This window comes from Amycolatopsis sp. NPDC101161, assembly GCF_044768185.1.
Taxonomy (GTDB): domain Bacteria; phylum Actinomycetota; class Actinomycetes; order Mycobacteriales; family Pseudonocardiaceae; genus Amycolatopsis.
In genome coordinates this window covers 309,770-397,825 of record NZ_JBIWPI010000004.1, presented here as the reverse complement: position 1 = coordinate 397,825, position 88,056 = coordinate 309,770, and the positions used below count along the sequence as shown (strand labels likewise).

Below are 88,056 nucleotides of genomic sequence, written 5' to 3'. Positions count from 1 at the left end.
GGCGTCCGGCGCCCCCCCCCCCCCCCCGGCTGGGGGGTGTTTTGCGGCGGGGTGGTTGTGTTTTCCGGGGCGCCACCGCCCCACCCACCACCCCCCCCCCCCGACTGAACTGACGGCTGGGATGAGGGGCGGGGGAGGTCTGGTGACGTCGTGGTCTTCTTGCCTTGCCGGCCGCCTGTTGCGTACTCGCGCAGCACGAAAGGGCCCTCCGGCAACTTCTGCCGGAGGGCCCCTTTCGGATGTTGCTGAAAACTCAGACGCGCTTGAAGAGCAGCGCTCGCTTCACTTCCTGGATCGCCTTCGTCACCTGGATCCCGCGGGGGCAGGCGTCCGTGCAGTTGAACGTTGTGCGGCAGCGCCACACGCCTTCACCGTCGTTCAGGATGTCCAACCGCTCCTCGGCCCCTTCGTCCCGGGAGTCGAAGATGAAGCGGTGGGCGTTCACGATCGCCGCCGGGCCGAAGTACGACCCGTCGTTCCAGTACACCGGGCACGACGACGTGCAGCATGCGCACAGGATGCACTTCGTCGTGTCGTCGAAGCGGTCGCGGTCCGCCTGGGACTGGATGCGCTCGCGCGTCGGCTCGTTGCCGTACGTGATCAGGTATGGCTTGATCGCGCGGTATGCCTCGAAGAACGGGTCCATGTCGACGTAGAGGTCCTTCAACGTCGTCAGGCCCTTGATCGGGGCGATCGTGATCGTGGTCTTCTTGCCGTCCTTCTCCAGCAGGTCCTTCATCAGGACCTTGCACGCCAGGCGGTTGATGCCGTTGATCTGCATGGCGTCGGACCCGCACACGCCGTGGGCGCACGAGCGGCGGAACGAGAACGTCCCGTCGATGTAGTCCTTCACGTAGAACAGCAGGTTCAGCAGCCGGTCGGTGCGCTGCGCCGGGACGTCGTAGGACTCCCAGTGCGGCTCCGAGTCCACCTCCGGGTTGAACCGGAGGATCTTCAGCGTGACCGTGATGGGCGTGTGCTCGTCCGAAGCGGAAGAGGCAGGAGCTTCAGCAACGCTAGTCATCAGTACTTCCGCTCCATCGGCTCGTAGCGGGTGAAGGTGACCGGCTTGTAGTCCAGCCGGATGTCGGACGACAGACCCGAGCCCTGCTTGTAGGCCATGGTGTGCCGCATGAAGTTCGTGTCGTCGCGGGTCGGGTAGTCCTCGCGGGCGTGGCCGCCGCGGGACTCCTTGCGCGCCAGCGCGCCCACCACGAGCACCTCGGCCAGCTCGAGCAGGAAGCCCAGCTCGACGGCCTCGAGCAGGTCGGTGTTGTACCGCTTGCCCTTGTCCGCCACGGTGATCCGCTGGTAACGCGCCTTCAGCGCCTGGACGTCGGTCAGCGCCTGCTTCAGCGTGTCCTCGGTCCGATACACCGATGCGTGCGAGTCCATCGTCTGCTGCATTTCCTTGCGGATGTCGGCGACGCGCTCGTCGCCGTGCTCCGACAGCAGGCCCGCCAGCTGCTCCTCGACCAGCTTGGTCGGGTTCTCCGGCAGCTCGACGTGCTCGTGCGCCAGCGCGTACTCGGCGGCCGCGATGCCGGCGCGGCGGCCGAACACGTTGATGTCGAGCAGCGAGTTCGTGCCCAGGCGGTTCGAGCCGTGCACGGACACGCACGCGACCTCGCCCGCCGCGTACAGGCCGGGGATGACGTTCTCGTTGTCCCGCAACGCTTCGCCGTGCACGTTGGTCGGGATCCCGCCCATCACGTAGTGGCAGGTCGGGAACACCGGCACCGGCTCCTTCACCGGGTCGACGCCCAGGTAGGTGCGGGAGAACTCGGTGATGTCCGGCAGCTTGGTCTCGAGGACCTCGACCGGCAGGTGCGTGACGTCGAGGACGACGTAGTCCTTGTTCGGGCCGCACCCGCGGCCCTGCAGCACTTCCTGCACCATCGAGCGCGCCACGATGTCGCGCGGCGCGAGGTCCTTGATGGTGGGGGCGTAGCGCTCCATGAACCGCTCGCCGTCGGCGTTGCGCAGGATCCCGCCCTCGCCGCGGACGGCTTCGGAGATCAGGATGCCCAGGCCCGCGAGGCCGGTCGGGTGGAACTGGAAGAACTCCATGTCCTCCAGCGGCAGGCCCTTGCGGAAGATGATGCCGAGGCCGTCACCGGTGAGGGTGTGCGCGTTCGACGTCGTCTTGAAGATCTTGCCCGCGCCGCCGGTGGCGAACACGATCGACTTCGCCTGGAAGACGTGCAGCTCGCCGGTGGCCAGCTCGTAGGCGACGACGCCGGAGGCGACCGGGTTGCCGTCCTCGTCCTCGGACAGGACCAGGTCGAGCACGTAGAACTCGTTGAAGAACTCCGTGCCGTACTTGACGCAGTTCTGGTACAGCGTCTGCAGGATCATGTGGCCGGTGCGGTCCGCGGCGTAGCAGGCGCGGCGCACCGCGGCCTTGCCGTGGTCACGCGTGTGCCCGCCGAAGCGGCGCTGGTCGATCTTGCCTTCGGGCGTCCGGTTGAACGGCAGGCCCATCTTCTCGAGGTCGAGCACCGCGTCGATGGCCTCCTTGGCCATGATCTCCGCGGCGTCCTGGTCGACGAGGTAGTCGCCGCCCTTGACCGTGTCGAAGGTGTGCCACTCCCAGTTGTCCTCTTCGACGTTCGCCAGCGCGGCGCACATGCCGCCCTGGGCCGCGCCGGTGTGGGAGCGGGTCGGGTAGAGCTTGGTGAGGACCGCGGTGCGGGCGCGCTGGCCGGACTCGATGGCCGCGCGCATGCCGGCGCCACCGGCGCCGACGATCACCACGTCGTACTTGTGGAACTGCATGAAAAAGTCTCCGAGTTCGACGCAGTTGTCAGTTCGCGGGCATGTTCGGGTCGAACGTGAAGATCACCATCGTGCCGACGGCCAGGATCAGCGCCATCGAGACGTAGAGCAGGATCTTCAGCCAGAACCGCGTGCTGTCCTTGCGCGCGTAGTCGTCGATGATGGTGCGCAGGCCGTTGCCGCCGTGGATCTCGGCGAGCCAGAGCATGGCCAGGTCCCAGAACTGCCAGAACGGCGAGGCCCAGCGGCCGGCGACGAAGCCCCAGTTGATCCGGTGCACGCCGCCGTCGAGGATGTTCATGATCAGCAGGTGCCCGAGCACCAGGATGATCAGCGCGAGGCCGGAGATCCGCATGAACAGCCAGCTGTAGAGCTCGAAGTTGCTCCGGCGGGCGGCGGGGCGCTTCGGCGCGCGGGGGTTCGCGAGGGCGAGGTCGGCCATGTCAGTTACCCCCGAAGAGCGTTTCGACGGTGCGCTTCAGCATGAAGAACGCACCGGGGACCATCACGACGACCCAGACCACGCCGATGACCCACAGCATCGCCTTCTGCAGCTTCGGGCCCTTCGACCAGAAGTCGACCAGCATGACGCGGATGCCGTTGAGGGCGTGGAACAGCACCGCGCCGACGAGGCCGACCTCCAGGAGGTTCACGATCGGCGTCTTGTAGGTCTCGATGACCTGGTCGTAGGTGTTCGGCGACACGCGCACCAGCGCGGTGTCGAGCACGTGGACGAACAGGAAGAAGAATGTGAGCACGCCGGTGATGCGGTGCAGCACCCAGGACCACATGCCGGGGTCACCCCGGTAGAAGGTCCCCTGCCGGCGTGAGGCACCCGCCCGATCGCTCGCGCCTGCCTCGGGGGCAGTGCTCGCCGTGGTGGACATCGGTGAACGGCCTCCAACGTCTGACTATGTGCCCGGTGGCCGTGAGGTCCGCAGTCGCCGTGAAGCGGCGGCAGTGCCGAGATCAACGTCATCGAGCCTGGATGAATCGGATGCTAGACCCGCACCCGGCACCCGGCTCACCTCCGGGTTCCTGTCTGTGATGGACCAGACACCGGTACCGGCGCACCGCCACCCGGTGGTGTGGCGCAGCGCACTCGGCCGCGCGGAGGTCCCGATCACCGGAAACGCCGTAGGTCAGACCTCTGCGAAATCTCATATCTGATGCACTACGCCAAAAGGCTGGCGAAGTCCGTCAGTCATTGACCAACTTGTGTGCTGTTCTTACTGTCGCTCGCACAGACATCGGACCTTTCACGATGGGGTGACGTTCTGGTGAGACGACTCGGCCTGGTGATCGCCGTCGCGGCACTGCTGCCCGTGGTGGCGGTCACTCCCGCGCAAGCGCTGCCGGACGGACTGGCGATGACGCCGCCGATGGGCTTCAACAACTGGAACACCACCGGGTGCGCCGTCGACGAGCAGCTCATCCGCGACACCGCCGACCTCTTCGTCGACAAAGGACTCAAGGCCGCCGGTTACCAGTATGTAAATGTCGACGACTGCTGGGCCGAGCCGGCGCGGGACGCCGAAGGACGCATGCAGGCGAACAAGGCGCGCTTCCCCAGCGGCATCAAGGCGCTCGCCGACTACGTCCACTCGAAGGGCCTCAAGTTCGGCATCTACACCAGCGCGGGCACGCTGACCTGCGCGAAGACCCAGCCCGGCGCGTTGGACCACGAAGACGTCGACGCGCAGACGTTCGCGGACTGGGGTGTCGACTACCTCAAGTACGACAACTGCAACAACCAGGGCCGTCCCGCGCTCGAGCGCTACACGAAGATGCGTGACGCGCTGAAGAAGACCGGTCGCCCGATCGTGTACTCGCTCTGCGAGTGGGGCGAGAACAAGCCGTGGACGTGGGGCGCGGACGTCGGGCACCTGTGGCGGACCACCGGCGACATCAAGGACAACTGGGCCAAGATGCTCCAGATCCTCAAGGCGAACGCGCCGCTCGCGCCGTACGCCGGGCCCGGCCACTGGAACGATCCCGACATGCTCGAGGTCGGCAACGGCGGCATGACGACCGACGAGTACAAGTCGCACTTCTCGCTGTGGGCGATGATGGCCGCGCCGCTGCTCATCGGCGCCGACCTGCGCAAGGTGTCGCCGGCGAACTTCGACGTCCTGCGCAACACCGAGGTCATCGCGCTCGACCAGGACCCGCTCGGGGTCCAGGCGCGCGTGCTGTCCAACCAGGACGGTCACTGGGTCTTCGCCAAGCCCCTCGCCAACGGCGACGTCGCGGTCGCCCTCTTCAACGAGACGACGTCGAGCGCCGCGATCGGCACCACCGCCGCGGCCGCCGGCCTCCCGAAGGCCGCCGGCTACACCGCGCGCGACCTCTGGGGCCGCCGCGACCTCCAGACCGCGGGACGGCTCTCCGCGGTCGTCCCGCCGCACGCGACCGTGGTCTACCGGGTCCACGCGGGTGGCGCGTGGCTGCGTGCCGAACCGCTGGTCAGCACCGGCCTCGAGCTGGCCGCGCCCGTCCCCGGCGTCCCGGGGGAGATCACGCCCGCCGGGAAACCCTTCGAGGTGACGGTGTCCGCGACCGACGAGGCCCGCGTCCCGGTGTTCGACCCGCGCGTCACGCTCACCGCGCCCGCCGGCTGGCGGGTCGAGCAACTGGCCCGGCCGCGGGAGTTCGTGCTGGGCACCGGCGACACCGCCGCCGGGCGCTGGCGCGTGACCCCGCCGTCCGGCACCGAAGGCACGACAGCGGTCCTGCGCGGCGACGTCACCTACCGGGCGCTCGGCTTCGGGCAGCGGAGCTGGGCCGGCGAACAGGCGCTGACCGTGCCGGTGGCGCCGCCGGCCGCGCCGGCCTGGGCGAGCGACCTGCGCTGGGCGGCCGAGAAGAACGGCTACGGCCCGGTCGAGCGGGACATGTCCAACGGCGGGATCCCGGCCGGCGACGGCAAGCCGTTGACGATCAACGGGGTCGTCTACCCGAAGGGCCTCGGCGCGCACGCACCCAGCGAAGTCGTCTTCTACCTGGGCGGGCGCTGCACGGCGTTCACCGCGGACGTCGGCGTCGACGACGAACGCGAGGCGACGAACAAGCAGGGCTCGACGACGTTCGAGGTCTACGCCGACGCCACGAAGGCGGCCTCGACGGGCCTGCGGACCTGGCAGGACCCGGCGTTGTCCCTGAGCGCGGACCTGCACGGCGCCCAGTACCTGCGGCTGGTCGTCACCGACGGCGGCGACGGCAACTCCTACGACCGCGCCGACTGGGCCGCCGCCCGGCTCACCTGCGCGTGAGTGCCCGCTCCGGCTCGGTGGCGCGATCCGGTCGGCCGGGGGACCGGCTTCCGGCGCCGGAGCGGGGAGCGCGACCCGGTCTGCCCGGCAGGCCGGGTCCGCCGCTCAGCCCGGATTCGCCACTCGACACGGGTTGTCACGCTTTCTCGGGCCGCCGGTCGCCCGGTGCGGCCGCGCAAACCGTCAAGCACCGTCCGCCGCCCGGCTCACCTGCGCCTGAACCGCTGTCATCTCACAGAGTGACCGGGCTGGCCCAACCTTCGGTCAGCTCGGCACACTGAGTGACACAAATTGGCATTTAGGCCGTCCCAGGGCGCGGCCGCCCGACGAAAGTAGCGCCGAACGGGTCCTCATGATCACGTTCGGTGTCCAGTTCGTCGCGCGTAAGACTCCTGAGTAAACGTTTGTGTTACGTAGCGTGCCGTTCCTATGGCGCATTCCTGTCCGTTGGGTACGGTCTGGCGGTCGACCCGGCAGTGGGCCGGGTCGTGCCCTGATCGTCCGCTGGATCAGCGGGGAGGGAGAAACACGTTGCGTCGCATGCGTGGAACCGCGCTGGCCGCCGTGGCCATGGCCGGGGTGCTCACCCTGGCCGGGTGCGCCAAGGACTCCGGCGGTGGTAACAGCTCGAACAACACCGCGGCTTCGTCGGGTGGCGGCTCGGACTGCGTCACCGCGCAGAAGCCGCCCGCGGCCCCCGCGGCGTCGAGCAGCACGGCCGCGGCCGGTGGCAAGGTGGACGGCAGCAAGCTGAAGATCGGCCTGGCCTTCGACGTCGGCGGCCGGGGTGACGCGTCGTTCAACGACGCCGCCGCCGCGGGCACCGACAAGGCGAAGTCCGACCTCGGCGTGACGACGGTCAGCGAAAGCACCGCGTCCGCGAGCGAGGCCGAGTCGGCCAAGCAGCAGCGCCTCGACCAGATGGCTTCGCAGGGCCTGAACCCGATCGTCGCGGTCGGCTTCGCCTACGCCGATTCCGTCAAGGCCGTCGCGGCCAAGTACCCGAACACCAAGTTCGCGATCGTCGACGACGACTCGATCACGCTCCCGAACGTGACGCCGCTGGTCTTCGCCGAGGAGCAGGGCTCGTTCCTGGCCGGCGTCGCCGCCGCGTACAAGAGCAAGAGCTGCCACGTCGGCTTCGTCGGCGGCGTCAACACCCCGCTGATCCAGAAGTTCGAGGCGGGCTTCCTGCAGGGCGCGAAGACGGTTTCGTCCAAGATCAAGATCGAGGACGAGTACCTGACCCCGGCCGGCGACTTCTCCGGGTTCCAGGACCCGCCGAAGGGCAACGCCAAGGCCGCGGCCGAGATCGCCAAGGGCGCGGACGTCATCTACCACGCCGCCGGCGCCTCGGGTAAGGGTGTCTTCGACGCCGCCAAGGCGGGCAACGCGCTGGCCATCGGCGTCGACTCCGACCAGTACAACCAGAAGACCGTCGCCGCCGACAAGGACGTCATCATCACGTCCATGCTCAAGCGCGTCGACGTCGCGGTGTTCGACTACATCCAGGCCGTCGCCAAGGGTGACCTGAGCGTGCTGCCGAAGCGGTTCGACCTCAAGGTCGACGGCGTCGGCTACGCCACCTCCGGCGGCAAGGTCGACGACATCAAGGACGTCCTCGACGGGTACAAGGCCCAGATCATCTCGGGCGCGATCTCCGTTTCGGACAAGCCGCAGAAGTAACTCACAACGCGTCCGGGGCTCGGAGGGATTTCCCTCCGGGCCCCTCACGCGTTCCAGAGATATGGAATCCTCCCGCCCATGAGCACAGCCGAGGCCCCGGCCGAGGCCGTCCCCGACCGGGGCGCCCCCGCCGTCCAGCTGACCGGGATCACCAAACGGTTCCCGGGTGTGGTGGCCAACTCCGACGTCAACCTCACCGTCGCCGCGGGCGAGGTGCACGCCATCTGTGGCGAAAACGGCGCCGGCAAGTCCACCCTGATGAAGATCCTCTACGGCATGCAGCCGCCGGACGAGGGCGCGATCGCGATCAACGGCGAAGAGGTGAAGCTGCGCAACCCGCAGGACGCCATCCGCGCCGGCATCGGCATGGTGCACCAGCACTTCATGCTGGCCGACAACCTCACGGTCGGCGAGAACGTGTTCCTCGGCGCCGAGGCCCTGCACGGCATCGGCCGCGCGGCCCGCGCCCGGCTGGCCGAGCTCGCCGAGCGGACCGGGCTGCACGCCAAGCCCGACACGCTGCTCGAAGAACTGGGCGTCGCCGACCGCCAGCGCGTCGAGATCGTCAAGGTGCTCTACCGCGGGGCGAAGATCATCATCCTGGACGAGCCGACCGCGGTCCTCGTGCCGCAGGAGGTCGACGCGCTGTTCGCGACCGTCCGGGAGATGAAGGCCGACGGCTACACCTTCCTCTTCATCTCGCACAAGCTCGACGAGGTCCGCGCGATCGCCGACACCGTCACGGTCATCCGGCGCGGCACCACCGTCGGCACGGCGGACCCGAAGACCATCACCTCGCGCCAGCTCGCCGAGATGATGGTCGGCTCGGAGCTGCCCAGCCCGGAGACCCGCGAGTCCACGGTCACCGACCGGGACGTGCTGCGGCTGACCGGCCTGACGCTCGGCGCCGAAGGCTCGGACCGCAACGCGCTCGACGACGTCTCCTTCACCGTGCACGCGGGCGAGGTGCTCGGCGTCGCCGGCGTCGAGGGCAACGGCCAGACCGAGCTCGTCGAGACGATCATGGGCATGCGCAAGCCGTCCGGCGGCACGATCGAACTGGTCGACGCCGAGGGCAAGGCGCGCGACCTGACCAAGGCGGGCACGCTGGCGCGCCGCGAGGCCGGCATCGGCTACATCGCCGAGGACCGCACGCGGCACAGCCTGTTGCTCACGCAACCGTTGTGGGTCAACCGGATCCTCGGTTACCAGACCCGCGAGCCGGTCTCCAAGGGCCAGCTGCTCGACATCGCCGGCGCCCGCGCCGACACCGAGCGGATCGTGCGCGAGTACGACGTCCGCACGCCCGGCATCGACGTCCCCGCGGCGGCGCTTTCGGGCGGCAACCAGCAGAAGCTGATCGTCGGGCGGGAGCTGTCCGGCGACCCGGTGCTGCTCATCGCGTCGCACCCGACCCGCGGTGTCGACGTCGGCGCGCAGGCCCTGATCTGGGAGCAGATCCGCCAGGCCCGGGCGGCCGGTCTCGCCGTGCTGCTGATCTCCGCCGACCTCGACGAGCTGATCGGCCTGTCCGACACGATCCGGGTCATGCTGCGCGGGCGCCTCGTCAGCGAGGCCGACCCCGCCACCGTGACGCCGCAGGAACTGGGTTCGGCGATGACCGGCGCCGGAGAGGGTGACGAAGAATGACCTCCTGGCGCACGAAACTGCTGCCGCCGCTGCTGGCGATCGTCTTCGCCGTGCTGCTGTCGGCTATCGCGCTGATCATCTCCGGGGCCGACCCGCTGCAGGCGTACGGCACGATGATCGGCCAGATGTTCAAGGGTTCCACCGCGGTCGACACGGTGAACCTGGCGACCGTCTACTACCTGTCCGGGCTCGCGGTGGCCATCGGCTTCCAGATGAACCTCTTCAACATCGGTGTCGAAGGCCAGTACCGCTTCGCCGCCGTCGTCGCCGCCATCGCCGGCGGTGCCATGAAGCTGCCGCCGGTCATCCACGTCATCGCGATCCTGGTGGTCGCGGTCGTGGCGGGCATGGCCTACGCGGCGGTCCCGGCGATCCTCAAGGTGACCCGCGGGGTCAGCGAGGTCATCTCGACGATCATGCTGAACGCGATCGTCGCCGGCATCATCGCGTTCCTCATCAACGCCGACCAGTTCGGTGTGCAGCGCGGCAACAACATCGGCACCCGCGTGATCGAGCCGTCCGGGCGAATCCCGGGCATCCCGCTCGGCTCGGGCACGCTGTTCGGGTTCGTCGTCATCGCCGCGCTCATCGGCGGCGCGTACTGGTTCATGCTCAACCGCACGCGGTTCGGCTTCGAGCTCAAGGCGTCCGGCGAGTCCACCACCGCCGCGGCCGCGGGCGGCGTCAGCGCCAAGAAGATGACGCTGATCGCCATGCTGCTCTCCGGTGGCGTCGCCGGGTTGGTCGCGATGCCGGAGCTGCTCGGCCGCGACTACAGCTACGGCATCACCGCGACCCAGATGTACGGCTTCACCGGCATCGCCGTCGCGCTGCTCGGCCGCAACCACCCCGGCGGCATCGCGCTCGGCGCGCTGCTGTGGGCGTTCCTCGACACCTCCGCGGTGTCGCTGGAGCAGATCAACGTGTCCAAGGAGATCGCGACGATCATGCAGGGCATCATCGTGCTGTCGGTCGTCGTGGCGTACGAAGTCGTGCGCCGGGCCGACCTCGCGGCCGAACAACGCAAGGTGGGCCGCGCACTCGGCGGCAACGGCCGCAAGGGCGCTTCGGTCGCCGAAGGAGGTGCGGTCTGATGGCCGTCACCGACTTCACCCGGCCGGAACCGGGTGCCGGCACGACGATGCCGGTGCACCGCAAGCGGTCCCGGGTCCCCGGCTGGCTGCGCGGCGTGATCTGGGCCGTGATCGCCATCGCCGTCATCTCGACGGCGTCGTACTCCACCGGCGTCTCCGCGCTGACGTCGTCCAACACCGCGTCGACGGCGTTGCGCCTGGCGCTGCCGATTCTGCTCTGCGCGCTGGGCGGCCTCTGGGCCGAACGCGCGGGCGTGGTCAACATCGGCCTCGAGGGCATGATGATCCTCGGGACCTGGGGCGCCGCCTGGGGTTCGTACTACGGCGGCGTGTGGTCCGGCCTGCTGGCCGCGCTGCTGTTCGGGGCCCTGGGCGGGCTGCTGCACGCGGTGGCGACGGTGACGTTCAACGTCAACCACATCGTCTCCGGCGTCGCGATCAACCTGCTCGGCCTGGGTGTCACGAAGTACCTGGCGAACCTGATCTTCGCGCCGATCTCCGGCAACCCGCGGCAGTCGCCGCCGGTGCCGAAGTTCGACACCTACTCGGCGACGTTCCTCTCGGACTGGCTGGGTGATCTGGAGAAGCAGCAGCGCGTCGGGATCTCCGACGTCGCCGGCATCCTGCGCGGCCTGGTCACCGAGGTGGCGCCGCTGACGATGATCGCGATCATCCTGGTGCCGGTGAGCTTCTGGGTGCTGTGGAAGACGCGCTTCGGCCTGCGGCTGCGCTCGTGCGGCGAGAACCCGGTCGCCGCGGAGTCCCTCGGCGTCAACGTCTACCTGCACAAGTACGTGGCCGTGATCATCTCGGGCGCGTTCGCCGGCATGGGTGGCGCGTCGCTGGTGCTGCTGCGCGGCGGCGCGGACTACCTGGAGAACCAGACGAACGGCCGCGGGTACATCGGCCTCGCGGCGATGATCTTCGGCAACTGGCGGCCGGGCGGCCTGCTCGGCGGCGCGGCGCTGTTCGGCTACGCGGACGGCCTGCAGCTCGCCGGCGGCGGGGAAGCGGTGCTCGCGCTGCTGTACGGCGCGGTGATCCTGGTCGCCGTGATCGTCGTCGTGCAGCTGTTCCGCCGCCAGTGGATCGCGGCGGGGCTCGGTGTCGTCGGCGCCGGCGTGCTGTACGCGATCTACTGGTCGAACGACACGCTGCCGTCCGACCTGATCCCGTACACCGCGCACTTCGTGACGCTGATCGTGCTGGCGGTGGCTTCGCAGCGGCTGCGGCCGCCGAAGGCCGACGGCCAGCCGTACCGGCGGGGTGAGGACTGAGTGTCTACTGTGGACTGGGATGCGCTGCGCGCGCAGGCCATCGAGGCCGCTTCCCATGCGTACGCACCTTATTCGGGCCTGCACGTCGGGGTCGCGGGGATCGTCGACGACGGCCGCGTGGTCACCGGGTGCAACGTCGAGAACGCGTCCTACGGCCTCGGGCTGTGCGCGGAGTGCACGATGGCCGGGCAGCTGCGGCTGTCCGGCGGGGGTCGTCTCGTCGCGGTGGCGTGCCGCAGCGGCGCCGGTGACCTGCTGATGCCGTGCGGGCGCTGCCGCCAGATCCTGTTCGAGCTGGGCGGGTCTTCGTGCCTGGTGGACACGCCGAGCGGCATCCTGCCGATGTCGGACGTCCTGCCGGACGCCTTCGGCCCGGACGACCTGCCGTGAGCGGGTTCGCGGCGGTCGACGTCATCCGCACCAAGCGGGACGGCGGCACGCTTTCCGACGAACAGATCGACTGGGTCGTCGACGCGTACACCCGCGGTGACGTGGCCGAGGAGCAGATGTCGGCGCTGGCCATGGCGATCTTCCTGCGGGGCATGGACTCCGGCGAGATCTCGCGGTGGACCGGCGCGATGATCGAGTCGGGGGAGCGGCTGTCGCTTTCGGTGTCCCGGCCGACGGTCGACAAGCACTCCACCGGCGGGGTCGGCGACAAGATCACGCTGCCGCTGGCGCCGCTGGTGGCCGCATGCGGCGCGGCGGTGCCGCAGCTGTCCGGGCGCGGGCTCGGCCACACGGGCGGGACGCTCGACAAGCTGGAGTCGATCCCGGGCTGGCGCGCTTCGCTGACCACCGCGGAAATCCAGGCGCAGCTCGAGGACGTCGGCGCGGTGGTCTGCGCGGCGACGTCCGGGCTCGCACCGGCGGACAAGAAGCTGTACGCGCTGCGGGACGTCACGTCCACTGTGGAGTCGATCCCGCTGATCGCCAGCTCGATCATGAGCAAGAAGATCGCCGAAGGGGCGTCCGGGCTGGTCCTGGACGTGAAGTTCGGGTCGGGCGCGTTCATGAAGTCGCTTTCCCAGGCGCGTGAGCTGGCGTCGACGCTGACGTCGATCGGCCGCGACCACGGCGTCCCGACGACGGCGTTGCTGACCGACATGAACGTCCCGTTGGGCCGGGCGGTCGGCAACGCGGTCGAGGTCGCGGAGTCGGTTTCCGTCCTGCAGGGTGGCGGCCCTTCGGACGTCGTCGAGCTGACTCTCGCCCTGGCGCGGGAGATGCTGGCCCTCGCCGGTCTCGACGTGGACCCGGCGGCGGTGCTGGCTTCGGGCGAGGCGTACGAGACGTGGTGCCGGATGATCTCCGCCCAGGGCGGTGACCCGGCGGCGCCGCTGCCGACGCCTTCGCACGTCCACACGGTCGTTGCTCCGGCTTCGGGTGTGCTGGCTTCGCTGGACGCGTACGCGGTGGGTGTCGCGGCGTGGCGGCTGGGTGCGGGCCGGGCCCGCAAGGAGGATCCGGTCCAGGCCGCGGCGGGCGTGCTGTGCCTGGCCAAGCCCGGCGATGCGGTGTCGGAGGGCGACCCGCTGCTGGAGCTGCACACGGACACCCCGGACGCGGTCCCGGCGGCCCTGTCCGCTCTCGAGGGCGGCTTCACGATCGCTTCGTCGGCACCCGAGCAGGGCCCGATCGTCGTGGAGACCATCCGCGGCTGACTCGGCTGTGATGATCGTCGCGACGGCGATCACCCGCCCGAGTGGCATCCAAGGTATGAAGAAGGCCCCCGCCGGATCCCGGCAGGGGCCTTCTTCACGCGTGAGTCCTACTCCGTGGCTTCTTCGGCGCCTTCGCCCGTCTTGCCCTTCACGTCCGCGGCCTTCGGCGCCCGGCCGTTGCGCGAGCTGCGACGCGGCTGGCGCGGGGCCGGCGGGGGCGGGGAGATCTGCTGGACCGCGGGGCCGCCGCCGAGCATCAGCTCCGCGAACGTCGCCATCGCCTCGTCGAGCTGGCCGCCGATGCGGCGGACGCTCTCGTCGTTGCTCTTGCGGACCAACGTGTCCACCGAGTCGGTGTCCGGCTGCTTGGACAGCGTGCCCTCGACCTTGGCCAGGCCGCTCTTGACCGCGCCGTCGAGGTCGCCGAGGCTCGACAGGAAGCCGTCCTCCACCTTGTCGAGGCGGCCGGCCAGCTCGTCGAGGCGGGTGGTGACCGTCTCGAGCCGGTTGCCGAGGTTCTCCAGGCGGTCCGAGGCGTCGATCATCTCGCCGGTCTCGGTCAGCGCCGTCTTGAGCGCCTCGGTGTTCGCGCCGATCCGCTCCTTGGTGGAGCGGTCCAGCTCGTCGACCTTCGCCCGCAGCTCGTGGTCGGCGGTGTCGACGCGCTCGCGCAGCGTCGACTCGGCCTGCTCGATCCGCTCGCGGACCGGGCCGTGCACCGACTGCGGCAGCGAGTCGAGCTTCGCGTCCTGCTTGTCGAGGTGGCCGCCCAGCTCGTCGAGCCGGCGGTGGATGTTCTGGAGCTTGTCCTCGAGCCCGTCCATCCGCCCGGCGACGCCCTCGAACCGCGCGGCGACCCCGTCGAGGCGGCCGTCGAGCTGCGCGAAGGGCTTGGCGAGCTTGTCGACGATGCTCTCGACGGCGCGGGTCAGCGCGGCGATCGCGTTGTCCTGGGCCTCGAGGCGCGACATCGTCTCGTCGAGGCGCTCGGCCAGGACGCTGACCTCGGTGCGGTCGGGCATCTCGGAGAGCCGCTTGCGGACCGCGCCCAGCGAGTCCACCGGCGCGAGGCGGGCGTAGATGTCGTCGAGCGCGTCGAAGATCTGCTGCTGCTCGCTCTCACGCACTTCGGCCGCGCGCACCAGCATGTTGCGCATCCGGTCGAAGGACGGGGCGGCAATGTGGTTGTCAGTGGTCACTGCTGTGTGTCCTTCGTCGGCGGGGAAATGGAGGGACGTGCCACGAAGCTTATCGATTGCAAAAATTGCTGTCTGTATGGCCCCCGTGAAGAGCCTATTGCGGAGGCTGCCCCCGGATGGCCGATTCGTCACATGATCGTCAACGCTGAGGGTTAGCCCGAGCCTGAGACTTACGGCCATGTAGGGGAATGACAACGAGGTTACCGTTGGGGGATGCCTGACGAAAGCCCTGTTCTGACCAGCGAGACACTCCGCCGCGCGCCCAAGGTCCTCCTGCACGACCACCTGGACGGCGGCCTCCGCCCGGCCACCGTCGCCGAGCTCGCCGACGCCACCGGTTATGCCGGTCTGCCCACCACCGACCCGGCCGAGCTGGGCACCTGGTTCCGCCGGGCGGCCGACTCCGGCTCACTCGTTTCCTACCTCGAGACCTTCGCGCACACGTGCGGAGTGATGCAAACGGAGGAAGCGCTGGTCAGGGTCGCCGCGGAGGCAGTGGAGGACCTGGCCGCCGACGGCGTCGTCTACGCCGAGGTGCGCTACGCACCGGAGTTGTTCGTCGAACGCGGTCTGTCACTCGATGCGGTGGTCGAGGCCGTCCAGGCGGGGTTCACGGAGGGCACTCGCCGCGTGGCCGCGAACGGCGGCAGCATCCGCGTCGGGACGTTGCTCTGCGCGATGCGCCAGCACGCCCGCGCCCTCGAGATCGCGAACCTGGCCGTCCGCTACCGCGACGCCGGCGTGGTCGGGTTCGACATCGCCGGCCCCGAAGACGGATTCCCGCCGACCCGCAATCTCGACGCTTTCGAGTATTTGCGCCAGAACAATGCGCATTTCACCATTCACGCGGGAGAAGCGTTCGGTCTGCCGTCCATTTGGGAGGCGATTCAGCACTGCGGAGCCGAACGGCTCGGGCACGGCGTGCGGATCGTGGAGGACATCAAGACCGACGCGGACGGCACGGTCCACCTTGGACGGTTGGCCGCGTACGTCCGCGACCGTCGCATCCCGCTGGAGATCTGCCCGTCGTCGAACGTCCAAACAGGCACCGTCCGCTCGATCGCCGAGCACCCGCTCGCCCTGCTCAAGCGGCTGCGCTTCCGGGTGACCGTGAACACGGACAACCGGCTGATGAGCGGATGCACGATGACCAGCGAATTCACTACTCTGCACGAGACCTTCGGGTACGACCTCGACGACTTCCGGTGGTTCACGATCAACGCGATGAAATCCGCGTTCATCGATTTCGACGCCCGGCTCGCGCTGATCGACGACGTCATCAAGCCCGGGTACGCCGCGCTGAGCTGACCCGCCCGCTTCGGACCGCAAGCCGCTTGCGGTCCTTAGCCATGCCAACTATCGTTCACTATATAGGAAGTTGTTCTCAAATAGTGAGACGGTGGGGACGATGGCGCAGGTCGCGAAGGGTCCGGTCGAGCAGCTGCACGCAAGTTCCCGTCGGTGGCTCATCCTCGCGCTCGGCCTCGCCGCGCAAACCGCGAGCTGCTCGTTCCTCTACGGCATCCCGTTCCTGGTCCCGGCCATGCGCGAGGCGGAGGGGCTGACGCTGGCGGAGGCCGGCACGGTCGTCGCGGCGCCGAGCATCGGTCTCCTGTTCACCCTGATCGTGTGGGGCGCGGCTGCGGACCGTTACGGAGAGCGTCTGATCATGGCCCTCGGACTGGGGGCTTCGGGGTTACTCCTGGTGTACGCCGGGGTAGGAACTCACCCGGTCGGGCTGCTCTTTGGGGTGTTCTTGGCGGCGGGTGCGTGTACGGCTTCGGTGAACGCGGCGAGCGGTCGCGTCGTGATGGGCTGGTTCGCGAAGTCCGAGCGCGGCGTGGCGATGGGGATCCGCCAGACGGCCCAGCCGCTCGGCGTGGGCGTCGCGGCGCTCGGGCTGCCGCCGCTGGCCGCGCACTTCGGGTTCCGCGCGGCGGTGCTGCTGCCGGCCGGGCTGGCGATCGTCGTCGCGCTGCTGGTGGCGTGGCTGGTGACGGACCCGCCCCGGCCGCCGCGGCCGGCTTCGGGGGAGAAGCCGCCTTCGCCGTACCGGCACGCGACGCTGTGGCGGGTCCACGGCGCGAGCGCGCTGCTGGTGGTGCCGCAGTTCGCGGTGTCGGCGTTCGCGCCGGCGTACCTGGTGGCGGTGCAGCACTGGAGCCCCCTGTCCGCGGGCTGGTTCCTGGCGGTGGTCCAGGTGCTGGGCGCGGCGGGCCGGCTGGGGTCGGGCTGGTGGTCCGACCGCGTCGGCAGCCGGCTGCGGCCGATGCGTCAGCTGGCGGTGCTGAGCTGCTTGGTCATGTTGCTGGTGGCGGTGGGGGACGCGACGGGGCTGTGGCTGGTGCTGCTGGCGCTGGCCTTGGCGGGGATCATCACGGTGGCGGACAACGGGCTGGGCTTCACGGCATCGGCGGAGCTGGCGGGCCTGGCGTGGTCGGGCCGCGCGATGGGGACGCAGAACACGGGCCAGAACATCGCGGCCTCGCTGACCCCGCCGCTGCTGGGCCTGGTGATCGGCGACAGCCGGTACGCGCTGGCGTTCTGCGTGGCGGCGGTGTTCCCGGCTTTGGCGGTGCTGGTGGTCCCGGTCCGCGCGGAGCCCGCTTCGGAGGACTGAGACCCGCTCTGGGCGATGGGACGCGCGCGGGGCCTGAGGTCGGGCGCGGCTGCTGGGGCGCGCTGGGGTCGGCTGGGGTCGCCAGCCGACCCGTCCGCCCGCGGGGCCTGAGATCGGGCGTGGCTGCTCGGCCGGGTTGGGGTCGCCGGCCGATCCGTCCGCCCGCGGGGCTTGAGAGCGGGTGCGGCTGCTCGATCACGCGGGAGTAGGCCCCAGGGGCGCCTGAGATCGGGCGCGGCCACTCGGCCGCGGCGAGGCTCCCGCTGGCCCGTTCGCCCGCGGGGGCGAAGATCCGGTGCGAGTGCTCGGCTGCGTTCGGGCCGCCAGCCGACCCATCCGCCCGCGGGGGCGCCCCCCGTCTCCAGCGTATCGGCCGCCTACGACGGAAACCGGCTGCCGAAGCCGCCGCGCCCCCGGTTGTCCACAACCGCTGGAGGTTGTGGATCGGTGGCCGGCTCCGACACGACGAAGGCCGCCTCCCCAACCACGGGAGGCGGCCTTCGTGAGCTGAAAGATCAAGCCACCGTCAGGCGGTTCTCGAAGCCCTCGACGAGCTTGCGCCACGCGCTCTGCTCCGCGTCGAACGGCGCCGACGGCTCGAGGCGCGTCGGGTCCGGGCGGAGCACGAACGACACCAGCCAGCCCAGGCTCTCGTTGCCCGCCAGCGCCGTCTCGGCCGAGTCGTCGCCCGCCCAGTCGGCCGCGTCCGTGATCAGCTCGACCGCCAGCTCCAGCTGCGTCGGGTCGATCGACTCCGGGCCCTCCGCGATGTCCGCGTCCAGGCCCGTCAGCACGTACGTGTTCTCCGGGTCGACCTCGATCTCGAGCTCGCCGGCCGTCGCCTTGGCCAGGACTTCGTCCCACGTGGACACGTCCGCGAGGTCCGTGTCGGCCAAGTCCTTGCCGTCGGCCAGCGCGCGGACCAGGGCCTTCTCCGACGTGAACACGTCGATCTCGCCCTCGCTGCCCAGGAACACCGGAGTGTCGTCCAGGTAGCAGCGCAGCGTGTAGTACTCCGCGCCGGACGTGATGATCTTGATCGGGTCGATGCCCACCTCGGCCCAGAAGCCGACCGGGCCCTCTTCTTCTTCCTCGTCGTCTTCGGAAGCCGAGTCCAAGGCCTCGAGGTCCTCTTCGCCCTCGGCGCCGGCCTCGGCCTCCGCGGACTCCTCGTGGAACGCCGCCAGCTCCTCGGCCGTCTGCTCGAGGACCTTCTCGTCGACGTCCGGCACCGTCACCAGGCCGTCGATCGCGTCCAGGACGGTGTCCCACTTCGTCGACACCGTCTCGGACAGGTCGTTCCACACCTGGACGCCGACGCTCCCGGTGAACGGGAGGGTGCCCTGGTCCAGCAGCGAGAAGCCCTCGGTCGAGTCGAGGATCTCGTGCACCTCTTCGAGGTCGCAGACGTCCGCGAGCGACCGCACGATGCCGACGATCTCCGCCAGCTCGGCGATGTGCCAGACGTCCGGCTCCTCGGCGACGAGCTCGGGCACGCCGACGAGGTCGTACGTGTGGTCCTCGTCCGGGATCAGCTCCGGCACGTTCAGCGACGGCACGGCGTCCCACGCCGGGTGGTCGATCAGGTCGTGCCGCTCCGACGTGCGGACGAAGGCGGCCAGGTGCGCGGCGTCCGGGAAGGCGTACAGGTCGTCCTCGTCGCCGAGGAACGCTTCCCACTCCTCGCCGTCTTCCCGCCAGCGCGGGGCCCACAGGGTGACGACGTCGCCCTGCGGCAGCCCGAGTTCGATCGGGATGATGTCCTGTGCCATTCCTAAGCCCTCCGGTGTACCGCCCGTGTGCGCGCGACACCGTATCTCCCGGTCGAAGCGCGGTAACGCGAAGCCTACGGGTTTACCACTCGCGATGCGATCGCCCCTGCCGACTTTGCGACGAGCGGATGGCACGATGGACGTCTGATGACACTCACCGACCTCCTGCCTGCGGATCCCGACCCCGACGCCCTGTTCGAAGCCTTCACGACCTGGACGGCCGACCGGGGCATCGAGCTGTACCCGGCGCAGGAGGAGGCGGTGATGGAGATCGTCTCCGGATCGAACGTCATCCTCTCGACGCCGACCGGCTCCGGGAAGAGCCTCGTCGCCGTCGGCGCGCACTTCACCGCGCTCGCCCAGGGCCGCCGCAGCTACTACACCGCGCCCATCAAAGCCCTCGTCTCGGAGAAGTTCTTCCAGCTCATCGAGATCTTCGGGGCCGACAACGTCGGGATGATGACGGGTGACTCCAGCGTCAACCCGGACGCCCCGATCATCTGCTGCACGGCCGAAATCCTGGCGAACATCGCGTTGCGGTTCGGTGCCGAGGCGCCCGTCGGGCAGGTCGTCGCCGACGAGTTCCACTTCTACTCCGAGCCCGACCGCGGCTGGGCGTGGCAGGTGCCGCTGCTGGAACTGCCGAAGGCCCAGTTCGTCCTGATGTCGGCGACCTTGGGCGACGTGTCCTTCTTCGAAAAGGACCTGACGCGCCGCACCGGCAAGCCGACCGCCGTCGTCACGTCGGCGCAGCGCCCGGTGCCGCTGACCTTCCGGTACGCGCTCACGCCGCTGCACGAGACGATGTCCGAGCTGCTCAACGGCGGCCAGGCACCCGTCTACGTCGTGCACTTCTCGCAGGCCGCGGCCATCGAGCGGGCGCAGACGCTGATGAGCATCAACGTCACGACGAAGGCCGAGAAGGAGTCCATCGCCGAACTGATCGGCGACTTCCGCTTCTCCGCCGGCTTCGGCAAGACGCTCTCGCGGCTGGTCCGCCACGGCATCGGCGTCCACCACGCCGGCATGCTGCCCAAGTACCGGCGGCTGGTCGAGACCTTGGCCCAGTCCGGGCTGCTCAAGGTGATCTGCGGGACCGACACGCTCGGCGTCGGCATCAACGTACCCATCAGGACGGTGGTCTTCTCCGCGCTGACCAAGTACGACGGCGTCCGCCAGCGCCACCTCAAGGCGCGCGAGTTCCACCAGATCGCCGGCCGCGCCGGGCGGGCGGGCTACGACACCGACGGCTACGTCGTCGTCCAGGCGCCCGACCACGTCGTCGAGAACGCCAAGGCGCTGGAGAAGGCGGGCGACGATCCGAAGAAGAAAAAGAAGATCGTCCGGAAGAAGGCCCCGGAGGGGTTCGTCAACTGGACCGAGAGCACCTTCGACCGGCTCATCGCGGCCGACCCCGAGCCGCTGACGTCGAGCTTCAAGGTCACGCACTCGATGCTGCTGAACGTGATCTCACGGCCGGGCAACGCGTTCGACTCGATGCGCCACCTGCTGGAGGACAACCACGAGGACCGCGCGTCGCAGCGCAAGCTGATCCTGCGCGCCATCGCGATCTACCGCGCGCTGCTCGCCGCCGGCGTCGTCGAACGACTGTCCGAACCGGACGAGCAGGGCCGGATCATCCGCCTCACCGTCGACCTGCAGTTCGACTTCGCGCTCAACCAGCCGCTTTCGCCGTTCGCGCTGGCCGCGATCGAGCTGTTCGACCTCGAGTCGCCGAGCTACGCGCTCGACGTCGTGTCCACTGTGGAATCCACTGTGGACAACCCGCGACCGGTGCTGTCGCAGCAGCAGTTCAAGGCGCGCGGCGAGGCCGTGAACGCGATGAAGGCCGAGGGGATCGAGTACGACGAGCGGATGGCGCTGCTCGAGAACGTCACGTACCCGAAGCCGCTGGAGGAGCTGCTGCAGGGCGCGTTCCACAGCTACCGCCAGGGCCACCCGTGGGTCGACGACTACGAGCTCTCGCCGAAGTCGGTCGTGCGCGACATGTACGAGCGCGCGATGAACTTCGTCGAGTACATCGGGTTCTACCAGCTCGCGCGGTCGGAAGGCCTGGTGCTGCGCTACCTCGCCGACGTCTACGACGCCCTGCGCCACACGGTGCCCGACGAGGCCAAGACCGAGTCGTTGCAGGACCTCATCGAATGGCTCGGCGAGCTGGTCCGGCAGGTCGACTCGAGTCTGCTGGACGAGTGGGAGGCGCTGCGCCACCCCACGGAAGAAGGGCCGGTGTCGCACCGGCCGCCGGAGCTGCCGCCCGCGGTCACCCGCAACGAGCGCGCGTTCCGCGTCCTGGTGCGCAACGAGCTGTTCCGCCGGGTCGAGCTGTTCGCGCGGCGGGCGTGGTCGGTGCTCGGCGAGCTGGACGCGGCGTCCGGCTGGGACGCCGACGCGTGGCAAGACGCGATCGAGGACTACTTCGAGGAGTACGACGCGCTCGGCACCGGCCCGGACGCGCGCGGCCCGAAGCTGCTGATGATCGACCAGCAGCCGGACGTCTGGAAGGTCCGCCAGATCTTCGACGACCCGGCGGGCGACCACGACTGGGGCATCAGCGCGGAGGTTGACCTGGCGGCTTCCGACGAGGCGGGGATGGCCGTGGTGCGCGTGACGGACGTGGGCGCCCACTGACCGTTGCGGATTCCTGACCGGTCAGTCATCGTGATCGCATGGTGGCGACAGTGCGGGAGCACCGCATCGGCGACGTGCGCTGGACGATCGTCCGAGGTCCCCGGGAAGCCGCTTTCCACGCGCTGGGCGCGCACGCCGCGGCCGACATCCGGACCGTTTTGGACGGTCTGCCGTCGTGGCCGGTCGTGTCGCGGGCGCGGCGGTCGCCGGTGCTGTTCCGGGCGATCGAATCGGCGTCGCAGGTCGAGCACCCGGACGCGTACGCCGAGCTGACGGCGCTGGCGGCGGGCGCGGGAGTGCCGTTCGACGACCTGCTGCTGGCCAACCTGCGCGGCGACCTGGGCGCGGGCGACGGGACGGGCTGCACGGACCTGGCGTTCGCGCCTTCGCTGCTCGGCCACAACGAGGACGGCGCCCCGGTGTTCGACGGGATCGGCCGCCTGCTGACCCTGCTGATCGACGGCGAGCCGGGCGTGTGCGTGTGGTGGTACCCGGGGTTCCTGCCGTCGAACACGTTCACGCTGACGACGCACGGGCTGGTGTGGGGGATCGACAGCGTGAGCGTGGTGAAGCCATCGCCGTGCGCGGGCCGCCACTTCGTGGCGCGCTCGGCGCAGCGTGCGTCCGGGTTGGCGGAGGCGGTGTCGCTGCTGCGTTCGCGCCCTTCCGCGGGTGGGTTCGCGTACACGATGGGGCAGATCGGCTCGCCTTCGGTGACGGTGGTCGAGAAGGCAGGGCACGAGACGGCCGTGATCACTGTGGACAGTGGGTTTGCTTGGCACACCAACCATTTCCGTCGGTTGTCGCCCTCGTTGGATTCGGCTTCCGAGGAAAGCTTGGCTCGCGCCGAGGTGTGCGCGCACCTGGATCCGATCGCTCCGGACGCGAAGTGGCTTGTTTCGGCGTTGACTGGTGCTGTTCATCGGAATGCCGTCGGTGGTGACGACCTGATGACGCTGAGCACGGTGGTGACGGATTTGGCCTCGGGCGAGGTGACGGTGGTGCCGCGGGGTGGTGCGTCGCTGCGCGCCCGGGTGGCCGATCTGGCGTCCGGCGACCTGGCCGCAGTCGGTGCGCTCAACGGCGCAATCATCTCCTGACCACGGCCTCCCGGGGTTAGCGTGGACACTCGGAACCTGGGAGGGACCATGGGGAACGTGAAGCGCCTGCTGGCGGGGATCTTCGTCGCGGCCGCGGTGGTGGTGGGATTGGCCCCGGCGGCGTCGGCGGCATCGATGGTGGAGTACGCGTTGCTGGCGGCCCCGAACGCAACCGCCATCGAGTACGGCCTCTGACCGTTCAGGCCATCGGAGTCAGGATCGCCTGGGCGTCTTCGCCCGCGAACCACAGCCCGATGACGAACGCGGCCGTGGCTTCCAACAGGGCCGCGCGGTCCAAGCCGCCCGCAAGCACCGGCTTCGCGCCGATGTCGCGGACCAAGGTGCTCACCGCGTCCAGCGCCGAAGGGTCGTCGCCGCACAACGGGACCGACAGTGGGCGGCCGTCGAACACTGGTGGCGTCATCCGCCAGACGTCCACGTGGGCCAGGTTGAACGCCTTGACCACGTGGGCCTCCGTGACGATCCGCGACGCCACCGGCGTGCCGGTCAGCGCCGGGTCGTTGGTGCAGTCCACCAGCACCTTCCCGGCCAGCGGACCCGCTTTCGCGAGCACCTCGCCGATGGCCGCCGCCGGGATGGCCAGGAGGAGCACGTCGGCGAACGCCGCCACCTCGTCCCACCCTCCGGTCCGGCGGCCGGCCACCCTCAGTTCGTGCCCCGCGCGCGCCCACTGCGTGCCCAGCGCGTCCGCCATCCCGCCCGTGCCGAAGATCCCGATCCGCATGCGTCCTCCTTGTGCTTGGCTGGTACCGGCACGACGGTAGGGACACGGGAAGGAACCGAACGGTAACCATGGACTTCCTCGCCGACTGCCGGACGCGGCTCGCGTTCGACCTCGTCGCCAACACGTGGAACCCGGTGGTGGTGTGGGCACTGCGCCACGGCCCGCGCCGGCACGTCGACCTGCGGCGAGCCATCGGCGGGATCAGCGCGAAGGTGCTCACGGAAACCCTGCGGCGCCTGGAGTTCGACGGGCTCGTCGAGCGCCGCGAGAGCGCGTACGCGCTCACGGCGCTGGGCTCGAGCTTCCTGGAGCCGATCGAGGGCTTCGGACGCTGGGCCGAGGCGCACGGCGACGCCGTCGTCGCCGCTCAAGACCGAGCACGATCAGCGTGACCAAAGACAACCCCGGCGGGGGTACGGGAACCGGCCGCCCGTACTCCCGCGGTTGTCACGAAGGCGGGTTCTTCGCCGCCAAGGCCAGCAACGGGACCGCCGCCGCCGCGTCGGTGATCAGCGTTGACACCATTCCCGACCGCAGGACCGCGTCCACCGCTGCCGCCTTCGGGCGGCTGTAGCCCAGCGCGATCACCTCCGGCACCGCCATCAGCTCCTCGTGGCTGATCGCCAGCACGTGATGAGCCAACCCCGTCGACAAAGCGTTTCCCGAAGCGTCGAACAACCGCGCCGCGACCTCCGCCGTTGCTCCGCGGGCCGCGATCGCCGCTCGCTCGGCCTCGTCCAGCGCGTCGTACACCGTCGACTCGCCCGGTTGCCACGCTCCGATGCTGACCACCGCCTTCGTCAGCTGGCGGAACTGGCCGAACGTCTCCGCGATCCCCGGCTGGCGCCGCAACGTCTCCGTCGTGCGGCGGTCCGGCAGGACCAGCGGCCCGAAGATCGGGTACGCGTCGCCGCCGGACACCGAGGTCACGCGGCTGACCGTCTCGACCGACCGGCCGCGCATGTCCATCCCCGCCTGCACCCCGCACAGCTGGACGATCGGGCACCGCGGCAACGAGCGGATCGCCTCGGTCATCGCGTTCACCGACCGGGCCCACGACAAGCCGATCACGTCCGACGGCGTCGCGATCTCCTCCAGCAGCCGCGCCGCCAGCGTCCCGATCTTGGCCCGGACGACCTCCCGCGGCTCGCGCTCGGTTGAGCGTTCGAGCACGAGTGCCTGCTTCAGGCCGTACGCCGAGCGCACCTCGTCCGACAACGCCAGGTCCACCGGGGCCGGCAGCGAGAACTCCACCCTGACCAGCCCGGACTCCATGGCCGTGTCGAGCATCCGGGCCACCTTGAACCGGCTGACGCCGAACTCGTCGGCGATCTCCAGCTTGGAGCGTCCCTGCACGTAGAAGCGCCGGGCGACGGTGGCGAGCAGCATCGCTTCCGTGAGCGAGGCACCCTTGCGAGAAGCGCTCATCTGAGCACTATAGCGCGAAATATGCCCGAAAGGTTGACGTAACACCGAGGTCAGTCCTGTAATGCCTTCACATGTTCTCGACGCCATAGGTCAACGCCGCTCATATGAGCGCGAGAAAGGGGCTAGGCATGCGTGCCGCCATCGTCGACCGGCCCGGTGAGATCAGGGTCGGCGAGGTGCCCGATCCGAAACCCGGGGAACGTCAGGTCGTCGTCAAGGTCGGAGCGTGCGGAATCTGCGGGACCGACCTGCACATCGCGGACGGGCACTTCCCGCCCACCCCGTACCCCATCGTCCCCGGGCACGAGTTCGCCGGGGAAATCGTCGAGCTCGGCGCGGACGTGCCGGGCGAGTGGAAGGTCGGCGACCGCGTGGCCGTCGACCCGTCGCTGTTCTGCGGCTACTGCGGCCCGTGCCGCGCCGGCCACGGCAACCTCTGCGCGAACTGGGGCGCCACCGGCGACACCGTCAACGGCGCCTTCGCCGAGTACGTCGCCGTCCCGTCGTCCACCTGCTACCGCATGCCCGACTCGATGACCTGGGAACAGGGCGCGCTGGTCGAGCCCGTCTCCTGCGCGGTGCACGGCGTGCGCCGCGTCGGGGTCGAAGCCGGGGAGCGCTTCCTCGTGGTCGGCGCCGGCACCATGGGCCTGATCATGCAGCAGTTGCTGCAGCGCTCCGGCGCGCAGGTCACGGTCGTCGACCGCAACGAAGCGCGCCTGCCACGGGCGAAGAGCCTCGGTGCCGTCGCCACCGCGAAGGACGTCGGCGACCTGAACGGCGAGAAGTTCGACGTCGCCGTCGACGCCACCGGGGCCGCGCCCGCCATCGAAGCGGCCTTCGACTCGATCCGCCGCGGCGGCCGGCTGCTCGTCTTCGGCGTCGCACCGGCCGAAGCCCGCGTCGCGCTTTCGCCGTTCCGCATCTACAACGACGAGATCACCATCGTCGGCTCGATGGCCGTGCTGCACAGCTTCGGCACCGCGCTCGACCTCGTCGCCTCCGGTGCGATCGACACGGATTCGCTGCTCACGGACACGCTGCCGCTGGAGCAGTACCCCGAGGCGCTGGCCAAGATGCGCAGCGGCTCGGGCCTCAAGGTGCAGGTACTCCCGGGAGGCGGCCGTGCGTAAGCTCCTCACCCTCTTCGCCGCGACATCACTGCTGGTCACCGGCTGCGCGGGCGCCGGCTCGATCGGCACCGGCAACAGCACGCTCGTCATCGCGATCGTGTCCAACCCGCAGATGAAGGACGCGATCTCGCTCGCGCCGGAGTTCGAGAAGGCCACCGGCATCAACCTGAAGTTCGTTTCGCTGCCGGAAAACCAGGCCCGCGCGAAGATCACCGCGTCGACCGCCACCGAGGGCGGCGAGTTCGACGTCGTCATGATCAGCAACTACGAGGCCCCGCAGTGGGCGGCCAACGGCTGGCTCGAGAACCTCGAACCGCACATGGCGGCCACCCAGGGCTACGACGAAGGCGACTTCATCCCCAGCATCAAGCAGTCGCTGTCGTACCAGAACCAGATGTACGCGGTGCCGTTCTACGGCGAGTCGTCGTTCCTGGCCTACCGCAAGGACCTCTTCGAGAAGGCCGGGATCACCATGCCGGCCAAGCCGACCTGGCAGCAGATCGCCGACTTCGCCGCGAAGCTCGACGACAAGGCCGCCGGCGTCAGCGGCATCTGCCTGCGCGGCAAGCCCGGCTGGGGCGAGAGCCTCGCGCCGTTCACGACCGTGGCCAACACCTTCGGCGCGCAGTGGTTCGACAAGGACTGGAACGCCAAGCTGACGTCACCGGAGTTCACCGAAGCCGCGAACTTCTACGTCAACCTCATCCGCGAGCACGGCGAGGTCGGCGCCTCCAGCGCCGGGTTCTCCGAGTGCGGGACGCGCTACACCCAGGGCCAGGCCGCGATGTGGTACGACGCGACGGTCATGGCGGGCACCAACGAGGACCCGTCGAGCAGCAAGATCGTCGGCAAGTCCGGGTACGCGCCCGCGCCGGTCGTCAAGACGCAGGCCAGCGGCTGGCTCTACACCTGGGCCCTGGGCATCCCGAAGGTCGCCAAGGACAAGGACGCGGCCTGGAAGTTCATGGCCTGGATGACCGACAAGGCGTACGTGCAGAAGGTCGGCCAGACCTACGGCTGGAACCGCGTCCCGCCGGGCGTGCGCCAGTCGACGTACGACATCCCCGATTACGCGAAGGCCGCGGCGGCCTACGCGAAGCCGACGCTCGACGGCATCGCGGACGCGAACCAGCAGAAGGCCATGGCGAACCCGGTGCCCTACCCCGGCATCCAGTTCGTCGGCATCCCCGAGTTCCAGGACCTGGGCACCCGGGTGAGCCAGCAGCTCTCGGCGGCGATCGCCGGCCGCGAATCGGTGGCCGACGCCCTGAAGCAGTCCCAGGACTACGCCCAGACGGTGGGCGACTCCTACAAGGCGGTGCAGTGATGTCCACGCTCTCCGTAGACACGCCCCAGTCCCACACGCACGCGAAGGTCGAGGAGAAGAAAGGCCTGAGCACCGCGGCCAAGCGGCGGCTGCCGCTGCTGCCCGCGCTGATCTTCGTCATCGCGGTGACGCAGCTGCCGTTCCTGCTCACCGTGTTCTACTCGTTCCAGTCGTGGAACCTGGTCCGGCCGGGCTCCCGGCACTTCGTCGGCCTGAACAACTACATCGACGTCTTCAGCGACACGACGTTCCTGGTCGCGCTGCTCAACACGGTCGTGCTGACGGTGGTGTGCGTGCTGGTCGCGCTGCTGCTCGGCCTCGGCCTGGCGATCCTGCTCGACCGGAAGTTCTTCGGCCGCGGTGTCGTCCGGACGCTGCTGATCACGCCGTTCCTGATCCTCCCGGCGGCCGGCGCGCTGCTGTGGAAGACCACGGTGTTCGACCCGACGTACGGCCTGCTGCACTTCGTATTCGGCACCGACACCGACTGGCTTTCGGAGTTCCCGCTGGCCTCGGTGATGGCGCAGATCGTGTGGCAGTGGACGCCGTTCATGATGCTGCTCATCCTCGCCGGCCTGCAGAGCCAGTCCAAGGAGGTCCTCGAAGCGGCCTCTGTGGACGGTGCCAGCCGGTGGCGCACGTTCGTCTCCATCACGCTGCCGCACCTGTCCCGGTTCCTGCAGCTGGCGACGCTGCTGGGCGCGATCTACATCGTGAACAGCTTCGACGCCATCTTCCTGATGACCCAGGGCGGGCCGGGCACGGCCAGCACGAACCTGCCGTACTACATCTACCAGCGCGCGTTCGAGGGCTTCGACGTCGGCCAGTCGTCGGCGATGGGCGTGATCGTGGTGATCCTGACGATGATCGTCGCGACCTTCGCGCTGCGCCTGATGTTCCGCACCTTCTCCGTGAGCGGAGGGATCAAATGACCACGGCCGTCGCGGCACGTCCCCGCAAGAAGCAGTACGGCAAGGGCTCGCTGACCCTGGCGACCTGGGTGCTGGCGATCCTGTTCGTCTTCCCGCTGCTGTGGATGATCCTCACGGCGTTCAAGCAGGAGGCGGACGCCTACACCGACCCGCCGAAGCTGCTGTTCACCCCGACGTTCGACCAGATCTCCAACGTCCTGAACGGCGGGTTCCTGCCCTACGTGTCGAACTCGGCGTTCGTCACGATCCTCTCGACGATCCTGGTGCTGCTCTTCGGTGTCCCGGCGGCGTACGCGCTGTCGCTGGCGCCGGTGAAGGGCACGTCGAACGCGCTGGGCTTCTTCCTCTCGACGAAGATGCTGCCGATCGTGGCGGCGATCATCCCGCTGTACATCATCTCCCAGAACACCGAGCTGCTGGACACGGTGTGGGCGCTGGTCATCCTCTACACGTCGATGAACCTGCCGCTGGCCATCTGGATGATGCGGTCGTTCTTCCTCGAGGTGCCGCACGAGATGATCGAGGCGGGCCGGATCGACGGCGCGAACCTGCCGACGCTGCTGCGCAAGATCATCATGCCGGTGGTGGCGCCCGGGATCGCGGCGACCGCGCTGATCTGCGTCATCTTCTCCTGGACCGAGTTCTTCTACGCGGTCAACCTGACGGCGGCGCGGGCCGGCACCGTGCCGGTGTTCCTCGTCGGGTTCATCACCAGTGAGGGCCTGTACTGGGCCCAGCTTTCCGCCGCCGCGCTGCTGGCCTCGCTGCCGGTGATGATCGTCGGCTGGATCGCGCAGAACCACCTCGTCCGGGGCCTCTCGATGGGAGCGGTGAAGTAGTCATGGCAGCTGTCAGTTACGAGCAGGCGTCGCGGATCTACCCGGGTTCCCCGCCGGTGAAGGCGGTCGACAAGTTCGACCTCACGGTGCCGGACGGTGAGTTCCTGGTGCTGGTCGGGCCGTCGGGGTCCGGGAAGTCGACGGCGCTGCGGATGCTCGCCGGGCTGGAGGACATCGACGAGGGCGCCATCCACATCGGCGACCGGGACGTCACGCACCTACCGCCGAAGGACCGGGACATCGCGATGGTGTTCCAGTCCTACGCGCTGTACCCGCACATGACGGTGGCCGAGAACATGGGCTTCGCGCTGAAGCTGCGTGGACTGTCCAAAGCGGACATCGACGCGAAGGTGGCCGAAGCGGCGCGCCTGCTGGATCTCTCGAAGTTCCTGGACCGCAAGCCCAAAGCGTTGTCCGGCGGGCAGCGGCAGCGCGTCGCGATGGGCCGGGCGATCGTGCGCGAGCCCAGCGTGTTCCTGATGGACGAGCCACTGTCCAACTTGGACGCGAAGCTGCGCGTGGAGACCCGGGCGAACATCGCCCAGCTGCAGCGGCGCCTGGGCACGACGACCATCTACGTCACGCACGACCAGGTCGAGGCGATGACGATGGGCGACCGGGTGGCGGTGCTTCGCGACGGAGTCCTGCAGCAGTGCGCGTCGCCGCGGGAGCTGTACGAAAACCCGACGAACTCGTTCGTGGCGGGCTTCATCGGCTCACCGGCGATGAACCTGGCGACGTTGCCGCTGACCGAGGGCGGCGTCCGGCTGGGCGACGTCGTGCTGCCGCTGCCGCGGTCGGTGCTTTCGGCCGCCGGCGACCTGCGCGAGGTCGTCTTCGGCGTCCGGCCGGAGTCGCTGGAGCTGGTCTCCGAAGGCGGCTTCGAGCTGGTGGTCGAGCTGGTGGAGGAGCTGGGCGCGGACGCGTACCTGCACGGCAAGGTGGGCGACGACCGGTTCGTCGTCCGGGTGGACGGCCGCACGCCGCCGCGGATGGGCGACAACGTCCGGGTCGGGCTGCGCGGCGAAGGCGAGACCCACGCCTTCCACCCGGAGACCACGCTCCGCCTGTCCTGAAAGAACAGGCCACGGCCACCTCGCGGGAACCCCTTACCCGCGAGGTGGCCGTTCCCCCGTCACTCCTGCAGGGAGAGGGCCTGGCTGGGGCACACGTGCACCGCTTCGCGGGCCTTCTCGACCAGGTCGCCCTCGGGCTGGTCGTCGAGGACGATGACCGTGCCGTCGTCCTCGCTCTGGTCGAACAGCGCGGGCTCGGTGAGCACGCACTGCCCGGCGCCGACGCACTTGCCGGTGTCCGCGATGATCTTCATGGTCCTTCTTTCCTGTGGTGGGATGGCAGTCCGATCTCTACCAGGTCACCGGCAGCCGGTACAGGCCGTAGATGTTCGCGTCGTCCTTGAACGGCAGGTCGTCGACGTCCGCGGCCAGCGCCAGCGTCGGGATGCGGCGGAAGAGCGTGTCGAACACGATCTGCAGCTCCATCCGGGCCAGGTTCTGGCCGAGGCACTGGTGCGGGCCGAAGCCGAACGCGACGTGGTGGCGGGCGCCGCGCTCGATGTCGAGCTCGTCGGCGTTCTCGAACGCGCGCGGGTCGCGGTTCGCGGCGTAGCCCAGCGCCAGCACGCCTTCGCCGGCCTTGATCAGCTGCCCACCGACCTCGACGTCCTCGACGCACAGGCGCGCGGTGGCCGCGTCGACGATCGTCCAGTAGCGCAGCATCTCCTCGACGGCGTCGAGCGTCTTGCCCGGGTCGGCCTGGATCGCCGCGAGCTGCTCCGGGTTCTGCAGGAACGCCACGGTGGACAGCGAGATCATGTTCGCCGTCGTCTCGTGCCCGGCGACGAGCAGCAGGAAGCCGGTCGCGGCCAGCGACTCCCGCCGGTAGGTGCCGTCCTCGCGGAGCTTGACGATCTGCCGGCCGAGCAGGTCGTCCGGCGGGTTCGCCTCCTTCTTCGCGATGAGGTCGGCCATGTAACCGCGGACGGTGTCGAAGGCCGCCCGGCGCTCCTCGGGCGAGGTCGTCCGCTTGATCAGCTTCGCCGTGTGCTCCTGGAAGAAGCCGTGGTCGGCGTACGGGACGCCGAGCATCTCGCAGATCACCAGCGACGGGACCGGCAGCGACAGCGCCTCGACCAGGTCGCCCGGTTTGGGCCCGGCGAGCAGCGCGTCGATCTGCCCGTCGACGATCTCCTGGATCCGCGGCCGCAGCGCCTCCATCCGGCGGACGGTGAACTCGCCGAGCACGGCCTTGCGGGCCGGCCCGTGCTCGGGCGCGTCCATGGTGATCATCGTGCGCTCGTCACCCTTGCGCCGGAACCCGCCCTTGACCAGCTGCGGGAAGTCCGGGTGCTGGCGGTCGGCGCTGAACCGGCGGTCGTTCAGCACGGTCCGGACGTCCTCGTGCCGGGTGACCACCCAGGCCCAGCCGCCGTCGGGCAACCCCACCTTCGAGACCGCTTCCTCCTCGCGGATCTCCTCGTACGCCGGCGGCGGCGCGAACGGGCAGGTGCGGGTCATCGGGAACTCGTGCTTTTCGACGGTGGTCATGGCTTCCCCCTTCACCAGGTCACGGGCAGGCAGTACAGGCCGAAGATCTGCGAGTCGTGCTTGTACGGGAGCTGGTCGACGGGCGCGGCCAGCTTCAGCTCCGGGATGCGGCGGAACAGGGTGTCGAAGACGATCTGCAGTTCCATCCGGGCCAGGTTCTGCCCGAGGCACTGGTGCGGGCCGAAGCCGAACGCGACGTGGTGGCGCGCGCCGCGCTCGAGGTCGAGCCGGTCGGCGTCCTCGAACGCCGTTTCGTCGCGGTTGCCCGAGTAGCTCAGGCCCAGGACGCCCTCGCCTTCGCGGATCAGCTGGCCGCCGATCTCGACGTCCTCGGTGGCGACGCGCGAGGTCGCGAACTCGGCGATCGTGAAGTACCGCAGCAGCTCCTCGACGGCGTCGAGCGTCTTGCCCGGGTCGTTCTTGATGATCGCCAGCTGGTCCGGGTTCTCCAGCAGCGCGACCGTGCCCAGCGAAATCATGTTCGCCGTCGTCTCGTGGCCGGCGAGCAGCAGGAGGAACGCGAGCGAGACGAGCGAGTCGTGGTCGACATCGCCGTGCTCCTCGCGCTGCTTGCGGACCTGGCGGCCGAGCAGGTCGTCGGTCGGCTCGGCCTCCTTGGCGCTGACCAGCTGGTCGAGGTAGCCCTGCATCTCCTCGACGGCCCGCATCCGCGCTTCCTGCGTCACCTCCCGGTTCAGCAGGGTGGAGCTGCGCGACTGGAAGAAGTCGTGGTCGGCGTACGGGACGCCGAGCTGCTCGCAGATGACCAGCGACGGCACCGGCAGGCTGAGCGCGGAGACGAGGTCGGCGGGCTTCGGGCCGGCCAGGATCGCGTCGATGTGCTCGTCGACGATCTGCTGGATCCGCGGCTGCAGCGCCTTCATGCGCTTGACCGTGAACTCGCCGACGACCTCGCGGCGGGCCGTGGTGTGCTCCGGCGCGTCCATGTTGATCAGCGACGCGGTGAAGCGGCGGCGCTGCGGCCGGCCCTGCTTCGTCAGGATCGGGAAGCCCGGGTTGAACCGGTTCGAGCTGAACCGCGGGTCGGTCAGCATCTGCCGCACCTCTTCCAGGCGCGTGATGGCCCAGGCCTCCGAGCCGTCGGGCAGGCCGACGCGCTGGACCGGGCCCGCTTCGCGCAGCTTCTCGTACGCCGGCGGCGGGGCGAACGGGCAGCTGCGGACGAGCGGGAAGACGTCGCCCTGGGTGGTGGGTTCGGCGACTTCGGTCATTTCGGGCCCCCTAAAACGGACGTAAAGTATGCGGAGGATTACATTCCGGTTCTAGTCCCAAGGTACCGAAGCGGAAGGAAGTCGTCCACTAGCTAACGGGTGACCCGATGTGGATCCGGTGTGTGGCCGCTTGACCATGCGAGAATCAGGCCGCGCGATTCAGCGGAAGGCGAACGGCATGACGGCAGACCCCGAGACCACCCTGCGGGCGGACGCGCGCCGCAACCGCGACCAGATCCTGGCCGCCGCGAAGTCGATCTTCGCCGTCTCCGGGCCCGAGGTGCCGATGGAGGAGATCGCCCGCGCGGCCGGCGTCGGCGTCGGGACGCTCTACCGCCGGTTCCCGGACCGGGACGCGCTGGTGCGCGCGGTCGCGATGGACAACTTCGAGCGGGTGCTGATCGACGCCCGGGCGATCGCCGCCGAGGAGACGTCGTCGTGGCGCGCGCTGGAGCGGCTCCTGCGGCAGTCGGTCGAGCTGCAGCTGAGCGTCCAGCTGGCGATGGTGTCGCACCGGGCGCTGGCCATCCTCAAGCACGATCCGGAGGTCCGCCGGCTGCGGGACGAGATCCTGGTGGTCATGGACGAGTTCGTCGACGGGGCGCAGGCCGAGGGCAAGCTCCGCCCGGACGTCGGCTCGGGCGACATCGCGATCCTGTTCGCGACGCTGCTGCGGCAGATGCGCGCGAAGTCGCCGGAGGTCGCCGAGATGGCGGCCCGCCGGTGCGTCGGCATCATGATCGACGGCCTCAGCGCGCGGCCGGGCACCGAGCTGCCGGGCCGCCCGATCACGTCGCACGACCTGGACCCCGCGGAAGACCACGCCTGATTCCCGCTTTTTCGTGTTAGGGTTCCGCCTCGTTCTGCCGAATTGTGGTCACGGGCGGGAAAAATGCGACGAAGAATGCCGGCCTGGTTGTTGGCGATTCCCTTTCTGGCGGTCGCGGGCTGCGGTTCCGGGCCGGTCGCCGGCGCGGCCGCTCCCGTATCGACACCGGCGTCCCCTTCGCCGAGTTCGTCCCTCGCGCCCCCGACGTCGGTCCCGGTGTCGGCCACGCCGTCTTCCCGTGCGGTGGTACCGACTCCGACCCCGCCGTCGACGACACCGGTGCGCGGCTGCCGCAGCCCGGAGTTCACGACGTCGGAGGCCGACGGCGGCTGGTCGGACGGCGGCTACTACGTCCACAACAACATGTGGAACGCGGCCGAGGCGGGCCCGGAAACGCTGCGCGCGTGCGCGTACGACAACTGGTACGTCGAATCCAGCCAACCGGACTCGACGTCGGTGAAAACCTATCCGAACGTCCACAAGGACATAAACGACCAGAAGGGGAAACCGTTCAACGACTATTCGGTGATCCGCTCGACGTTCGCCGGCCGCGGCCCGGGCGTGGGCATCTACGACGTGGCGTACGACCTGTGGCTGAACGGCGTCGGCGACGGCAAGGGCGTCAGCGAGCTGATGGTGTGGACGGAGAACCTGAAGCAGCAGCCATCGGGCGACAAGCTGGCGACGTACACGGCGGGCGGCATCTCGTACGACGTGTGGGCGGACGACAGTGGGTACGTGGCGTTCGTATCCCGGTCGACGCAGTACTCGGGCAGCATCGACCTGAAGGCGATGATCGCGTGGGCGATCGGCAAGGGCCTGATCCCCCCGAACCCCACGGTGAACCAGATCGGCTACGGGATCGAGTTCTGCTCGACGGGTGGCGGGAAGGCGCGGTTCACGCTGACGGACTTCTCGGTGACGATGAGCTGAGGCGGTAGGCCCGGCGGACGGAGAACGACGTCACGCCGCCGGAGACCACGGTGACCGCGGCGACGACGAAGGTCGTGACCACCACGCCCGCGGTCAGCGGCGCGGTGCCGCCGCGCCCGCCGGTACCGACGACGATCAGGCAGCCGAAAGCATCGGTCACGATCGCGCACCACCACATCGCCAGCACGAGATTGCGCACGCCGGTGACGAACGACGGCGTCAGCCGCCCGGCCAGCGCACGCGAACGGGCGGTGAGCGCGCTCGCGCCGGCGAGCAGGAGCGCGAAAGCGCCGGCGCCGAGGAAGATCAGCCCGAAGTAGACGAGCGGATGGGTCCGCGCCGGCGCGGCGACACCGAGCCAGACCAGGGCGAGCCAGATCGCGAGCGCCAGGACCACGGCGACGGCGCCCACGGTCGGCCGTGGCGGCGAGGGCGCGCTCACTGCATCACGTGCCAATCCGACTTGTCCTGCATGGCCCCGACGTTCGACTTCGCCCACTCGGTGCCGAGGTCGTGCACCTTCTGGGCGATGGTGTTCTGCTCGGTCGAGATGGTGTTCATCAGCGACATCACGGAGACGATGGCCGTGGTGACCAGGCCGATGGCGACGCCGGCCGCCGTGGCGATCGCGGCGATGGCGGCGGGGATCCCCACCACGGTGCACGCGGCCGCGATCGCGCCGATCGCGCCGGCCAGGAAGACGCCACCGGCGACGCCCATGGCCACCCAGAACGTGTCGATGCCGTTGGCGAGGTTGTCCAGCGAACTCCTCAGCTGGTTGGCCAGGTCCTTGACCGAGTTGAGCCCGTTGACCTGGGCGGGCACCGTCGCTTTGTACGCCTCGGCGCCACGCCCTTGCCAGTCCAGGTTGGCCTGGAGCTTGTCCAGGGCGATGTCACCGGAGACGTCGCCGACCGCGTTGCCGACCTTCGCCACCCAGTCGGCCCCGACCTGGTGGAGCCGGTCGGGGCTGCCGGGCTGGTCGATCAGCTGGTTCACCCGGTCCCAGAACTCCTTCGCCTTCTGCTGCAGAAAGGCCATGCCGTCCTTGATCGGCTGGATCAGGTCGGACAGGAAGCCGGGAACCCAGTTCAGCGTGTCGTTGACCTTGGCGATGAACTCGAGGATCTTCTGTTCCAGCTCGTGGAACGTGCCGGTGCTCTGCTGGATCGCGGTACTCGTCACGCTTCTCGTACCCCTCGCTCGATCAGTGGCCGGACGCGCGCTGGATGCGCTGCTGGTGGGCGGCTTCCGTCTCGTCGTACAGGTCGGCGGCGTGGCGCAGCGCCCCGGCGAGGTTGTGGAAGTTCTCGGCGGCTTGCCCGAGCATGGTCAGCAACGCGTTCTGGGCGGAGGCGTAGGTCTTGTCGATCCCTTTGTCGACGCCGTACATCATCACGTCGCTCGGCGTGAGGCCCAGACCGCCGATGGCCTGCTTGGGCCCGTCGAGGGCCTGGCCGGCGCCATCCCAGGTCTTGGCGTCCGAGCGCAAGGCGTCGACGGCCGTCTTCAGATCCATTTCGGGTGTCTCCCTGGTGGTCGGCGCTCAGCTGCTCGGCATGCCCAGCCGGCGCATGAGCAGCTCCGGATCGCGGGCGAGGTCCATCAGTTCCGCGACCGCAGGGCCCTGCGGACCCGCGGCCAGCTCGCCGGGCGTGCTGGCGGAATGGAGGTCGCGCAGCACTTCGGTCAGCTCGCTTTCGATCTCCGTGTGCCGCACCTGCCCCGCCCACCCGGGGTCGATGGTCAGGGTCGTGAAGTGGCCGCGCTCGGCCGTTCCCCGCACGTGCCGGCCCGAGCTTTCCGCTTCCGCCGGGCGGTCGACCACTGCCGCGAGCTGCCGGGTGAACCCCGCGAGCTCCTGGTGGACGCTGTCGAGGAGCCGTTGCACGTCGGCGGCGTCGAGCCGGCCGGTCTCCGCGGGGTGGGTGCCTTCGGCGTCGCCGGCCGGCTCGATCGGGTTTTCTTCGACGCTCTTCGCGAGCGCTCGCATGGTGGCCGCGTTGGCGGCGGCGAGGACGGCGCCGTCGAGCGCGCGGGGATCTAGAGATCTACGCCAGTCGCGGGCTAGCCGAACCGCGGCGATCGCCGCATCGGCCGTGACGAGTACTTCGACTACTCCATCCGGATCGCTCCCGGACAGCGTCGGCTGGTCCTCCGGCGGCGCCTGAGGTGGCGCCGCCGGTTCGTCGTCCCAGTCCTTGTACTCCTCGAAATCCCATCGGCGCTCGTCGTTCACCAGCGTCCTCCCGTTTCGCTGTGTGACCGGGAGGTTACCAGTAGTCCGAATGGCTGTCTTGGTTACTGCTTTCAGACGCCCAGCGGGTGCCAGACCGTCTTCGCCTCCAAGTACCGCCGCAGGCGGGTCATGTCCGGCGCCGCCGTCCAGTCCGGCTCCGCCGACGGGACCGTCAGCACCCTCTTCACCGTGTTCGCCGCTTCGCGTGCCAACTCCGGCCGGTCGTCCGGGGACGCTCCCGTCGGGTCCAGCGCGTTGACGTCACCGTGGGACGCCAGCCACGGGCCCAGTTCCGCGGCCCGTCCCGTCAGGATGTTCGCCACTCCGCCCGGGACGTCCGACGTCGCCAGGACTTCCGACAGCGTGATCGCCGGCAGCGGCCGCTCCGCGCTCGACACCACCACCGCCGTCGAACCCGTGGCCAGGACCGGGGCCAGCACCTCGACCAAGCCCAGCAACGACGAGGACTGCGGGGCCAGGACGCCCACCACGCCCGTCGGCTCCGGGACCGTGAACGAGAAGTACGGGCCCGCCACCGGGTTCGCCGCGCCGAGGACCGTCGCGATCTTGTCCGTCCAGCCCGCGTACCAGACCCAGCGGTCGATCGCCGCGTCCACAATGGACTCGGCCTTCTTCGGCGCCAGACCCTCCGAAGCGGACACCTCCGCGACGAACTGGTCGCGGCGGCCCTCCAGGACCTCGGCCACCCGGTAGAGCACCTGGCCGCGGTTGTACGCCGTCGCCGCGGCCCAACCCGGGAAGGCCTTGCGGGCGGCCACCACCGCGTCGCGGACGTCCTTGCGGGACGCGTGCGCCGCGTTCGCGAGGAACTTGCCCTTCGCGTCCGTCACCGGGTACACCCGGCCGGACTCCGAACGCGGGAACTTGCCGCCGATGTAGAGCTTGTACGTCTTGGCGACGGAAATCCGGTCAGACATTCAGGTACGCCTCCAGCCCGGTGCGGCCGCCTTCGCGCCCGAAGCCGGATTCCTGGTAGCCGCCGAACGGGGCGGCGGGGTCGAAGCGGTTGAAGGTGTTGGCCCAGACCACGCCGGCGCGCAGCTGGTTCGCCATCCACAGGATCCGGGAACCCTTCTCGGTCCAGATCCCGGCGGAAAGCCCGTACGGCGTGTTGTTCGCCTTCGCGACGGCCTCGTCCGGGGTGCGGAACGTCAGCACCGACAGCACCGGGCCGAAGATCTCCTCGCGCGCGATCCGCATCGACTGGTGGACGTTCGCGAACACCGTCGGGGCGAAGAAGAACCCGCGGTCCGGGACCGGGCACGGGCTGGTCCAGCGCTCCGCGCCTTCGGCGTCACCCGCCTCGACGAGCCCGCGGATCTTCGCCAGCTGCTCGGCCGAGTTGATCGCGCCGATGTCGGTGTTCTTGTCGAGCGGGTCGCCGATGCGCAGCGTGGACACGCGGTAGTGCAGCTTCTCCAGCACCTCTTCGGCGATGGACTCCTGCACCAGCAGCCGCGAGCCCGCGCAGCAGACGTGGCCCTGGTTGAAGAAGATGCCGTTGACGATGCCCTCGACGGCCTGGTCGAGCGGCGCGTCTTCGAAGACGACGTTCGCCGCCTTGCCGCCCAGTTCGAGGGTCAGCTTCTTCGGCGTGCCCGCGACCTGGCGCTGGATCGCCTTGCCGACCTCGGTCGAGCCGGTGAAGGCGATCTTGTCGATGCCGGCGTGCTCCACGATGGACGCGCCGATGTCGCCCGCGCCCGGCAGGATGTTCACCACGCCCGGCGGCAGCTCGGCCTGCTGGCAGATCTCCGCGAAGACCAGCGCGGTCAACGGCGTCGTCTCGGCCGGCTTCAGCACGACCGTGTTGCCGGTGGCCAGCGCCGGGGCGATCTTCCAGGCCAGCATCAGCAGCGGGAAGTTCCACGGGATGATCTGGCCCGCGACACCGAGGGGCCGCGGGTTGGGGCCGTAGCCCGCGTACTCCAGCTTGTCCGCCCAGCCGGCGTGGTAGAAGAAGTGCGCGGCCGCCGTCGGGACGTCGGAGTCGCGCGACTCCTTGATCGGCTTGCCGTTGTCGAGGCTTTCCAGCACGGCCAGCTCGCGCGAGCGCTCCTGGATCAGCCGCGCGATGCGGAAGAGGTACTTGGCGCGCTCGGTGCCCGGCATCTTCGACCACACGGAGTCGTACGCCTTGCGCGCGGCCTTGACCGCGGTGTCCACATCGGACTTCGACGCGGTGCCGACCTCGGCGAGGATCTCTTCGGTGGCCGGGTTGATCGTCTTGAGCGGCTCACCCGAGCCGTCGACGAACTCGCCGTTGATGAACGGCTTGTAGTGGTCCTTGAGGTTCGCGATGGCGCGCGACTCGGGCGCCGGTGCGTACTCGAAAACTGGCATCAGTCCACCGTCACGTAGTCGGGGCCGCTGTAGTGGCCGTCCACCTGGGTGCGGCGCTGCAGCAGCAGGTCGTTGAGCAGGCTGGACGCGCCGAAGCGGAAGAGGTCCGGGGTCAGCCACTGCTCGCCGGCGACCTCGTGCACGGCGACCAGGTACTTGATCGCGTCCTTCGTGGTCCGGATGCCGCCCGCGGGCTTGACGCCGCGCAGCTCGCCGGTGCGGACGTGCCAGTCGCGGACGGCCTGCAGCATGATGTGCGTGACCGGCAGCGTCGCGGCGGGGGAGACCTTGCCGGTGGACGTCTTGATGAAGTCCCCGCCGGCCAGCAGCGCCAGCCACGACGCGCGGCGCACGTTGTCGTAGGTCGCGAGTTCGCCGGTCTCGAGGATGACCTTCAGGTGGGCGTCCCCGCAGGCGGCTTTGACGGCCTGGATCTCTTCGAAGACGTCCATGTACCGGCCTTCGAGGAAGGCACCGCGGTCGATCACCATGTCGACTTCGTGCGCGCCCGCGTCGACGGCGATCTTGGTGTCGGCCAGCTTGATCTCGCGGCTGGTGCGTCCGGCGGGGAAGCCGGTGGCGACGCTGGCGACGTGGACGCCGCTCTTGCCCAGCGCTTCGACGGCCGTCGCGACCATGTCCGGGTACACGCAGACGGCGGCGACGCGCGGGGTGTCCTGCCGTTCGGGATCCGGGCGGACGGCCTTCGCGGCGAGCGCCCGGACCTTGCCCCGGGTGTCGGCGCCCTCCAGCGTGGTCAGGTCGACCATGGAGATGGCGGTGTCGATGGCCCACCGCTTGGCGTCCTTCTTGATGCTGCGCGTGCCGAGGCCCGCCGCGCGCTGCTCGACGCCGACCTGGTCGACACCGGGCAGCCCGAGCAGGAAGCGGCGCAGGCTCGCGTCATCGCGAGTCGCGTCCACCAGCGGTGCCGGGGTGGCCGGCGCCGCTGACGTGCTGGTCGTGGCTGTCATGCCGCTGAGTCTAGGCGGCGGGTCCGGCACCGCGAGCCCCCGTTGGTTGTGACGCTGGGTGCGTGACGCGTCACAACGCCGAGGTCAGGCCCCTTCGATCTGCGGCGGCTCGTCCCGCTTGGCCGGCTTCCGGTACACGACCACCCCGCCCCAGAACCCGAGCCCGTTGATCTTCACCGTCGGCGCCGTCGGCGGGGCCGGCGGTGCCCCCGACTTGTCCTCCAGGACGAACCCGCCCATGAACCCGATGCCCGTCACGTCGACGTTGATGTCGTCCGGGACCGTGATCTGGATGCCGCCCATGATCGCGATCGCCGTGATCGTGCAGTGGCGGTCGGCGAAGCGGGCCTGGCGCAGGTCGATCTCCGTGCCGCCCCAGAACGCGAAGCTCGTGTGCTGCGGGGGCAGGACCCAGCTGCCCTTGCGGACCGCGCCGGACATCACGCCGATCGACACCGGGCTGCCCGGGTGGCCGCCGATGCGCTGGTCGGGGAAGCCCAGGGCGCGCGTGGTCGCCGGCTCGATCGCCCCCGACGTCGACGGCAGGTCCTCCGTCACGGGTTTGAGCTCGCCGACCGTCTTCGCCGCGTACACCGTCGAAAGGCGTTCTTCCAGCTCGTTGACCGTGATCCGCCCTTCCGAGAGGGCGTTGTGCAGCACCTGGGCGACGCGTTCGCGGTCCGCGTCGGAAGCCCGCATCTGGTCGGGCGTCAGTTCGCTCACCCGGCGGAGCTTAGCGGCGAAAACCACCCACCGTGTCCACCTTCAGGAGGACACTGACCCCTATGGTCGAGTTTCCGGACGGCACCCGCGTAAGGGGGCGAGGTCTCGCCCGCCCGCGACCCGACGAACCCGAGCCGGACTTCGGGCTCTACCTGGGCACCAGCCGGCTGCGGCGCAAGCACGGCGGGGGCATCACCTGGCCGCACGAGTGGGTGACCTGGCCCGACTTCCTGCTGCCGACGAACCCGAGAGAAGCCCGCCGGCAGATCAAGGCCCTTCACGAAAAGGCACGAACCGAGACCGTCGAAGTCGCCTGCTACGGCGGTGCGGGCCGGACCGGGACGGTGATGGCCTGCCTGGCGATCCTCTCCGGCGTCCCCGCGGACGAAGCCGTCGCCTGGACCAGAGAGCACTACCACGAACGCGCCGTCGAAACGCCCTGGCAGCGCGGCTGGGTGAAGAGCTTCGCGAAACGGCTAGATTGACCAGCATGGATGTGCACGTCGTCGATCACCCCCTCGCGAAGGCCCGGCTCTCCACGATGCGCGACGCGCGCACCGACAGCGCCGCGTTCCGGGCCGCGCTGCACGAGCTGACCGTCATGCTGGTCTACGAAGCCACGCGCGACGTGCCGGTCAAGACCGAGCGGATCCACACGCCGGTCGCGCGCACCGAGGGCTACACGCTGGCCAAGCCGCCGCTGCTCGTCCCGGTGCTGCGCGCCGGGCTCGGCATGGCCGACCAGGCGCACAAGCTGATCCCGGACGCGCAGATGGGCTTCGTCGGCCTCGCGCGCGACGAGGAGACGCTGAAGCCGACGCCGTACCTCGAGTCGCTGCCGGAGTCGCTCGCCGACCGACCGGTCATGGTGCTCGACCCGATGCTCGCCACCGGCGGCTCGATGGAGTACACGATCCGGCTGCTCACCGACCGCGGCGCCGACGACGTCACGGCCATCTGCGCGCTCGCCGCGCCGGAAGGCCTGGCGCACCTCGAAAAGACCGGCCTGCCGGTCCGCGTGGTCACCGCGAGCATCGACGAGCGCCTCAACGACTCGGGGTTCATCGTCCCGGGTCTCGGCGACGCCGGTGACCGCCAGTACGGCGCCGTCTGAGCCTTGCCCGTACTCAAGTGGCGGTGGGTCGCCGCCGCGGGCGCCGCGGTCGCGGTCGTCACGGCCGGGCTGCTGTGGTTGCTGCTGGGCTGGTCCGGGACGCCGGACGCGCCGGTGCGCATCGACGCCGTCAAGACGGCGTTCGGCATCGGCGCCGGCGCGGGCGGCGTCTTCGCGCTGTGGCTGGCGACGCGCCGCCAGCGCACGATGGAGCTGCAGCTCGCCGAGACGACCCGCGTCGCGGGCGTGACCGAACGCGACCTCGAGGAGCGGCGGGTCACCGAGCTGTACACGAAGGCCGTCGAGCAGCTCGGCAACGACAAGGCACCCGTGCGGCTCGGCGGGCTGTACGCGCTCGAGCGGCTCGGGCAGGACAACCCGAAGCAGCGCCAGACGATCGTGAACGTGCTCTGCGCGTACCTGCGGATGCCGTTCAAGGCCCGGGACGTCGGGCTCAAGGGCAGCGCGGCCCGCGACCTGGCCGACGACCCCGGGGACAGTGAACTGCTCGTTCGGCTGGCCGTGCAGGAGCTGCTCAAGACGCACCTGACCCAGGACGCGGTGGGCTACTGGCCGGGGATGTCGATCGACCTGCAGCGAGCCACGCTCGTCGACTTCCGGCTGAGCGGCTGCACCCTGGCCGCCGCCGACTTCAGCCGTGCGCGGTTCGTCGGGCAGCTCCACATCCGCGGCACGCGCTTCGCCCGCCAGGTGGGGTTCTACGGCACGGAGTTCCGCGACATCGTCAACTTCGACCGGTCGGTCTTCGAGGAAGGCGCTTTCTTCTCCCGGGCGCACTTCGCCGGCAACGTCCGCTTCACCCGGGTCCGCTCCGGGGGCCGGTTCGAGTTCTCGCGCACGATCTTCGAGGAGGGCGCCGACTTCGAAGGCGGCGAACACGCGGAACTCGATCTCGCGGACGCTCAGTTCGGTACCAGGTAGAGCTCCTGCTTCCCGAGCGTCGGCGCGTCGAGCGTCCAATGGGCGAGCGCGTCCGGCGGCGGGCTCGGCAGGCGCCGCAGGACCAGGTCGGGCCGCCGCGGCCGGACGTCGAAGTCGAAGAACGCGTAGTCGACACGCAGCGCCGCGCGGACCCAGCGGTTCCCCGCCCCGCGGGCTTCGATGGCCGCGGGGAGCAGGCCGCGGTCGGCGAAGACGTCGACGATCGCGCACTCGCACGTGTACGCCAGCACGCCGATTTCGCCGGCGCTGCCGACCACCCGGCCACCGGCCAGACCACGCAGGTCGCGGCCGATCTCGGCATAGCGAGCCGTGGACGCGTAGTTCGACGTCAGCGGCGCGAACTCCCGTGACGAGCCCGCGTACGCGACCACGGAAGCGGCCACCACCGCGAGGACGGCTCCGGTCGCGACGCGGTGAGAAGCCGCCCACGCGCAGGCGCACACTGTCGCCGTGGTGATCACCGGCCCGTAGTACCAGTGGTAAGGCGGAACGTTCAGCAGCACGTACGCGCCGTAGTAGAGCGCGCCGCCCCAGGCCAGCGACCTGAACGGCCGCAGCCGGAACGCGAACGGCACCACCGCGAGCGGCAGGAACGACAGCACCGTCGTCCACCAAGCAGTGCGGGCGTAGAAGAGCGGGCCGTTGCCGAAATCCCAGTCGCCCCAAGCACGTTGCGCGCCCTGCAGCGTCTTGATCACGACCGTGTCGGGCACCGCCGCGCCGAGCACGACCCAGCTGAACACGAACCACGGCAGCGCCACCAGGAGGGCGCCGAGCACTGCCCGGCCGGAGCGCACGGAGAAGCCCAAGACGACCGCGAAGATCAGCAGGTCGAGCCGGACGAGCGCGAGCGCGCCCGCGGTGAGCCCGAAGGCGAGCGGACGCCTCTCGGCCGCGAACACCGTCACCCACCCGAGCACCGCCGAGCCGAGCGCGACCTCCAGCCCGATCGACGACAGCAGCAGCGGGTTCGCGGTCAGCGCCGCGAACGTGAGCGCCGGGAACCAGCGCGGCAACGCCGTGCCGAGCCGTCGCAGGGCCAGGACGAGCGCGACCTGGCTCAGCACGTACAGCACTCCGGCCGCGAAGACGGCGTCCCGCACCACGAACGTCAAGGCCGCCAAGGCGAGGACGTTCGCCGGGGACGTCGCGGAGTTCGACGTCGCGTCGGCCAGCAGTCCCCAGTGCCCGTGGAAGGCGAGGTTGCGCGCGTAGGCGAGTGTGATGAACGTGTCGTCGATGAGGTGCGGGCGAGCCAGCGCGAACACCAGCGCCGACACGCACGCGACGGCGGCGGGCAGCCGCAGCCGAAGGTTGTCCGTGGTCCGGACCTGCTCCATGATCACGACCGGAAGTGGCCGTCCGGTCCGCGTAAGTTGCGCGCAACATCCCGGCCGGTGCCGGCCACTGAGGGGTGTGACCAGCCATGCGACGGGGGCGCCGGTGGACGATCGGGTCCTGTGGGACCGAGCCGCGGGCGGCGATGAGGCGGCCTTCGGCGAACTCTTCGAGCGGCACGCCGAAGCCGTCTGGAACCACGCCTACCGGTTGACCGGGTCGTGGAGCGCCGCCGAGGACCTCACCTCGAACACGTTCCTCACCGCCTGGCGCCGCCGCGCCGACGTGACGCTGGTGCGCGACAGCGCGCTGCCGTGGCTCTACACGGTGGCCGGCAACGCCGCCCGCGACGAGCACCGCGGCGCGAGACGGCGGCTGCGGCTGCTCCGGAAGATCCCCGACCCGCCGGTGGTGTCCGACCACGCCGACGCGGTGGCCGAGCGGCTTGACGGCGAGGAGCGGCTGCGCGAGATCGTCGAAGCCGTGCGGGGGCTGCCGAAAGCGCAGCGCGCGGTCGTCGAGCTGTGCCTGCTCGGTGACCTGAGCGTCGCCGACGCGGCCGCGGCGCTGGCCGTCGCCGAGGTCACCGTCCGCGCCCACCTGTCCCGGGCCCGCGCACGCCTGCGCACGCTGCTGAAGGAGGCAGAGAAATGAGCGACGACCTCGGTCTCCCGCCGCGGCGCGCGCTGCCGGACGACGTCCGCGACCGGCTGCGCGTCGAAGTCCGGCGAGGCATCGGGAAGCGCCGGCCGCCCCGCGTCTGGTACGCCGCCGCGGCCGCGGTGCTCGTCCTGGCCGCGGGCGCGGTCGTCGCGACGCGGCAGCTGCGGCAGCCCGCCGAGGTTCCGCCCGCGGTCACCGGCGGCCTGACGCTCGACGCCCGGCTCGCGACCGCGGCGCTGGACCGCTGCTGGGCGGCGGTCCAGGCCGCCGGCAAGACGGACCGGGTGCCGCCGCGCGAGGAGTGGGTCCCGCTGTTCACGGAGGTCTTGGCGGCGGACTCGATGGTCGCGGCGACCGCGGCGGGCAAACCGATGTTCTGCGAAACGACCGAGACGACCGTGACGCTGTCGGACCCGGCGGCCACGCCCGCGTACGCGCCGGGCACGCGCACCGGGCTGCTGCTGCGCAGCCCGACCGGGCTGGTCGGCGGGGTGCTCGACCCGGCCTGGCCCAAGGCGAGCCTCGCGGTCACGACGCCCCGGGGCTCGAGCGGGAACGAGCTCGAGGCCTCGCCGGTCAGCCGCCAGTTCGCGGCGTTCACCCGCGTCGGGCCCGGCCCGGCCCGGGTCGCGCTCGCCGACCTCGGCGCCGGAACGCCCCGGCAGGTGGACCTGCCGGCCGCGCCGGCGCCCCTGCTCGCGGTGACCGACCGCCCGGAGCCGGCCGACCGCACCTCGCCGGCGGGCCGCGCGCTGGGCGACTGCCTGGCCGACGCCGAAGAAGTCGTCCCGGACGCCGCGGCCTACCGGCCCGGGCCGCTCCTTCGGGACGACGACTACCAGGTGGTCATGGGCCGCCGGGGCGACCGGGTGATCGTCTGCACGCGGGAGCCGGACTACCAGCATCCGGGGCAGACCCAGGCCCGCGTCTACCCCGACCTGGCCGAAAACCGGCAGAACCCGGCCCGTGTCCTGAGGGTGAGCACGCTCGGCGCCCGCGAGGCGGGTGCCCCGGCGGGGAAGGCCCGCAACCCGGTCCCGGTGGCGCTGCCCGTCTCGGCGACCGCGGCGGCCTTCGGGTTCGCAGCCGGCGCCGAAGCCGACGTGGACGTCGTCGAAGGCATGGCCCTGGCCTGGTTGCCGGACGGGGTCGCCTGGGCCCCGGACGCGAAGGTGCACGTCCTGGCCCGCGACGCGCAGGGCAAGGTCGTCTACGACGGGTCGCTGCGGCTGCTCTGACGGCGCAGCCAGCCGGAGGCGTTCGCGCGCAGGGCCGTCTCGTAGGAGCCCGTGACGTCGAACTCCTCCGGCAGGTTGCCGGTCAGCTCGAGGGAGACGAGCCCGTGCACGACGGCCCAGCAGCCGACCGCGACCGTCTCCGGCGGGACGTCGAGGAAGACGCCGTCGGCGATCGCGCGGCGGATGATCGCTTCCAGGGGCTCGAGCGTCTTGCGGGCGAGCTTCTCGGCGTCTTCGTTGGGCTCGAACCCGGGCACCGACCTGGTGAACATGATCCCGTACAGGTTCGGGTCGGCCAGCGCGCTCGCGCGGTAGGCGCTGCCGAGCGCGACGAGGTCCTCGACCGCGTCACCGGTCAGCGCGGTGCCGGCCATGCGGGCGCCGAAGCGGCGGAAGCCCTCGGTGTAGAGCGCGTTCACCAGATCGGGTTTGCTGCCGAAGAGGGAGTACACGGCGGTGGTCGACGTCCCGGCGTCGGCGGCCAGCTTCCGCAGCGAAAGCGCCTTCGGCCCGTCGGCCGCGATGAGCTCACCGGCGCGGTCGAGGAGCTTCAGCCGGAGGGCTTCATCATGCGTGCGTGGCCGTGCCATCCACAGAGCGTATCGCAACGGTGTTATTTTTAGCGAGAGCCGGGAGTTGACCTGGAGTGCACTCCAGGTCGTAGTGTCGGCTCATGAGCTACTCGATAGCGGAAGCCGCGCGACGTAGCGGACTGTCGATCGACACCCTCCGGTACTACGAGCGCATCAAACTGCTCGACCCGCCCGCCCGGGACACCGCGGGCCGCCGGGCGTACTCCGACGACGACCTCAACTGGCTGGGGTTCCTGACCAAGCTGCGCACCACCGGGATGCCCATCAAGAGCATGCGCGAGTACGCGTCGCTGCGCCGCCACGGCGTGGCCAGCGCGGGCCGCCGCAAGGCCTTGCTGGTGGAGCAGCGCCGGTCGGTCGCCGAGCGGATCGCCGAGCTGCAGGGGTGCCTCGACATCCTCGACTACAAGATCGACAACTACGCCCAGGTCGAGCGCAACGTGCTCGGCGTGGAACCCGGCAGGGAGGAGATTTCCGCGTGAAGACCAGGAAGCTCGGCGGTCTGGAGGTCGGCGCCCAGGGGCTCGGCTGCATGGGGATGAGCCAGGCCTACGGCGTCCGCGACAACGACGACGAGTCGATCGCGACGGTCCACCGGGCTCTCGACCTCGGCGTCACGCTGCTCGACACCGCGAACGTCTACGGCGCCGGCGCCAACGAGGAGCTGGTCGGCCGCGCGATCGCCGGCCACCGCGACGAGGTCGTGCTCGCGACGAAGTTCGGCATCGTGTGGACCGACGGCGCGATGGGCGCCCGCGGCGACGCTGCCTACGTGAAGCAGTGCTGTGACGAGTCGCTGCGCCGGCTCGGCGTCGACCACATCGACCTGTACTACCAGCACCGCGTCGACCCGGACACGCCGATCGAGGAGACGTGGGGCGCGCTGGCCGAGCTGGTGGCGGCCGGGAAGATCCGGTACGCCGGGATTTCCGAGGCGAGCGCGGCGACGATCCGCGCCGCGCACGCGGTGCACCCGGTGACGGCGCTGCAGAGCGAGTGGTCGCTGTGGACGCGGGGCATCGAGGGCGAAATCCTCGACACGTGCCGCGAGCTGGGCATCGGCGTGGTGCCGTTCTCGCCGCTGGGCCGCGGGTTCCTGACGGGCGCGGTGAAGTCGGTCGCGGACCTGCCCGAGGACGACATGCGCCGCGGCCTGCCCCGGTTCGCCGAGGACAACTTCGCGCGCAACATGGCGATCGTCGACGCGCTCCGCAAGCTGGCCGAGGAGAAGGGCGTCACGGCGGGACAGCTGGCGCTCGCGTGGGTGCAGTCACAGGGCGAGGACGTCGTCCCGATCCCGGGGACCAAGCGCCGCAAGTACCTGGAGGAGAACGTCGCGGCGGCGTCGCTGGAGCTGACGGCGGACGACTTGGCGGCCATCGCGGCGGCGGCTCCCGCGGACGCGATCGCGGGGGAGCGCTACCCGGAACGCCTGGCCCGCGCGGCCGGGAAGTGAGCACTGACCGTGGACTGCCTCGGGGGCGAGGTGGTCCACGGTCAGCGTGCTTCCGGGGGCGCCGGTGCAGGTGCTGCGGGGTTGTCGTTCACGCGGGGCGAATGGGTGATCCGTCCTCGGAGGCTGTGGCCCCTCATGTTCGAACTCTTGTCACGTCCACGGGTACACCATCTCGCGACAGGGACTACCAGCCGGGCGCGGCCGGGAAGTAACGCGCCTCTGAGCCTTTTCTGAGATCTCCGGAGCAGGCTCGGCGCCGATCAAGGTCGGTGCCGAGCCTCAGGAGGTCGTGGTGGAGGAAGTGCTCGATTATCTGGTCGTCGGGGCGGGGCCCGCGGGGGTGCAGCTGGGGCAGCACCTCGGCCACGCCGGGCACCGGTACCTCGTGCTGGAGGCCGGGTCCGCGCCCGGCCACTTCTTCGAAAGCTTCCCCCGGCACCGGACCCTCATCTCCATCAACAAGAAGCACACCGGGTACGCCGACCCGGAGCTGCGCATGCGGATGGACTGGAACTCGATCCTGGCCGAAGGGGACGCCGAGCCGGTCGTCTTCACCGACTACAGCGAGAAGCTCTTCCCGGACGCCCCGGACTTCCTCCGCTACATCGCCGACTACGCGGCGAAGCACGAAGTCGACGTCCGCTACGACACCCGGGTGACGCGCATCCGCCGGGACCCGGAAAGCGCTCTCTTCATCCTCACCGCGGGTGACGAAGAGTTCCAGGCGCGACGGCTGATCATGGCCACCGGCGTCACCAAGCCCTACCTCCCGCAGTTCCCCGGCGTCGAGCTGATCGACCAGTACGTGGACGTCGACGTCGACCCGAAGAGCTTCACCGACCAACGCGTTCTCGTGCTGGGCAAGGGAAACTCGGCGTTCGAGACCGCGGACAACCTCATCGAGACGGCCGCGGTCGTGCACGTCGGCGGCCCGCGGCCGGTGAAGCTCGCCTGGCGCACCCACTTCGTCGGCCACCTGCGTGCCTACAACGCCGGCATCCTCGACATGTACCAGCTGAAGCTCCAGCACGCGATCCTCGACGGCGACGTCCGCGAGGTCCGCAAGGACGCCGACGGCTACCACGTCAAGTTCGCCTTCGCCCGCGCCGACGAGGTCATCAAGGAAATCCGCTACGACCGCGTGATCGGCTGCACCGGCTTCCGCTTCGACGCGTCGCTGTTCGACGAGGACTGCCGCCCGCAGCTCACCATCAACGACCGCTTCCCCGCGCAGACGCCGGACTGGGAGTCGGTGAACGTGCCCGGCCTCTACTTCGCAGGCACGATCACGCAGGTCCGTGACTTCAAGAAGGCCACCAGCGCGTTCATCCACGGCTTCCGCTACGGCGTCCGCGCGCTGACCAAGGTCCTGAACGAGCGGCACCACGACAGGCCGTGGCCGAGCACCGAGCTGCCCGCCAAACCGGACGCGCTGACCGACGCCGTGATCACCCGGATCAACCGGACTTCCGCGCTGTACCAGCAGTTCGGCTTCCTCGGCGACGTCCTGGTCGTCGACGGCGACACCGCCCGCTACCTCGAAGAGGTGCCGGTCGACCGCGTCCTGGCCGATCCTCCGGACGACGCCTACGTCGTCACCCTGGACTACGGGCCCGACCACGACAAGATCGACCCGTTCGACTTCGTCGCGCGCGCCGCCCAGGACCAGGCCAACGACACCGGCGAAGGCCACTACCTGCACCCGATCGTCCGGCACTACCGCCGCGGCGAGCTCGTCGCGACCCACCACGTCACCGAGAACCTCGAGAACGAGTGGGACAAAGAGGTGCACGTCGAGCCGCTGACCGCGTTCTTCACCCGGGAGCTGTGATGCGGACGGTCGCGGAGTTCGAGGCGGCGGCCCGGCAGCGCCTCGACCCGGTGCACTACGACTACTTCGCCGGCGGCGCGCAGGACGAGATCACCGTGGCGGAGAACGAAACGGCGTTCAAAAAGCTGCGGTTACTGCCTCGCGTCCTGCGCGGCAGCGACAAACGGGACCTGAGCCTGACCCTGCTGGGGACGCCGTCGTCGATGCCGATCCTCGTCGCGCCCACGGCGTTCCACCGGCTCGCGCACGCCGACGGCGAACTGGCCACGGCGCGGGCGGCGGCCCGCGCGGGCACGATCATGATCGTCAGCATGGCCGCCACCACGGCGATCGAGGACATCGCCGCGGCGGCGCGCGAGGTCGCGCCGGATCCGGGCCTGTGGTTCCAGCTCTACCTGCAGCCGGACCTGGAGTTCACCGAGGCGATCGTGCGCCGCGCCGAAGACGCCGGGGTCAAGGCGTTCGTCGTGACCGTCGACTCGCCGGTGCTCGGCCGCCGCGAGCGCGACGACCGCAACGACTTCCACGACCTGCCGCCGGGGCTGGTCGTGGAGAACCTCCGCAACCTGGGGGAGAACCGCAGCGGCGGCAACGCCAGCCACGTCCGCGAGATCGTCATGTCGGCCGGGCTGAACTGGGACCACATCGCGTGGCTGCGGGGCAAGACGAAGCTCCCGGTGCTGATCAAGGGCGTGCTGCACGCCGAGGACGCGCGGCTCGCGGTGCACCACGGCGTCGCCGGGATCGTCGTGTCCAACCACGGCGGCCGCCAGCTCGACACCGTGCCCGCCACGATCGACGTGCTCCCCGAGATCGCCGCGGCGGTCGGCGGGGCGATCCCGGTGCTGCTCGACGGCGGGATCCGCCGCGGCACCGACGTCGTCAAGGCCCTGGCCCTCGGCGCGGACGCGGTCGGCGTCGGCCGCCCGGTCGTGTGGGGCCTGGCCGCGGGCGGGCGCGAAGGCGTCACGCGGGTCCTGGACCTGCTGCGCGACGACTTCGACCAGGCGCTCGCGATGTGCGGCGGCCGAACCCCGGCCGACCTGACCCCGGACCAGGTGCGGCGATGATCGGGAAAGCACTCGCCGCCGCCGCGGTGGCGACCGCGCCCGCCTGGCTGCCCGCCCGGGTCGTCGCGCTGCGGATGAAGATCTTCGCGCTGGTCAACGGCCAGGACACGGTGACGATCCCGGGGGAGCAGGTCGGCCCCGCGGACTTCAAGCGCGTCTACGCCGACCCGGCGGCGAACGGCCGCAGCCGCGGCGCCGCGCTGTCCGACCTGTTCTGGTACTGGCTCGCGCCCGGACCCCAGGTGCACCAGGAGCACCTGGAAGCCGGGCCGCGCTACGACGAGGTCGCCAAGTGCACCCGGCACATCCTCGTCCGGTCCAAAAAGGACTCCGAGGAGCTGGCCCGGCGCGTGGCCGCGCACGTCCTCGACGGCGTCCGGCCCGGGCTCGTCCGGTTCCGCGACGCGATGATGCCGATCTGGGCCGAGCTGTACTACGAGCTGGTGTTCGAGGAACCCTGCCCGCCCGAGGCGCGCGACCTCATCGTCGGGCACGCCGACGACGTCGTCTCGGCCCTGAAGTGCGTGCGGCCGCGCAACATGCGCCGCCGGGCCCGGCTCACGAAGTACCTGCGGCGGCGCCTCGCCGACGTCCCGCACCCGCTGCCGCAGTCCCTGACGCCGGAGGAGCAGGCGTTCTACCTGCAGGGGACGTTCTTCAACACCGCCGTCGTGCAGATGTCGGAGGCGATGGCGCACCTGCTGGTGATCATCGCGCAGCGGCCGGACGTCCAACGGCGGCTCGCCGAAAACCCGGACGACGACGCCTACCTCGACCGCGTCATCGACGACGGCCTGCGCGAATACCCGCTGTTCGGCATCGCGCACCGGATCTCCACCGCGGACATCGAGCTCGAGCACCTGACGATCCCGGCGGGAACCGTCCTGTGCTTCAGCTACCCGGGTTACGCCGCGCAGTCCGGGAAGGACGATTTCATCCCGTTCGGCGTCGCGCAGAACCGCGCCTGCCCGGCCCGCGGGCTGGCCCCGCCGACCATGCGCGTCGTGACGCGCGAGGTGCTGCGCCGGTTCAGCCTCGCCTCGACGGCCGGGCACACGCGCTCGATCCCGAACCGCGGCCCGGCGCTGCTCACCCCGCGCGGCGCGCGCACCCGGCGAGCGCCGCTGGCGTGGCTCGCGGTCCGCGACCGCTGGGAAGACGTCTGGCGCAGCTTCGCCCAGCTCCTGTTCGGCACGTACATGGTCCTCGACGCCCGTCGCCAAGCCTTGTGCACCACCTACTTCGCCGGAGGTAACTCATGACCCCGTCCGAGGCGGCACCCACGTTCTTCCTCGCCGTCGCGGTCATCCTCGTGGTGTGCCGGCTCGTCTGCGCGGTCGCGGTGCGGCTGGGCCAGCCACCGGTGGTCGGCGAGATGATCTCCGGCGTGCTGCTCGGCCCGTCACTGCTGGGGCTGGTCCTGCCGGGCGTGCAGACGGCGCTGTTCCCGGACGGCATCCGCCCGCTGCTCTACGTCGGCGGCCAGATCGGCCTGGTCATCTACATGTTCGGCGCGGGGTACGAGTTCAGTCTCCGCAGCATCCGCGGCTCGGCGAAGTCGGTCGGCGCGATCTCGGCCGCGGGCACGGTGGTGCCGCTCGCGCTCGGTGTCGGCGTCGCCGTGTTCGGCTCGACCTGGGCCGGCATCGGCAAGGACGGCGTCTCGCTCGCGACGTCGGCGGCGTTCGTCGGGGTCGCGCTGGCCATCACCGCGTTCCCGATGCTCGCCCGGATCATCACCGAACGCGGTCTCGGCGGCACCCGGTTCGGCTCGCTCGCGCTGGCCTGCGGCGCCCTCGACGACGTCCTGGCGTGGGTCCTGCTGGCCGTCGTGCTGGGCATGCACGCGGACTCGGCCGGGCCGGTCGCGCTGGCCGTGGGCGGCGGCCTGCTGTTCGCGTTGCTGCTCGTGCTCGTCGGCCGCCGGGTGCTCGCGAAGGCGATGGGCAGTGACCGGATCTCCGCCGACCAGAAGATGCTGATCACGGCGTTGACGCTGTTCGCGGCCGCCTGGTTCACCGACGTCATCGGGCTGTACGCGGTGTTCGGCGCCTTCTGCGTCGGCATCGTGTTCCCCCGCGTGCCCGCCGCTGACGCCGTGCTCGCGAAGATCATGCCGATCGGGCGGATCGTGTTCCTCCCGCTGTTCTTCACCTATTCCGGCCTGAACACCCGGTTCGCGCTGCTCGCCGACCCGAGGCTGCTGCTGTTCGCCGTGCTCTGCGTGGTCGTCGCGATCGTCGGCAAGCTCGGAGCATGCTGGGGCGCGGCGCGGCTGGTGGGGGAGTCGCAGCCGGTGGCGTTGCGCGTCGGCACGCTGATCAACGCCCGCGGGCTGATGCAGCTGATCGCGCTCAACGTCGGGCTCGCCGCGGGGATCGTCTCGCCGGCGTTGTTCACGGTGCTGGTGCTCGTCGCGCTCGTCACCACGATCATGACGGCGCCGGTGCTCAGCTGGCTCGACCGGCGCGATACCCGCAAGGGGAGCACCGAGGTGCTCCTGATGGCCGAACCGGTGCCGGTGACCGGGAAAAGTTGACTGTTCAATTTCGGAAAATCACTGCCAGTATGGATGTGTGCACCCCTGCGCAACGAAACCGCGAGTGCTCCTGGTCGAGGACGACCGGGAACTGGCGGGCATGCTCGCCGAGCTGCTCGCGGACGAAGGCTACGAAACCGACGCGGCGCACGACGGGCAGCGGGGCCTGCACCTCGGGCTCACCGGGCACTACGACGTGATGATCATCGACCGCCGGCTCCCGGTACTGGACGGGCTCGAGCTGCTGCGGCAGCTGCGGGCCCGCGCGGTGACCACGCGCGTGCTGGTGCTCTCGGCGCTGGGCGAGCTGGCCGACCGCGTGGGCGGGCTCGACGCCGGCGCCGACGACTACCTCGTCAAGCCGTTCGAGGCCGACGAGCTGCTGGCTCGCCTGCGCGCGCTCGGACGCCGTGACCTCGAGGGCGCGGAGTGCCTGCCGCTCGGCGCGGCGGCGCTCGACCTGCAGCGGCACGAGGTCGTGCTGCCGCGCGGCGAGCGGATCACGTTGTCCGGGCGGGAGTTCGAGCTGCTGCGGACGCTGGCGCAGCGGCCGAAGGCGATCCACCCGCGCGCCGCGCTGCGGACGAACGTCTTCGCCGACTCGACCGGGGAGTCCATTGTGGACACGTATGTCTACTACCTGCGGCGCAAGCTCGGCCGCGACGTCGTCCGGACCGTGCACGGCCTCGGCTACCAGATCGGCGCGGTATGAACCCCGACCCGGAGGAGCGGGCCCTGCGGCGGGCGCGGTGGGCGATCACCGCGCAGATCGCCGTGGTGGTGTCGTTGCTGGTGGCCGTCGCGGGCGGGATCGCCTACGCGATCCTGCTGTCCCGCCAGCACGCCGAGGCCGACCGCACGCTGGCCCGGACGGTCGAGCTGGGGCCGGCGGAGACCCCGCCCGGCTGCGTCTGGCTGTTCACCCCGGCCCTGCACGCGCCCGCGGGCCGGCCGCCGGCCGGGATGCCGATCGCGGCGCTGGACGCGACCGTGCCCGTGGCCGGGGACGTCCACACGGAACGGCGTTCGATCGGCGGCATGACGTACACGATCCGCGTCGAGAACCGCGGCGGTGTCGTCTCGCAGGCGTTCTTCGAGGAGCTGTACCAGATCCAGGACCGCTCGTCGCTGGTGTCCGGGCTGGTGGTCGCGGAAGTGCTCGCGCTGCTGGCCGCGGTGCTGTGCGGCCGGGTGCTGGCCTGCCGGGCGATCCGGCCGCTGGCCGACGCGCTGCGCCGGCAGCGCACGTTCGTCGCGGACGCGTCCCACGAGCTGCGCGCCCCGCTGACCCGCCTGCACACGCGGGCGCAGCTGCTGGCCCGGCGCGCGTCCGGCCGCGACGCGGACGACCTCGACCAGCTGGTCCGCGGCACGCGGGAGCTCGGCGCGGTCGTCGAGGACCTGCTGCTGTCGGCGCGGGCGTGCGACCGGCAGTCGCTGGAGCTGGTGGAACTGGGGTCGCTCGCGGAGGAGGCGGTCGCGGCGGAAGCGGACCGCGCGGGGGAGGGCCGGGTCCGGCTGGCGGTGACGCGCGAGCGGCGGCCGTACGTGGTCCAGGGAGTCCCGACGGCGTTGCGGCGCGTGCTGTCCGCCTTGCTGGACAACGCCTTGGGCCACACCCCGCCGGGCGGCTCGATCGAGGTGTGGCTGGGTGTCCCGGACGAAGGACACGTGGAGCTGCGGGTCCGCGACACGGGGGTCGGCTTCCCGGCGGCCGACGCGGACCGCATCTTCGAGCGTTTCGCCCGCGGGACGGACGGCGACGGCCGCCGGTTCGGCCTGGGGCTGGCGCTGGTCCGCGAAGTGGTGACGGGCCACGGCGGCACGATCGCGGCGGCGGGCCGCCCGGGCGCGGGCGCGACGTTCACGCTCCGGCTACGGAGGGCCGGCGAGGTCAGCCCGTGAAGCCCGGAGCGAAGCGGATTTCCCGCGCAAGCGCCGGCTCCGCCTGATCACCCCCGGTACTGCGGCGAGTCCAGGACCGAGCGGATCCCGCGGGCGATCGCGGGATCGAGGCCCGCGCAGGCGGCTTCGAGTTCCGCCCGAAGCCGCGCCGGGGGTTTCGTCCACACGCGGTCCAAGTGCTGGTAGCAGGCGCGGAGGTCGTGCTCGGCGTCGGCGCCGAGGTCCGCGTCGGCCAGCAGCGTGAGGTCGGTGTGCAGGCGCACCCAGGTGTCGCGGTCGCGCAGCAGTGCCGCGGCCGCCCGTCGCGTGTGGACGGGGTGTTCCGCGCCCAGCAGCTCCCGGAGCTTGGTGACCTCGACGAACTTGCCGCGCAGGAACTCCACGACCTGGCGGGTGACCGCGGGGGAGGGGTCCGTCAGCAGCGGCGGTACCGCCGTCGAGTCCGGCTCGATCCGGCGCAGCCCGCGCACGGCCGTCCGCCGGATCCGGGGACGCTCGTCGGTGAGGTGGCGGTCCAGCAGGGCGGCGTCTTCGGCCGTGCCGGTCTCGCCGAGCCCGGCGAGCACGCCGAAGGACACGGGCATCGCGCGGTAGTGCTCGGCCGGATCACCCCCGGCCTTGAGCACCAGGGCCTGCGCCATCGAGCGGACGGCCGAAGACCGGTCGGCCAGGTACTCCTCCGCCCGGCCGGTCATGGTGAGGGCGCGCATCCGGATCTTCGGCAACCCGCCCGCCAGCAACTCCTCGACGCATTCGCCGCGGTCGAGCAGCGCGTTGCCCGCGATGGCGCGGACCACGAAGTCCTCGTCGCGCGTGGCGATGTCGAGCAGCCGCTCACGCGAAAGGAGACCGAGCGCCTCGCGGTGGGCCCAGCGACGGGTCTCCCGGTCTTCGAGGCCCAGCGCGGCGTCGAGCAGCTCCGGCAGGTTCTCGCGGAACAGGGTGGTCATCCAGTCGTCGACCTCGCGCCGCCGCAGGACGCCGATCAACGGCAGCACCGCGCGCAGCGACGACTCGTCCACTTTGGACAGCACCGCTCCTCGCGCCGCTTCCCGCACCGGCCGGACCCAGTCGACGCAGCGGATCAGCAGCAGCGGCAGCGCTTCGGGATCGGTGCTGTCCGCCAGCAGCTTCACCGCCGCTTCGCGCATCCGGCCGTTCGCGTGGCAAGCGGCTTCGGCCCGGTCCGCCCGCGAGCGGATCGGGTGCTCGCGGGCGGGATGGCCGTACCAGCGCTGGTTGGTCCACCACGCTCGCCGCACGGCCGTGTCGAACTCCGCCCAGCGCCGCACGTCACCGGCGGCGAAGGCATCGAGGTCGGGCATCTCGGCATCGAACACCCCCTCAGCGTGCCAGGGGCGTCGAGCGGGTTTTCAGCTCAGCAGCGCCTGGACCGCCGCGGGGGCGTCCGCGATCGCGACCGGGTTCTGCTCCCGGGTCGCGAGGGAGCGGACCGTCACGTTCCCGGCCGCCCAGTCGTCCTGGCCGATGATCACGACCGCGGCCGCGCCCGCCTTGTCCGCGCGGGTCAGCTCCTTGCCCAGCTTGCGGTGCTCGATCGGCATCGACGTCCGCAGGCCCGCGCCGCGCAGGGACGCCGCCACCGAGCGGGCCGCGTCCGAGAGGTCCTCGGTCACCGGGATCACCATGACGTCGACCTCGCTGCGCGGGGCCGGGGTCAGGCCGTGCGTGTCGAGGAAGTCGATCAGCGTGACGTCGCCCATGCCGAACCCGATGCCCGGGATCTGCTGCGGCGTGAACATCGACGCGAGGTCGCTGTAGCGGCCGCCGCCGAAGAGGGCGCGGCGGTTCTCCGGCGAGGTGTCGAAGACCTCGAACACGGTCGACGTGTAGTACGCCAGCCCGCGCACGATGATCGGCTCGTACTTCACCAGGTCCTTGGCGCCGCTGTTCAGCACCTTGACCAGGTTCGACTGCTCGCGCACCTCGGCCGGGATCTCCTCGAGCAGCGCCTCGCCCATGTCGAGCGTCTCGGCCAGCTTCTCGAACTGCTTGTCCGACAGCCCGATCTCACCGGCGCTCTCGGCCAGCTTCTCGCGCGGGTACTTCTCCCACCGGTCGACGAGCGCGAACACCTGGGCCAGGTGGTCCTCGGAGACGCCGGCGACGTCGGTCAGCGCCGACGTCAGCAGGTTCCGGTCGTTGACGCGCAGCACGAACATGTCCGGCGTCGCGCCCAGCGCGGCCATCATGTCGTGCACCAGCTCGAAGATCTCGATCTCGCAGTTGGCGCTGTCCGAGCCGAAGATGTCGGCGTTGATCTGCCAGTGCTCCCGGACGCGGCCGCGCTGCGGCGCCTCGTACCGGTGGCAGTTCGGGTGGCTGTACCACCGGACGGGGAACGACAGCGACTTAGCGCTCCCGGCGATCATCCGCGCGACCGACGGCGTCATCTCCGGGCGCAGCGCGAGGCGCCGCCCACCCTTGTCGGTGAGGGTGTACAGCTGCTTGTCGGCGAGCTCCTGACCCGATTTCCGCTCGTAGATCTCGGCGGATTCGAGGATCGGGCCGTCGTAGCGGAGGAAGCCGCGGCGCTCCAGGACGTCGTAGAGATGACCGAACACCTGGGTACGCACGGACATTTCGGCGGGCAGGAAGTCCCGGGTCCCCTTGTAGGGCGCGGTCGGCAGGTATTCAGGCACGTCACCAGCTTAACGACCGGTTCAGGCGACGCCGTAGGCGGTGATGAGGACGGCGGCGGCGAGCAGCACGGCGCCGACACTGGTGACGCGCCCGCCTCGCCGGCCCTGGTTGGGGAGCAGGTGCAGGAAGAAGCCGCCGGACTGGGCGAGGATCCCGAAGAGCAGCAGGAAGCAGGCGACCCAGAGGGTGGTGTCGGAGAGGTCGGTCCGGCTGAGGATCTGGAGCGCGACCAGGGCGAGGACGAGCAGAACACCGGCGTGCGCGTGCCCGGCGCGGAACATCGCGCGCTGGTGTTCGGTGAGTTTCCGGTCGCGCAGGACGCCCATCAGGGCGTAGCCGCCGTACATGACGGTGGGCAGCGAGACCAGGGCGATCACGGTGAAGAGCTGGGTGGGTCCGTGCATCGGGGGCTCCTTGTCGGGGTGGTGGGGATACCGTAACACTGTTTTAAAACGGTGTCACCAAGGTTGGCATTCCCCGGTTGGGGAAGTGGCCGGGTGGAGTTTGCCGCGGGGGTGGTGGGGGGTGGGGGTGGCTCGCGGTGGGTGGGGTGTTTGGGGCCCGGGTGGGTGAACGCGGGCGGTGCGAACGGTCCGTTCGTGCGGTGGGGAGCGGCGCGAGTGGCCCTTTCGCGCTGCAGGGCGGGAGCGAGCGGTCCTTTCGTGCTGTCCGGAGGGGGCGAGTGGTCCTTTCGCGCCGCGTGCCCGGCGCGAGCGGTCCTTCGTGCCGCAAACCCCGCGCGAAGCAGCCCCTCCGCGCCCCCAGCCTTAAGCGATAAGCCCCTGAGCCATCACCAGCACCGGATTCCGCAACGCGGCGAGCGAAGCGAGCGGATCCCCCTCAACAACGAGCACATCCGCCGCCAATCCGGCCTCGAGCCGCCCGGTCACGTCAGCCAACCCCAACCCGGCAGCCGAATCGCAAGTGGCGATCTCCAAGATCCGCCGCCGCGAAAACCCCAGCCACTCGTAAAGCTCCAAAGCCCCCACCGGATCGTCGAACACGGACCCCGGCAACCCCGCGTCCGTCCCCGCGAGCAACCGGACCCCGTGCTCCTCCAGCCACGGCAACCGCCCGTACATCGCCTCGGCCGCTTCGTCCCCCAGCTTCTCGACGATCACCCGCCAGTTGCGGCTGCTCGTCGAACACGCCGAAATCCCCGACTCGGCCATCCGCGCGGCCACCGCGGAACGCCGGTCGAACGATCGCGGCCCGGTCAGGAAACTGCAGTGCTCGACCGTCGACACCCCCGCCTCGACCGCCGCCTCGATCGCGTCCGCGCCGTGGGCGTGGGCCGCCACCGGCAAACCGTGCGATGCCGCGTGGGACACCACCACCGACAGCTCGCGCGCGGAGAACTGCGACTCCCACATGTCCGCGCCGCCCTCGGTGATCTGGCCGCCGCTGGCCATCACCTTGATCACGTCCGCGCCCGCCGCCGCGTTCGCGTCGATCAACGCGCGGATCGACTCGTCGGACGTCACCTCGCCGCCGAAGAAGTGGCAGTGCCCGTGCGGCACCGTGATCGGCGGGCCCGACACCAGCAGCCGCGGCGCGGCCGATCCCGCGAACGACCGCCGGACCGCCGCGCCCAGGTGGTCGCGGTCGCCGAGGTCCCGCACCGTCGTCACGCCGCTGCGCAGCATCGACGACAGCCGCGAACGCGCGTCCTCCACGGAAGTACCGGCCTGGAAGTGCGCCAGCATCTCCCGCGACGCGTCGAAAGCCAGGTGCACGTGGACGTTGAACAGCCCCGCCATGGCCGTCGCCGTGGGGAAGTCGTACCGGGCCGCGTCCGGCGCGGCCTGGGGCAGCACCTCCGCGCGCGGGCCCGCCGCCACGAGCACGCCGTCGCGGACCAGCACCGCGCCGTCGAGCACCGGCGCCGAGGGCCGCGGCAGCACGCGACCGGCCGTGATCACCGTGTCCACGTCACGACTCCATCGCGGCCGACAGCGCCAGCAGCGGCCGGACGTCGGATTCGATGTCGTCCGCCGGCGCGGGGAGGACCTGCTTGGCGTGGCCGTCGCTCTCCTCGCCCGCCGCGTGCCGGGCCAGAGCCGTCTTCAACGCGGCCGCCGCGGCGGCGGGATCGGTCGCGACGACGTCGCCGAAACCCCCGTCCAGGTACGGTGACAGCTGCACCAAGCCGTCCCGGATCTCGATCACCCGGCGGTAGTGGACGCGGTGGATGCTGCGCGGCGACAGCCATTCGCCGCGCCGGCGCGGCGGGGTCCGCAGCACGATGCTGGGGAACGCCTGGACCAGGACCGTCCACAAGGGACCGAGCGCCTCGTGCTCGCGGCGGTGCTGACGCCGCCGCCGTAGGGCCGAAACCCGCGCCCGCACACCGGGGTAGGTGACGCCGAGCAGGAACAGCATCCCGCCGACGATCACGAACGGCACCCCGAGCAGCAGCAGGACCTTGACGACCGGGCCGAACAGCCACGCGACCACGATGTACAGCGCGCGGAAGATGCTGCCGATCGCCGCGCAGGCCATGCCGGCCGCGCTCAGCCGCAGGCCGATCCGCAGGTGCCGGTCGGCCACCCGCAGGTAGCGCACGATCCACGCCGTGCACGCGATCAGGCCGTAGATCAGGTACAGCCCGGCGCCCAGGTAGAACACCGCGATCCCGCTGTCGTGGATCGTCGCCGGCCCGAGCGCCTGCCCGCGCAGCTCCGGCGGGGTCAAGGCCATCGCGACGACCATCAGCGTGATCGCCGCGGCCAGCGGCACCAGCTCGACCGCCACCCGCCGGTAGCGCCGCGGGCCCAGTGCCGAGCCGAGGAAGAAGATGACCAGCGCGCACACCGCGCACGCCAGCAGCGCGTTGTTGGCGACGCGCGCCGCGCCGCGGCCGAAGACCGCGTCGATGTCGTCGGACACGATCTGCTGCTGCAGCAGGAACGCCGCGGCGAACCCGGCGACGCACGCGGTGACGGCCCAGTTCGGCACCGTCGGCGCGCGCTGCACCTGGTAGATCCGCCACGCGAGCGCGACGGCGAACAGCACCATCGCGATCAGGTTCACGGGGCTGAAAAGTGTGCTCACAACCACCCTTGGTGATCGCCGAGCGCCCCCTGGATCCGGCGGAGATCCCGGTCCGCAGCGCGCCGCGGGATCGTGTAGTTCAGGACCGACGCCCACTCGAGGATGATGGTGGCGACGGTCTCGGCTTCCCACTCGTGCGCGTCATCGTAGGACGACCGCCGCAGTGCGCGGTGTACTGCATCCGGGTCAAGATCCGGAACCGGGCCGCGCAGGAAGTCGGCGGGCTCGGCGTCGCCGTGCGGGTGGTGGTCGGCCAGCATGTGGCCGAGCTCGTGCAGGACGATGTGGTCCTGGTGGGATTTCGTGGTTTCGGCCTGGTAGAAGATGTAATCCGCCGAAGAGGTGGCGATCCAGCAACCGAACGGGCCGGGCACCTCCAGCGGATAGGCCATCAGCCGGATCGGCTTGCCCCGTTGTTCGCCCAGCCGCGCGCAGAGCACTTCGACGTCGAGCGGCGGGCCGATGTCGAGCTGCTTCAGCAGTTTGCGGCAGCGGCGGCGCAGCTCCCGTTCCTTCATCGCGCGGCGTCCTCCGGGTTGCGGCCTTCGCGTTCGGCCCGTTCGTAGCGCTCCACCAGCTCCAGCAGGTCCATCACCTGCCGGCGCCCCTGTGGGGAGAGCTCCTGCGCCCGCATCGCCATCAGCTGCGCTTCCCCGGCCGGCGGCGCGGCTGCCTCTTCGTCGAAGAAGTACGTGACGGGCACCCCGAACAGCTTCGCCAAGGCCTCGACGTAGTGGATCTTCGGGTTGACGCGCTTGCCCGTGGCCAGCTGCTGCAGGTAGGCGGGCGACATCGCCGGCCCACCCGCCCGCTCGACCGCCGCCGAGATCTCCCGGTAGCTGTGCGGCGCGCGCCCGTCCAGCCGAGCCGCCTCGATCAGGGCGCTCAGCCGTTCCGCGAAAGTGCGTTCCCGTGCCATACCCGCCCCCTAGGTTTCCACCGTGAAAATTCTAGCCGGGAAACCACTGTACGCACATGTTGACAGCTATCGTATGCAGTGGTTTACAGTTGGCACGCCTCTCGTCTTGCTCTCCGTACCCTGGGGGTGTACGGAACCGCAAGACGAGAGGCTGTCGTGTCTTCTCGACTCGTCATGATCGCGCGGGTGTAGTACGCTTCAGCTTGCCAAGGTCGAACGCCCTAGCGGCGATCCCTTGGCCACGGCCTGTTGCCGGAGGTCGACCCCCAGGGCTTCCGGTGACAGGCCCCTTACTTTTCAAGACCTTCGAGCTTCAGGACATCAGCGTGGCGGCCACGGTGCCGCCGAGCTCGGTGCACGCTTCCAGGGTCCGCTTGTCCGGCTCGCCCGTGCTGATCACCGGCTCCGCCACCTTCTCCCAGGCCAGGCCCGTCGTGATGGACAGCAGCTGGCGTTCGGTTCCCGACGTGTCGCTGCCGCCGTGGATCCAGTACCCGAACGGGCGACCCCGCGTCGCGTCCAGGCACGGGTAGTAGACGGTGTCGAAGAAGTGCTTCAGCGCACCGCTCATGCTGCCCAGGTTCGCCGGCGTGCCCAGCAGGTAGCCGTCCGCATCGAGGACGTCGGGGACGGTCGCCGCGAGCGCCGCGCGGCGGACCACCTCCACGCCCTCGATGTCCGGGTGCGTCGCGCCCGCCAGCACCGCCTCGAACAGCGCCTGCGTCGACGGCGACGGCGTGTGGTGCACGATCAGCAGCCTGGGCATCAGGCGAGCAGCTCCTCGACGGCCGTCCGCAACGCGCTCAGCCGCGTGTTCGCGGCGTCGCGGGCTTCCGCGAGCGAAGCCGTCACCGGCGCCACGACCTGCAGGTACGCCTTCAGCTTCGGCTCGGTCCCGGACGGGCGGACGACCACGCGCACGCCGTCGCCGGTCAGGCGCAGCACGTCCGCGTCCGGCAGCAGGTCTTCGAGCGTGACGGCCACCCCGCCCAGCTCGGCGGGCGGCGTCTCGCGCACCTTCGCCATCAGCTGCCCGCGGACGGCGAGGTCGGTGACCCGCAAGGAAACCTGGTCGGTGAGGTGGACGCCGTGGCGCTCGGCCAGCTCGTCCAGGACGTCCAGCGGCGTGCGGCCCTGCGCCTTCAGCCGCGCGGTGTAGCCGGCGGCCAGCGTCGCGGCGGCGATGCCGTCCTTGTCGCGCACGAACCCCGGGTTCACGCACAGGCCGAGCGCTTCTTCGTAGGCGAAGACCAGGCCTTCGCCGGCGCGGACCAGCCACTTGAACCCGGTCAGCGTCTCGGCGTAGCGGGCGCCTTCGGCCTTCGCGATCTCGCCGAGCATCGACGACGACACGATCGTCGTCGCGACCAGCGGGTCCGGCAGCACCGTGCGGTCCACTGTGGACAGGACGTACGAGCCGAGCAGGACGCCGGTTTCGTCGCCGCGCAGCATCCGCCACCCGCCGTCCCGCTCCCGCACGCCCAGCGCGCAGCGGTCGGCGTCCGGGTCGAGCGCGATCGCCAGGTCGGCGTCCACTTCGGACGCCAGCGCCAGCAGCAGGTCGGTCGCGCCCGGCTCCTCCGGGTTCGGGAACGACACGGTCGGGAAGTCCGGGTCCGGCGCGGCCTGGTCGTCCACCAGGTGCAGGTCGGTGAACCCGGCCCGCTCGAACGCGGCGCGCAGCGTGTCGGCGCCGACGCCGTGCAACGCCGTCGCGGCCACGCGCACCGCGCGCTCGGCGCCCATCGGCAGCGTCGCGACCTCGTCGAGGTACCGGTCGAGCAGGTCGACCACCTCGGCGCCGGGCTCCCGCGGCACGCTCACCGCGGCGGGCGCGGCCTGGATGGCCCGCTCGATCTCGCCGTCGGACGGCGGGACGATCTGGCCGCCGGTCGCGTCGTAGAGCTTGTACCCGTTGTCGGCGGGCGGGTTGTGCGACGCGGTGATCTGGATCCCGGCCACCGCGCCGAGGCGGCCGACGGCGAACGCGAGCACCGGCGTCGGCAGCGGCTTCGGGAACACCTTGACGTCGAACCCGGCCGCGGCGAGGACCTCGGCGGCCGCGGTCGCGAAGGCCTCCGAGCCGTGCCGCGCGTCCCGGCCGACGACGACCAGCGCGCCGGCGTGCCCGTGTGCCTTGAGCCACTCCGCGACCCCGGCGGTGGTCCGCGTGACGACGGCGACGTTCATCCCGTTCGGCCCGGCGCGCACCGGCCCGCGCAGCCCCGCGGTGCCGAACTCGAGGGGCCCGGCCATCCGGTCGGCCAGGTCGTCGGCCGCACCGGCGTCGCCGCCCATCGCCTTCGCGAGGACGTTCTGCAGCTCGGCGCGCGCGTCGTCGTCCGGGTCGTCGGCGATCCAGCGGAAGGCGGCGTCGCGCAAGGTCGAATCCATCGTCACCGCGCCAGCCTACGGGCTAGAGTCGGGGGAGTGCGCTTGCTCTTCACCTCACTGGGGTCCTTCGGTCACACGTTCCCGCTCGTCCCGCTGGCGGTCGCCGCGCGCGACGCGGGCCACGACGTCGTCTTCGCCACCTCGGAAGACTTCCTGCCACAGCTGACGAAAGCCGGCCTGGACGCGGCGGCCGCCGGGCTCGCCATCCGCGACGCGTTCGGGCAGGCCTTCGCCGGGTCCGGGCCGCCCGGGCCGCGGCGCCCGCCGGGCGAGATCCCGCCGGAGGTGCTCGGGCCGATCGTCGCGAAGGTGTTCGGCGAGCTCATGCCGAAGCGGTTCGTCGCCGACCTGCTGCCGCTGTTCTCGCGGTTCCGGCCCGACCTCGTCGTGAGCGAATCCGGCAACTCGGGCGGCGCGTTCGCCGCGATGAAGGCCGGGATCCCGGTGGTGGCGCACGGGTTCGGCCGCGTGTCGAGCGACGACCCGATGGTGACGCGGATCCGCGACGCGATCCGCGCGCACGGTTCCGAACTGGGCATCACCATCGGCGAGGACCTGGCGTTCGGCGGCCCGTTCATCGACATCTGCCCCGAATCGGTGCAGGAGCCGGGTTTCCTGGCGCGCACGACGCGCGTCCCGCTGCGGCCGGTGGGCTGGAGCGAGCCGGGCGAGCTGCCGGCCGGGGTGCTGGACCGCTCGCGGCCGCTGGTGTACCTGACGCTGGGCACCGCGATGGGCCACGCGGGAGTGCTGGGCGCGGCGATCGCCGGACTGTCCGGTTTGGACGTCGACGTCCTGGTCGCGACGGGCCCGACGGTCGACCCGGCGGCGCTCGGCGAGGTCCCGGCCAACGTCCGGCTCGAGGCGTGGGTCCCGCAGGCGGCGCTGCTCCCGCACGTCGACCTGGTGGTCCACCACGGCGGCAGCGGCACGACGCTCGGCGCGTTCGGCGCGGGGCGCCCGCAGTTGCTGCTGCCGCAGGGAGCGGACCAGTTCAGCAACGCGGACGCGGTCGTCGCGGCCGGCGTCGGCTCGCGGTTGCTCGCCGCGGAGGTCACGGCCGAAGCCGTGGCCTCCGAAGCTCGCCGCCTGCTCACCGACACTTCAGTCCACGACGCCACCCGCACCTTGGCGGCCGAGGTCGCGGCGATGCCGTCCCCGGCCGAGGTGGCCGCCCGGCTCCCCACCTTCGCCTGAAGGTCGGGTCAGGCGCGGGCGACCAGCTCGCGCAGCAGGGAGCCCATCTGCGTCGCCGCCGCGCGGCCGGCCTCCAGGACCTCTTCGTGGTTCAGCGGCTCGCCCGTCATGCCCGCCGCGAGGTTGGTCACCAGGGAGAGGCCGAAGACCTCGACGCCGGCCGCGCGGGCCGCGATCGCCTCCAGGACCGTCGACATGCCGACCAGGTCCGCGCCCAGCGTGCGCAGCATGTGGATTTCGGCCGGCGTCTCGAAGTGCGGCCCGGTCAGGCCCGCGTAGACGCCCTCCTCCAACGACGGGTCGATCTCCTTCGCGATCCCGCGCAGCCGCGCCGAGTACAGGTCCGTCAGGTCGACGAAGTTCGCGCCCACGATCGGCGACCGGGCCGTCAGGTTCAGGTGGTCGGAGATCAGCACCGGCTGGCCGACGTGGAACCCCTCGCGCAGCCCGCCGGCCGCGTTCGTCAGCAGCACCGAGCGGACGCCGGCCGCCGCGGCGGTGCGCACGTTGTGCACCACCCGGTCGACGCCCTTGCCCTCGTAGAAGTGCGTCCGCCCCAGCATCACCAGGACGTTCTTGTCGCCGACCTTCAAGGAGCGGATGGTGCCGCCGTGGCCCACCGCGCCGGGCGTGGTGAAGCCGGGGAGCTCGGCGAACGGGATCTCCGTCTCGTACTCCCCGATGACGTCCGCCGCCGGGCGCCAGCCCGATCCCAGGACCACCGCGATGTCGTGCGCGTCCACGCCGGTGCGCTTGGCGATGGCGGCCGCGGCCTCGTGTTCACTCATGCGAGGGAGCGTATCCGGACGGCTCTCACCACGAGGAACACCACCAGCCCGAACGGCGAGAGGAAGATCGTCAGCACCAGGATCGGGCTGACGATCCACGGCGAAATCCCCCGCGCCCGGCCTTCGAAGTACATCCACCGCGCGATGAAGAGGTCGAACGCGATGAGGTGCGCCCAGACGAGCCCGGCGCCCCACGGCGTGCCCAGCAGCGTCTGCAGCACGCCGAGGTCGGGCCGCAGCATCGCCCGCCCCCACTCGCCGAAGTGCGGCAGCACGAGCGCGAAGTAGCAGGCCAGCGGCAGCAGCGGTACCCACGGCGACGCCATGACCCGCGGCGTCCACCGCCAGGCCGGCGCCAGGATCATCAGCGCCCAGAACGGCACCGCGAGCGGGAACGCGAGGTCGAAGAAGAGGGTCATCGGACGCGCACCGCGGCCCACGAACCCAGCCCGACGGCCGCGACGAGCAGCGCGAACGCTCCCAGCGTCACCGCGTCCGGGTGCACGATCGACTGCGCCCGCAGCGCCTGCCACGTCACCAGCGCGGTCAGCCCGGCGTACCCGGCCGCGCCGACCAGCACGAGCCGCGTGCGGACGACGTCGTCGCGCAGCCTCGCGAACCGCGGGGCCAGCGCCGCGAGCGCGATGGCGAGCAGCGGCAGGAGCTGCAGCGCGTGCATCCCGACGAAGTGCGGGATCCGCAGGTCGCCCGCCACCGTGCTCCAGCCGAGGATCGGCAGGCCCGGACCGCCGTCGGCGAGCCCGACGGTGTGCGCGCCGACCATGTCCGGCTTGCCGCCGGCCTGCCACCGCGCGAGCTGCTGCGCGGTCGGCGTCGTCATCAGGATGCCCAGCGAGATCCCCACGAGCGACAGCGCGGCGCCGGCGCGCACGGCCCAGAAGCTCGCCCGGTCTTCGAGCTTGGTGAACATGACCAGGACGGTCAGCAGGAGCGTGGCGACCCACAGGCCCATGATCATCTTGCCCATGACGTTGTAGATCAGGGCGTCCTGCGGCGTCGCGTTGTTGAAGTGGCTCGCCCGGCCGCGGGCCGCCTGGAAGACCAGCAGGACGTACTCGGCGGCGAAGATCAGCACCAGGAAGTTCGTCAGCCAGGACGCCGTGCGCCGGAACCGCGGCAGCAGCGAGACGAGCCAGCTCCAGGTGGCGAAGTAGAGCGCGCCGGACACCGCGAACTTGAACGGCTTCGCCCAGATCGGCGCGCCGGCCAAGGTCCGCTGGTCGACGAGCAGCGCGGCGACGCACAGCACCGCCACCACCCCCAGGGTGGCGGCCGCGATCGCGGACGGGCGGTGCCACCCGCGCGTTCTGCTCCGGACGTCGGCAAGGATGGTCATGGTTCCTCCCAGAATGGATAGTCAAACTCTCCGTTATGGGAAGCTAAACTATCCATACTGAGAAGTCTTCAGGGTTGCCCCGGAGGCGAACCCCGGGATCGGAGCGGATGCGCATGCGGATGGCCGAACTGAGCGCCGAGTCGGGGGTGCCGGTCGCGACCGTCAAGTACTACCTGCGCGAAGGGCTGCTCCCGCCGGGCGAGCGCACCAGCCCCAACCAGGCGCGGTACTCCGCGGCGCACGTCCAGCGCCTCCGGCTGGTCAAGGCGCTCACCGAGGTCGGCGGGCTGCCGCTGGCGTCGGTGGGGGCCGTCCTCGCGGCGATCGACGGCGACGCGACCCCGCACGAGACGATGGGCGTCGTCCAGGACGAGCTGGCCGGGCCGCCGCCGAAGGTGTCCGAAGAAGCCGCCGAGTGGGCGACCGGCCTGCTGCACGGCCTGGCCGACCGCCACGGCTGGAAGTGGCACGGGACGGAGGACCACACGGTCGGCAACCTGATCGCCGCGCTGGCCACGGCGAAGGAGCTGGGGCACGAGAAGCTCGCCGACCGCCTCGACGAGTACTTCGCGCTGGCGATGCGCGTCGCGGAGCTGGACGTCGAGGTCGTGACGGGCCTGACGTCGTTCGACAAGATCATCGAGGCCGGCCTGGTCGCGACGGTCCTGGGCGACCGGATCTTCACCGGCCTGCGCCACCTCGCGCAGGAGTCCGTGTCCCGCGAGGTGCTGAACCGGGCGCCCTAGTCGGAGACCTGCAGCGTCTTCGCCACGGGCTCGAAGACGTCGTGCTGGCCCGCGCTCTCCTGCGGGGCCGGCACCGTCACCGACAGGATCCACAGGCTCGTCCCGGCTTGGACCATCTTCACGAACGTCACGAGCGTGCCCCCGCTGCCGTCGCCCTGGGGGAGCGCGCCGTCCTCGGGCAGGCGGTAGGTCAGCGTCTCGGTCTTGTCCGGCTGGGGCCAGGGCCCGTACAACGCGAACGAGTCGCTCGGGTAGGACTGCCGCAGCCAGGTGACGTAGTCGTCGTAGCCGTCGGTCTTTTCGAAGTACTTCGCCAGCCGCTCCAGGCGCAGCGACCGGCGCCCGTCCGGCGAGACGTACTGCACGACCAGGCTCAGCCCGAACCTGGAGTTGTGCGGGGCGACGAACTTCTGCCAGCCCTGCGGCACGTCGAGGGCGTACTGGCCGCCGTCGTTGGTGATGTAGCTGCCGTTGCCGATCTGGTGGACCAGGGTCGGCGGCGGCACCTCCGTCGGCCCGTTCGACGTGGCCGCCGGCTCGGCGGCCGGGGGCAGCAGCGACTGCCCGCCGACGGTCCTGGCCAGCGCGAACCCGCCGCCCGCGGCCAGCAGGAAGAGCAGGATCGCCACGGCGACGAGCACGGCCGTCGCCCGCGCGGTGCGCCGCCCGGTCCGCGGCGGCGCGACGAAGAGCGTCGCCGGCTCCGGTGAAGGTGAAGGTGAAGGCGTCGGCGAAGGGGACGGCGCTGACGTCGGCGGCCGCAGGAACGGCAGCGGACCGGGGTCCGTGGCGAGCTCGCTGCTCGACTCCTCGGACTTCTTCCCCGCCTTCTCGGGCAGGACGGTCTTGATCACCTGCGTGTCGGTCGCGTCCGGCTGCGCGGACGTCTTCTTCCCGTCCGGGGTGCGGAACAGCTCGGGCCCGAACAGGTCGAGCGGCGTCTTCGTCTGCAGCGGGTAGAGCCGGTACCGGACCTCGCGCAGGGTGATCCGGTCGCCCGGCTCCTTCTTCATCAACGCCGTGATGACGTCGGCCAGCGGCCCGGCCTTCGGCTTGGGCACCTTGCCGTTGACGACCTTGCCGACGGTCTCCAGGGGGTCGCCGTCGGCGTCGTACGGCGGCGCGCCCTCGACCGCGGCGAACAGCGTCGCGCCGAGGCCCCAGAGGTCGGCGGCCGGGACGACCGCGCCGCCCGAGGCCACCTCGGGCGCGATGTAGGCGGGGGAGCCGAGCATGATCCCGGTGCGGGTCATGGTCGCCTCGGAGACGTTGCGCGCGATGCCGAAGTCGGTCAGCTTGATCCGGCCGTCGCTGGCGACCAGGACGTTGCCCGGCTTGACGTCGCGGTGGGTGATGCCGGCGGAGTGCGCGGCCTCCAGCGCGGACGCGACGGCGATGCCGACGGCGGCGGCCTGCTCGACGGTCAGCGGCCCGTGGTCGCGCAGGATGTGCGCCAGGCTGCGCGAGGGCAGCAGCTCCATGACCACGAACGGCTGGTCGTTCTCGCGGGCGACGTCGTGCAGGATGATCACGTTCGGGTGGGACAGCACGGCGATGGCACGCGCCTCGCGCAGCGTCCGCTCCCGCAGCTCGTCCGCCTGCGACGCCGGGATGCCCGGCGGCACCTTCATCTCCTTGACGGCCACCTGGCGGTGCAGGAACTCGTCGTAGGCCGACCAGACGGTGCCCATCGACCCGGAGCCGAGCACCGAACGCAGCCGGTAGCGACCGGCGACCACTCGTGTCTCTTCGCTGGAGGGGGGCACCCCCTGATTGTGTCGTACCCGGACCACCCCTGACCGCATAGGGGCGCGACTAGAGTCACAGGTCCGACGCGGCCCGTGCCTCTACCATCACTGGGTATGACTGAAGTGGCCGGTCCGGAGTCAGTGCCGATCTCCGAGCTCGACCTCGCGGCCGAGTTCCCCCAGGCGACGCGCGAGCAGTGGCAGGAGCTCGTCGCGGGTGTCCTGCGCAAGAGCGGCAGGCTGCCTGAGGACTTCACGGGCGCGCCGGAGAGCAAGCTCGTCACGCGGACCTACGACGGCATCGAGATCCAGCCGCTGTACACGGCCGAGGACGCGCCGGGCGACGCCGGCTTCCCCGGTTTGCCGCCTTACGTGCGCGGCGCGCGGCCGGACGGCCAGGTGAGCACCGGCTGGGACGTCCGGGCCCGGTTCGCCGGCGACGACGCCCGCGCGGTCAACCAGGCGATCCTCGCCGACCTCGAAGGCGGCGTGACGTCGATCTGGCTCTCGGTGCCGCCCGCGTCGCTGGCCGATGCGCTCAACGAGGTCTACCTCGACCTGGCGCCGGTCGTCCTGGACGCCGGTGCCGACTTCGAAGCCGCCGCCGACGCGCTGTTCGAGCTGTTCGCCGAGCGCGAGATCCCGGCGAGCGAAGCCACCGCGGTACTGGGCGCCGACCCGATCGGGCTCGCCGCGCGCAGCGGCTCGGCCGCCGACCTCGGACCGGCTGCCGCGCTCGCCGCGCGTGTCGCCGCGAAGTACCCGAAGGTGCGCACGATCGTCGCCGACGGCCTGCCGTTCCACGAGGCCGGCGGCTCGGACGCGCAGGAGCTGGGCGCGCTCGTCGCCGCCGGTGTCACCTACCTGCGTTCGTTGACGGACGCCGGTCTCGACGTCGAGGCCGCGGCCGGGCAGCTGGAGTTCCGGATCGCCGCGACCGCCGACCAGTTCTCCACCATCGCCAAGCTGCGCGCGGCCCGCCGCCTGTGGGCGCGCGTCGCCGAGGTGTGCGGCTTCTCCGCGCCGATGCGCCAGCACGCCGTGACGTCGCCGGCGATGCTGACCCGGCGCGACCCCTGGGTGAACATGCTGCGCACGACGGTCGCCTGCTTCGGCGCGGGCGTCGGCGGCGCGGACGCGGTCACCGTGCTGCCGTTCGACGCCGCGATCGGCAAGCCCGACGCGTTCTCCGCGCGGATCGCCCGCAACACCCACGCGGTGCTGCTGGAGGAGTCCAAGCTGGCCGGCGTGGTCGACCCGGCGGGCGGCTCCTGGTACGTCGAGAAGCTCACCGACGACCTCGCGCACGCGGCCTGGGCCGAGTTCACCGCCATCGAGGGCGCGGGTGGCCTGCCCGAGGAGCTTTCCTCGGGCGCACTGGCCGGACGGCTCGCCGAGACGTGGGAGAAGCGCTCCAAGCGGATCGCCACCCGCCGCGACCCGCTCACCGGCGTCAGCGAGTTCCCGAACCTGGCGGAGAAGCCGGTGGTCCGGACGCCGCTGGAGTCCCCTGTGGACGGTGGGCTGCCGCGGCACCGGTACGCCGAAGGCTTCGAGGCGCTTCGCGACGCGTCGGACGCGTACCTCGCCGAGCACGGCGAACGGCCGAAGGTCTTCCTCGCCACGCTGGGCCCGGTCGCCGCGCACACCACGCGAGCCGGCTTCGCCGCCAACCTCTTCCAGGCGGGCGGGCTCGAAGCCGTAAACCCCGGCGCGACCGACGACCTGCCCGGCGCGTTCCGCGCGTCCGGCGCGAAGATCGCCTGCCTCTGCGGCACCGACGACGCCTACGCGGCGCAGGCGGCCGAGGTCGCGAAGTCGCTCGGCGCCGACTACGTACTACTGGCGGGCAAGGGTAGTTACGACGGAGTGGACGCCAACGTCTTCGCCGGCTGCGACGCCCTCGACGTCCTGAACGGCCTGCACGCCAAGCTGGGAGTTTCCCGATGAGCATCCCGAACTTCGCCGGTCTCGACCTCGGCACGCCGTCGCCGGGCGACCGGGACGCCTGGGCCAAGGCCGTCCAGGAAGCCACCGGCAAGGGCCCCGACGCCCTGGCCTGGGAGACGCCCGAAGGCATCGGCGTCAAGCCGGTCTACACCGCCGACGATCTGTCCGATGTGGACTTCCTGAGCACGTACCCCGGGATCGCGCCCTTCCTGCGCGGCCCGTACCCGACGATGTACGTCAACCAGCCCTGGACCATCCGCCAGTACGCCGGGTTCTCCACCGCCGAGGAGTCCAACGCCTTCTACCGGCGCAACCTCGCGGCCGGCCAGAAGGGCCTGTCGGTCGCCTTCGACTTGGCTACCCACCGCGGCTACGACTCCGACCACCCGCGCGTCTCCGGCGACGTCGGCATGGCGGGCGTCGCGATCGACTCGATCTACGACATGCGCCAGCTCTTCGACGGCATCCCGCTCGACAAGATGTCGGTGTCGATGACGATGAACGGCGCGGTGCTGCCGGTGCTCGCGCTCTACGTCGTCGCGGCCGAGGAGCAGGGGGTGAAGCCGGAGCAGCTCGCGGGGACCATCCAGAACGACATCCTCAAGGAGTTCATGGTCCGCAACACCTACATCTACCCGCCGCAGCCGTCGATGCGGATCATCTCCGACATCTTCTCCTTCACTTCGCAGCACATGCCGAAGTACAACTCGATCTCCATCTCCGGCTACCACATGCAGGAAGCCGGGGCGACCGCCGACCTGGAGCTGGCCTACACGCTCGCGGACGGCGTCGAGTACCTCCGCTCGGGCGTCGACGCCGGGCTGGGCGTCGACAAGTTCGCGCCGCGGCTGTCGTTCTTCTGGGCGATCGGCATGAACTTCTTCATGGAGGTCGCGAAGCTGCGCGCGGCGCGCCTGCTGTGGGCGAAGCTCGTGAAGGGCTTCGACCCTCAGAACTCGAAGTCACTCTCACTGCGTACGCACTCCCAGACGTCGGGCTGGTCGCTGACCGCGCAGGACGTCTACAACAACGTCGTCCGCACCTGCGTCGAGGCGATGGCCGCGACCCAGGGGCACACGCAGTCGCTGCACACCAACGCCCTCGACGAGGCCCTCGCGCTCCCGACGGACTTCTCCGCGCGGATCGCGCGCAACACGCAGCTGCTGCTGCAGCAGGAGTCCGGCACGACGCGCGTGATCGACCCGTGGGGCGGCAGCGCGTTCGTCGAGAAGCTGACCTACGACCTCGCGCGCAAGGCGTGGGGCCACATCAGCGAGGTCGAGCAGGCCGGCGGCATGGCCAAGGCGATCGACGCGGGCATCCCCAAGCTGCGCATCGAAGAAGCCGCCGCGCGCACCCAGGCCCGGATCGACTCCGGCCGCCAGCCCGTCATCGGCGTGAACAAGTACCAGGTCACCAGCGACGAGGACATCGAAGTCCTCAAGGTCGACAACGCCGGCGTCCGGACGCAGCAGCTGGAAAAGCTGCGGCGGCTGCGGGAAGAGCGCGACGGCCAGGCGACCGAGGACGCGCTGCGGCGCCTCACCGAAGGTGCCCGCAACGGCGGCAACCTCCTCGCACTGGCGATCGACGCGGCCCGCGCGAAGGCCACGGTCGGCGAGATCTCCGACGCGCTGGAGAAGATCTGGGGCCGCCACTCCGGGCAGATCCGGACGATTTCGGGCGTCTACCGCGAAGAGGTGGGTAAGTCGCAGAACGTCGAGAAGGCCCGCGCGCTGGTCGAAGAGTTCGCCGCGGAGGAGGGCCGCCGGCCGCGGATCCTCGTCGCGAAGATGGGCCAGGACGGCCACGACCGCGGCCAGAAGGTGATCGCCACCGGCTTCGCCGACATCGGCTTCGACGTCGACGTCGGCCCGCTGTTCTCCACCCCGGCCGAGGTCGCGCGGCAGGCGATCGAGGCGGACGTGCACGTCGTCGGGGTGTCCTCGTTGGCCGCGGGGCACCTCTCGCTGGTGCCCGCGCTGCGCCACGAGCTCGCCGAGCTGGGCCGCGAGGACATCATGGTCGTCGTCGGCGGGGTCATCCCGCCGCAGGACTACCCGGCGCTGCGCGAGGCCGGCGCGGCCGCGATCTTCGGGCCCGGCACGGTCCTCGCGGACGCCGCCATCGACCTGCTCGGCCAGCTGACGGCGCAGGAGTCCTGACCCTTGCCGCGCAAGATCGACGTCACCGCCTACGCCAAGGGCGTGCTGGCGGGCGACCGCGGGACGCTGTCGAAGGCGATCACGCTGGTCGAGTCGCAGCGGGAGGACCACCGGGCGCTGGCGCAGGAACTGCTCGTCGAGCTGCTGCCGTCGTCGGGCGGCGCGCGGCGCGTCGGGATCACCGGCGTACCCGGTGTCGGCAAGTCGACATTCATCGACCAGCTGGGCACCGACCTGACCGCGGCCGGGCACCGCGTCGCCGTGCTGGCGGTCGACCCGTCTTCGACGCGCACCGGCGGGTCGATCCTCGGCGACAAGACCCGGATGGCGCGCCTGGCGGTCGACGAACGGGCGTTCATCCGCCCGTCGCCGACCTCCGGGACGCTCGGCGGCGTCGCGCGGGCGACGCGCGAGACGATCGTGCTGATGGAAGCCGCCGGCTACGACACCGTTCTGGTCGAGACCGTCGGGGTGGGACAGTCCGAAGTGACCGTCGCGAACATGGTCGACTGCTTCCTGTTCCTGACGCTCGCGCGCACCGGCGACCAGCTGCAGGGCATCAAGAAGGGCGTGCTGGAGCTCGCCGACGTCATCGCCGTCAACAAGGCCGACGGCGACCACGAACGGGACGCCAAGCGGGCGGCGCGGGAGCTGTCCGGCGCGCTGCGGATGATCTACGGGCCCGAAGCGTCGTGGACGCCGCCGGTGCTCACCTGCAGCGGCCTGCACAACCTGCGGCTGGACGAGGTCTGGGGCGCGATCGAGCGGCACCGCGAGACGCTCACGGCGTCCGGCGAGCTCGACGCGCGCCGCCGGCAGCAGCAGGTCGACTGGACGTGGGCGATGGTGCGCGAACAGCTGCTGAGTCGCCTGGCGGCGCATCCGGACGTGCGAACGGTCGTTCCCGACGTCGAACGGGCGGTGCGGGACGGTGAGCTGACGGCTACCCTCGGTGCTCAGCGGATCCTCGACGCGTTCGGTCCACCGCGTGGGGGCTGACGCGCCGGGCGTTCCGCGGGAGAATGCCTGGTCGAGGCGAAGGGATGACATGGCGAAGCTGCGGGGTCTGGTCCTGGCCGGCGTGCTGGGCGCGGTGCTGTTCACCGCGTCGCCGGCGTACGCCGGACCGGTGCGTTCCCACGACACGGTGGCCGTGGCGGTGGCGCACGCGCCCGCCGCGCCGGTCCTGGCGCAGACCCAGCCGCCCGGTCCGGTCCTCGACCCGGCCCAGACCGACAAGGCGAACAGCGAGAAGACGAAGAACAAGCTGATCGCGGGCGTGGTCGCCGTCGCTTTGCTCGGCATCGTGATCTGGGGCCGGCGGATCCGTTCGAAGAAGGCGAAGAGCTCCTGACGCGTTCGGGTGTGCCGAAGTACTGCACGCCGTTCAACGCAGATCCGGTACCGGCCATCTAGGACGGCCGTTTTCGAGGCGCGCGTTGCCGCCTGCATGGTGCACGATCGTCTGCAAATGCGTACGACAGATCGATCGGCACGTTGCGTGACCCCAGCCGCTGCCCGGGTTACCCGTGTTGCGGGAGGAGGTGCGGCGTGACGGTGTTGGACTCACGACCGGACGTTCCAGGCGACCCCCATGGGCGCATCATCAACCCCATGGAGGGGTCCGAGGCGCTCATTTCCGAAGCGGGCGTAAGCATGGCTCCCGTGGAGGACCTTGGTGCGGGCCGCGGCCCGTTCTGGCTCGACGACTGGCTGCGCGCCAACGCGACCGACGTGCTCGCCTGGCGCCGGCACATCCACGCGCACCCGGAGCTGTCACGCCACGAGTTCGCGACCACGGAACTGGTCGTCACGCTGCTGCGCTCGGTCGGGCTCAAGCCGTGGGTGCTGCCCGGCGGCACCGGCGTCGTCTGCGACATCGGCAGCGGCGAGCGGTGCGTGGCGCTGCGCGCGGACATGGACGCGCTGCCGCTCACCGAGGCGACCGGGCTGCCCTACGCGTCGACCGTCGAAGGCGCGGCCCACATGTGCGGCCACGACGCCCACACGGCGATCCTGCTGGGCGCGGCCCGCGCGCTGGCCGGCGCGCCGGAGCTGCCCGGCCGCGTCCGGCTGGTCTTCCAGCACGCCGAGGAGGTCATGCCCGGCGGCGCGCTGGACATGATCGCGGCCGGCGCGCTGGACGGCGTCGAGCGGATCTACGGCCTGCACGTCGACCCGCGGCTCGAGGTCGGCAAGATCGGCATGCGCGTCGGCGCCCTGACGTCGGCCGCGGACCTGATCGAGCTGCGCCTGACCTCGCCGGGCGGGCACACGTCCCGGCCGCACCTGACGGCCGACCTGGTCCACGCGCTGGGCTCGGTGATCACCGGGCTGCCCGCGCTGCTCTCGCGGCGGGTCGACCCGCGCTCGGGCACGGTCCTGGTGTGGGGCGCGGTCCACGCGGGCCAGGCGGCCAACGCCGTCCCGCAGGACGGCGTCCTGCGCGGCACCCTGCGCACCGCGGACCACGAGGTCTGGACGGCGCTGGAGCCGCTGGTGGCGTCGTCGGTGGAGTCGCTGCTGGCGCCCTTGGGCGTCGGCTTCTCGCTGGACTACCGCCGCGGGGTCCCGCCGGTGGTGTCCGACGCGGACTCGACGGCCCTGATGCGCGCGGGCGCGGAAGCGGCGCTGGGCGAGGGCGCGGTCGCGCCGACGGAGCAGTCCTCCGGCGGCGAGGACTTCGGCTGGTACCTGGAGCACGTCCAAGGCGCTTTCGCCCGATTGGGTGTCTGGCCCGGTGCGCCGGACCCCCAGTCCGACATTCACCGCCCCACGTTCGTCCTCGACGAGCGAGCCCTGCTCTGCGGGGTCCGGACCCTGGTCCACACCGCTTTGACCTCCCTCGCCTGAGCGGAGTTGTCCACAGCTTTTCCCAGTTGTCCACAGGCCGTGAAATGGCCCTTCCCCTGATCGGGGGAGGGCCGTTTTGCGTGCCCGCGATCATGGCGGCAAACTGGACGACGGCCTGGCTCCGGGAGCCCGGTCTACCTGCGCTTTTCCTTGTGCGACAACGTGAATCGGGTTCGCGTGGGGGCAGGGAAAAATGGGCGCGACAGTCCGGGGTCACGTGGACGCGGGGGTGCCGGTGCGGGCCGGCAGCGGGCCGTGGTAGCGCTCAGGCGGCCGAGTTGTCCACAGGGTGTGGAGTCAGCCGGTGATGCCCGAACAGGGGCGGGTCCGCAGGTCGTCGACGTAGTCGGCGGGCGCTCCGGCGGCCTCCGCGGCGTCGGCCAGGACCCCCAGGTAGCGGGCCGAGGGCAGGCCGCCCTCGTAGGCGTCCAGGACGTACAGCCAGGCCAGCGCCGAGCCGTCCATCGTCTGGACCCGCAGCCGGATCTTCGAGTGGATCCCGAGCTCGCCGCCTTCCCAGCGGTCCAGCCCGGTCTCGTCCAGCGGCGTCACGTCGTACAACACGACGAAGACCCGGGAAGCAGGGTCCTCGACGATCGTCGCCAGGGCGCCTTCCCACCCGAGGTCCTCGCCGCCGAAGGTCAGGCGCCACCCCTCCAGCCAGCCGGTGCCGGCCATCGGAGAGTGCGGCGCGCGCTCCAGCATCTGGGCGGGCTCCATGTTCGATCCGTACGCGGCATACAACGGCACGCCCGACAGCGTAGCGACACCTGGCTGACCCGAGTGGACGCACTCGCCGTGTTCGCCCACTTCAGTGTCCGGTCACCTTCGCCGCGTACGGTGAGAGCACCGCACGGACAGCCTTGAGGAGGACCCAGGTGACCAGGATCGTGATCATGGGCGGGGGCCCGGCCGGCTACGAAGCCGCGCTGGTCGCGGCTCAGCACGGAGCCGACGTCACGATCGTCGAGCGGGACGGCCTGGGCGGCGCCTGCGTCCTCTACGACTGCGTCCCTTCGAAGACGTTCATCGCCAGCTCCGGCGCGCTGGCCAAGATGCACGACCTCGGCGAGCTCGGCATCAACACCGACCTGGCCGACACCAGCGTCGACCTCCCGACCGTGCACGGCCGGGTGAAGGGCCTCGCGCTGGCCCAGTCCGCCGACATCCGCGCCCGCGTCCAGCGCGAAGGCGTCCGCGTCGTCATCGGCGAAGCCCGCTTCTGCGACGAAGAGCCCGGCCTCGCGACCCACAAGGTCGCCGTCACGACGTCCGAGGGCACCGAGAAGCTGCCCGCCGACGTCGTCCTGATCGCCACCGGGGCCACCCCGCGCGTCCTGCCCGGCGCGGTGCCCGACGGCGAGCGCATCCTCGACTGGCGCCAGCTCTACGAGCTCCAGGAGCTGCCGGAGCACCTCGCCGTGATCGGCTCGGGCGTCACCGGCGCCGAGTTCGCGTCCGCCTACACCGAGATGGGCGTCAAGGTCACCGTCGTCTCCAGCCGCGACCGCGTCCTCCCGCACGAGGACGCCGACGCCGCCGCGGTGCTCGAGGAGGTCTTCTCGCAGCGCGGTACGACCGTCGCGAAGCAGGCGCGCGCCGACCGCGTCGAGCGCACCGAAAAGGGCGTCGAGATCTTCCTCGCCGACGGCCGCGTGATCGAAGCCAGCCACGCGCTGATGACCGTTGGATCGGTCCCCAACACCAAGGACATCGGCCTCGACAAGGTCGGCATCTCGCCCGGCCCCGGCGGGTTCATCACCGTCGACCGCGTTTCGCGCACCACCGTGCCCGGGATCTACGCCGCCGGCGACTGCACCGGCGTGCTGATGCTCGCCTCGGTTGCGAGCATGCAGGGCCGCATCGCGATGTGGCACGCGCTGGGCGAGGGCGTCGCGCCGATCAAGCTCAAGACCGTCGCCGCCAACGTGTTCACCCACCCGGAGATCGCCACCGTCGGCATCAGCCAGCAGGCGATCGACTCCGGCGAGGTGCCCGCGCGCACCATCATGCTGCCGCTGGCCACCAACGCGCGCGCGAAGATGGAGGGCCTCCGCCGAGGCTTCGTGAAGCTGTTCTGCCGCCCGGCTACCGGCGTGGTCGTCGGTGGTGTCGTCGTGGCGCCGCAGGCGAGTGAGCTCATCCTCCCCATCGCGCTCGCCGTCCAGAACCAGCTCACGGTGGACCACCTGGCACTGACGTTCTCGGTCTACCCTTCGCTCTCGGGCTCGATCACCGAGGCCGGGCGCCAGCTCATGCGCCACGACGATTTGGACTAGATCAGTAGGCAACCCGTCGCGCCCCGTCGCGTCTTGTCGGTTGTACGGCTGAAGGACGCGAAGGGTGCGATAGGTGCGCAAGACGGTGGTTTTCGTTGTGGCAGCGGTGATCGGGGCGACTTCCCTGGCGGGCCCCGCCTCGGCGCAGCAGAGCACGACCCCGGCGCCGAGTGGCGCTCCGGCCAAGGGCAGCGTCCAGCTCAACGTCAACACCGCGATCAACCAGACGCTCGTGGACAAGTACGTCCGGGACGCGCCGAACGTCGCGCTCGCCAAGTGCGAAGGCGCTTCGCCGGCGTTCTCCTCGCCGGCGCTGACGTTCTCCAACTACACGCCGGGCCCGTTCATGGGCGCCGACGCGAACATCAGCGCGGACGCCGCGCTCAAGCCGGGCACCGCGGCCGGGACGTACCCGCTGACCGTCACCTGCGGGAGCCAGACGTACAGCACGCAGTTCACCGTGCCCGCGCCGCAGGTTTCCAAGGTGCCTTCCGGCGCCGCGAAAGCCGGCGACGGCAGCATGGCCGGCTGAAACCGCATCACCCCGGAACCACCTCGGAGCCACGCTCCGGGGTGGTTTTTTCTTCTGTTCCCGCCGGACGATTTCGCGACTTTTTCGTGACCTTCGGGCGCAACCTTCCGCAGGTGGAGACGTCTTGGGGTACATAAGCAAGCGGGCGAAGTCGAGGCGGGGGCAACTGCGACCGGGGCTCGCGGAAATGCTTTGTCCAATCATTCACCAGGGGAGAAAAGAATGAAGAACACCGCTGTCGTCGCGGGCATCGCCGTGGCCTTCCTCGCCCTCGCGCCCGGCGCGGCGCTCGCGAGCACCGCGCCGAGCACGAGCGCGACCCCCGCGCCGGGCACCACCGCCAAGCCGGCTGCTCCCAAGCTCACGATCACCCCGCGCCACGGCGTGCCCGGCACGGAGCTTCGGATCACCGCCGAGTGCGACGGCGAGGCGTATGTGACCTCCAGAGCGGTCGACGCCTTCGCGACCGGGACCGGCCCGAACGGCTCGGTCCGGGCCTACGTCGGGACCGTGCGCGACGTCCGCGCCGGCGAGTACCCCGTCGACCTGCGCTGCCACCCGCGGGACGGTCGCCCCGACACCTTCGTCGACGTGGCGTTCGCCGTGGACCGCGTGGCCGCCAAGGCGCCGGGTGCCAAGCAGGTCACCAAGGTACCGGCGGGAGCGCCGCAGACCGGCGGCACGGACGGCCCCGTCGACGACTCCGGCACGCCGCTCGCGGCCGCGGCCGCCATGGGCGTGCTCGCGGTCGGCGGCGGTGGTCTCGTGCTGGCCAAGCGGGCCCGGCGCCGCTGACCCGGGGAGGGGGAGTGGGGGTAGCGTCCGGGCGACCCCCGATCGGGGTCGCCCGGACGTGTAAACCCGCGGGAAGGGGGAGCACATGACCACGAGGACCACCCGCAGGCGGGGGTACCTGATCGCGCTGATCGTGGCGCTGCTGGCCGCGTTGGTGGTGCTGGCGCTGACGCTCGGCGGCGGCCCCGAGCCGTCCACCGCGCAGCCGCCGCCCGCGAGGCCGGTCGCGGTCGACCCGGAGCCCGCTTCCGCTTCCGCCGCCGACGCCGTCGCCGCGTTGCCGAAGTCCGACCCGGTTTCGATCGACATCCCGAAGATCGCCGCGCACTCGACGCTGGTCCCGCTGGGCGTCAACGCGGACAACACGATCCAGGTGCCGCCGGTGACCACCCCGCTGCAGGCGGGCTGGTACACGTACGCGCCGACGCCGGGCGAAGTCGGCCCGGCCGTCGTCCTCGGGCACGTCGACGGCAACCACCAGAAGGGCATCTTCTACCGGCTCAAGGAGCTGACCGCGGGCGACCGCGTCTCGATCGCGCGCAAGGACGGCACGACCGCGCTGTTCGAGGTGACGAAGGTGCACCAGGTGCCGAAGCAGGAGTTCGAAAAGGAGGGTGTCTACGACGACACCCCCGGTCCCGAGCTGCGGCTGATCACCTGCGGCGGTGTCTTCGACCGCGGCGCGCACAACTACGTCGACAACATCGTGGTGTACGCCCACCTCATCGGGCGTTGAGAGTCCTTCGGCCCTGGTTTTGTCGGTGGTGGGTGCCAGACTGTGTCGGCCGTCACCCGAGGCGGCGCAGACGAGGGTTGGGAGCGGAGATGTTGTTCCGGGACGAGCGGTGGCCAGACGGCACGCCCAGCTGGGTGGACCTGATGGTGCCCGACCAAGCGAAAGCGGTGGCGTTCTACAGCGGGCTGTTCGGCTGGGACGTGCAGACGGGCGGTGAGGAGACCGGCTTCTACGGCATGGCGCAGCTGCGCGGCCGGCCGGTCGCCGGGATCGGCCAGATCCCGCCGGGCCAGGAGATGCCTCCGGTGTGGACGACGTACCTGTCGGTGTCCGACGTGGACAAGACCGCGGCGGCGATCACCGAGGCGGGTGGCCAGCTGGTGATGCCGGTGATGGAAGTGATGAAGGAAGGCCGGATGGCGGTGGCGGCCGACCCGGCGGGCGCGGTGTTCGGGCTGTGGGAACCGGGCCACCACCTGGGCACCCAGGTCACGGCGGCCCCGGGCACGCTGGCGTGGAACGAGTGCATGAGCCGCGACTACCCGGCGGCGAAGGCGTTCTACGAGCAGGTGTTCGGCTACGGCTTCCAGGACCTGTCGAACGACGACTTCACGTACGCGGTGCTGCTGATCGACGGCCGCCCGGTCGGCGGCCTCGGCGCGCTGCCGGACTCGGTACCGGCGGAGGTGCCGTCGAACTGGTCGGCGTACTTCTCGGTGGCGGACGCGGACGCGAGCGCGGCTCGGGTGACCGAGCTGGGCGGGCGCGTGCTGGACCAGCCGTTCGATTCGCCGTACGGGCGGCAGGTGCGGGTGATGGACGACCAGGGGGTGCCGTTCTTGGTCATCGCGCCCAATGAGCAGTCCGGGAAGCCGGAGGGCTGGGAGGACTGAGGAGGTTCGGGCCGGTTGGGGAGGGCCGGCCGGGCCGGAGGGGCGGGCTGTTGGGAGGCCTGCTGATTGCGCGGCGCTCCCGGTCGCTCGCCGGCCGAGCCGCCGCGGCGCTCCCGCGCCGGATCTCTCCTTCGGCGGACCTCCCCGACCGCCCGGCCATCTCGGCGCGGTTGCGCCAGCTGCCCCTCCCGGCGCGGTCGCCGGCTGCTTGCCGCGCGGCGGGCCCTGTGCGTGACCGCGCGGGCCTACCTGCGGGCGCCCGCGCGCCGGTCACCTGCGTGGCCTCCGTCGAACCAGCGGGCCGGAAGCGCTCAGCGCCCCCGGCCCGCCGTCCTTCAGTCCTCGTCCTCCACCCAGTCGAACGTCTTCGTCACCGCCTTCTTCCAGTTGCGGTACTCGCGCTCGCGACGGGCGTCGTCCATCGACGGGTCCCACTGCTTGTCCTGGGCCCAGTTGTTGCGGATGTCGTCCTCCGACTTCCAGAACCCGACCGCCAGACCCGCCGCGTACGCCGCGCCCAGGGCCGTTGTCTCGTTCACCACCGGGCGGATCACCGGGACGCCCAGGATGTCGGCCTGGAACTGCATCAGCAGCTCGTTGACCACCATGCCGCCGTCCACCTTCAGGGACTTCAGCGGGACGCCCGAGTCGGCGTTCATCGCGTCGATCACCTCGCGGGACTGGAACGCCGTCGCCTCCAGGACCGCGCGGGCCAGGTGGCCCTTGTTGACGAACCGGGTGAGCCCGACGATCGCGCCGCGGGCGTCCGAACGCCAGTACGGTGCGAACAACCCCGAGAACGCCGGGACGAAGTACGCGCCGCCGTTGTCCTCGACGCTGCGCGCGTGGTCCTCGATCTCGGCCGCCGTCGTGATCATGCCCAGGTTGTCGCGCAGCCACTGCACCAGCGAACCGGTCACCGCGATGGAACCCTCCAGCGCGTACACCGTGTCGTTCGAGCCGATCTTGTAGCAGACCGTCGTGAGCAGCCCGTTCTGCGACATCACCTTCTCGGTGCCGGTGTTGAGCAGCATGAAGTTGCCGGTGCCGTAGGTGTTCTTGGCCTCGCCGGGCGAAAGGCAGGCCTGGCCGAACGTCGCGGCCTGCTGGTCGCCCAGGATGCCCGCGATCGGCACCCCGGCCAGCGCGCCCTTCTCGCGGACCTTGCCGTACTCCTCGGACGACGACCGGATCTCCGGCAGCATCGACAGCGGGATGCCCATCTCGCCGGCGATGCCCTCGTCCCACTGCAGGGTGTCGAGGTCCATCAGCATCGTGCGCGACGCGTTCGTCGGGTCGGTGACGTGCACGCCGCCGTCGGCGCCGCCCGTCATGTTCCACAGCACCCAGGTGTCCATGTTGCCGAAGATCAGGTCACCGGCTTCGGCCTTCTCGCGCGCGCCGTCGACGTTGTCGAGGATCCACTTGATCTTCGGCCCCGAGAAGTACGTCGCGAGCGGCAAGCCGACCTTTTCGCGGTAGCGCTCCTGGCCGCCGCCGAGGTTGCCGAGCTCGGTGACGATCCGGTCGGTGCGGGTGTCCTGCCAGACGATCGCGTTGTACACCGGCTTGCCGGTGTTCTTGTCCCAGACGAGCGCGGTTTCGCGCTGGTTGGTGATGCCGACGGCCGCGATGTCCTTGGCGGTCAGGTCGGCCTTGGCGAGCGCGCCCGCGGCGACCCGGCGCGTGTTCTCCCAGATCTCCTCGGCGTTGTGCTCGACCCAGCCCGCCTTCGGGAAGATCTGCTCGTGCTCGCGCTGGTCGACCGAGACCACGCGGCCCTCGTGGTTGAAGATCATGCACCGGGTCGAGGTGGTGCCCTGGTCGATCGCGGCTACGTACGAAGTCATGTGTGCTCCAGGAATTCTTTTCGGACGGGCGATCACTTCAGGTTGTGGACGAGGAGGTAGACCAGCGAGGCGAGCGCGCCACCGACCAGCGGGCCGACGACCGGGATCCACGAGTAGCCCCAGTTGGCGTTCGCCTTGTTCTTGATCGGCAGCAGGAACGCGTACGCGATGCGCGGACCGAGGTCGCGCGCCGGGTTGATGGCGTAGCCCGTCGGCCCGCCGAGCGAAGTACCGATCACGAGCACGACGAACGACACGCCCGCGTAGCCGAGTGCGGAGTTGCCGAAGTTCGGGGTGCCGCCGTCGCTCGCCGCGTAGACCGGGCTGAGCAGGATCCAGGCCACCAGCACGAACGTGCCGATGATTTCGGTGACGAGGTTCCAGGCGGTGTTGGGGATCTGCGGTGCGGTGGAGAAGATGCCGAGCGTGTTCTCGGGCTCGGGGTGGTCGTCGAACTGGAGCTTGTAGGCGGCCCAGCAGAGCACGGCGCCGATGATCGCGCCGGCGAACTGCCCGATGAAGTAGAAGGGCACGTCCTTCCACGGGGTCTTGTCCGCGATCGCGAGGCCCAGCGTCACGGCCGGGTTGAGGTGGGCCCCGCTCGGGGCGGCGATGCTGGCGCCGGTGAAGACGGCGAACGCCCAGCCGAAGTTGATGAACAGGAAGCCTGCTTGGTGCCCGTTGTTCTTGCGGAGCACGTGGTTGGCGACCACACCGTTGCCGAGCAGGATCAGCGCGGCCGTTCCCAGTAGTTCCCAGACGATTATTGCCCCAGCACTCACCGCTGCACCTCCACACTGGACACTCTGCGCAGGGTCGATCACGGCGTGCCACGGCACCGTTGCCGACCCACGTTCGCGCGACGTTACCGGGGCGTAGAAGCGGATTCCAAGCACCGGCCAGCCGAATCTTTTCAAGATCGCGGAGGGTTACGCCACACGTGTCATCCGTGGACGGGCGGAGGATCACCAGGTCGTGCGATGCTGGAAGCCTTCGCCGGCACGAGGAGGAATGTCACGTGGCGCAGTACGCAGCGGAGACGAACCCGGCTCGACTGGGCCCGGCCAAGCGGGAAGAGACCTGGCAGCGGCTCGGCAACGAGACGTTCGACCTCGTCGTCATCGGCGGCGGCGTGGTCGGCGCGGGCACGGCGCTCGACGCCGCGACGCGCGGGCTGCGGGTCGCGCTGGTCGAAGCCCGGGATCTCGCCTCGGGGACGTCGAGCCGGTCGAGCAAGCTGTTCCACGGCGGTCTGCGCTACCTGGAGCAGCTCGAGTTCGGCCTGGTCCGGGAAGCGCTTCGCGAGCGCGAGCTGATGTTGACGACCATCGCCCCGCACCTCGTCAAGCCGGTCAGCTTCCTCTACCCGCTGACCCGCCGCGTGTGGGAACGGCCGTACACCGCGGCCGGCCTGCTGATGTACGACACGATGGGCGGCGCCCGCAGCGTCCCGGGCCAGAAGCACCTGACCCGCGCGGGCGCGCTGCGGATGGTGCCCGCGCTCAAGCGATCGGCCCTGATCGGCGGGATCCGCTACTACGACGCGCAGTCCGACGACGCCCGCCACACCATGACGGTGGCCCGGACGGCGGCGCACTACGGCGCGGTCGTGCGGACGTCGACCCAGGTCGTCGGCTTCCTGCGCGAGGCCGACCGGGTGTCCGGCGTGCGCGTGCGCGACGTCGAGGACGGCCGCGAGACGGAGATCTCGGCGGCCGCGGTGATCAACTGCACCGGCGTCTGGACCGACGAGCTGCAGCGCCTGTCCGGTGGGCGCGGGCGGTTCCGCGTGCGGGCGAGCAAGGGCGTGCACATCGTCGTGCCGCGCGACCGGATCGTCTCGGAGTCGGGGATGATCCTGCGCACCGAGAAGTCGGTGCTGTTCGTGATCCCGTGGCGCAACCACTGGATCGTGGGCACGACGGACACGGACTGGAACCTCGACCTGGCGCACCCGGCGGCGACGAAGCACGACATCGACTACCTGCTGGAGCACGTCAACAGCGTCCTGGCGACGCCGCTGACGCACGACGACATCGAAGGCGTGTACGCGGGCCTTCGCCCGCTGCTGGCGGGGGAGAGCGAAGAAACGTCGAAGCTTTCGCGCGAGCACGCGGTGGCGCGGGTGGCCCCGGGCCTGGTCGCGATCGCGGGCGGCAAGTACACGACGTACCGGGTGATGGCGGCGGACGCCGTCGACGCGGCGGCGGTGGACCTGCCAGGCCGCTCGCAGCCGTCGATCACGGACAAGGTCCCCCTGCTGGGCGCCGACGGCTACCACGCGCTCGTCAACCAGGCCGACCACCTGGCCGCCGAGCACGGCCTGCACCCCTACCGGGTGCGGCACCTGCTGGACCGCTACGGCTCGCTGGTCAACGAGGTCCTGGCGACGGCGAACGGCCGGCCGGAGCTGCTCAAGCCGATCGAGCACGCACCGGACTACCTGGGCGTCGAGGTGGTGTACGCGGCTTCGCACGAGGGGGCGCTGCACCTGGAGGACGTCCTGGCCCGCCGGACGCGCATTTCGATCGAGTACGCCCACCGCGGCGTCGACTGCGCCGAGCAGGTGGCGACCCTGGTGGGTGAAGTCCTCGGCTGGTCACCCGAAACGGTGAAGCGCGAGATCGAGGTCTACAACGCGCGGGTCGAGGCGGAGCGGGAGTCGCAGTCCCAGCCGAGCGACGAAGCGGCGGACGCCCTGCGGTCGGCGGCCCCGGAGGCCCGCGCGGGCATCGTGGAGCCGGTGAGCTGAGCGGCGGTCAGGAGGGTCAGGAGGTCCGGTGCCAGCGGATCAGCCGCTCACCGGTCGGCGCCCGCTCGGCCTCCGGGCCCACCAGCGTGAACCCGCAGCGCTCGGCCACGATCGCCGAGGCCGCGTTGCTCTCCTCGTAGCGGTAGGTCACCTCGGTCAGCCCCAGGCCGCCGAACCCGAAGCGCAACGCCGCGTTCAACGCCGTGGTCGCGATGCCCTTGCCGCGCTCGGCCGGGTGGACCCAGATCGTCGCCTCGGCGTAGTTCGCGTCCAGGTTCAGCTCACGCAGCCCCACCTCGCCCAGCAGCCGGCCCGACGTCGGTTCCGCGATCGCCCACGAGCAACGCTCGTCGCCCGCCCACTGGGCCGCCCGCAGCGCGACGTACTCCGTGGCCTCGTCGAGCGTGCGCAAGCGGTAGTTCAGCACGTACTTGCGGTGCGTCGGGTCGGCGAACGCCTCCATCAGCAGCGGTCGGTCGTCGAGGTGCCGGTCGGCACGCAGCTGGCGCAGGTAGTACGTGCCCGCGTTGATCTCCACCGGTTCCACTCCACCCAGCCTAGCCAGGCCGGGAGCACGTCGCTCCCGGCCCGGCGATCAAGCCGGTTTCACGGTGTCAGGCGCCAGATCACCGGCACCCCGCTGCT

The 88,056-nt window shown here is 70.7% G+C and carries 85 protein-coding genes (1 of these 85 running past the window's edge); 46 read left to right on the top strand and 39 right to left on the bottom strand.

All coding sequences use genetic code 11. The features are described 5' to 3' along the window. Positions 1-253 precede the first annotated feature (253 nt). The 4 genes from ACIRSS_RS29370 to sdhC are packed head-to-tail and all read right to left on the bottom strand — an operon-like array spanning position 254 to position 3,665. Positions 254-1,024 (bottom strand): succinate dehydrogenase iron-sulfur subunit, encoded by a 771-nt coding sequence (locus tag ACIRSS_RS29370; protein WP_400900474.1) that lies wholly within the window; start codon positions 1,022-1,024, stop codon positions 254-256. After that, positions 1,024-2,778, bottom strand: coding sequence for a succinate dehydrogenase flavoprotein subunit (gene sdhA / locus ACIRSS_RS29365; protein WP_400900472.1), 1,755 nt, complete (start codon positions 2,776-2,778; stop codon positions 1,024-1,026). Before sdhA ends, ACIRSS_RS29370 begins: the two co-directional genes overlap by 1 nt. 28 nt (positions 2,779-2,806) lie before the next feature. After that, positions 2,807-3,220, bottom strand: coding sequence for a succinate dehydrogenase hydrophobic membrane anchor subunit (locus tag ACIRSS_RS29360; RefSeq protein WP_155549007.1), 414 nt, complete (start codon positions 3,218-3,220; stop codon positions 2,807-2,809). A 1-nt stretch (position 3,221) separates the two neighbouring features. Further along, entirely contained in the window at positions 3,222-3,665 is a 444-nt protein-coding gene (gene sdhC, locus ACIRSS_RS29355; RefSeq protein WP_285456018.1) for a succinate dehydrogenase, cytochrome b556 subunit, read from the bottom strand. Positions 3,666-4,058: 393 nt separating this feature from the next. Between sdhC and ACIRSS_RS29350 the strand changes: the two genes are divergently transcribed. The 7 genes from ACIRSS_RS29350 (at position 4,059) to ACIRSS_RS29320 (ending at position 13,421) form a co-directional block, all read left to right on the top strand. Next, positions 4,059-6,050: an NPCBM/NEW2 domain-containing protein gene (locus ACIRSS_RS29350; RefSeq protein ID WP_400900470.1), complete on the top strand. Its 1,992-nt coding sequence runs from the start codon at positions 4,059-4,061 to the stop codon at positions 6,048-6,050. Between the two features lie 540 nt (positions 6,051-6,590). After that, positions 6,591-7,736 carry a BMP family protein gene (locus ACIRSS_RS29345; RefSeq protein WP_400900468.1) on the top strand — a complete coding sequence of 382 codons (1,146 nt, stop codon included), beginning with the start codon at positions 6,591-6,593 and terminating at the stop codon, positions 7,734-7,736. Between the two features lie 78 nt (positions 7,737-7,814). Then, the gene (locus ACIRSS_RS29340) at positions 7,815-9,386 is read left to right on the top strand and encodes an ABC transporter ATP-binding protein (protein ID WP_400900466.1); all 1,572 of its coding nucleotides are present in this window, start codon (positions 7,815-7,817) and stop codon (positions 9,384-9,386) included. Next, on the top strand, positions 9,383-10,480 hold the full coding sequence (locus tag ACIRSS_RS29335) for an ABC transporter permease (RefSeq protein ID WP_400900464.1): 1,098 nt from the start codon (positions 9,383-9,385) through the stop codon (positions 10,478-10,480). The genes ACIRSS_RS29340 and ACIRSS_RS29335 overlap by 4 nt, the downstream gene beginning before the upstream one ends. Beyond that, entirely contained in the window at positions 10,480-11,757 is a 1,278-nt protein-coding gene (locus tag ACIRSS_RS29330; protein ID WP_400900462.1) for an ABC transporter permease, read from the top strand. Before ACIRSS_RS29335 ends, ACIRSS_RS29330 begins: the two co-directional genes overlap by 1 nt. Beyond that, on the top strand, positions 11,758-12,147 hold the full coding sequence (locus ACIRSS_RS29325) for a cytidine deaminase (protein ID WP_086839697.1): 390 nt from the start codon (positions 11,758-11,760) through the stop codon (positions 12,145-12,147). Then, positions 12,144-13,421 (top strand): thymidine phosphorylase, encoded by a 1,278-nt coding sequence (locus ACIRSS_RS29320; RefSeq protein ID WP_400900460.1) that lies wholly within the window; start codon positions 12,144-12,146, stop codon positions 13,419-13,421. Before ACIRSS_RS29325 ends, ACIRSS_RS29320 begins: the two co-directional genes overlap by 4 nt. Before the next feature lie 107 nt (positions 13,422-13,528). On the opposite strand, the gene ACIRSS_RS29315 is transcribed toward ACIRSS_RS29320, so the two are convergent. Next, positions 13,529-14,620 (bottom strand): PA containing protein, encoded by a 1,092-nt coding sequence (locus tag ACIRSS_RS29315; RefSeq protein ID WP_400900458.1) that lies wholly within the window; start codon positions 14,618-14,620, stop codon positions 13,529-13,531. A gap of 213 nt (positions 14,621-14,833) precedes the next feature. On the opposite strand from ACIRSS_RS29315, the gene ACIRSS_RS29310 reads away from it, so the two are divergent. Both ACIRSS_RS29310 and ACIRSS_RS29305 read left to right on the top strand, forming a co-directional pair. Beyond that, positions 14,834-15,928 carry an adenosine deaminase gene (locus tag ACIRSS_RS29310; protein WP_400900456.1) on the top strand — a complete coding sequence of 365 codons (1,095 nt, stop codon included), beginning with the start codon at positions 14,834-14,836 and terminating at the stop codon, positions 15,926-15,928. 100 nt (positions 15,929-16,028) lie between these two features. Continuing rightward, positions 16,029-17,240, top strand: a complete 1,212-nt coding sequence (locus ACIRSS_RS29305; RefSeq protein ID WP_400900455.1) for an MFS transporter — start codon at positions 16,029-16,031, stop codon at positions 17,238-17,240. Positions 17,241-17,755: 515 nt separating this feature from the next. Here ACIRSS_RS29305 and ACIRSS_RS29300 read toward each other — a convergent pair. Continuing rightward, positions 17,756-19,012, bottom strand: coding sequence for a primosomal protein (locus tag ACIRSS_RS29300; RefSeq protein ID WP_400900453.1), 1,257 nt, complete (start codon positions 19,010-19,012; stop codon positions 17,756-17,758). Positions 19,013-19,159: 147 nt separating this feature from the next. Here ACIRSS_RS29300 and ACIRSS_RS29295 point away from each other — a divergent pair, with 147 nt between their 5' ends. From ACIRSS_RS29295 to ACIRSS_RS29285, 3 genes are read left to right on the top strand one after another with little or no spacing between them, the layout of a single operon-like run. Further along, entirely contained in the window at positions 19,160-21,664 is a 2,505-nt protein-coding gene (locus tag ACIRSS_RS29295; protein ID WP_400900452.1) for a DEAD/DEAH box helicase, read from the top strand. Positions 21,665-21,702: 38 nt separating this feature from the next. Further along, positions 21,703-22,764, top strand: coding sequence for a C45 family autoproteolytic acyltransferase/hydolase (locus ACIRSS_RS29290; RefSeq protein ID WP_400900450.1), 1,062 nt, complete (start codon positions 21,703-21,705; stop codon positions 22,762-22,764). 48 nt (positions 22,765-22,812) lie between these two features. Beyond that, a complete protein-coding gene (locus ACIRSS_RS29285) occupies positions 22,813-22,959 on the top strand; it encodes a hypothetical protein (RefSeq protein WP_400900448.1) in 147 nt (48 codons plus the stop codon). A gap of 4 nt (positions 22,960-22,963) precedes the next feature. On the opposite strand, the gene ACIRSS_RS29280 is transcribed toward ACIRSS_RS29285, so the two are convergent. Next, on the bottom strand, positions 22,964-23,509 hold the full coding sequence (locus ACIRSS_RS29280) for an NADPH-dependent F420 reductase (RefSeq protein ID WP_400900446.1): 546 nt from the start codon (positions 23,507-23,509) through the stop codon (positions 22,964-22,966). Between the two features lie 68 nt (positions 23,510-23,577). Between ACIRSS_RS29280 and ACIRSS_RS29275 the strand changes: the two genes are divergently transcribed. Then, entirely contained in the window at positions 23,578-23,901 is a 324-nt protein-coding gene (locus tag ACIRSS_RS29275; RefSeq protein WP_400900444.1) for a winged helix-turn-helix transcriptional regulator, read from the top strand. A gap of 55 nt (positions 23,902-23,956) precedes the next feature. Here ACIRSS_RS29275 and ACIRSS_RS29270 read toward each other — a convergent pair whose 3' ends face one another. After that, entirely contained in the window at positions 23,957-24,937 is a 981-nt protein-coding gene (locus ACIRSS_RS29270; protein WP_400900442.1) for a sugar-binding transcriptional regulator, read from the bottom strand. 128 nt (positions 24,938-25,065) lie between these two features. Here ACIRSS_RS29270 and ACIRSS_RS29265 point away from each other — a divergent pair, with 128 nt between their 5' ends. Genes ACIRSS_RS29265 through ACIRSS_RS29245 form a run of 5 tightly spaced genes read left to right on the top strand, consistent with a single transcriptional unit; the run spans position 25,066 to position 30,244 of the window. Beyond that, positions 25,066-26,070: a zinc-dependent alcohol dehydrogenase family protein gene (locus ACIRSS_RS29265; RefSeq protein ID WP_400900440.1), complete on the top strand. Its 1,005-nt coding sequence runs from the start codon at positions 25,066-25,068 to the stop codon at positions 26,068-26,070. After that, a complete protein-coding gene (locus tag ACIRSS_RS29260) occupies positions 26,063-27,397 on the top strand; it encodes an ABC transporter substrate-binding protein (protein ID WP_400900437.1) in 1,335 nt (444 codons plus the stop codon). Before ACIRSS_RS29265 ends, ACIRSS_RS29260 begins: the two co-directional genes overlap by 8 nt. Beyond that, a complete protein-coding gene (locus ACIRSS_RS29255) occupies positions 27,397-28,329 on the top strand; it encodes a carbohydrate ABC transporter permease (RefSeq protein WP_400900435.1) in 933 nt (310 codons plus the stop codon). The genes ACIRSS_RS29260 and ACIRSS_RS29255 overlap by 1 nt, the downstream gene beginning before the upstream one ends. Continuing rightward, positions 28,326-29,168: a carbohydrate ABC transporter permease gene (locus ACIRSS_RS29250; protein ID WP_400900433.1), complete on the top strand. Its 843-nt coding sequence runs from the start codon at positions 28,326-28,328 to the stop codon at positions 29,166-29,168. The genes ACIRSS_RS29255 and ACIRSS_RS29250 overlap by 4 nt, the downstream gene beginning before the upstream one ends. Before the next feature lie 2 nt (positions 29,169-29,170). Beyond that, positions 29,171-30,244: an ABC transporter ATP-binding protein gene (locus ACIRSS_RS29245; RefSeq protein ID WP_400900431.1), complete on the top strand. Its 1,074-nt coding sequence runs from the start codon at positions 29,171-29,173 to the stop codon at positions 30,242-30,244. 59 nt (positions 30,245-30,303) lie between these two features. Here the strand turns inward: ACIRSS_RS29245 and ACIRSS_RS29240 are convergent, their stop codons facing one another. The 3 genes from ACIRSS_RS29240 to ACIRSS_RS29230 are packed head-to-tail and all read right to left on the bottom strand — an operon-like array spanning position 30,304 to position 32,967. After that, on the bottom strand, positions 30,304-30,498 hold the full coding sequence (locus ACIRSS_RS29240; RefSeq protein ID WP_400900429.1) for a ferredoxin: 195 nt from the start codon (positions 30,496-30,498) through the stop codon (positions 30,304-30,306). 37 nt (positions 30,499-30,535) lie between these two features. Further along, a complete protein-coding gene (locus ACIRSS_RS29235; RefSeq protein WP_400900427.1) occupies positions 30,536-31,735 on the bottom strand; it encodes a cytochrome P450 in 1,200 nt (399 codons plus the stop codon). A gap of 11 nt (positions 31,736-31,746) precedes the next feature. Then, positions 31,747-32,967, bottom strand: a complete 1,221-nt coding sequence (locus ACIRSS_RS29230; protein WP_400900425.1) for a cytochrome P450 — start codon at positions 32,965-32,967, stop codon at positions 31,747-31,749. Positions 32,968-33,145: 178 nt separating this feature from the next. Here ACIRSS_RS29230 and ACIRSS_RS29225 point away from each other — a divergent pair, with 178 nt between their 5' ends. Together ACIRSS_RS29225 and ACIRSS_RS29220 are read left to right on the top strand one after the other, a co-directional pair. Beyond that, on the top strand, positions 33,146-33,796 hold the full coding sequence (locus tag ACIRSS_RS29225) for a TetR/AcrR family transcriptional regulator (protein ID WP_400900423.1): 651 nt from the start codon (positions 33,146-33,148) through the stop codon (positions 33,794-33,796). A gap of 243 nt (positions 33,797-34,039) precedes the next feature. Continuing rightward, a complete protein-coding gene (locus ACIRSS_RS29220) occupies positions 34,040-34,729 on the top strand; it encodes a hypothetical protein (RefSeq protein ID WP_400900421.1) in 690 nt (229 codons plus the stop codon). Here ACIRSS_RS29220 and ACIRSS_RS29215 read toward each other — a convergent pair. The 8 genes from ACIRSS_RS29215 to ACIRSS_RS29180 form a co-directional block, all read right to left on the bottom strand. Further along, positions 34,695-35,171: a hypothetical protein gene (locus tag ACIRSS_RS29215; protein ID WP_400900419.1), complete on the bottom strand. Its 477-nt coding sequence runs from the start codon at positions 35,169-35,171 to the stop codon at positions 34,695-34,697. The two genes, ACIRSS_RS29220 and ACIRSS_RS29215, sit on opposite strands and share 35 nt — an antisense overlap. Then, complete coding sequence (locus ACIRSS_RS29210) at positions 35,168-35,914, bottom strand: hypothetical protein (protein ID WP_400900417.1); 747 nt, start codon at positions 35,912-35,914, stop codon at positions 35,168-35,170. The genes ACIRSS_RS29215 and ACIRSS_RS29210 overlap by 4 nt, the downstream gene beginning before the upstream one ends. A gap of 22 nt (positions 35,915-35,936) precedes the next feature. Then, on the bottom strand, positions 35,937-36,248 hold the full coding sequence (locus tag ACIRSS_RS29205; protein WP_400900415.1) for a hypothetical protein: 312 nt from the start codon (positions 36,246-36,248) through the stop codon (positions 35,937-35,939). 27 nt (positions 36,249-36,275) lie between these two features. Then, positions 36,276-36,968 (bottom strand): hypothetical protein, encoded by a 693-nt coding sequence (locus ACIRSS_RS29200; protein ID WP_400900413.1) that lies wholly within the window; start codon positions 36,966-36,968, stop codon positions 36,276-36,278. 71 nt (positions 36,969-37,039) lie between these two features. Further along, positions 37,040-37,906, bottom strand: coding sequence for an aldehyde dehydrogenase family protein (locus tag ACIRSS_RS29195; RefSeq protein ID WP_400900411.1), 867 nt, complete (start codon positions 37,904-37,906; stop codon positions 37,040-37,042). Beyond that, on the bottom strand, positions 37,899-39,332 hold the full coding sequence (locus tag ACIRSS_RS29190; RefSeq protein WP_400900409.1) for an aldehyde dehydrogenase family protein: 1,434 nt from the start codon (positions 39,330-39,332) through the stop codon (positions 37,899-37,901). Before ACIRSS_RS29190 ends, ACIRSS_RS29195 begins: the two co-directional genes overlap by 8 nt. Continuing rightward, entirely contained in the window at positions 39,332-40,306 is a 975-nt protein-coding gene (deoC, locus tag ACIRSS_RS29185; RefSeq protein WP_400900407.1) for a deoxyribose-phosphate aldolase, read from the bottom strand. The genes ACIRSS_RS29190 and deoC overlap by 1 nt, the downstream gene beginning before the upstream one ends. Positions 40,307-40,390: 84 nt before the next feature. Then, on the bottom strand, positions 40,391-41,005 hold the full coding sequence (locus tag ACIRSS_RS29180; RefSeq protein WP_400901910.1) for a DUF1707 domain-containing protein: 615 nt from the start codon (positions 41,003-41,005) through the stop codon (positions 40,391-40,393). Between the two features lie 86 nt (positions 41,006-41,091). Between ACIRSS_RS29180 and ACIRSS_RS29175 the strand changes: the two genes are divergently transcribed. From ACIRSS_RS29175 to ACIRSS_RS29165, 3 genes are read left to right on the top strand one after another with little or no spacing between them, the layout of a single operon-like run. Continuing rightward, positions 41,092-41,514 (top strand): protein-tyrosine phosphatase family protein, encoded by a 423-nt coding sequence (locus ACIRSS_RS29175; protein WP_400900405.1) that lies wholly within the window; start codon positions 41,092-41,094, stop codon positions 41,512-41,514. Between the two features lie 5 nt (positions 41,515-41,519). Continuing rightward, positions 41,520-42,143, top strand: coding sequence for a uracil phosphoribosyltransferase (gene upp, locus ACIRSS_RS29170; protein WP_285455977.1), 624 nt, complete (start codon positions 41,520-41,522; stop codon positions 42,141-42,143). Positions 42,144-42,146: 3 nt separating this feature from the next. After that, positions 42,147-43,085: a pentapeptide repeat-containing protein gene (locus ACIRSS_RS29165; protein ID WP_400900403.1), complete on the top strand. Its 939-nt coding sequence runs from the start codon at positions 42,147-42,149 to the stop codon at positions 43,083-43,085. Here ACIRSS_RS29165 and ACIRSS_RS29160 read toward each other — a convergent pair. Next, positions 43,067-44,446 carry a hypothetical protein gene (locus ACIRSS_RS29160; protein WP_400900401.1) on the bottom strand — a complete coding sequence of 460 codons (1,380 nt, stop codon included), beginning with the start codon at positions 44,444-44,446 and terminating at the stop codon, positions 43,067-43,069. The genes ACIRSS_RS29165 and ACIRSS_RS29160 overlap by 19 nt on opposite strands. Positions 44,447-44,522: 76 nt before the next feature. Here ACIRSS_RS29160 and ACIRSS_RS29155 point away from each other — a divergent pair, with 76 nt between their 5' ends. Both ACIRSS_RS29155 and ACIRSS_RS29150 read left to right on the top strand, forming a co-directional pair. Next, positions 44,523-45,098, top strand: a complete 576-nt coding sequence (locus ACIRSS_RS29155) for an RNA polymerase sigma factor (RefSeq protein WP_400900399.1) — start codon at positions 44,523-44,525, stop codon at positions 45,096-45,098. Then, a complete protein-coding gene (locus ACIRSS_RS29150) occupies positions 45,095-46,345 on the top strand; it encodes a hypothetical protein (RefSeq protein ID WP_400900397.1) in 1,251 nt (416 codons plus the stop codon). Before ACIRSS_RS29155 ends, ACIRSS_RS29150 begins: the two co-directional genes overlap by 4 nt. Here the strand turns inward: ACIRSS_RS29150 and ACIRSS_RS29145 are convergent. Further along, positions 46,318-46,935, bottom strand: a complete 618-nt coding sequence (locus ACIRSS_RS29145) for a TetR/AcrR family transcriptional regulator (protein ID WP_400900395.1) — start codon at positions 46,933-46,935, stop codon at positions 46,318-46,320. The two genes, ACIRSS_RS29150 and ACIRSS_RS29145, sit on opposite strands and share 28 nt — an antisense overlap. A gap of 83 nt (positions 46,936-47,018) precedes the next feature. On the opposite strand from ACIRSS_RS29145, the gene ACIRSS_RS29140 reads away from it, so the two are divergent. The 8 genes from ACIRSS_RS29140 to ACIRSS_RS29105 all read left to right on the top strand — a co-directional run bounded on the left by ACIRSS_RS29140 (position 47,019) and on the right by ACIRSS_RS29105 (position 55,739). After that, positions 47,019-47,420 (top strand): MerR family transcriptional regulator, encoded by a 402-nt coding sequence (locus tag ACIRSS_RS29140; protein WP_086673859.1) that lies wholly within the window; start codon positions 47,019-47,021, stop codon positions 47,418-47,420. Between the two features lie 50 nt (positions 47,421-47,470). Then, positions 47,471-48,394 carry an aldo/keto reductase gene (locus ACIRSS_RS29135; RefSeq protein ID WP_400901908.1) on the top strand — a complete coding sequence of 308 codons (924 nt, stop codon included), beginning with the start codon at positions 47,471-47,473 and terminating at the stop codon, positions 48,392-48,394. 289 nt (positions 48,395-48,683) lie between these two features. Further along, positions 48,684-50,225, top strand: coding sequence for an NAD(P)-binding domain-containing protein (locus ACIRSS_RS29130; protein WP_400900393.1), 1,542 nt, complete (start codon positions 48,684-48,686; stop codon positions 50,223-50,225). Continuing rightward, on the top strand, positions 50,225-51,295 hold the full coding sequence (locus ACIRSS_RS29125) for an alpha-hydroxy acid oxidase (protein ID WP_400900391.1): 1,071 nt from the start codon (positions 50,225-50,227) through the stop codon (positions 51,293-51,295). Before ACIRSS_RS29130 ends, ACIRSS_RS29125 begins: the two co-directional genes overlap by 1 nt. Beyond that, positions 51,292-52,557 (top strand): cytochrome P450, encoded by a 1,266-nt coding sequence (locus ACIRSS_RS29120; protein ID WP_400900389.1) that lies wholly within the window; start codon positions 51,292-51,294, stop codon positions 52,555-52,557. The genes ACIRSS_RS29125 and ACIRSS_RS29120 overlap by 4 nt, the downstream gene beginning before the upstream one ends. Then, positions 52,554-53,834 carry a cation:proton antiporter gene (locus ACIRSS_RS29115; RefSeq protein WP_400900387.1) on the top strand — a complete coding sequence of 427 codons (1,281 nt, stop codon included), beginning with the start codon at positions 52,554-52,556 and terminating at the stop codon, positions 53,832-53,834. The genes ACIRSS_RS29120 and ACIRSS_RS29115 overlap by 4 nt, the downstream gene beginning before the upstream one ends. A gap of 64 nt (positions 53,835-53,898) precedes the next feature. Beyond that, positions 53,899-54,546, top strand: a complete 648-nt coding sequence (locus tag ACIRSS_RS29110) for a response regulator transcription factor (protein WP_400900385.1) — start codon at positions 53,899-53,901, stop codon at positions 54,544-54,546. After that, on the top strand, positions 54,543-55,739 hold the full coding sequence (locus ACIRSS_RS29105; RefSeq protein WP_400900383.1) for a sensor histidine kinase: 1,197 nt from the start codon (positions 54,543-54,545) through the stop codon (positions 55,737-55,739). Before ACIRSS_RS29110 ends, ACIRSS_RS29105 begins: the two co-directional genes overlap by 4 nt. A 47-nt stretch (positions 55,740-55,786) precedes the next feature. Here ACIRSS_RS29105 and ACIRSS_RS29100 read toward each other — a convergent pair whose 3' ends face one another. The 9 genes from ACIRSS_RS29100 to ACIRSS_RS29060 all read right to left on the bottom strand — a co-directional run bounded on the left by ACIRSS_RS29100 (position 55,787) and on the right by ACIRSS_RS29060 (position 64,770). Continuing rightward, positions 55,787-57,079 (bottom strand): hypothetical protein, encoded by a 1,293-nt coding sequence (locus ACIRSS_RS29100; RefSeq protein WP_400900381.1) that lies wholly within the window; start codon positions 57,077-57,079, stop codon positions 55,787-55,789. 33 nt (positions 57,080-57,112) lie between these two features. Further along, the gene (gene hisS, locus ACIRSS_RS29095; RefSeq protein WP_400900379.1) at positions 57,113-58,402 is read right to left on the bottom strand and encodes a histidine--tRNA ligase; all 1,290 of its coding nucleotides are present in this window, start codon (positions 58,400-58,402) and stop codon (positions 57,113-57,115) included. Positions 58,403-58,423: 21 nt separating this feature from the next. After that, positions 58,424-58,807 (bottom strand): hypothetical protein, encoded by a 384-nt coding sequence (locus ACIRSS_RS29090; RefSeq protein ID WP_400900377.1) that lies wholly within the window; start codon positions 58,805-58,807, stop codon positions 58,424-58,426. Positions 58,808-59,170: 363 nt separating this feature from the next. Next, complete coding sequence (locus ACIRSS_RS29085; RefSeq protein ID WP_400900375.1) at positions 59,171-60,334, bottom strand: amidohydrolase family protein; 1,164 nt, start codon at positions 60,332-60,334, stop codon at positions 59,171-59,173. A 1-nt stretch (position 60,335) separates the two neighbouring features. Continuing rightward, positions 60,336-61,457: an MAB_1171c family putative transporter gene (locus tag ACIRSS_RS29080; RefSeq protein ID WP_400900373.1), complete on the bottom strand. Its 1,122-nt coding sequence runs from the start codon at positions 61,455-61,457 to the stop codon at positions 60,336-60,338. Further along, positions 61,454-61,975: a hypothetical protein gene (locus tag ACIRSS_RS29075; protein WP_400900371.1), complete on the bottom strand. Its 522-nt coding sequence runs from the start codon at positions 61,973-61,975 to the stop codon at positions 61,454-61,456. Before ACIRSS_RS29075 ends, ACIRSS_RS29080 begins: the two co-directional genes overlap by 4 nt. After that, positions 61,972-62,376: an XRE family transcriptional regulator gene (locus tag ACIRSS_RS29070; RefSeq protein ID WP_400900369.1), complete on the bottom strand. Its 405-nt coding sequence runs from the start codon at positions 62,374-62,376 to the stop codon at positions 61,972-61,974. The genes ACIRSS_RS29075 and ACIRSS_RS29070 overlap by 4 nt, the downstream gene beginning before the upstream one ends. 313 nt (positions 62,377-62,689) lie before the next feature. Beyond that, the gene (locus ACIRSS_RS29065) at positions 62,690-63,142 is read right to left on the bottom strand and encodes a flavodoxin family protein (RefSeq protein WP_400900367.1); all 453 of its coding nucleotides are present in this window, start codon (positions 63,140-63,142) and stop codon (positions 62,690-62,692) included. Continuing rightward, positions 63,142-64,770 carry a phospho-sugar mutase gene (locus ACIRSS_RS29060; protein WP_400901906.1) on the bottom strand — a complete coding sequence of 543 codons (1,629 nt, stop codon included), beginning with the start codon at positions 64,768-64,770 and terminating at the stop codon, positions 63,142-63,144. Before ACIRSS_RS29060 ends, ACIRSS_RS29065 begins: the two co-directional genes overlap by 1 nt. A gap of 36 nt (positions 64,771-64,806) precedes the next feature. Between ACIRSS_RS29060 and ACIRSS_RS29055 the strand changes: the two genes are divergently transcribed. Then, on the top strand, positions 64,807-65,967 hold the full coding sequence (locus ACIRSS_RS29055; protein WP_400900365.1) for a glycosyltransferase: 1,161 nt from the start codon (positions 64,807-64,809) through the stop codon (positions 65,965-65,967). 8 nt (positions 65,968-65,975) lie between these two features. Here the strand turns inward: ACIRSS_RS29055 and ACIRSS_RS29050 are convergent, their stop codons facing one another. The 3 genes from ACIRSS_RS29050 to ACIRSS_RS29040 are packed head-to-tail and all read right to left on the bottom strand — an operon-like array spanning position 65,976 to position 68,112. Next, complete coding sequence (locus ACIRSS_RS29050; protein WP_400900363.1) at positions 65,976-66,755, bottom strand: purine-nucleoside phosphorylase; 780 nt, start codon at positions 66,753-66,755, stop codon at positions 65,976-65,978. Beyond that, positions 66,752-67,174: an ABA4-like family protein gene (locus ACIRSS_RS29045; protein WP_400900360.1), complete on the bottom strand. Its 423-nt coding sequence runs from the start codon at positions 67,172-67,174 to the stop codon at positions 66,752-66,754. The genes ACIRSS_RS29050 and ACIRSS_RS29045 overlap by 4 nt, the downstream gene beginning before the upstream one ends. Next, positions 67,171-68,112, bottom strand: coding sequence for a hypothetical protein (locus ACIRSS_RS29040; RefSeq protein WP_400900358.1), 942 nt, complete (start codon positions 68,110-68,112; stop codon positions 67,171-67,173). Before ACIRSS_RS29040 ends, ACIRSS_RS29045 begins: the two co-directional genes overlap by 4 nt. Positions 68,113-68,225: 113 nt before the next feature. On the opposite strand from ACIRSS_RS29040, the gene ACIRSS_RS29035 reads away from it, so the two are divergent. Next, positions 68,226-68,858: a MerR family transcriptional regulator gene (locus tag ACIRSS_RS29035; RefSeq protein ID WP_400901904.1), complete on the top strand. Its 633-nt coding sequence runs from the start codon at positions 68,226-68,228 to the stop codon at positions 68,856-68,858. Here ACIRSS_RS29035 and ACIRSS_RS29030 read toward each other — a convergent pair. Then, positions 68,855-70,597 carry a serine/threonine-protein kinase gene (locus tag ACIRSS_RS29030; protein WP_400901902.1) on the bottom strand — a complete coding sequence of 581 codons (1,743 nt, stop codon included), beginning with the start codon at positions 70,595-70,597 and terminating at the stop codon, positions 68,855-68,857. The two genes, ACIRSS_RS29035 and ACIRSS_RS29030, sit on opposite strands and share 4 nt — an antisense overlap. Positions 70,598-70,720: 123 nt before the next feature. On the opposite strand from ACIRSS_RS29030, the gene ACIRSS_RS29025 reads away from it, so the two are divergent. The 5 genes from ACIRSS_RS29025 to ACIRSS_RS29005 all read left to right on the top strand — a co-directional run bounded on the left by ACIRSS_RS29025 (position 70,721) and on the right by ACIRSS_RS29005 (position 77,574). Continuing rightward, the gene (locus tag ACIRSS_RS29025) at positions 70,721-72,556 is read left to right on the top strand and encodes a methylmalonyl-CoA mutase family protein (RefSeq protein WP_400900356.1); all 1,836 of its coding nucleotides are present in this window, start codon (positions 70,721-70,723) and stop codon (positions 72,554-72,556) included. Further along, positions 72,553-74,721, top strand: coding sequence for a methylmalonyl-CoA mutase (scpA, locus tag ACIRSS_RS29020; RefSeq protein WP_400900354.1), 2,169 nt, complete (start codon positions 72,553-72,555; stop codon positions 74,719-74,721). Before ACIRSS_RS29025 ends, scpA begins: the two co-directional genes overlap by 4 nt. Positions 74,722-74,724: 3 nt before the next feature. Next, complete coding sequence (gene meaB / locus ACIRSS_RS29015; RefSeq protein ID WP_400900352.1) at positions 74,725-75,720, top strand: methylmalonyl Co-A mutase-associated GTPase MeaB; 996 nt, start codon at positions 74,725-74,727, stop codon at positions 75,718-75,720. A gap of 49 nt (positions 75,721-75,769) precedes the next feature. Further along, a complete protein-coding gene (locus tag ACIRSS_RS29010; protein ID WP_400900350.1) occupies positions 75,770-76,075 on the top strand; it encodes a hypothetical protein in 306 nt (101 codons plus the stop codon). A 197-nt stretch (positions 76,076-76,272) separates the two neighbouring features. Then, entirely contained in the window at positions 76,273-77,574 is a 1,302-nt protein-coding gene (locus ACIRSS_RS29005; protein WP_400900349.1) for an amidohydrolase, read from the top strand. A 297-nt stretch (positions 77,575-77,871) separates the two neighbouring features. Here the strand turns inward: ACIRSS_RS29005 and ACIRSS_RS29000 are convergent, their stop codons facing one another. Then, positions 77,872-78,324: a gamma-glutamylcyclotransferase gene (locus ACIRSS_RS29000; protein ID WP_400900347.1), complete on the bottom strand. Its 453-nt coding sequence runs from the start codon at positions 78,322-78,324 to the stop codon at positions 77,872-77,874. A 128-nt stretch (positions 78,325-78,452) separates the two neighbouring features. On the opposite strand from ACIRSS_RS29000, the gene ACIRSS_RS28995 reads away from it, so the two are divergent. From ACIRSS_RS28995 to ACIRSS_RS28975, 5 genes are all read left to right on the top strand, one after another. Further along, complete coding sequence (locus ACIRSS_RS28995) at positions 78,453-79,853, top strand: NAD(P)H-quinone dehydrogenase (RefSeq protein WP_400900345.1); 1,401 nt, start codon at positions 78,453-78,455, stop codon at positions 79,851-79,853. Between the two features lie 73 nt (positions 79,854-79,926). After that, complete coding sequence (locus tag ACIRSS_RS28990) at positions 79,927-80,385, top strand: hypothetical protein (RefSeq protein WP_400900343.1); 459 nt, start codon at positions 79,927-79,929, stop codon at positions 80,383-80,385. 222 nt (positions 80,386-80,607) lie between these two features. After that, positions 80,608-81,180: a hypothetical protein gene (locus tag ACIRSS_RS28985; protein WP_400900341.1), complete on the top strand. Its 573-nt coding sequence runs from the start codon at positions 80,608-80,610 to the stop codon at positions 81,178-81,180. Between the two features lie 85 nt (positions 81,181-81,265). Then, the gene (locus tag ACIRSS_RS28980; RefSeq protein ID WP_400900339.1) at positions 81,266-81,916 is read left to right on the top strand and encodes a class F sortase; all 651 of its coding nucleotides are present in this window, start codon (positions 81,266-81,268) and stop codon (positions 81,914-81,916) included. Positions 81,917-82,005: 89 nt separating this feature from the next. Next, a complete protein-coding gene (locus tag ACIRSS_RS28975; RefSeq protein ID WP_400900337.1) occupies positions 82,006-82,809 on the top strand; it encodes a VOC family protein in 804 nt (267 codons plus the stop codon). A gap of 335 nt (positions 82,810-83,144) precedes the next feature. On the opposite strand, the gene glpK is transcribed toward ACIRSS_RS28975, so the two are convergent. Both glpK and ACIRSS_RS28965 read right to left on the bottom strand, forming a co-directional pair. Continuing rightward, entirely contained in the window at positions 83,145-84,659 is a 1,515-nt protein-coding gene (gene glpK / locus ACIRSS_RS28970; RefSeq protein WP_400900335.1) for a glycerol kinase GlpK, read from the bottom strand. 32 nt (positions 84,660-84,691) lie between these two features. Beyond that, positions 84,692-85,441 carry an MIP/aquaporin family protein gene (locus tag ACIRSS_RS28965; protein WP_400900333.1) on the bottom strand — a complete coding sequence of 250 codons (750 nt, stop codon included), beginning with the start codon at positions 85,439-85,441 and terminating at the stop codon, positions 84,692-84,694. Between the two features lie 236 nt (positions 85,442-85,677). On the opposite strand from ACIRSS_RS28965, the gene ACIRSS_RS28960 reads away from it, so the two are divergent. Beyond that, the gene (locus ACIRSS_RS28960; RefSeq protein WP_400900331.1) at positions 85,678-87,411 is read left to right on the top strand and encodes a glycerol-3-phosphate dehydrogenase/oxidase; all 1,734 of its coding nucleotides are present in this window, start codon (positions 85,678-85,680) and stop codon (positions 87,409-87,411) included. A 16-nt stretch (positions 87,412-87,427) separates the two neighbouring features. Here the strand turns inward: ACIRSS_RS28960 and ACIRSS_RS28955 are convergent, their stop codons facing one another. Further along, the gene (locus tag ACIRSS_RS28955; RefSeq protein ID WP_400900329.1) at positions 87,428-87,958 is read right to left on the bottom strand and encodes a GNAT family N-acetyltransferase; all 531 of its coding nucleotides are present in this window, start codon (positions 87,956-87,958) and stop codon (positions 87,428-87,430) included. A gap of 59 nt (positions 87,959-88,017) precedes the next feature. Beyond that, positions 88,018-88,056: the 3' end of a hypothetical protein gene (locus ACIRSS_RS28950; RefSeq protein WP_400900327.1), read on the bottom strand. 960 nt of this gene lie beyond the right edge of the window; 39 of the gene's 999 nt are visible here — the last part of the coding sequence; the start codon falls outside the window, past its right edge; the stop codon is at positions 88,018-88,020.

Coding starts and splice junctions, on each gene's coding strand:
- ACIRSS_RS29370 (WP_400900474.1), bottom strand. CDS start 1,024: ATGACTAGCGTTGCTGAAGCTCCTGCCTCTTCCGCTTCGGACGAGCAC.
- sdhA (WP_400900472.1), bottom strand. CDS start 2,778: ATGCAGTTCCACAAGTACGACGTGGTGATCGTCGGCGCCGGTGGCGCC.
- ACIRSS_RS29360 (WP_155549007.1), bottom strand. CDS start 3,220: ATGGCCGACCTCGCCCTCGCGAACCCCCGCGCGCCGAAGCGCCCCGCC.
- sdhC (WP_285456018.1), bottom strand. CDS start 3,665: ATGTCCACCACGGCGAGCACTGCCCCCGAGGCAGGCGCGAGCGATCGG.
- ACIRSS_RS29345 (WP_400900468.1), top strand. CDS start 6,591: ATGCGTGGAACCGCGCTGGCCGCCGTGGCCATGGCCGGGGTGCTCACC.
- ACIRSS_RS29340 (WP_400900466.1), top strand. CDS start 7,815: ATGAGCACAGCCGAGGCCCCGGCCGAGGCCGTCCCCGACCGGGGCGCC.
- ACIRSS_RS29335 (WP_400900464.1), top strand. CDS start 9,383: ATGACCTCCTGGCGCACGAAACTGCTGCCGCCGCTGCTGGCGATCGTC.
- ACIRSS_RS29330 (WP_400900462.1), top strand. CDS start 10,480: ATGGCCGTCACCGACTTCACCCGGCCGGAACCGGGTGCCGGCACGACG.
- ACIRSS_RS29310 (WP_400900456.1), top strand. CDS start 14,834: ATGCCTGACGAAAGCCCTGTTCTGACCAGCGAGACACTCCGCCGCGCG.
- ACIRSS_RS29305 (WP_400900455.1), top strand. CDS start 16,029: ATGGCGCAGGTCGCGAAGGGTCCGGTCGAGCAGCTGCACGCAAGTTCC.
- ACIRSS_RS29300 (WP_400900453.1), bottom strand. CDS start 19,012: ATGGCACAGGACATCATCCCGATCGAACTCGGGCTGCCGCAGGGCGAC.
- ACIRSS_RS29295 (WP_400900452.1), top strand. CDS start 19,160: ATGACACTCACCGACCTCCTGCCTGCGGATCCCGACCCCGACGCCCTG.
- ACIRSS_RS29290 (WP_400900450.1), top strand. CDS start 21,703: ATGGTGGCGACAGTGCGGGAGCACCGCATCGGCGACGTGCGCTGGACG.
- ACIRSS_RS29285 (WP_400900448.1), top strand. CDS start 22,813: ATGGGGAACGTGAAGCGCCTGCTGGCGGGGATCTTCGTCGCGGCCGCG.
- ACIRSS_RS29280 (WP_400900446.1), bottom strand. CDS start 23,509: ATGCGGATCGGGATCTTCGGCACGGGCGGGATGGCGGACGCGCTGGGC.
- ACIRSS_RS29275 (WP_400900444.1), top strand. CDS start 23,578: ATGGACTTCCTCGCCGACTGCCGGACGCGGCTCGCGTTCGACCTCGTC.
- ACIRSS_RS29270 (WP_400900442.1), bottom strand. CDS start 24,937: ATGAGCGCTTCTCGCAAGGGTGCCTCGCTCACGGAAGCGATGCTGCTC.
- ACIRSS_RS29265 (WP_400900440.1), top strand. CDS start 25,066: ATGCGTGCCGCCATCGTCGACCGGCCCGGTGAGATCAGGGTCGGCGAG.
- ACIRSS_RS29255 (WP_400900435.1), top strand. CDS start 27,397: ATGTCCACGCTCTCCGTAGACACGCCCCAGTCCCACACGCACGCGAAG.
- ACIRSS_RS29250 (WP_400900433.1), top strand. CDS start 28,326: ATGACCACGGCCGTCGCGGCACGTCCCCGCAAGAAGCAGTACGGCAAG.
- ACIRSS_RS29245 (WP_400900431.1), top strand. CDS start 29,171: ATGGCAGCTGTCAGTTACGAGCAGGCGTCGCGGATCTACCCGGGTTCC.
- ACIRSS_RS29240 (WP_400900429.1), bottom strand. CDS start 30,498: ATGAAGATCATCGCGGACACCGGCAAGTGCGTCGGCGCCGGGCAGTGC.
- ACIRSS_RS29235 (WP_400900427.1), bottom strand. CDS start 31,735: ATGACCACCGTCGAAAAGCACGAGTTCCCGATGACCCGCACCTGCCCG.
- ACIRSS_RS29230 (WP_400900425.1), bottom strand. CDS start 32,967: ATGACCGAAGTCGCCGAACCCACCACCCAGGGCGACGTCTTCCCGCTC.
- ACIRSS_RS29225 (WP_400900423.1), top strand. CDS start 33,146: ATGACGGCAGACCCCGAGACCACCCTGCGGGCGGACGCGCGCCGCAAC.
- ACIRSS_RS29205 (WP_400900415.1), bottom strand. CDS start 36,248: ATGGATCTGAAGACGGCCGTCGACGCCTTGCGCTCGGACGCCAAGACC.
- ACIRSS_RS29195 (WP_400900411.1), bottom strand. CDS start 37,906: ATGTCTGACCGGATTTCCGTCGCCAAGACGTACAAGCTCTACATCGGC.
- ACIRSS_RS29190 (WP_400900409.1), bottom strand. CDS start 39,332: ATGCCAGTTTTCGAGTACGCACCGGCGCCCGAGTCGCGCGCCATCGCG.
- deoC (WP_400900407.1), bottom strand. CDS start 40,306: ATGACAGCCACGACCAGCACGTCAGCGGCGCCGGCCACCCCGGCACCG.
- ACIRSS_RS29180 (WP_400901910.1), bottom strand. CDS start 41,005: ATGCGGGCTTCCGACGCGGACCGCGAACGCGTCGCCCAGGTGCTGCAC.
- ACIRSS_RS29175 (WP_400900405.1), top strand. CDS start 41,092: ATGGTCGAGTTTCCGGACGGCACCCGCGTAAGGGGGCGAGGTCTCGCC.
- upp (WP_285455977.1), top strand. CDS start 41,520: ATGGATGTGCACGTCGTCGATCACCCCCTCGCGAAGGCCCGGCTCTCC.
- ACIRSS_RS29160 (WP_400900401.1), bottom strand. CDS start 44,446: ATGGAGCAGGTCCGGACCACGGACAACCTTCGGCTGCGGCTGCCCGCC.
- ACIRSS_RS29150 (WP_400900397.1), top strand. CDS start 45,095: ATGAGCGACGACCTCGGTCTCCCGCCGCGGCGCGCGCTGCCGGACGAC.
- ACIRSS_RS29145 (WP_400900395.1), bottom strand. CDS start 46,935: ATGGCACGGCCACGCACGCATGATGAAGCCCTCCGGCTGAAGCTCCTC.
- ACIRSS_RS29140 (WP_086673859.1), top strand. CDS start 47,019: ATGAGCTACTCGATAGCGGAAGCCGCGCGACGTAGCGGACTGTCGATC.
- ACIRSS_RS29135 (WP_400901908.1), top strand. CDS start 47,471: ATGGGGATGAGCCAGGCCTACGGCGTCCGCGACAACGACGACGAGTCG.
- ACIRSS_RS29125 (WP_400900391.1), top strand. CDS start 50,225: ATGCGGACGGTCGCGGAGTTCGAGGCGGCGGCCCGGCAGCGCCTCGAC.
- ACIRSS_RS29120 (WP_400900389.1), top strand. CDS start 51,292: ATGATCGGGAAAGCACTCGCCGCCGCCGCGGTGGCGACCGCGCCCGCC.
- ACIRSS_RS29115 (WP_400900387.1), top strand. CDS start 52,554: ATGACCCCGTCCGAGGCGGCACCCACGTTCTTCCTCGCCGTCGCGGTC.
- ACIRSS_RS29105 (WP_400900383.1), top strand. CDS start 54,543: ATGAACCCCGACCCGGAGGAGCGGGCCCTGCGGCGGGCGCGGTGGGCG.
- ACIRSS_RS29090 (WP_400900377.1), bottom strand. CDS start 58,807: ATGCACGGACCCACCCAGCTCTTCACCGTGATCGCCCTGGTCTCGCTG.
- ACIRSS_RS29075 (WP_400900371.1), bottom strand. CDS start 61,975: ATGAAGGAACGGGAGCTGCGCCGCCGCTGCCGCAAACTGCTGAAGCAG.
- ACIRSS_RS29070 (WP_400900369.1), bottom strand. CDS start 62,376: ATGGCACGGGAACGCACTTTCGCGGAACGGCTGAGCGCCCTGATCGAG.
- ACIRSS_RS29065 (WP_400900367.1), bottom strand. CDS start 63,142: ATGCCCAGGCTGCTGATCGTGCACCACACGCCGTCGCCGTCGACGCAG.
- ACIRSS_RS29060 (WP_400901906.1), bottom strand. CDS start 64,770: ATGGATTCGACCTTGCGCGACGCCGCCTTCCGCTGGATCGCCGACGAC.
- ACIRSS_RS29050 (WP_400900363.1), bottom strand. CDS start 66,755: ATGAGTGAACACGAGGCCGCGGCCGCCATCGCCAAGCGCACCGGCGTG.
- ACIRSS_RS29045 (WP_400900360.1), bottom strand. CDS start 67,174: ATGACCCTCTTCTTCGACCTCGCGTTCCCGCTCGCGGTGCCGTTCTGG.
- ACIRSS_RS29040 (WP_400900358.1), bottom strand. CDS start 68,112: ATGACCATCCTTGCCGACGTCCGGAGCAGAACGCGCGGGTGGCACCGC.
- ACIRSS_RS29035 (WP_400901904.1), top strand. CDS start 68,226: ATGCGGATGGCCGAACTGAGCGCCGAGTCGGGGGTGCCGGTCGCGACC.
- ACIRSS_RS29025 (WP_400900356.1), top strand. CDS start 70,721: ATGACTGAAGTGGCCGGTCCGGAGTCAGTGCCGATCTCCGAGCTCGAC.
- scpA (WP_400900354.1), top strand. CDS start 72,553: ATGAGCATCCCGAACTTCGCCGGTCTCGACCTCGGCACGCCGTCGCCG.
- ACIRSS_RS29010 (WP_400900350.1), top strand. CDS start 75,770: ATGGCGAAGCTGCGGGGTCTGGTCCTGGCCGGCGTGCTGGGCGCGGTG.
- ACIRSS_RS28985 (WP_400900341.1), top strand. CDS start 80,608: ATGAAGAACACCGCTGTCGTCGCGGGCATCGCCGTGGCCTTCCTCGCC.
- ACIRSS_RS28980 (WP_400900339.1), top strand. CDS start 81,266: ATGACCACGAGGACCACCCGCAGGCGGGGGTACCTGATCGCGCTGATC.
- ACIRSS_RS28975 (WP_400900337.1), top strand. CDS start 82,006: ATGTTGTTCCGGGACGAGCGGTGGCCAGACGGCACGCCCAGCTGGGTG.
- glpK (WP_400900335.1), bottom strand. CDS start 84,659: ATGACTTCGTACGTAGCCGCGATCGACCAGGGCACCACCTCGACCCGG.